Genomic DNA, 115,343 nt, shown 5'->3' with positions numbered 1-115,343 from the left:
CGTCGCGTCCGAACAGCACGCCGTTCGGGTTGACCAGGAACACCCGGCCGTTCGACTGCAGCGCGCCGAGGATGCGGCTGGGGTCCTGGCCGGTAATGCGGTTGAGCACGCTACTACCGGCGCTTTGCTGGATGAAGCGCGTCAGCTCGCCCGGATTAACCGAGAAGCTTTGCCAGTTGATGATGGCGTTCGGCGTATTCGTGATGGAAAACACATTGCCCTGCCGCGCGAACGTGGCCTGGCCGTTGACCACCTGCGGCAGCGTCGGTTGCGCCAGCGCCGGGCCGAAGCAGGCGCCGATCAGCAGGGCCAGGCAGCTGCGCCGCAACGGCGGCTGGCGGGACGGGGCGGGGCGACGGGCGGCGACTCTGGCGGGCTGGGTTTTCATCGGGTGGTCCTAGTGGTTCCGGGTGTTGCTAGTGTGACTAATAGTGCTAGTACGACAGCGCGAGTCTGAGGTGCAGGCGGTTGCCGTCGGCCGGCGCGGCGCTGGCGGCGCGCAGCACGTGGCCGTAATCGAGCTGCAGGCTGGCCATGTCGGCGAACTGCACGCGCAGGCCGAGGCCGGCGCTGCCGATGCCGTTGCCGCCGGCCTCGCCGGCCAGCGCGTGCCGGCGCCACAGGTGGGCGGCGTCGTAGAACGCCAGCGCGCGGCATTGCCAACGCGCGCCGCCGCACCAGTTCGGCGTGTACAACTCGAGGTTGGCGGCCACGCCGGCGTCGTCGGACAGCGCCCGTTCGGCGAAGCCGCGCACCGAGCCGGCGCCGCCGGCGCCGAACTGCTCGCCCGGCACCAGCGCGTCCGGCGTGTACTGGCCGTTGACGACGGCGCGCGCCTGCCAGTCGCCCGGCAGCAGCCGGCTCAGGCTGGAGGCCAGCCGCAGCGCGCGGTAGTTGGCGCGCGCGCCGCTGCGCGCCGCGTCGAAGTCTTTCTGGGCGCCGTGGGCGCCGCCGGCGACGTTGCGCAGCAGCGTCACGGCGAGGTTGGCCTCGCCGCGCTCCAGCGTCCAGCTGCCCAGGTAAGCCACGCTGAGCGGGTGCACGGTGACGTCGCGGCCCAGTTGCAACCCCAGGCCCTGCAACTCGACGTTGTTCTTGTAGGCCTTGAAGTCGACGCCGTACACCAGCTTGCCCTCGTGCTTGTCGGCGCGCGCCAGGTACTGGTTGTAGCGGGCGCCGGCGACGGCGCCCTTGCCGCTGACGGCCAGGTCGAAAATGCCGGCGGCGACCGAGCCGGAGTCGACGTTCGAATAGCTGGCGAACAGGTCGATCGAGTCGCCGCGCGCGTACAGCGGCAGGTGGTAGCCCAGGCCGTACACGGCGACCCGGCTCGGCTCTTGCACGCTGGTGGTGTACTGCAGGCTCAGCACGTGGTCGCGGCCCCACAGGTTGGCGTGCTGCAGCACCACGCCAAGGTGGTTCTTGCCGGTTTGTTCGGTGCCGGCGTTGTCGAGGTTGGCGCTGACCTTCCACGGCCGCTCGTCGGCCACCTCGAGGGCGGCGTCGACCTCGCCGCTAGCCTCGCCGCTTTGCAGCTTGAGCGTGATCTTGCGGGCCGGGTTGTCGTTGGCCAGCCGCAGGCCGGTCGACAACGCCGCCATGTTCGGGGTGCGCCCCTCGACCAGGGCCGGCAGCGCGCGCCGCACATTGGCCTCGTCGACGTGGCGGTTGCCGCTGACGCTGACCCGGCCGATGCGGTTTTCCACCACGCGCAGCAGGACCACGTCGCGGTTCAGCTCCTGCTCGGGCAGCTCGACCTGGACCACGCTGTAGCCGCGCTGGTGGAAGGCCGCCTCGAGCGCCTCGAGCGCGCGCTGGATGTCGCCGAAGTCGCGCTGCTTGCCGGCGAACGGCGCCAGCACCCGCGCCACCTCGGCCGGATCGAGCAGGCTGTTGCCGCTGACGTCGAAGCGGCTGATGTCGAAGCGCAGCGCGGCGGCGGCGGCGTCGTCCGCGCCGCACGCGGCGGCGGCGGCGACGGACAGGACCGAGCCGGCAAGCAGGCGCAGTAATCGGTGTTTCATTGGTCAACTCCTGACTGAATACGGGTGTCGCGGGCGGCGCATTGCTTGAATAGTCGTGGCCGCTCGCCATGGGCGGCATCAACGGCCGCGGCCTCACGGCGAGCATGCTCGCAGTGTAGTCCGCTTTACCCTTGGCGGTCAGTAATTTTCGCCGCTTTCAATACGCCGCGCCGCATCGGCCGGGTACGCTATGGTGCGTTTGCAACAACGGCCCGGCCGCGCCGGCCTTACTTGGTGGTGAACGCCGTCACGCCGTCCCAATCCACGCCCGGCGGCTCGACGCGGTAGCGGGCGATGCGCTCGGCGTACAGGCGGTACAGCGCGACGTCCGGGCAGTCGCGCGCCAGCTCGCCGACCAGCTCGGCGGCGCCGTCCCACTGCTGCGCGCGCACCAGCGCCAGCGCGCGCCGCCAGCGCTCCAGCTCGGCCAGCAGCGCCGCGCCGGCCTGCTCGGCCGGCAGCAGCGGCTCGAAGATCGCCACCGGCTCCAGCTTGCCCTTGACGCGCACCAGGTCCAGTTCGCGGTAGGCGAATTCGGGGGCGGCGGCGCGGGTGGTGGCGCCGACCGCGATGCCGACGCCGTAGACCTTGGTGATACCCTCCAGGCGCGAACCGAGGTTGACGGCGTCGCCCATCACCGTGTAGGCGCGGCGGATGCGCGAGCCCATGTCGCCGACGTGCATCGGGCCGCTGTTGACGCCGATGCCGATCTTCAGCGGCGGCCAGCCGCGGGCGATGAACTCGTCGTTCAGGCGCCGCGCGCTGCGCTGCATCAGCAGCGCGGTGGCGACGGCGCGGCTGGCGTGGTCGGCGAAGGCCACCGGCGCGCCCCAGAAGGCCATGACGGCGTCGCCGATGTACTTGTCGAGGGTGCCGTGGTGGCTGTCGCGGATGTCCTCGGACATCGCCGTCAGGTACAGGTTGATGTATTCGCGCAGCGCCTTCGGCGTCAGGCCCTCGGAAATGGTGGTGAAGCCGCGCACGTCGACGAACAGCACCGTCAGCTCGCGGCTCTCGCCGTCCATATTGTATCGCTCCGGGTTGTCGGCCATCTCGGCCACCAGTTCGGGGGCGACGTATTCGCCGAAGCGCGACACCAGCGCGCGGCCCTTGCGGAACTCGAAGTAGTAGCCCCAGCCCAGGTTCAGCATGAACAGCGCCAGCACCAGCAGCGTGATGGCGGCGATGTTGAGGACCGCGTCCTGCGCGCTGTACATATAGTAGTTGAAGCCGGCGGCGGCCAGCAGCGCGGCCAGCGCCAGCGCGATCGAGGCGGCCGGCGACAGCACCGCCAGCGCCGCCGTCAGCAGCAGGCCCAGCGCCAGCACCTCGATGAACTCGATCGCCAGCGCGTAGTAGGGGCGCGACTTGAAGCGCCCGTCGAGGATCGACTTGATCAGGTTGGCGTGCACCTCGACCCCCGGGTATTCCGGGTTGACCGGGGTGGCGCGGATATCGTTGATGCCCGGCGCGGTGGTGCCGACCAGGGCGATGGCGCCGCGCAGCTGCGCCGGCGGCACCGCCCCGCTCAGCACGTCGGCCGCCGAGACGTAGCGGAAGGCGCCGCCGCGCGGCCCGCCGGCGCCGCGGAACTGGACGATGGTGGTGAGCGCCTCGCCGACCGGAATGCCGACCTGGCCGGCCGGCGTGAACAGCAGGATTTTTTCCAGCCCGCCGTTCTCCAGGTCGGCCGCCGACATGCTGTCGGCGCTTTGCGTGAAGTGCGGCGCGATCGCCCTGGCCTGCAGGTAGACGGCGGCGGTGGCCAGCGACAGCGACGGGTAGTAGGCGTCGCCGATTTTTTGCAGCAGCGTCGAGGAGCGCACCACGCCGTCGGCGTCGGTCAGCGCGGTGAAGATGCCGGCGCCGCGGGCGGCGTTTTGCAACTGGGCGATGTTGGCCTCGTAGCCGCGCGGCGACAGCGCCGTCACCGCGCGCCCGTTCAGCTCGCCCGCCTTGAAGGCCGGCGCCGGCAGCACGCCCTTGCGCTGCTGTTCCGAGACGCTGTAGCCCAGCACCACCGGCTGGCCGGCCATCGCCGCGGCGAACAGGCCGTCGTAATCCATTTGCGGCTTGAGCGCGGCGAGCCGCTGCTTCAGGCCGTCGACGCCGGCCAGTTCGCCCTGGGCCAGCTTCTCCAGCACCGCGTAGCCCGAACTGGTGTCGGGCTCGGGGAAGGAGATATCGAAGCCCAGCGCCGCCACCTTATAGTGGCCGGTTAGCTGGCGCACCAGGCGCGCCTGGACGTCGCGGCTCCACGGGAAGCGCCCGACCGCGTTCAGGCTTTTCTCGTCGATGTCGACGATCACCACGCGCGGGTCGAGCTGGGCCGGTTCCAGGCGCATGCGCAGGTCGGCCGCCATCGAATCGAGCCGCTCGATCGGCCCGCTGTCGAGCAGGCCGATGCTGCTGGCCGCCGCCAGCAGGGTCAGCGCCAGGCCGAGCGTCCAGCGCGCGCCGTACTTGCTCAGGCGCTTGCGCCATTGGTTCGAGATCAGGGCCATGCGCGCTCCGGCTGAAAAAAAGATCATTGTAATGTTGCAACTATGTTGCCGCCACATCTATCTTGGCGGCGGCGCCGTTGACACGATTAAAACCGGCGGCGTAACCCCGCGGTCAGGCGGCGACGCCGTGTCCCCGGGGGTCTGGCCCCGGCTCCTTGGCGTTGCTTGGCCTTGGCGTTGGCGGCCCCTTAACTTCACGCCGTTCACGGCACGTAGCCGGGAATGGCCGCCTCGTCGACGGCGTCGACCTGGCGCGGGTCGACGTGTTGGCTGGCGAACTCCAGGTAGACCTTGCTGCGGATAAATATGTCGAACAAGTCCGGGTCGATGTGGCCGCCCAGGCTCATGTTGCCGAGGATGTGCAGCGACTCCGACAGCAGCTTGCCCTTCTTGTACGGCCGGTCGGCCGCCGTCAGCGCCTCGAAAATGTCGGCGATGGCCATCAACCGCGCCTGCACCGACATGTGCGCCTTCGCCAGGCCGCGCGGATAGCCCTTGCCGTCCATGCGTTCGTGGTGGCCGCCGGCGTATTCCGGCACGTTGCGCAGATGCTTGGGCCAAGGCAGGGCTTCGAGCATGCGGATCGTCAGCGAGATGTGCTGGTTGATGACTTGGCGCTCGGCTTCGGTCAGGGTGCCGTAGCGTATGGTCAGGTTGGCCAGCTCGTCGGCGTCGAGGAAATCGCGCTCGGCGCCGTCCGGGCCGACCCAGCGCCGCCGCGCGATCTGCCGCACGCGCTCCTGGTCGGCCGGCGCCATGGCCTCGCCGCCGACGTTGGCCTGGCGCAGGAAGTCGCGCTCGGCGGCCAGCGCCGCCAGCCGTTCGGCCAGCTCGCGCTCGATGGCGGCGTGGCCGTCCGGTCCGGCCAGCTTCTGCTTCAGCGCGGCGATTTCGGCGTCGCGCATCAGCACCTCGAAGCGCGTGTCGAGCAGCGCGATGCGGTCGAAAATGGTTTGCAGCTTGGTGGCCTTGTCGACCACGTGCACCGGCGTGGCGATCTTGCCGCAGTCGTGCAGCAGGCCGGCCAGCCACAGCTCCTTGCGGTCGTCCTCGCTCATGCGGAAGGCGGCCATCGGCCCGCTGTCGCTCCGGTGCACCGCCTCGGCCAGCATCATCGTCAGCAGCGGTACCAACTGGCAGTGGCGGCCGGTGTAATGCGACTTTTCGTCGATGCCGATGTTGATCAGGTTGACCAGCGCCTCGAGCAGGTGCTCGAGTTGCAGCACCAGTTGCTGGTGGGTGATGGCCACGCCCGCCTGCGCCGCCAGCGCCTCGATGAAGCGCTGGTCGGTCGGCGAGAAGGCGCGCACGGCGCCGGTGGCCGGGTCCTTCGCGTTGATCAGCTGCAGCACGCCGATCAGCGCGCCCTCGTGGTCGTTCATCGGCACCGTCAGCAAGGACTGCGAGTGGTAGCCGTAGTGGCGGTCGAAGGCCAGCATGCCGGAGAAGTTGAATTCGCCGGCCTGGTAGACGTCCTCGATGTTGACCGATTCGCCGGAATGGGCGGCGTAGGCGGCCACCGAGACCAGGTTCGGCGTGCCGTCGGCGTCGCACAGCGGCACCGATGGCACGCCGATGGCGCCGCCCTGGCGCAGGCCCAGGCTGTCGTTGATGGAAATGTGGAAGTTCAGGCTGCGCCGGTCGGCGCTGGGGCGGTACAGCGTGCCGCCGTCGGCGCCGGTGAGGTTTTTCGCCACCATGACTATGCGTTCGAGCAAGGTGCCGATGTCGTGGCCGCGCCCCAGCGCGACGCTCAATTCGGTGAGCTGGTCGAGCCTTTGGGCGATTTGCTCCGGGTGCAGCGCGTGCATGGTGGGCGCCTGGAAAGGGGGGGACGCCGCCAGTGTAGCGCCGCTGAACGCGGCTGTACATCGCGGATTGACAACAAAATATTTAGTAATACACGGCAACACCCCGCCGGCGCCGCGAATTAGACTAGAATCGACTTTATCTCGACTGTGGCTACAAGGGCGAAGAATGAAAGTCAAATTCTGGGGGGTGCGCGGCTCGATTCCGTCGCCCGGGCCGCGCACGGCGCGCTACGGCGGCAACACCACCTGCATCGAGGTGCGCACCGACAACGGCACCCTGATCGTGCTCGACGGCGGCACCGGCGTTTACGCGCTGGCGCAGTCGCTGCCGCCCGGCCGGCCGGTCGCGGCCAACATCTTCATCACGCACAGCCACTGGGACCATATCCACGGCCTGCCCTTCTTCTCGCCGCTGTTCGTGCCCGGCAGCCGGGTGCGCCTGCACGGCGCCTACGACCCGCTCACCGGCAACGGCATCGAACACGTGATGGCGATCCAGCTGCAAAACAGCTACTTCCCGGTCAGCGAAGCGTCGATGGCCGCGACCATCGAATACCAGACCCTGGCCATCGGCGAGGCGATCGACGTGGCCGACGCGGTGGTCCGCAACGCCGAGATGAACCACCCGGTGACGGACCTGGGCTACCGCATCGACTGCAACGGCAAGTCGGTGTTCTTCAGCGGCGACCACGAGCCGGGGTACGACCACCACGCCGCCGGCGCGCCGACGCACGCCGCCGCCCACCTCGACATGGCCCGGCGCCAGGACGCCATCGAGGCCATCGTGCGGGGCGTCGACGTGCTGATCATGGACTGCTCGTACACCCGCGAGGAATACCCGGCCAAGCGCGGCTGGGGCCACGGCACCTTCGACGCGGCGTTCGCGCTGGCGCTGCGCTGCGGCGCCAAGCGCCTGTACTGCACCCACCACGAACCGAGCCGCGGCGACGCCGAGCTGGAGGCGGTGTTCGCCGACGTGATGGCGCGCCACGCGCCGCTGCCGCACGGCCTGCAAGTGTTCCTCGCCTACGAAGGCCTGGAAATCGACCTCCCCTGAAGGCGCCGCCACCATGAACGAAGCAGGCGTCGACCGCCGCACCCGCCCCACCGAACTCGACCTGCGCCTGCACTTCTTCAAGCAGTTGCAGGCGGTCACCAACAAGATCCACGCCACCAGCAAGCTCGACGAGATCATGCTCGACCTTGGCATGGACTTTTGCGACCTGTTCCACAGCGACCGCTTCACGCTGTACGCGCTCGACGCGGAAAAGGCCTACATCGTCTCGAAGGTGAAGACCGGGCTGACCTCGTTTCGCGACCTGAAGCTGGCGGTGTCGGCGCACAGCATCGCCGGCTACGTCGCGCTGACCAGGAAAACCGTCAACCTGAGCGACGTCTACGACGAGGCCGAACTGAAGCGCCTGTCGCCCGAGCTGCATTTCCAGCAGGGCGTCGACCAGCGCACCGGCTACCGCACCCGCGAAATGCTGGTGGCGCCGCTGGTGGCGGTGCAGTCGAACGAGCTGCTGGGGGTGGTCCAGTTCATCAACAACCGCGACGGCGGGCCGTTCGCCCCGCTCTACCAGGACGGCGTCAAGGAACTGTGCGCGTCGCTGTCGGTGGCGCTGAGCCAGCGCCTGAGGCCCCCGCAACTGCTGCGCGGCAAATACGACGCGCTGGTGGCCGAGGCGGTGCTGTCGGCGGCCGAACTGGAGCAGGCCACCCGCGCCGCGCGCGAGCAGTCGCTCGACCTGGAGGCGGTGCTACTGGACCAATTCCAGGTAACGCCGGCCAGCGTCGGCCAGGCGCTGGCGGCGTTTTACGCGCTGCCGTACGAACCCTTCAAGCGCGAGCGCCTGCGCCCGCTCGAGTTGCTGAAAAACCTGAAGCGCCAGTACGTCGAGCAGAACGGCTGGCTGCCGCTGGAGGACGGCAAGGACGGCCTGCTGGTGCTGGCGCTGGACCCGGAGCGGGTCTGCAACACCAAGATCGTCAACCAGATCTTCCCCAAGTCGAGCGTGGTCTTCCGCGTCTGCGGCCAGCGCGAATTCACCCAGACGGTGGAGTTGTTCTTCGGCGCGGCCAGCGATTCGGGCAGCGTCGGCGACCTGCTGTCGGGCATGCAGGACGGCGACGACGAAGACGGCGCGACGGGCGAGGTGTCGGAGGCGGTCGAGAACGAGCTGGTGAAACTGGTCAACAAGATCATCGTCGACGCCTACCGCCAGGGCGTCTCGGACATCCACATCGAACCGCTGCCGGGCAAGGGCAAGACCGGCATCCGCTTCCGCAAGGACGGCACGCTGGTGCCCTACATCGAGATCCCGGCCAGCTACCGCAGCGCGCTGGTGGCGCGGGTGAAGATCATGTGCGACCTCGACATCTCGGAGCGGCGCAAGCCGCAGGATGGCAAGATCAAGTTCAAGAAATACGGCCCGCTCGACATCGAACTGCGGGTGGCGACCATCCCGTCCAGCGGCGGCGTCGAGGACATCGTCATGCGCATCCTGGCGCAGGGCGAGCCGATCCCGCTGGACAAGCTGGGCGTGCTGCCGTTCAACCTGGAGCGCCTGCGCGGCGCCATTGAAAAACCCTACGGCCTGTTCTTCGTGTGCGGCCCGACCGGCTCCGGCAAGACCACCACGCTGCACTCGGTGCTGAGCCACTTGAACACGCCCGACACCAAGATCTGGACCGTCGAGGACCCGGTCGAGATCACCCAGAAGGGGCTGCGCCAGGTGCAGGTGAACCGCAAGGCCGGGCTCGACTTCGCCACCGTGATGCGGGCCTTCCTGCGGGCCGACCCGGACGTCATCATGGTCGGCGAAATGCGCGACAAGGAGACCGTGGCGATGGGCATCGAAGCCTCGCTGACCGGCCACCTGGTGTTCGCCACGCTGCACACCAACAGCGCGCCGGAGTCGATCGTGCGCCTGCTCGACATGGGCATGGACCCGTTCAACTTCGCCGACGCGCTGCTCGGCATTCTGGCGCAGCGGCTGGCCAAGCGCCTGTGCGCCGGCTGCAAAAGCGCCTACCATCCGGACGCCGCCGAAATCGACCTGCTGCTGAGCGAATTTTGCGTCGAGCTGCACAGCACCGACAGCTTCACGCGCGACGCCGCCGCCGCGCGCGCCGCCGTGCTGGACGGCTGGCGCCGGCGCTACGCCGACGCCGACGGCCGCTTTACGCTGTACCGCGCCGTCGGCTGCGGCGAATGCAACAAGGGCTACCGCGGACGCGTCGGCCTGCACGAGCTGATGCTCGGCAGCGACAAGGTGAAAAAACTGCTGCAAGAGCACAGCCGGGTCGCGCAACTGCTGGCGGCGGCGCTGGAGGACGGCATGCTGACGCTGAAAATGGACGGCATCGAAAAAACCCTGCTGGGCATCACCGACATTAAAATGGTGCGCGCCGTGTGCATCAAATAGTGCTAGCGCGCTCTTCGTCGGTCGGGTTAGCAGGAACGGCGTAAGCCGACATGCCCGCGTCACGCCGGCGTAACGGGTGACGCAGGCATGTTGGATTACCCGGCGCCGACCGGCGTCAACCCCGCCGCCAGGCTGGCGCCCAACAAGCGCTGCTCTTCCAGGATCTCGCGCAGGTGCCGCGGCGTCGTCGTCAGGTTGGTCAGGATGATGCGCAGCACCACGATATCGCCCGGATAGGGCGTCGACTCCAGCACCGTGCGCGAGACGAAGCTCTTGCCGCCGTCCTTCTGCAAGGTCTGCAGCGAGGCGTTCAGCGTATTCAGTTGCAGGTTCAGCGCGGCGGTGTCGGCGGCGCGGCCGGCGGCGAGCGCGGCGCGCAGCGACGCCTGCATCGGCGCCGGCACGTAGCGGTAGGTCAGGATAAAGGTCGGCGAGGCCGAGGTCAGCTCGAAATCCGCGTCGGCGGCGATCAGCCCGCGCATCTGCCCGGCCAGCGCGCCGCACCGCGCCAGCAGCGCGTCGTAGCCGCGCATGCCGAGCAGCTTGAACGACATCCACAGCTTCAACGCGTCGAAGCGGCGCGAGCCTTCCAGCGACGTCTGGCCCAGGTCGCCCGAGCGCGCCCGGATGATGTAGTTGGCGTTGTGCTTCAGGCAGTCCAGGCTGGAGACGTCCTTGAACAGCACCATGCTTTGCGCCATCGTCACCCAGAACAGCTTGTGGCCGTCGATGACGACCGAATCGGCCAGCTCGATGCCGCGGTACAGTTCCTTGTAGCGGTCGGCCAGCAGCAGCGCCCCGCCCCACGCCGCGTCGACGTGGAACCACACCTGCTCGCGTTGGGCGATCGCCGCCAGCTCGGGCAGCGGATCGACGCTGCCGGTTTCGGTGGTGCCGGCAATGCCAACCAGCGCCAGGATCTTCACGCGCCGGGCCTTGAGTTCGTCGATCTTGCGTTGCAGCGCCGCCAGGTCGATGCGGTTGTCGGCGTCGACCGGAACCAGGCACATCGCGTCCTCGCCCAAACCCAGCGTGGCCAGCGCCTTCTTCATCGAATAGTGCGTGCGCGACGACCCCAGCACCACCACGCCGCTGTGCCGCGTTTTTTGCAGCGCCGCGTACAGCCCGGCCTTGCGCACGCCCGGCAACTGGCGCTCCAGCGCCACCGCCAGCGCCGTCAGGTTGCCCATCGTGCCGCCGCCGACCATATTGCCGAGCGGGCGGTTGCCGTCGGCGAAGACGTCGTGGTAAAACGCCTCGTCGTAATCGTAGACGCGCTGGTGCAACCAGCCCAGCACCTTGTTTTCAATCAACGTGGAGACGTAGGCGGTTTCGATCTTGACCTGGTTCTGGTTCAAGGTGGCGATGAAGGCCTCGGCCAGCACCGACATCCAGGGCAGCGCCTGGGTCATGTGGCCGATGTATTTCGGATGGTTCAGCTGCGCGGTATGGGCGAAGACGTCGCGCTCCAGCTCCGCCAGCAGGGCGCCGGCCGCCATGCCCCGCTCCGGCAGGGGCATGCCGTTGAACTCGCGCTTGAGCTGGTCGAACCCGGTGGCCGGATAGGGGTTGGCCCGTTCGGCGGCGAGCCAGCCGGCCATCATCCCCAGCGCCGTTTCCAGCACGGCCGGCGAGCGCGCCAAGCCGCCGATGTCAAAATGCCGCCGCAACAACTCATCCATGCCTAACTCGTCCATCCCGCTTATCTCTTTGTTTGGCGCGGGACGCCAGCGGCCCCGCTTTTGCAGGCGTGAATGTAGCACGCCACCATCTCGAATTGCTGAATATTCCTTCCAGCAACGACGCTAGGGCGTGCCGCGCGCGCAAAAAAAGCCGCCCGGCGAATCGCGGGGCGGCTTGCGGGGCGTACCGCCCGGTGCTGCCTGAGGCGATTTGACGCTTACATGATGAACTGGCCGCACCACCAGGCGATCGCCGCGACGAAGGCCGAGGCCGGGATCGTGAAGATCCAGGCCCAGACGATGTTGCCGGCCACGCCCCAGCGCACCGCCGACATTTTTTGCGACGAGCCGACGCCGACGATGGCGCCGGTGATGGTGTGGGTGGTCGACACCGGGATACCCATCGCGGTGGCGGTAAACAGCGTGATGGCGCCGCCGGTTTCGGCGCAGAAGCCGCCGACCGGTTTCAGCTTGGTGATCTTCTGGCCCATGGTCTTGACGATGCGCCAGCCGCCGAACAGCGTGCCGAAGCTGATCGCCGTGTAGCAGGAGATGATCACCCACAGCGGCGGCGTGGCCTCGCCGGCCTGCGAATAGCCGGCGGCGATCAACAGCATCCAGATGATGCCGATGGTTTTTTGCGCGTCGTTGCCGCCGTGGCCCAGGCTGTACGCCGCGGCCGACACCATTTGCAGGCGGCGGAACCACTTGTCGACCCGGCGCGGGGTCGAGCGCACGAAGACCCACGACACCAGCAGCATTATCAGCGAGCCGAACACGAAGCCCAGCACCGGCGAGAGCACGATGAAAACGACGATTTTGATCAGGCCCGCCGAGACCAGCGCGCCGGTGCCGGACTTGGCCACCGCGGCGCCGACCAGGCCGCCGATCAGCGCGTGCGACGACGACGACGGAATGCCGTAGTACCAGGTGACCAGGTTCCAGACGATGGCGCCCATCAGGGCGCCGAAGATGACGTACTGGTCGACGACGCCGGGGTCGATGGTGCCTTTGCCCACCGTGGTGGCCACCGTCAACTGGTGGAACACGAAGATGGCGACGAAGTTGAAGCAGGCCGCCATCGCCACCGCCGTCTGCGGCTTCAGCACGCCGGTCGAGACCACCGTCGCGATCGCGTTGGCGGCGTCGTGGAAGCCGTTCATGAAGTCGAACACCAGCGCCAGTGCGATCAGCAAGGCGAGCGCGTAGATGCTCATTTGTAGGGTTTGCATGGATTTTTCTTTTCGATTTCTAGCTGTTCAGAACGAGCGACGCCTTAGGCGTTTTCGACGATGATGCCTTCAATGATGTTGGCAACGTCTTCGCAGCGGTCGGTGACGGTTTCCAGAATTTCGTAGATGGCCTTGAGCTTGATCAGGTTGCGCACGTCCGGTTCGTCGCGGAACAGCTTGGACATGGCGGCGCGCATGACGTGGTCGGCGTCCGACTCCAAGCGGTCGATCTCTTCGCAGATGGCGACGATCTGGCGCGAGTTGTCCATGTTGTGCAGCAGGGCGACGGCGTCGCGCACCTTCTCGGTACAGGCCAGCACCAGTTCGGCCAGGCGCTTGGCTTCCGGCGTGACCGCCTTCAGGTCGTACAGCGAGACGGTCTGGGCGGCGTCTTCCATCAGGTCGAGGATGTCGTCCATGCGCGTGATCAGCTGGTGGATCTCGTCGCGGTCGATCGGCGTGATGAAGGTCTTGTGCAGCATCTCGACGGTGGCGTAGGTGACCTTGTCGGCCTGTTTTTCGATGCTTTCAATCGCGTGCACGCGATTTTCCAGGTCGTCGAAGTTGGTCATCAGGCCCAGCATCTCTTTGGCGCCTTTGACGCACAATTCGGCGTGCTGGTTAAACAAATCAAAAAACTTGCCCTCGGTGGGCATCAAGCGTCCAAACATGTCATTCTCCGTTAAGCATTGCGTCGTGATATTTACTACAGAACGCCGCCCCGGGTGGCGGGGCGGCCGATGGAATTGCCAATGAAGCTTAGTCGCCTTGGTACAGCGCCAGGCCACCACTGTAATTGCCAAATTTGGTGTACTGCCCCATGAAGGTGAGGCGGATGCTGCCGATCGGGCCGTTACGCTGTTTGCCGATGATGATCTCGGCGGTGCCTTTGTCGGGCGAGTCGGGGTTGTAGACCTCGTCGCGGTAAATGAACAGGATCACGTCGGCATCCTGTTCGATCGCGCCCGATTCGCGCAAGTCGGACATCACCGGGCGTTTGTTGGGGCGCTGTTCGAGCGAGCGGTTCAGCTGCGACAGCGCGATCACCGGGCAACCGAGTTCCTTGGCCAGCCCCTTCAAGCCGCGCGAGATTTCGGAAATCTCGGTGGCGCGGTTGTCGCCGGGGCTGTTGGCGGACATCAGTTGCAAGTAATCGACGATAATCAGGCCGAGCTTGCCGCACTGGCGCGACAGCCGGCGCGAACGGGCGCGCAGCTCGATCGAGTTCAGCGCCGGCGTCTCGTCGATGTAGAGCTGGGCGTCGTTCATTTTCTGGATCGCGTGGGTCAGGCGCGGCCAGTCCTCGTCGTTCAGGCGGCCGGTGCGCAGGCGGTGCTGGTCGAGCTGGCCGACCGAGCCGAGCATACGCATGGCCAGCTGCGAGCCGCCCATCTCCATCGAGAAGATGGCGACCGGCAGGCCGCTGTCGATGGCGACGTTCTCGCCGATGTTGACCGAAAACGCCGTCTTGCCCATCGACGGGCGGCCGGCGACGATCACCAGGTCGCCCGGCTGCAGGCCCGAGGTCATGCGGTCGAGGTCGATGAAGCCGGTCGGCACGCCGGTGATCTCGCTCTGGTTGTCGCGGCTGTAGAGTTCGTCGATGCGCTCGACGACCTGGGTCAGCAGCGGCTGGATCGCGGTCCAGCCCTGGGCGCCGCGGGCGCCCTCCTCGGCGATGGCGAAAATCTTCGACTCGGCCTCGTCGAGCATCTGCTTGACCTCCTTGCCCTGCGGGCTGAAGGCGGTGCCGGAGATGTCGTCGGCGACGGTGATGAGCTTGCGCAGCACGCCGCGGTCGCGGACGATTTCGGCGTAGCGGCGGATGTTGGCCGCCGACGGCGTGTTTTGCGCCATCGCGTTCAGGTACACCAGGCCGCCGACCTCGTCCGCCTTGCCCAGCTGGGTCAGGGTTTCGTACACGGTGATCACGTCGGCCGGGCGCGAGGCGTTGATCATCTTGACGATTTGCTCGAAGATGATGCGGTGGTCGTAGCGATAGAAATCCTCCGCATGCATGAAGTCGGCGATGCGGTCCCACGCCGCGTTGTCGCGCAGCAAACCGCCGATGACGGATTGTTCTGCTTCGATCGAATGCGGCGGAATACGGAGGGAGTCGAGTTGCGGATCTGAGGGGGCGTTCATGGCGCGAATTATACCCGCTTCGGCGGCGCGGCTAAAAAAAATTGGCGATAAAAAAGCCGGGCGGACCCGGCTTTTTAGCATTACAACAAGCTTGCACCGGCCGTCGGGCCGGTAGCGCTTTACGCGTGCTCGCCGACGACGGCGATGGTGACGTCAACGACGACGTCGGTGTGCAGCGCAACCGACACGGCGTGCTCGCCGGTGGTTTTGAGCGGGCCGTTAGGCATACGCACTTGCGCTTTTTCGACTGCGAAACCTTGCTTCGTCAACGCTTCAGCGATGTCGAAGTTGGTGACGGAACCGAACAGACGGCCATCGACGCCGGCTTTCTGGGCAACTTGAACGGTCATGCCGTTCAGTTTTTCGCCCTGGGCTTGGCAAGCGGCCAGTTTAGCGGCGGCAGCTTTTTCCAGTTCCGCGCGCTTGACTTCGAATTCAGCGATAGCGGTAGCGGTAGCACGGCGAGCCATGCGTTGCGGGATCAGGAAGTTACGAGCGTAACCGTCTTTGACTTTGACGACTTCGCCGAGGTTGCCGACGTTAGCGACTTTTTCTAACAGAATGATTTGCATATTTCTCTCCAGGAATTCTCTGACGCCAGCAATTAAGCGTGGTGCAGGTCGGTGTATGGCAGCAGCGCGAGGAAGCGGGCGCGCTTGATTGCGGTGTCAACTTGGCGCTGGTAGTGCGCTTTGGTACCGGTCAGGCGTGCTGGCATGATCTTGCCGTTTTCCTGGACGAAATCTTTCAGCGTATCGACGTCTTTGTAGTCGACTTGTTCAACGTGCGCGGCGGTGAAGCGGCAGAACTTCTTACGTTTGAACAGCGGGTTTTGCTGTTTGCGCTTTTCTTTAAGCTTGAGCTTGTTTTTGTCGAACTTTTTACCGAATGCCATTTGAGGCTCCTGTATCTAATAAATGCGCTAGTCTGAATTGACAGCACTAAAATCAATGATGTGAAACACCAGGCTTTTACTGTTGCGGCTCTTGCGAGCCAGGAAACCGGTGAACTGATAGACCCCGCCCAAGGCTGCCTCACTGAACCGGCCTGAGATTTCGCCAGCGGCAAGCGCGGCGACGTCAAACTCGGTCAAGCGGGCGATGCCGGCCTCCATTTGTTGCGAACTGTGCTGCAATACTGCATTCACAATCGGCATACCCGCCGGGGTGTAGCGCAATACTTCGCGCTCGGCAATGACGGCGACAACTTGTAGCTGGTTCAGCTCAGGTTCCCGAACAACAATTAAGCTGCGACGGCGGCGGCAGCCGCAGGCGCTTCGGTGCGATGGCTTTTGGCCGCGTCTTCACGTTGAACCGACTTCATCATCGGCGAAGGAGCTGTTTCAGCTTTCTTCATCTTGACGGTCAGATGACGCAACACGGCATCATTGAATTTGAATGCTGTTTCCAATTCGACCAGGGTCTCATTGTCGCACTCGATGTTCATGCAGATGTAGTGTGCTTTGGCGAGTTTTTGGATCGAGTAAGCCATTTGACGGCGGCCCCAATCTTCCACGCGGTGAACCGAACCGCCGCGTGTCGACACACTGGCTTTGTAACGTTCGATCATGGCGGGCACTTGCTCGCTCTGGTCCGGATGGACGATAAATACTATTTCATAATGACGCATGCAAACTCCTTAAGGACGGATTGATAATCGCCCACCTCGGCGTCAAGACGAGTGTGGGAAGCGGTGAGCCGAAGATTATAACGCCTTTTTTGTCAATACTCAACACCCGTGTTGCGCGCCGCCGCCGCGCAACACGGGCTGGGTGCTGGTTTTCGGCATTATTTCTCAAAAACGGGTAAAAGCCCTTGCATTGGCGTCGATACTGTACAAAAATACAGTCTGTTTATATAGACAGCATTTCACGATGCGCGGACCCCGATGATCAAGCTCACTGCACGGCAAGAACAAATTCTGAATCTGATCAAGGATGCGATTGAGAATACCGGCTTCCCGCCGACCCGCGCGGAGATCGCCAACGAACTGGGCTTCAAGTCGGCCAACGCCGCCGAGGAGCATTTGCAGGCGCTGGCGCGCAAGGGCGCCATCGAGATTTCGCCCGGCACCTCGCGCGGCATCCGCCTGATCGGCGCCTCCGTCGACGCGCCCGCCGCGCGCGTGCCGACCTCGCTGATGATGTCGCTGCCGCTGATCGGCCGCGTCGCGGCCGGCTCGCCGATGCTGGCGCAGGAGCACGTCGAGACCCATTACCAGGTCGACCCGGCGATGTTTTCGGCCCGCCCCGATTTCCTGCTGAAGGTGCGCGGCGAGTCGATGCGCGACGCCGGCATCATGGACGGCGATTTGCTGGCGGTGAAAAAGGTCGACAGCGCCAAGAACGGCCAGATCGTCGTGGCGCGCATCGGCAACGACGTCACCGTCAAGCGCTACCGCAAGACCGGCAGCCTGATCGAGCTGCTGCCGGAGAACCCGGACTTCAAGATCATCAAGGTCGATCCGGAAGCCGACGAGTTCGCCATCGAGGGCTTGGCGGTCGGCCTGATGCGCAGCTGGCATTGAGATCGATGAAAGAATAGTGCAAAAAGCCGGCCTCCTGGGCCGGCTTTTTTGTTGACCCGCAGCGTGTCGCGGGTCGGATTGCGCCGTTCCGGCCAACCCGAGCGACGACAACCGCACCAACTAGCCGGCCAAGGCGGCGCGGAAGTCGTCCAGCAGGTCGGCGCTGTCTTCGATGCCGACCGAGACGCGGATCAGCGATTCGGCGATGCCCATCGAGGCGCGCCGCTCGGCGCCCATTTCAAAGAAGATGGTGTGGGCGACCGGGATCACCAGCGTGCGGGTGTCGCCCAGGTTGCTGGCCGGGATCGCCAACTTCAGCCGGTTCAGGAAGTCGAAGCAGTCGATGCCGTCCTTCAACTCAAAGCTGAACAGGAAGCCGTAGCCGCGGAACAGTTCGCCGGCGAGGGCGTGCTGCGGGTGCGAGGCCAGGCCCGGGTAGTGCACGGCGGCGACGCGCTCGTCCGCCTCCAGCAGTTGCGCCAGCGCCATGGCGTTGGCGCAGGCGCGCTCCATGCGCAGCGCCAACGTTTCGGCGCCGACGGCGATGCTGTGCGCCGCCTCCGGCCCCAGCGAGGCGCCGAAGTCGCGCAAGCCCTTGGCGCGGATCTGCGCCATGCCCCATTGCTTAGGCGCGGCCTTCTTGTAGTTCTCGACGATGTTCGGGAAGCGGCTCCAGTCGTAGGCGCCGGTGTCGGTCAGGCAGCCGCCAAGCGCGTCGCCATGGCCGCCGATCGACTTGGTCAGCGCGTTCACCACCAGGCCGGCGTGCACCGCCTTCGGGCGGAACAGGTAGGGCGAGGTCATCGAGTTGTCGACGATGTAGAGGATGCCGCGCCGCTGGCACAGTTCGCCGATGCGCTCCAGGTCGGCGATCTGGGTGCGCGGGTTGGCGATGGTTTCGACGAAAACCATGCGCGTCGCCGGCGTGAGCGCCGCGGCGACCCGCCCGACGTCGGTGGCGTCGACGAAGGCGACGCCGACGCCCTGCCCGGCCACCGTTTGCCACAGGCTGTTGGTGTTGCCGAACAGGAAGGACGACGAGACCACGTGGTCGCCGGCGCGCAACAGCGCCTGGAACACGGCGCCGATGGCGCCCATGCCGGTGGCGAAGCAGATGCTGGCGACGCCGTCTTCCATCTTGGTGATTTTATCTTCCAGCGCCGAGACGGTCGGGTTGCCCTGGCGGCCGTAGCGGAAGCCCGGCTCCTTGCCCTGGAATACCGAGGCGAGCTGGCGCGCGTCGGCGTAGCCGAAAGCCACCGAGGTGTGGATCGGCCGGTGCAGCGAGCCGTGTTCGATCGACTTCTGGCGGTCGCCGTGCAGGATGGTGGTGGTAAAGCCGTAGTTTTTTGTGTCGCTCATGGTTTTTCCGGAAACGCCGCCGCGCGTGCGCGCGGGCAAAAAAAAGCCCGGCGCAAGCCGGGCGCGCCATCACCCTTCGGTGGTGGCGAGGTTGAGGTTCAGCTGCGAACGCGGGGTGTCTTCCACCGCCGCCGCCTTCGGATTGTGGCGCGCGTACTCAAGACGGTCGAGATAGGCTTGCGACACATCGCCGGTGACGTAGACGCCGTCGAAGCACGAGGCTTCGAAGTTCGTCAGCGCCGGGTTGACGTCCGAAATGGCGCGCTTGAGCGCGTCGATGTCCTGGTACACCAGGGCGTCGGCGGTGATTTCGCGGCACACTTCCTCGGTGGTGCGGCCGTAGGCGATCAGCTCGTCGCGGGTCGGCATGTCGATGCCGTACACGTTCGGGAAGATCACCGGCGGCGCGGCCGAGGCGAAGATGACTTTCTTGGCGCCGGCTTCGCGCGCCATCTGCACGATTTCACGGCTGGTGGTGCCGCGCACGATCGAATCGTCGACCAGCAGCACGACCTTGTCCTTGAACTCGGAGGCGATGGCGTTGAGCTTCTGGCGCACCGATTTCTTGCGCATGGCCTGGCCCGGCATCAGGAAGGTGCGGCCGATGTAACGGTTCTTGATGAAACCTTCGCGGTATTCGATGTTCAGCGCCAGCGCCAGTTGGATCGCGGCCGGACGGGACGAGTCGGGAATCGGCATGACGACGTCGATTTCGCCTTCCGGGAATTCCTTGCGGATCTTCTCGGCCAGGTATTCGCCCATTTTCAGGCGCGTCGCGTAGACCGAGGCGCCGTCGATGATCGAGTCCGGGCGGGCCAGGTAGACGTATTCGAAGACGCAGGGGTTCAGGCTCGGGTTGTCGGCGCATTGCTGGCTGTGCAGCACGCCGTCGAGGTCGATGAAGACCGCTTCGCCCGGCGCGATGTCGCGCACGAAGCGGAAGCCCATGCCTTCGAGCGCGACCGATTCGCTGGCCACCATGTATTCGGTGCCCTTGTCGCTTTCGATGATGCCCATGCACAGCGGACGGATGCCGAACGGGTCGCGGAAGGCCAGCAGGCCCAGGCCGGCGATTTGCGCCACGGCGGCGTAGGCGCCGCGCACGCGGCGGTGCAGCACGGTGACGGCCTTGAAGACGGCGGCCGGGTCGAGCGTCAGCGCGCTGGTGGCTTCGTCGATTTCATGCGCCAGCACGTTGAGCAACACTTCCGAGTCGGAGTCGGTGTTGATGTGGCGGCGGTCGTTCTTGAACATCTCGGTCTTGAGTTGTTCCCAGTTGGTCAGGTTGCCATTGTGCGCCAGCGTGATGCCGAACGGGGCGTTGACGTAGAACGGCTGCGCTTCCTCCTCGCTGGACGAGCCGGCGGTCGGATAGCGGCAGTGGCCGATACCCGAGTTGCCTTGCAGCGAACGCATGTTGCGGGTGCGGAAAACGTCACGGACCAGGCCGTTGGCCTTGTGCATGGAAAACATACTGCTGTGATTGGTCGCGATCCCTGCCGCGTCCTGACCGCGATGCTGCAACAGCAGCAAGGCATCATAGAGCATTTGATTAACAGGTTGATGAGAAACGACGCCGACGATGCCACACATGGTGTGCTCCTAAACTGGTGCTACTGATTTTAAAAAAATTCAAAATTGCACGTACTGCGCGTAAGCGGCCGGCAGAAAGGGCTTGATGGTGCGGGCCCCGCTTTCCGCCAGCGGACTTAACAGCGCGTGTTTCCAGAAAGCCTGCTGTGGGATCGACGTCATCCCGCACAAGATAACGGCGGCCAACACGATGACCAGGCCGCGCGCCAGGCCGAACAGGCCGCCGAGGCCGCGGTCGGCGAGGCTCAGGCCGGTTGCCGTGACCAGCGCGTCCACCGCCATGGCGAGCAGCCCCATCAACAGGCGCACGCCGATAAACAACACCACGAACGCCACCATCAGGCGTATCACCTGGCCGGGTATAACATCCGGCAACAACGCCGCCAGCGCCGCGCCATAGGCGTTGGCGACGACGAAGGCGACCACCCAGCTCACCAGCGACAGCATTTCCTTGACCAGGCCGCGCAGCGTGCTGATGACCACCGAGCAGATCAGCACGAACAAGACCAGGTAGTCGAACAGCGTCACGCCGCCCGCCCTTGCTGGCCGCTCGCCGCCATCTTTGGCGTCAAGCCGGCACCAGGCTGCCGCCCAGGCCCAGCTTGCTCAACTTGGCGCGCGCCTTCTCGGCGTCTTCCTTGCTGCCGAACGGCCCCACCCGCACGCGGATGCGCTCGCCCGTCGGGGTCGGCACCTTCTGCGTGTAGGAGTGGATGCCCGCTTCCTTCAGCCTGCCCTGCAATTCGTCGACCTTGTCCTGGGTCGCCAGCGCGGCAACCTGCACCACGAACTTGCCGGAGCCGGCCTCCTGCGGCTTAACCGCCGGCTTGCCTTCCAAAATCGCCAGCGCGCGCGTGGCGTCTTCGGCCGGCTGGGCCGGCTTGGCGGCCGGTTTCGGCTCGACCGGTTTGGGCTCGACCGGCTTGGCCTCGGCCTGGCGGGTCTCGTGCGGCTTGGATTCGGGCTTCGGCTTCGGTTCCGGCTTTAGCTCCGGCTTTGGCGCGACCCTGCCCTCGGCCTTCGGCGCGTCCGGTTTGGTCGCGACCTTGGCCTCGACTTTGGGCGCTTCCGGTTTCACCGGCTTCGGTTCAATGTGAGTCTTTACTTCGGCGAGCACCGGCGGCGCCACTGGCGTCGGCGCCACCTTGACAGGCGCCGCCGGCACCGGCGCCGCGGCATCGTCAACGATTTCCTCGGACTGGTCAAGGGCGTCGCCGGCCGCCACGCGCGACGACACCGAACCCGACGCCGACGTGGCGGCGCCGTGCTGCGCGGCCGGCTTGTCCTTCGACGGGATCTGGATCGCGATATCGGAGGCCAGCGGCTTCGGTTCGGAATCGAGCAGCATCGGCAAGCCGACCGCCACCCCCAGCGCCAGCGCGACGGCGCCGACCAAACGGCGGCGCGCGCGTTTCTTCTCCGGCAGCACCGGATCGGCGGCGTCCTTGCCGCCGCGGCGCGGCCCGGCGCCGGCGCTGTTGCCGGCGTTGCTGGCGCGCTTGGAGCGCGCCTTCGCAGTCGCGCCCTGGTCGTCGGCGGTGTAAAAGCCGCTGTCTTCGCCAGCGCCATCTTGCTTGTTTTTACTAAATTTCGAGAACAAGCCCATGCGTGATATTTTTCGGTGGAATACGGTCAGTGAAGTGAGGATTTTCGGGCCATCATCACGCCGGCGACGGTCAGGAAGGAGCCAAAGACCACAATTCTATCATTCTCGCCGGCCCGGCTCATCGCATTTGCATATGCCTGGGCTGGATTGGGGAAAATAGTGACGCTGCGCTCGTCGCTATCGTCCCTGCCGGCCAGCATCGATTGCGCCTTCGCCGCCAGCTCGGAGGCCGTCGCCGCGCGCGCCGACGGCAGGTCGCAGACGCACCAATGGTCGACGTGCTCGCCCATCGCCGCCATCACGCCGTCGATGTCCTTGTCGAGCATCGAGCCGAACACCGCGTAGGTATAGGGATGGAAGCCCATATTGCCCAGGTTCTGGTTCAGCGCGGCGGCCGCGTGCGGGTTGTGGGCGACGTCGAGGATCACCGCCGGGCGTCCCGGCAGCACCTGGAAACGGCCCGGCAGTTCCACCGTCACCAGGCCGGTGCGCACTTCCTGCGCGCCCACCGGCAAGTCCAGCTTGAGCACCTCCAGCGCGGCCAGCACGGCGGCGGCGTTGAGGATCTGGTTGGCGCCGCGCAGGCTCGGATAGGCCAGCGCGTGGCGCCGTTGCACCCGCCCGCCGTAGTTCCACTGCTGCTTGTCGCCCGAATAGTTGAAGTCGCGGCCCATCAGCCACAGGTCGGCGCCGATCGCCCCGGCGTGCTCGATCAGCGACTGCGGCGGCACCGGGTCGCTGCAAATGGCGGCCTTGCCGGCGCGGAAAATGCCGGCCTTCTCGAAACCGATCGCCTCGCGCGTGCTGCCCAGGTAGTCGGTGTGGTCGATGTCGATGCTGGTGACGATGGCGACGTCGGCGTCGATGACGTTGACGGCGTCCAGGCGCCCGCCCAGGCCGACCTCGAGGATTGCCACGTCCAGCCCGGCGCCGGCCAGCAGGTGCATGATCGCCAGCGTGGTGAACTCGAAGTAGGTCAGCGGCGTGTCGCCGCGCACCGCCTCGACGGCCACAAAGCTGGCCACCAGCTCGGCGTCGCCGGCCATGTTGCCGTTGACGCGGGCGCGCTCGTTGAAGTCGAGGAAATGCGGCTTGATGTACAGGCCGACCTTGTAACCGGCGCGCAGCAGCACCGACTCCAGCATGGCGCAGGTGGAGCCCTTGCCGTTGGTGCCGGCGACCATGATGACCGGGCAGTCGAAGCGCAGCGCCATGCGCGCCTTGACCGCTTGCACGCGGTCCAGGCCCATGTTGATCTGGGTTTCGGAATGCCGGGTTTCCAGCATGGCGAGCCAGTCCGGCAGAGTAGTGGGGAGGTTGGGCATGGCGGGGCTTTACGTGAAAGCGGCGCGCCGGCGGAACAATTTCCCGTTGGCGCGCCGCGAATAAAACGACAACAAATTAAGCGAGGACCTCGACGGCCTGGTTTTGCAGCAAGGCCAGCAGGCGGGCGATTTCTTCGCGCATCTTGCGCCGGTCGACGATCATGTCGACGGCACCCTTGGTGACCAGGAACTCGGCGCGCTGGAAGCCTTCCGGCAGTTTTTCGCGCACGGTGTTTTCAATCACCCGCGGGCCGGCGAAGCCGATCAGCGCCTTCGGCTCGGCGATCACGACGTCGCCCATGAAGGCGAACGAGGCGGACACGCCGCCCATGGTCGGATCGGTCAGCACGCTGATGAACGGCAGCTTCTTCTCGGACAGCTTGGTCAGCATCGCGGTGGTCTTGGCCATCTGCAACAGCGACAGCAAGCCTTCCTGCATGCGCGCGCCGCCGGTGGCGGTGATGCAAATAAACGGCACCTTCTGCTCCAGCGCGACCTGGGCGCCGCGCACGAAGCGCTCGCCGACGACCGAACCCATCGAGCCGCCCATGAATTCGAATTCGAAGCACGCCACCACCACCGGCAGGCTCATGATGGCGCCGCCCAGCACCACCATCGCGTCGGTCTCGCCGGTCGCTTCCATGGCCGACTTCAGGCGGTCCGGGTATTTTTTGCTGTCTTTGAATTTGAGGGTGTCGACCGGCAGGATTTCCTGGCCGATTTCATAGCGGCCGCCGGCGTCGAGCAAGCCGTCCAGGCGGGCGCGCGCGCGGATGCGCATGTGGTGGTCGCACTTCGGGCAAACATGCAGGTTCGACTCCAGGTCGGTGCGGTACAGCACGGCTTCGCACGACGGGCATTTGACCCACAGGCCTTCCGGCATGGTTTTGCGCGCCGCGGCGTCGGAACGTTGAATCCGCGGGGGCAGCAATTTTTCTAACCAACTCATATTCTCTCCTATGGCCCTGTCGGGCAGACGGTTACTCCGGCAAGCGGCGCACGGGCCCGGCGGCCCCGCCGGGGCGGGGCTATGCGCCCGACCCGACGGGCCGGCGGCCCCGTCCCATCCTTGCTTCACCAGTGATAGCTTCGTTCAGTGGCCGTAGTGTAGCCGTTTAGGGCCGGGCTGTCGAACTTGCCCCAAAACAATTATCAAAGTGGGCGGCGGCGTCCGGCCTCATCTACTGTCGCTTTGCGCCGCAACGCCGTTGCGGCGTCAGGCGTCGAGCGCCTCGCGGATGCCGGCGACGAAGCTGCGCACGGCGGCGGGCGCTCCCTGCGGCGGCGCATTCTCGATTTCCTGGATGATGCGGCTGCCGATGACGACCGCGTCGGCCACCGCCGCCACCGCCTTCGCCGTGGCGGCGTCGCGGATGCCGAAACCGACGCCGATCGGCAGCTTGACGTGGCGGCGGATCGCCGCCAGCCGCTCGGCCACCTGGACGGTGTCGATATTGCCGGCGCCGGTGACGCCCTTGAGCGACACGTAATAGCTGAAGCCGCCGCCAACCTTGGCGACCTGGGCGATGCGTTCCTCGGTCGAGGTCGGCGCCAGCAGGAAGATCATGTCGAGGCCGTTGGCGCGCATCGCCGCGGCGAACTCCTCGCATTCCTCGGGCGGATAGTCGACGATGATGGCGCCGTCGGCGCCGGCCGCCTTCGAGGCGGCGATAAACGCCTCGGCGCCCATGCGTTCGAGCGGATTGGCGTAACCCATCAGCACCACCGGGGTGCTCTGGTTGGTTTCGCGGAAGCGGCGCACGTATTCGAAGACGTCCTTCAGGCCGATGTTGAATTTCAACGCGCGCTCGCAGGCGCGCTGGATCACCGGGCCTTCGGCCATCGGATCGGAAAACGGCACGCCCAGTTCGAGGATGTCGGCGCCGCCCTCGACCAGCGCGTGCATCAGCGGCAGCGTCAATTCCGGGCCGGGGTCGCCGGCGGTGATGAAGGTGACCAGGGCGGTTTTTTTCTGCGCCGCGAGCGCGGCGAATGTGGCGGTGATTCTGGACATGGATGGCTTTCTATGATTGTGTGGAATGGGGGCGGGCCGGCGCCGCTGGCGGCGCCGCCGGCGGCTTACGCTACGCGAAGCCGACCTACCAATTCAGCCCCATCCGCTCCGCCACGGTGTGCATGTCCTTGTCGCCGCGGCCGGACAAATTGGCCAGCACGATCTGCTCCTTCGGCAGGGTCGCCGCCAACTGGGCCGCGTAGGCCAGCGCGTGCGACGACTCCAGCGCAGGGATGATGCCTTCGATGCGGCAACAATCGTGGAAAGCCTGCAGCGCCTCGTCGTCGGTGATCGAGACGTACTGCGCGCGCCCGGAATCCTTCAACCACGCGTGCTCGGGGCCGACGCCCGGATAGTCCAGCCCGGCCGAGACCGAATGGGTCTCGATGATCTGGCCGTTTTCGTCCTGCAGCAAATAGGTGCGGTTGCCGTGCAACACGCCCGGGTAGCCGGCCGTCAGCGAGGCCGCGTGCTTGCCGGTGTGCAGCCCCTCGCCTGCCGCCTCGACGCCGACCAGGCGCACGTCGCGCCGGTCGATGTAGGGATAGAAAATACCCATCGCGTTGGAGCCGCCGCCGATGCAGGCGAGCACGTAGTCGGGCTGGCGGCCGGTCATTTCCGGCATTTGCACCAGGCATTCCTCGCCGATGACCGACTGGAAATCGCGCACCATCATCGGGTACGGATGCGGGCCGGCCACGGTGCCGATGATGTAGAAGGTGTTTTCAATGTTGGTGACCCAGTCGCGCATGGCCTCGTTGAGCGCGTCCTTGAGCGTCTTGGAGCCGGACTCGACCGGTACGACGGTGGCGCCCAGCAGCTTCATCCGGTAAACGTTCTGGGCCTGGCGCTTGACGTCCTCGCTGCCCATGTACACCACGCATTCCAGGCCGAAGCGGGCGCAGATGGTGGCCGTGGCCACGCCGTGCTGGCCGGCGCCGGTTTCGGCGATGATGCGCGGCTTGCCCATGCGCTTGGCCAACAGGGCCTGGCCGATCACGTTGTTGATCTTGTGGGCGCCGGTGTGGTTCAAATCCTCGCGCTTGAAATAAATCTGCGCGCCGCCCATCATCTCGGACCAGCGCTTGGCGTGGTAGATCGGCGACGGACGGCCGACGAAATGCTTCAGCTCGTAGCGGTATTCGTTGAGGAATTCGGCGTCGTTGCTATAGCGCGCGTAGGCCTCGTTCAGCTCGGCCAGCGCGTGGCTCAGGGTTTCGGCGACGAAGGCGCCGCCGTAGGGGCCGAAATGGCCCTTGGCGTTTGGCAAATGGTAATCGGTGGCGTGGAACAATGCGGCGGCTGGGCCGGATTCAGGCAGGCTTGTCATGGGATTTTTCTCTTTCAATGATGGCATCGGCGGCACGGATCGCCCGGACGAAGTCGCGGATCCTGCGCGCGTCCTTGATACCCTTGTCCGCCTCGACGCCACTGCTGACGTCGACTGCGTAAGGGCGTACGCGTACCACCGCGTCAGTCGCGTTTTGTACGCTCAAGCCACCACTTAAAACGACCCGAGGCGCGAGTTCTTTTGGAATGAGAGACCAATCAAATACCTTTCCTGCGCCGCCGTAGGCATCGACATACGTATCGAGCAAGAGGCCCGAAAACAAGGTGCTGGCGGCGCGGTAGCGCTGCTCGTATTCTAACAAATCGGCGGCGCTCGTGTCGGGCTTGACGCGAAAAACCTGCATGAAGGGACGATTCGCGGCGGCGGCCAGCCTGGCGCTGTGCTCGGGCGATTCGTCGCCGTGGAACTGCAACAACGCCAGCGGCGCGATGCGCGCCACCATCGCCAACTCGTCGACGCTGGCGTTGACGAACAAGCCGACGGCGCCGACGAAGGGCGGCAGCGCGGCGATCAGCTCGGCGGCGCGGCGCGGCGTCACATAGCGCGGACTCTTCGGATAAAACACCAAGCCGATCGCGTCGGCGCCGGCCTCGACCACCGCCGCCACGTCCTCGGCGCGGGTCAGGCCGCAAATCTTGATACGCGTTCTCTGCATCATCACTCTCCTGCAAATAGGGGATCGTCCCTACACCGCGGGGTCACGTCCCAATATGGCGGTTTTCAAGGCACGAGAACCGCCGTTCCGGGACCTGCCCCCAGGGTTGTTGTTAGAACCAGGGCAAGGGGCTGGCGGCTTCTTGCGGCAGGCACCATTTGGGGTCGTAATCGATTTTCGCCAGATACAAGCCGTCCGGCATGAAGGTCGGCGCGGCGTCGGCGCGGCAGCGCCCCGCCAGCACTTCGCCCAGCCATTGCGGCGGGTGTTTGCCCAGGCCGATGTAGATCAGCGAGCCGACCAGGTTGCGCACCATGTGGTGCAGGAAGGCGTTGGCGCGGATGGTGAAGACGATCAGTTCGCCGCGCCGTTCGATGCCGATTTCATGCATCAGCTTGACCGGCGACTTGGCCTGGCAGTGCGCCGCGCGGAAGGCGGTGAAGTCGTGCCAGCCGATCAGCGGTTTGACCGCTTCGCGCATCGGCGCGACGTCGAGCGCGCGGAAGACCCAGCCGGCGCGCCCTTCCAGCAGCGGCGAGCGGGTGGGATTGTTGTAGAGCACGTAATGGTAGGTGCGCGAGCGCGCGCTGAAGCGGGCGTGGAATTGCTCGTCCGGGTTGGCGGCGGCGACGCTGGCGTCGATTTCGTGCGACCAGCGCACCGCGATCGAGGCCGGCAGGAAGGTGTTGACGCCGCGGATCCAGGAGTGGATGTCGCGTTCGAGGTCGGTATCGAAGTGCACCACTTGCTCCAGCGCGTGCACGCCGGTGTCGGTGCGGCCGGCGCAGGTGGTGCCGACCGGTACGCGGGCAAATTTTTCCAGCGCGATTTCAAGCTGGTCTTGCACCGTCTGGCGGTCTTCTTGTTTCTGGTAACCGTGCCAGGCCGTGCCGTCGTACTGGACCCCGAGTGCTATCCGTTTCAATTGCTGTCCAATGTGAAGTCTGTGTCAGCGCATTATACTGCCGCGCCGACACAGTCCGGGCCGCGGCCTTACCCCAGCAGTTGCCGCATCGAGTTGGCCTTCGCCACTTGGGCGTCGCTGCCGCCCTTGATGACTTCGTCGATCAGTTCGCGCGCGCCTTCCTTGTCGCCGATTTCCTGGTAGGCGATCGCAAGGTCGAGCTTGGTGTCCATTTCCATGTGCGCCGCCGACAGCGGGTCGTCGACGCCGCTGCCAGCCGATTTGGCCTCGGCGCCCAGGTCGAGGTCGATGCCCGACAGGTCGAACTCCGGCGCCGCCGTTGCCGCCTCTTGCGCCACCGGCGATGCCGGCTTGGCGAAGAAGTCGTCGATCGATTCGCTCGACAAGGGCTCCGCCAGCGCCGCCGGCGTCGCCGGCAGGTCGAAATTCATCAGGTCCAGATCCATCAGCGGGTCCGGCGCGGGCGCCGCGGCGACGCTGTCCACCGTGCGCGCCGGCTCAAGGTCCAGGCCGAAGTCCATGCCGTTGTCGGGCGCGGGGGCCGGCTCGGCGCTGGCCTCGGCTTTATCGAACGGCATGTCGAAGTCCATGTCGAACGACGCGTCGGCGGCCGGCGCCGGCGCCGCGTCCGGGCCGGGCATGGCGATCGGCGCCGTCGTCGAGACCGGCTCGAAGCTCAAGCCGCCGAGGTCGAAGTCGAGGAAGTGGCCGGTGTCGGCGGCGACCGAGGCCGGCGTCGGCAGCGCCGTCTCCTGCGACGCCGCGTCCAGCCCGAAGTCGCTGGCGCGCGCGGCCGGCGCGGTCAATTCCTGGTCCAGGTCGAAATCCGGCTGGAAGTCGGGTTCGGCCAGCGCGGCGGCGGCCACGGCCGCGCCGGCGGTCGCGGCGGTGGCGGTGGCGGCCGCGAGGTGGGCGTCGAAGGCGTGTTCCTGCGGCTTTGCCGGCGACACGTCGGCCGGCGGCGCGGCGCCGTCGCTGTAGAGCGGATTGTTCGGCTCCAGGGTCAGCCCCAGCCCGGCGGCCTGGCGCCATTCCTCGCCCTGCCCCTTGGTCATCGCGTACAGTTCGCCGGCCTGCGTTTCAAAGGCGCGCGCGTCCTTGCGGGTGGCGTAGATTTCAAGCAGCTTCAGGCGCACCGGGTGGCGCTCCGGATGGGTGCGCAGCGCTTCCTTCAAAATTTCCTCGGCCTGGGCGTCGCGGCCGTAGGCGATGTAGACGTCGGCTTCGGCGACCGGGTCGACTTCGTTGGTGTCGAGCTGGCTGGCCGACGGCGCGAAATTGGAGTTGAACACGCTGTTGTTGGTGTCCACGCTCTGGCCGCCGGATTCGGCGAAGATCGAGTGGGCTTGCTCGCCCGGGTCGCCCAGCACGCCCGGCTCGACCTTGGGCGGCGCCTTTTTCTTGCGCCGCGACATGACCAGCGCGGCGACGCCGGCCAGCAGCGCCGCCAGGGCGATGCCAACCGAGCTGATGTTCTCCATCAGCGTGTCGACGATGGACGGCTCCGGCGCCGGCGCCGGCGGGGCTTTCTTCACCAGCGGCACCGGCTTTTGCTTGGGCATCTCCGCGCTCGGCGCCGGGACCGGCGCGCCCACCACGGGCGCGTCCGGCACCACGACGGCAACGGCCGGCGCGCTGGCCGCGGCCTGCATCGCCTTGCTTTTTACCGCCATCAACTTTTCCAGGTCGCTGACGTTCTTTTCCAGTTCCTTGACGCGGGCCGCCGCCTCGGCGACCTGCTTTTCCTTGGCGATCTTGTCTTCGACGCCGGCGACGGCGGTGGCGCCGCCGGCCGACGCCGCCGGGGCCGCCTTCGACAGTTTCAATTGGTCTTTCGATTCGTTGGCCGGGGTGGCGCGTTCCTCGACCTTGGCGGTGATCTTGCCGGCGGCGCTCTGGCCCGCTTCCGCGTCCTTCGACGGCGCGCCGGCGGCGACCTGGCCGGCCAGCTTGTTGCGGTAGGCGGCGAAATCGGCCGCGTGCGCGACGATGACGCCGCGCGCCTCGCCATCGCCGGTGTGGCGCAAGGTGTCGGCGTCCGGCACGGCCAGGATGCGGCCCGAGCGCAGGCGGTTCATATTGTTGCCGCTGAACGCTTCCGGATTGGCGCGGTAGAGCGCCACCAGCATCACGTCGAGCGACACGTTGGTCGGCTTGAGTTGTTTGGCGATACGGCTCAGGGTGTCGCCCGTTTTGACGCGGTAGTCCGGCTCGTCGGCCCGCTTCTGCGCTTTTTCAGGCGCCGGCTGGGACGCGGCGCGCGCCGCGCGTTCGGCCCGCGGCGCGGCCGGGGCCGCCGGCTCCGCCTGCTGGGAGCGCTGTGCCGCTTGGCTTGGCGGTGCGGCCTGGCTTGGCTGTGCCGCTTGCTGCTGCGGCGCTGGCGCCTGCTGCTGCGCGCCGCGCGGCGTCGCCAGGTCGACTGGCGCGGCCACCTGCGCCATCTGCGACTGGCGCATGTCGGCCGGGTCGAGCAGGAAGGTGTATTCGCGCACCAGGCGGCCGCCGTTCCAGCTCAGTTCGAGCAGCATGTCGACGAACGGTTCGTTGACCGGCTGCGACGAGCTGACGCGGATGAACTGGCGCCCGCCGCGCTGCTCGACGGCGAAGCGCAGCGACAGCAACGCCGGGTTGAAATCGATGTTGGCCAGGCGGAAGGCTTCGGCCGGGGCCAGCTTCGCCGCCAGCCCGGACGCCTCGTCGGCCGCCACGGAAGTGAGCTCGATTTCGGCCCGCAGGGGCTGGCCCAGCGAGGATAAAACAGTGAGCTTGCCGAGACCGGCCGCTTGCACCGCGGGAGACAATAAAACTGCACAGGCGACAGCACTGGTGAGTGTTTTCAGCGCGAAGGAAACGACCCTGGGGCGAGTATTTACAGGCATATTTGGCGGCATCATGGTTGACAGGGGAGAATAGGTGCTTTCCCGGAGGTCTCAACATATCATCATGCACTGGCGCGTGCAAGCTTTGCGCACGCTTTCCGCCCCTGCGGAAGGGGTTGTTTGATTTTCGGCGGTACTTTAGGCTTGAAATAGCCGTTTTCGCCCTGTAAGCCAGGGGAGAAGGCCGGGGTCGGAGCGCCAGGGTCCGACCCCGGTTTGACGCCGCCGGCCCGGTTTTCAGGCGGCGGCGCGGGGGTTTTTTGAAGCCCGGTTTACGCGTCCAGCAGGATGCGCAGCATGCGCCGCAGCGGCTCGGCCGCGCCCCACAGCAATTGGTCGCCGACGGTGAACGCGGACAGGTATTCGCCGCCCATGCTCATCTTGCGCACGCGCCCGACCGGAATGGTCAGGCCGCCGGTGACGGCCGCCGGCGACAAGTCGCGCACCGAGGCTTCGCGGGTGTTCGGCACCAGTTTGACCCATTCGTTGTTGCTGGCGATGATGTCGTTGATTTCGTCGAGCGGCACGTCTTTTTTCAGCTTGATGGTCAAGGCCTGCGAGTGGCAGCGCATCGCGCCGATGCGCACGCACAGCCCGTCGACGGCGATTTCCTTGCTGCCGAAGTCGGCGCCGCGGCCGAGGATCTTGTTGGTTTCCGCGCCGGCCTTCCACTCTTCCTTCGACTGGCCGTTGCCCAGGTCCTTGTCGATCCACGGGATCAGGTTGCCGGCCAGCGGCGCGCCGAATTGCTTGATCTCATCGGCGCTGTAGCCGTGCTGGGTCGCCAGCACCTGGCGGTCGATTTCCAGGATCGCCGAGGCCGGGTTGTCGAGCAAGGCCTTGACCGAGCTGTTGATGGTGCCGAACTGGGTCAGCAGTTCGCGCATGTGCTGCGCGCCGCCGCCGGAAGCGGCCTGGTAGGTCATCGAGGTCATCCAGTCGACCAGGTCGTGTTGGAACAGGCCGCTCAAGCCGATCATCATGCAAGAGACCGTGCAGTTGCCGCCGATGTAGTTCTTGACGCCCTTGCCCAGCGCGTCCTTGATGACGTGCAGGTTGACCGGGTCGAGCACGATGACCGCGTCTTTTTCCATGCGCAAGGTCGAGGCCGCGTCTATCCAGTAGCCGTTCCAGCCGGCCGCGCGCAGTGCCGGGAACACCTCGGCGGTGTAGTCGCCGCCCTGGCAGGAGATGATGATCTCGCACTTGCTCAGCTCGGCGATATTGCCGGCGTCCTTCAGCGTGGTTTCGTTCTTTGCCATCGCCGGCGCGGCGCCGCCCGGGTTCGAGGTGGTGAAAAACACCGGCTCGATGAAGTTGAAATCGCCCTCTTCCTGCATGCGTTGCATCAGGACCGAACCCACCATACCGCGCCAACCTACCAAGCCAACTAGTTTCATCACTTTTCCTCAACAATAAACGGGCACGCCCGTAGCTTCACATATGTTCTTTATTGCGCCAGCGCCTTGACCACGGCGTCGCCCATGTCGACGGTGCCGACGCGGGTGGTGCCGGCTTCGTAGATGTCGCCGGTGCGCAAGCCCTGCGCCAGCACCTTCTTGACGGCGGCGTCGATGCGGTCGGCCTGCTCGCTGCGGTTCAGCGTGAAGCGCAGCATCATCGCCGCCGACAGGATGGTCGCCAGCGGATTGGCGATGCCCTTGCCGGCGATGTCCGGCGCCGAGCCGTGCGACGGTTCGTACAGGCCCTTGTTGTTGGCGTCGAGCGAGGCCGACGGCAGCATGCCGATCGAGCCGGTCAGTTGCGCGGCGCAGTCGGACAGGATGTCGCCGAACATGTTACCGGTCACCATGACGTCGAACTTCTTCGGCGCGCGCACCAGTTGCATCGCCGCGTTGTCGACGTACATGTGCTCGAGCGCGACGTCCGGGTATTCCTTGCCGACGTCGATCATGATGTCCTTCCAGAACTGGAAGGTTTCCAGCACGTTGGCCTTGTCGACGCTGGTCAGGCGCTTGTCGCGCTTTTGCGCGGCTTGGAAGGCGACGTGGGCGATGCGGCGGATTTCGCCTTCGGCGTAGCGCATCGTGTCGTAGCCTTCGCGCTGGCCCTTGAAGGGGCCGTCCGGGCATTCGCGCACGCCGCGCGGCTGGCCGAAGTAGATGTCGCCGGTCAGTTCGCGGATGATCAGGATGTCCAGGCCGGAAACGATTTCAGGCTTCAAGGTCGAGGCGTTGGCCAGTTCCGGGTACAGGATGGCCGGGCGCAAGTTGGCGAACAGGCCCAGGTTCTTGCGCAGGCCGAGGATCGCCTGCTCCGGGCGCAGGGAACGCTCCAGCTGGTCGTACTGGTAGTCGCCGACGGCGCCGAACAGCACCGCGTCGGCGGCCTTGGCCAGCGCCAGGGTCGCGTCCGGCAACGGGTGGCCGTGCTGCGCGTAACCGGCGCCGCCGACCGGCGCCGTTTCCATTTCGAAGGATTCGCCCAGCACGTTCAAGACCTTGACGGCTTGCTCGATGATTTCCGGGCCGATGCCGTCGCCAGGCAGGATTGCAATTTTCATATTATTCGATCAAGTTAGATAACGTTCGCCAACCACGGTTGACTGGCCAGATGGCGCTCCTCGAAGCTATGGATGGCGTCGGCGTGGCGCAGCGTCAGGCCGATATCGTCCAGTCCATTCATCAGGCAATACTTGCGGAAGGCGTCGATGTGAAACGGATAGGAGACGCTGCCGTTGCTGGTCCTTACGCACTGCTGTTCGAGGTCCACCACCAGCTTGTAGCCGGGGAAGGCTTTGACTTCGTTAAACAGATGGTCGATCTGCGCTTCCGGCAAGACGATCGGCAGCAGGCCGCTCTTGTAGCAATTGTTGAAGAAGATATCGGCGAAGCTCGACGCGATGATCGCGCGAAAACCGTACTGGTCGAGCGCCCACGGCGCGTGTTCGCGCGAGGAACCGCAACCGAAGTTCTTGCGCGTGAGCAGGATCGAGGCGCCCTGGTAGCGCGCCTCGTTGAGTACGAACTCCGGGTTCAGCGGGCGGCGGCTGTTGTCCTGGCCCGGCTCGCCGTGGTCGAGGTAGCGCCACTCGTCGAACAGGTTGGGGCCGAAGCCGCTGCGGTGGATCGACTTCAGGAACTGTTTCGGGATGATGGCGTCGGTGTCGACGTTGGCGCGGTCAAGCGGGGCCACCAGCCCTTCGTATTGCGTAAATTTGTCCATGGTTGCTCTGCAGTGTGCTGACGGGCGGACCGTCAGGCCCGCCGCATCGCGTGTTATTTTTTGCCGACGCCTTCAACGGCTTGCCCGACCTTTTGAACGTCTTTACCGAAGCCCGACATGGTATTACAACCGGTCAAAATCAGGGCGGTAACGCATAGCGCAATGAGTTTCTTCATCTTATTCTCGCTTGAGGGTGATCTTGGTATAAGCGGCCGCCGCGACCAGCGCGGCCGCCGTCATCGCAGCTTGCGCACGTCGACGAAATGCCCGGCGATACCGGCCGCGGCCGCCATCGCCGGCGACACCAGATGGGTGCGTCCGCCCTGCCCTTGCCGTCCCTCGAAATTGCGGTTCGAGGTCGAGGCGCAGCGCTCGCCCGGCTCCAGCCGGTCGGCGTTCATCGCCAGGCACATCGAGCAGCCCGGGTCGCGCCATTCGAAGCCGGCGTCCTTGAAGATCTGGTCCAGGCCCTCGCGCTCGGCCTGGTCCTTGACCAACCCGGAACCCGGCACCACCATCGCCAGCGCGACGTTGGAGGCGCGGTACTTGCCGCGCACCACGGCGGCGGCGGCGCGCAAATCCTCGATGCGCGAATTGGTGCAGGAACCGATGAAGACCTTGTCGATGCGGATGTCCTCGATCGCCATGTTTGGCTGCAAGGCCATATACAGCAGCGCCTTTTCCATCGCGTCGCGGCGCACCGGATCTTTTTCCAGTTCCGGGTCCGGCACGCGGCCGTCGACCGCCACCACCATCTCGGGCGAGGTGCCCCAGCTGACCTGCGGCTTGATGTCGGCGGCGTTGAGCGTGACCACCAGATCGAAGCGGGCGCCGGCGTCCGAGTGCAAGGTGCGCCAGTAGTCGACCGCGCGGTCCCAGTGCGGTCCGACCGGCGACAGCGGCCGGCCCTTGACGTAGTGGATAGTGGTGTCGTCGACGCCGACCATGCCGGCGCGCGCGCCCGCCTCGATCGCCATGTTGCAAACCGTCATGCGACCTTCCATTGACAACGCGCGGATGGTCGAGCCGCCGAACTCCATCGCGTAGCCGGTGCCGCCGGCGGTGCCGATCTTGCCGATGATGGCCAGCACGACGTCCTTGGCGGTGACGCCGGCCGGCAACGCGCCGTCGACCTGCACCAGCATCGCCTTGGATTTCTTCGCCAGCAGCGTCTGCGTGGCCAGCACGTGCTCGACCTCGGAGGTGCCGATGCCGTGCGCCAGGCAGCCGAAGGCGCCGTGGGTCGACGTGTGCGAGTCGCCGCAGACCACCGTCATGCCCGGCAGGGTCGCGCCCTGCTCCGGCCCGATCACGTGGACGATGCCCTGGCGCTTGTCGTTCATGTTGAAATAGGTCAGCCCGTAGCGCTTGGCGTTGGCGTCGAGCGTCTCGACCTGCAGCCGCGAGACCGGGTCGGCGATGCCGCCGGCGCGGCCGGTGGTCGGCACGTTGTGGTCGGCCACGGCCAGGTTGGCCGAGACGCGCCACGGTTGCCGTCCGGCCGCGCGCAAGCCGTCGAACGCTTGCGGGCTGGTGACCTCGTGCACCAGGTGCCGGTCGATGTACAGAATTGTCGTGCCGTCATCCTCGGCCCGCACAACGTGGGATTCCCAAAGTTTGTCGTAAAGCGTCTTCATTATGATTTATGCGGCGTAGCCACAGCCTGTAGTGAGTAATCCACAATGATTATGCCATATTTTGTGCAATGCAAAACCGGGGCCGGGCCGCGGCCCGGTATGGCGATACGAAATTCGGTTTCGATACACAATCCATGACAAACATTGCCGAGTGAGTCGACCCGTCCCGCGGCGGGACGGCCCAAAAAAAATGCCCGCGGGTGAGGCAGGCACTGTGTCTGTTGAGGCGGTCCGGTCTAGGCCGCCATACGTACACTTCCCCTGCACCCGTCCATCAGGAACGATAGTCCGACCACTAGGACCAACTCGCCCTCGGCCGAGCGGGCGGTGCCGGTAATGCCCTCGACCGCGATCGCGGTCATCGGCTTGATGACCAGGTCGGCGGTGCCGTCGACGGCCTCGACCGCGAGAATGTACGGTTGTGGCGCCGCCACAACAATGCCCACCCGTTCGCTGCACAACTCGTAGCCCAGCGCGCCGGCCAGCGAGCGCACCGGCAGCGGCCGGCCCTGGTCCTTGAGCACCGGGAAACCGCCCACTTCCATGAAGGTTTCCGGCAATTCGACGACCCGTTGCACCACCGCCATCGGCAGCGCCAGCGCGGCGCCCGAGGTCGATACCAGCATCGTCGGCACGATCGACAGCTCGATCGGCAGGCGGATCGAAAACTTGGTGCCGACGCCGAGCGCCGAGTCGATGTGGATCGCGCCGCGGTTCTTCTCGACCGCGGTTTTCACCACGTCCATGCCGACCCCGCGACCGGAGACGCTGGAGGCGACGTCCTTGGTCGAGAAGCCCGGCAGGAACACCAGTTGGAACGATTCGTCGTTGGACAACTGGGCCGATTCGCTGATCAGGCCCTTCTCGGTGGCTTTCTTGCGCAGCTTGGCCGGGTCCATGCCCTTGCCGTCGTCCTGCAGCACGATCATCACGCTGTTGGCTTCCTGCCAGGCCTTGAGCGAGATGTAGGACTTGACCGGTTTGCCGGCGGCGGCGCGTTCTTCCGGCGTCTCGACGCCATGGTCCAGCGCGTTGCGCAACATGTGCACCAGCGGGTCGTACAGGCTGTCGACGACAACGCGGTCGACTTCGGTTTCGGCGCCCTCGATGGTCAGTTCGACGTCCTTGCCCAGGTCCTTGGCCAACTCGCGCACCAGGCGCGGGAATTTCTGGAACAGGCGCCCGACCGGCTGCATGCGCGTGGCCAGCGTGGCGCGTTGCAATTCGGTGGAGTAGCGCGAGGCCCGCTCCAGCGTCTCGGCCAGCGTTGCCATCAGCGTCGCGGCCTGCCCTTCGAATTTGAATTGCAGCAGGCGTTCGAGCAGCACGGCGGCCTGGTTGGCGGCCTGCACCGACTCGCCGGCCACTTCCAGCAGGGCGTCGAGCTTGACGGCGTCGACGCGGATGCTGTCTTCCTTGACCGGCGCGGCGGTGCGCACCTCGGCGCGTTCCTCGCGGCGGTCGACACCGTCCCAGTTCTTGCCGCCGGCTTTGGCGGCCGGGGCCGCTGCCGCCGCCGCGGGCGCGGCGGCCACCGGCTCGGCGACGGCGGCGCTGGCGGCCGGCGCCGCTGCGGCTGCCGCCGCGACCGCCGGCACGTAACTGCCTTCGGGGATCACCGCGACATACATCGCTTCCCAGTCCAGGCCGTCGGCGCCAACCGGCACCGGCGCGGCGGCGGCGACAGGCGCGGCCACCGGCGCGGGCGCGGGCGCGGCGGCCGGAGCGGCCGCGCCCGCCTTGGGCGCCATCGCCTTGCCTTCAATGGCGTTGGTCAGGATCAGTTCGAGTTCGGCCGGCATCGCCGGCAGACTCTCCGGCGCGTTGCCGTTGGCCAGCTCGGTGAGCTGGTCGGCAACAAAACCGGACGCCTGCAACGCCGCCTCGATGGCGATCGGCGTCACCGGCGCGGCGCCGGTGCGCAACGCGTCGAACAGGTTTTCGGTCAGGTGGCAGGCCGCCACCAGCGCCGGCAGGTTCATGAAGCCGGCGCCGCCCTTAATGGTATGGAAGGAGCGAAACACCGCGTTCAACGTTTCCTTGTTGTCGGGGTCGCGCTCAAGGCACAGTAAATGCTCTTCAACGTTAACCGCAAGATCCATCGCTTCAACGACAAAATCCTTGAGCATATCGTCCATTAGAATCCCAGGTCAGCAAGAAGATCATCGACATTGTCTTGGTCCAGCGCCGCCGACGGCACCGATGGACCCTGCATCAACACCACCGGCTTGTGCGCCAGTTTCTCACGCATGGCCGGCGGCGCGTTGTCGCGCAACAACTCTGCCAGTTCGTGCTCCACCGTCTTGGTGATCATCACGACCTTCTTGATCAACTGCCCGGTGATGTCCTGGAAGTCCTGCGCCATCATGATTTCCAGCAAGCGCGCCTTTTCCGCCTCGGTGGCCTCGGTCACGGTTTGGGCAAACTGTTTCGAGTCGCCGGCCAGGGTCTTGAATTCATCCAGGCTGAGCTTGCCGGCGAACAGCGCGGTCCAGCGCCCGTCCATATCCTTGGCCTTTTTCGACAGCGCGTCCTGCGCCGGCATGCCGTCGTCGAGGGTGTTGAGGACCTTGTTGGAGGCCTGCTCGGTAAGGCTGGCGACGTATTCCAGGCGGTCCTGGGCGTCGACGATCTGCGACGAGGCCTCGGTCAGGGCCTTGTCGTAGCCAAGCTCGCGCAGCGAATCGTGCAACAGGCGGACGATGCCGCCGAGGCGCTCGAACATCGGTTTGTCGGCGGCGTCATCGGCGCCAGCCGGCGCTTCCGCCGCGGCGGCGACGGACGCCGGCGCCACGGCCGCGGCCGCGGCGGGCGCCGGCACGCTCGCCGCTACCGAGTCGAACAGGGCATCGAAATCGTCGTCGGCGGACGCGGCGGGGGCTGGTGTGGGGGTTGGAGCAGGTTTCGGCGCAGTGGTTTGCGCGGACACTTCATCGAATAGTGCGTCGAAATCATCAGCGGCGTTGGTCATAGTCCCTGCTTCTCCATAATTTGTAAAAATGTGTCGCCTACACGTTGCGTATCACAGACTTATACCTGGAATTCTTCCGATTAAGATGACTTCCGGCAATATAACAGCGTTTACGCGAGTGTAGCAGGGCGCTGGCTGCTTGTTCAATGTGAATCCGCTGTTTCGGCCGCCGCGCGCCAGCGCAAGGGCCTCGGCGCGACGGAATCGCCCGTCAGCAGTTGCATTTTGAAATACTAACATCGGATAGAGAAGCAAAACACGCACCGGGCAACAAATGCCCGCCTTTTTGTAAAAAGCGCCGCCAAAACGCCCCGCGGCGGCGCAAAGCGTGGCCTGACCGGCACGGCTGGCGAAAAAGCGTCGATAGCATTGATAAATATCAAGTCTTTGCGGTCGGACAATGATCGCATTCGCGTCTACAATGAAGACAGGCCGCGCCGCCTGCGGCCGCGGTCAAGCTGATCAAGGAGATGGCCATGTATAAGAAAATTCTGATTGCGACCGACGGCTCCGCCGTCTCGAACATGACGGCCTGCGCCGGCGTCGCGTTCGCCGAGCAAATGCACGCCGACATCCTGGCGCTGTACGTGGCGCCGGAATACCAATACCCGGTATACATCGAGATCATTCCGCCGAGCTATCCGAGCGAAGAGGAATACCGCGCCGCCATGAGCAAGGCCGGCGCCGAGCACTTGCAGCCCATCCACGACGCGGCCGCCAAACGCGGCCTGAAAAGCGCCGGCCTGACGGCGTTTTCCGACAGCGCGGCGCTGAAAATCGTCGACGTGGCCAAGCAGTGCGACTGCGACCTGATTTTCATGGGCTCGCACGGGCGCAGCGGCTGGGGACAATTGTTGCTCGGCAGCGTCACCAACAAGGTGCTGTCGCATACCACGCTGCCGGTGCTGGTACACCGCCTGATCAAGGAACCGTCGACCTGAACGCGCGGCGCCGGTATGCGCCGGCGTTATTCGCGGCATCAATTAAGGAAATAGCAAACTAACTAAAAACTATAGTATATTCGCCTCCTTATTTCAGTTTAACCTCTTGCAGCGGTCAGCAACGCCGGCCGGGCACCTAACCATTTCCCTATGATACGAATTGTCATTGCCGACGACCACACCATCATGCGTGAGGGTTTGAAACGCATACTCGACGGCGCGCCCGACATTGATATCGTTGGCGAAGCGATCGACGGTTTCGAAGTCCTTGGCCACGTGCGCCAGGGCGGCTTCGACCTGCTGCTGCTCGACCTGTCGATGCCGGGGCGCAGCGGCGTCGACCTGATCCGCCAGATCAAAAGCGAGGCGCCCAAGCTGGCCATCCTCATTCTCACCATGCACGAGGAGGAGCAGTACGCGGTGCGGGCGATCCGCGCCGGCGCCCAGGGCTACCTGACCAAGGAGAGCGCCGGCACCCAGCTGGTCGGGGCGATCCGCAAGGTCGCCTCGGGGCGGCCCTACATCAGCGCCGAGGTGGCGGAGCAACTGGTGCTCAACATCATGATGCCGAATGAGAGCTTGCTGCACAAACAGTTGTCGGACCGGGAATTCGAGGTCTTTTCCCTGCTGGTGGCCGGCAAGTCGATCACCGAGATCGCCAACAACTTGCACCTGAGCGTGAAAACGGTGAGCACGCACAAGACCCGCATCATGCAAAAAATGGGCATGAGTTCCCTGTCCGAGATGGTCCAGTACGCCGTTGCCCACCGTCTGCTATCGCCCTTCAAAACCTGACCCACGCGGTCGCCCGGCCAGTTCGCAGTAGGAACAATCCTACAGCGAGCGCGCCACCTCCTACCGCCATATTCAGCGCCTGCTGATATCAATCAAGCACCCTAGTTGGCATACTGAAATCAGCGAATCAAGTTGCTGGCCGGTTACTTCCCTACCCGACAGGCCGTCAGCGGATTGAGCCGCAACGTGGTCTGTACAGTGTTTGTGCCCAGGCGACGCGCCGCCCGACCCGCTGCCGCTGCCGCTCGATCCCGTTTGGGGCCGCCCTGAACCTTGGCGAGTGGTCCAGGTTCTGATCGACAGGCGCCGCCGTACTTGGAGACGGCGCGCCGCACCGGTCGGAGCGGGACGCTCAGCGAGGCGAGCGCTTCCCTTATCCGATATTTGAAATTTGATGTACCTGTCAACAGGAGATGAGCATGCTGTCAACGCAAACGTCTGAAATCCGTCCCGCTTCGTCGTCGGCCGCGCAGTCTTCGTCGATGGAAGCGGGCCGCCAGCGCCAAGGGCGGCTGTGGTCGAATTTGAAGGAAGTCTGTGATTTGCTGCATATTTCAACCGCCTGCTCGATCGCCGCCGACGAGCTGCTGTTCCAGCACGTGCAGTTCAAGACCGGCCAGCGCGTCCACACCATCGGCCAGCCCTTCGACACGCTCTACATCGTCAACTCGGGTTTCCTGAAAACCGTGCTGATCGACGAATTCGGCAACGAGCAGGTGCTGAGCTTCCCGATGAAGGGCGACATGCTCGGCGTCGACGGCATCCATTCCAAGCATTATTCGTCGGAGGCGGTGGCCTTGTCGGACTGCGACCTGATCCTGCTGCCGTTCAAAAAACTGACGGCGCTGGGGCGCATCCATATCGAGCTGGAAAATGTCATGTACGGCGTGATGAGCCGCGAACTGGTGCGCGAACAAGCGATGATCGGCATGCTCGGCGCCCTCAGCGCCGAGGCGCGGGTGGCGCGCTTCCTGGTGTCGCTGGCCGACCGCTTCGCCCAGATGGGCTACTCGAGCAAGTTGTTCAACCTGCGCATGACGCGCCACGAAATCGGCAGCTACCTGGGCTTGACCCTGGAAACGGTCAGCCGCACGCTGTCGGCCTTCAATGAAATCGGCCTGATCAGCGTCGACCAGCGCACCATCGGCATCAAGGACCCCGACGCGCTGAAAACGCTGCGCCGCCTGCCGCCGTCGCGTTCGCGCGCCAAGCAACTGGCGGCCGCGAAACTGCGCGCCGGCGCCGAACCGGCCGCCCCCGTGCAATTGTTGGCGACCATTTAATTGGCCGCCGTTGCGCACGCCAGCGTCGATCAGTAATCAAGTGTCAGCGTGAGTTGATGTGAACCGGTTTTACCCCCAGCTTCGGCCCGGCCAGCGCAAGCTGCAACCGGGCCTTTTTTTGTACTGTCCCGCCGGGCGCTTCAGCGACCGCTTTACTGCTCGCGCGCCAGGGTGCCGTTGACAACCCGGACCTTGTCGCCGACGCGGTAAGACGGATCGTTTTCAAACGCCACCGTCTGGGCGCCGCCGTTGGCAAACCGCACCACCACCTCGTAGTGCTGGGTCTTGCGTACATTGCGCTCGATGTTACGGCCGGCGTAGGCGCCGCCCAGCGCGCCGGCGATTTGCGCCGCGGTGCGGCCGCGGCCGTCGCCGACCTGGCTGCCGAGCAAGGCACCGACGACACCGCCGCCGATGGTGCCCAGATAGCTGCCGTCGCCGTTCACCTCGATCACATTGACCGCTTCGACCGTCGCGCAGTTGGCGCACACCACCGGCGCCGGCCGTGGCACCGGCGGCGCCGCGCGGGCGGCCAGCATCGGCTGCCTGAGCGTGGCGCTGGTGACGCGCTGGCCCTGGCGCAAATTGGCCACCACCGCGCTGGCCGGCGTGATGTTGTCGCGGCGCTTGATGGTGTAAGTGCCGACGTATTCACCGGCGCGCACCTCGGGCAGGAAAAACACCCCCTTGGTGCCGACGATGGTCATGTCGGCCTTGGCGCCGGGCGTGCCGCGCACGGTGAACTGCAAGTCGCTGCCGGGAAGCAGGTCGTCGCTTGGCAGGACCTCGAAGCGCTCGATTTTCAGGTCGGCGATGGCGTCCTGGCGGGCGCCGTGGCGGCCCACGCCCTTCAGCAAGGACTCGCTGAGGACGGCGCTGGTGACCAGGTTGCCTACGCGCAAATTCGCCGTCACGGGGCTGCGCGCCTCGATGCTATCGCGTCTGCCGAGCGTATAGGTGCCTTCGTACAGGCCGGCGTCCACCTCGTTAAGCACCAGGTTGCGGCGGGCGCCGTCGATACGGATGGTGGCGCTGCCGCCCGGCGTGCCGTACAGGCTGAAGTTCAGTTCGACGCCCGGTTCCAGACGCCGCACTTCGTCGACGTTGAAGCCTTCGATGCGCGGCGCCGCCGTGTCGTACTGGCTCGACTGCTGGGCGTGGGCCTGGGCTTGGGCCTGTTGCGGCAGCGCGCTCAGCGCCACGGCAAACAGCGGCAACATGGCGAAATGCACGGCGCACAGGGTACGCGAATAGTTTGGAAGGGTTTTGATGATGTTCTCCTTGGATCGTTGGGCGCCTGGACGCACGGTAGCGGGCGGTGCTTGCCACCCGTCAATAAAGCCAGCTTAATCCGTTCGCCGCCGGGCAATCTGTACGCTGGCGTACATAGGCGCGCAAATGCGGCTTGCCTATACCGCTTGCCGCAGCAAATAAAGCTTGCATTTTCAGCCACGCTCAACAATAATGCAAATACGAATCATTCTCAACTGAGATAAAGAAGGTTAGTCATGCACAGTCAAAAATCCACCACCGCCACCGCCTCTATCCACCCAGCCGCGGCACTGTCGAGCGCGCAGCCGGCCCAGCCGGTGCGGCGCATTACCAGCGCGGCGCTGTTGGAGGAGCGCCGCGAAGTCGAAATCGAGCACGCCGGCAAGGTCTACCGCCTGCGCGTGACGCAATTGAACAAGCTCATTCTCACCGCCTAGGCAGTTTCCGGCCAACGGCCGGCCCACCCCAGCCAGCCAATCCCGCGCGGTCGCACGCCACGCCGGCAGCCAGCCAAACCACCCCCGAACAGGAGCGTTTGATGGCGATCGATCGTATTGACCCCATATTTCTGTCCCAAAACAATGTGGCGCACCAGCCCGAGCTGATGCTGTCGGCCGTGCTGCACCTGATGTCGCACTACACCGCGCGCAGCGCCGAAAACGGCGCCTGCCTGAAACTGGCGTCGGTGATTGAACGCCACCTGAAGGCGCTGGCCGGCCTGCCCGACCTCGGGCCGGTGCTGCAGGCGACCTGCCAGCAATTGTCCGAACAGTGGGCCGCGGTCGTCGAGCGGGCCATGCCGCAGCCGCATAAAAGCTCCTTCCTCAGCCGCATCATGGGCGCCGCCAAGGCCGCCGCGCCGGCCCAGCGCCCGCCCACCTCTTCACGCCAGACAGGATAGCCGCCATGTGCGACAAAGACCAAGCCACCGCGACCACGCACCCGCCGGTGATCAGCAATTGCGCCGGCGACGACGCCGCGCCCGCCGCGCTGACGTCGCGCCGGCGGCGCATCTGGGAACTCTCGCACACCTGCCACTGTCCGCTGGTCGGGGTCGGCCTGCCGCTGGGCGGCCTGCGCAAGCTGGTGGGCAAGATGACCGGCGGGCGCGTACTGGCCGACGACTACGAGGTACACGTCGGCGCGGTGACCGAGTGCGGCACCCGCAACCGCCTGTCCGAAGCCTTGCACAAGGAACTCGAACGGCGCTACGCCCACGTGGTTCAGCGCTTCCGCGGCGCCAAGAGCGCCGACCAGGTGGCGCAGCTGTGGCAGGCGGCGGTGGCGGGCGGCGACGTCGCCGGCGCCTTTTGGGCCGGCTTGACGCACCCGCGCTGCGACGCCGAGCTGGAGGAGCGCATGTGCCGCGACCTGCACATGATCCAGCACCAGGCCGGCGCGTGCGTGCGCGCCGACATGGGCAAGTTCAACCAGTTGGTCGAGGAAAACGCCGCCATGGCGCGCGAGCTGGCCAAGCTGCAACAACGCAGCCAGGCCCTGCTGGCCGACAAAAGCACCGAGCTGGAGCGCACCGACGGTTTGCTGATGCAGGCGCGCGCGCAGGCGATCGGCAAGGACAGCGTGATCGACGGCTTGCGCGCGCAACTGGCGCAATTGCGGGAGTCGATTCCGGGACTGGAGTCGCGCACCCGGCTGGCGCAGCGGCTGGCGCAGATGGACCGGCGCGAGCGCGACTTGCGCATGCAGATCGTCGACTTGAAGCAGACCCAGGCGCGCGCCCCGGACGCCCCGCCGGCGCCGGCGCCCACCAAACCGGAGCCGGCGCGCGGCATGAAGATGCCGATCCGCCTGGTCGACCGGAGCGTACTGTGCGTGGGCGGGCGCAGCGGCAACGTCGCCACCTACCGCGCGCTGATCGAGCGGGTTGGCGCGCAGTTCGCGCACCACGACGGCGGCCTGGAGGACAACGCCAACATGCTCGATTCGAGCTTGGCGGCGGCCGACCTGGTGATTTGCCAGACCGGCTGCATCAGCCACAGCGCCTACTGGCGTGTCAAGGACCACTGCAAACGCACCGGCAAGCGCTGCGTGTTCATCGACAATCCGAGCATCTCCAGCCTGGCGCGCGGGCTGCAGGAAGTGAGCGGTGACATCGAACCGGTAGCGGCGGTCTAAGGAAGGGCGCCGGCGGCAAAGGGCCGGCGGCGCCTAAAAAAATCACCGCCCTGCGCACGTTAATACACATCGCGGCGGTAGCGCCCCTCGGCGGCCAGCGCGTCGAGCGCGGCGCGGCCCAGGATCTGCCGCAGCGCCGCGTCGACGCCGCCGGCCATGCCGTTCAGGCTGCCGCAAACATAAATCGCCGCGCCCTGCCCGACCCACTGCGCCACCTCGTCGGCGTTGCCCAGCAGCCGGTCCTGCACATACAAGCGCTGCGCCTGGTCGCGCGAAAACGCCAGGTCCAGGCGCGCCAGCGCGCCGCTGGCCTGCCATTGCTCGATGTCGTCGCGGTAATGGAAATCGTGGGCGGCGTTGCGCTCGCCGAAAAACAGCCAGTTGCGCTTCTGCCCGGCCAGCGCGCGGCTTTTCAAATGCCCGCGCAAGCCGGCGATGCCACTGCCGTTGCCGATCAAAATCAAGGGCCGCGCGGCGTTGTCTTCCAGGCGGAAACGGCGGTGCTGGCGCAGGCGCAGCTGGACCGGCTCGCCAATGCCGGCCTGTACCGCCAGCCATCCCGACGCCAGCCCCAGGCCGCCGTCGGGATGCGCGTGCAGGCGCACCAGCAAATGCACCCGGCCGTCCTGGGTGATCGAGGCGATCGAATATTCGCGCGGCCGGGCCGGGTCGGCCGGCGCCGCCACCTGCACCAGGTCGCCCGAATGCCATTGCGGCAGCGCGCCGGCGCCGCGGTCAAGCGCGATATGGTAGACCGGCGCGCCGGCGCTGCCCGGATTGAGCAGGCGCCGCTCGGCCAGGCGCCACTGTTCGAAGGCCGGCGCGCTCCAGTCCGGCGCGTCGCTGGTACCGGCCAGGTGGCTCAGCTGGCGGAACCACGGTTCGATGGCGGCGGCCGCGCTGCGGTTCACTTCCACGCGCGCGAACAGCCGCGCCGCGCCCTGCGCCGCCAGCCACTGGTCGAGCGCCCGGCCGAAGCCGCAAAACCGGGCGTAGGCGCTGTCGCCCAGCGCCAGCACGGCGTAGTGCAACTGCGCCAGCGGCAGCGGCGCGCCCATTACCCGATCGAGGAAGGCGGCGGCGTTGTCCGGCGCGTCGCCCTCGCCGTAAGTGCTGACCAGGAACAACACGCGCTCGGCGCCCTGCAAGTCGGCGCCGGCCAGTTCGGCCAGCGCGCACAGGCGCACCGGCAGCCCGGCCAGGCGCAGCGTCTGCGCGGTTTGCCCGGCCAGCTCCTCGGCGTTGCCGGTCTGGCTGGCATAGGCGACGATCCAGGCCGGCGCCTGCGCCAACGCGGCGCGTTCGCGCTGCGCGGCGCGGCGCTTGCGGCGCTGGCGCAGATACGGCGCCAGGCACACCGCCGCGTAACCCAGCGTCAAACCGGCCAGCAGCGCCAGCCGGGTGGGATCGGAGGTCAACATCATGCGTCGAGCATGCCTTGCAAGTGGCTGCTCAGGCGCTCGCTGAAGCCGGCGCCGTCGCGCAGCACGAAGCGCGCGGCCAGCCCCAGCCGTTCGGCCAGCGCCAGGCCGGCATCGAGGCCAAGCACGGTCAGCGCGGTCGACCAGGCGTCGGCCGCCATGCACGCGGCATGCACCACCGTGACCGAAGCGAGCAGGTTGGCGATCGGCGCGCCGCTACGCGGGTCGATGGTATGGGGGAAACGCCGCCCGTCCTGTTCGAAGAAGCGCCGGTAGTCGCCGGAGGTGGCGACCGCCAAGCCGTGCAATGCCAGCACCATCTGGCCGGGAGCGCCGGCGGCGCCTTCATCGGCGCCGTCAACCTGCTCCAGCGCGACCCACCACGGCTGGCCGTCGGGCTTGGTGCCCGCGCCGCGCAACTCGCCGCCGACCTCGACCAGGTAATGGCGCACACCCTGCCCTTCCAGATAACCCGCCAGGAGGTCGACGGCATAGCCCTTGGCCACCGCCGACAGGTCGAGCAGCGCGCCGCCGGGCTGGCGCGCGCGGCGCGACACCGGGTCGAGTTCGACGCTGCGGGCGCGGTGTTGCGCCAACAGCGCCGCGGCCTGGCCCGGCGTCGGCGCGGCAAAGCCGGGCTGGTCGAAACGTCCGGTCGGGCCGAAGCCCCAGCGGTTGACCAGCGCCCCGGCGCAGGGATCGTAGGCGCCGCCGCTCTGCCGCGACACCGTCAAGGCAAACGCCAGCACCTCGAAAAACCCGGCCGGCAGGCTGTGCCAGGTGCCGGCCGGGGCGCGGTTGAAGCGGCACAGGCTGGAGTCGTCGAACCAATGGCTCATCTGCGCGACGACGCCGTCGAGTTGCTGCTGCAAACCCTCTTGCAGATGCTCGCAGCGGCCCGCCGCGACCAGCCGTACCGACCAGGTGGTGCCCATGCTGGCGCCGCTGCAGTCGCGGATGGTGCCGCCGGCGGGCGCCGGGTGCGCGGAAAAATGGTGAGGCAGGAGTACCCGGCGCATCGTCGGTCTTTATAGAAAGGGTTATTCGGGCAGCACTTCGACGGTCGCGGAATAGCTGACGCGACGCGGCGGCTGCACCGCGGGCTGGTCGGCAACGGCGGGCGCGGCGGCCGGCCAGCTGCTGCTCAGGAAATACATGCCGGCGGCCGGGATCGTAAACGTGACCTCGCCCTTGGCGTCGGTGCTCAGGCGGATCTCGCCCAGCACGCCGCGGTAACGCACCCCGCCCGCCACCAGACTGAAGGCCTGGTGGGCCGCCGGCTTGCCGTCGAGCAGGAAACGCCAACTGGCTTTTTCACCGGCGCGCATATCGTTCGGATGGGTCAACGGCACCAGTTCAAGGCCGGCACCGCTTGGCTTGAAGACCGCGTCGTTGGTGCTATTGGCGCTAAAGAAGGTTTCCAGGCGGCTTAGCATGCGGGTCGCCTTGACGTCCTGCGCGCCGGCCGGGATGTCCTTGGCGAACGCCTCTTCGGAACCGCGCCAACGCTTCGACTCGCCGTTCAGCTTGTAGCTGGCCATCATGTTGTGCGAAACGATGGCGGCCTTATAGGTACCCGGCTTGAGCATTTTCACGTCGAACACACTGCGCAGGCGGCCGGTGAGACTGTTTTCCGGCTGCACGCGGGCGCCGTCAGGACCGGTAATTTCCAGCGCGTCGAGCTTCAGCGCCTGGTGGTCGATGTCGAACAGGTCTTCGGAAATGGCGGCGTCGACCGTCACCCAAGGATCTTTCGACTCGACCATGGAGCTCGACGGCACCATCCAGGGACGGTGCGCCTGCGCATTCAATGCCAGCCCGGCCAATGCCAGGGCCGCCAGCGGCTTACTCAGATTCATGAACATGGTTTTCCAGTCTTACGGTTTGAGTTGGACAGCGACGGCACCGAGTTCTTCCTTGCCTTTGGCGGGTAGCGCCAGCGCCGACTTCGGCGGCCACTGGAACGGTACGCGCACCAGTTCGCGGCCACCGGCCTCGCGGGTCGCCTCGATTACCACCTGGTAATCGCCGGCCGGCAGCTTGTCCAGCGCCGCCTTGGCGCCAGGGAAACTCAATGTGTGTTCGCCGGGCGCGCGCGTGGCGCCGCTGACGCCGTCCATCGGCATGGCCAGGTCGCGCCCGCTCTTGCGCCACCACTGGCGCATGTCCTTCAACCACTTGGTGCCGGCGTTGTCTTTCTTTTTGACGTCGTACAACACGGACAGGTTGGCCAGCACTTTTTGATCGGCGCCCTCGAGCCACACCGCCACGTAGGGACGGTGGTATTCAGCGACGTTCAGTTGCGGAATTTCAAGCTTGAGGGCCAGATCGGCCGCCATCGCAGAGGCGCTCATCAGCGGAATGCTGAGCGCGATGGAATAGCGTAATTTCATGGTGTGCCTGTCAAAATAAAATGAATCGAAGAATGCTGAAACTGATTGGAGACATTAGTGGATAAACAAAATAGCGATGACGCACGGAATCACGATGCCCAGGCCCACCATCGGCCAGGTGAACGGCCGGTTGGCCGCGTGGAACTTCAGAATCAGCAAACCGGTCAGGCAAAACACCAGGCAAGCCCCGGCGAACATATCGATGAACCAGTTCCAGGCGGTGCCGGTGTTGCGGCCCTTGTGCACGTCGTTCAACCAGGAAATCCAGCCGCGGTCGGTGAGCTCGTACTCGGCGGCGCCGTCCTCCAGGCCAATGCGCACCCAGGCGTCGCCGCCGGCCTTCGGCAACGGCAGATAGACCTCGTCGACCGACCACTCGGCGACGCGGCCGCCGGCTTGGAGCGACCAGGTGTCGCTCAACCAGCGTTCGGCGCCGGCCGGCAAGGGCTCCTTGGCGCCGTCGTGGCCGGCGGCGAACTGGCGCAACTCGGCTTGCAGCGGACCCGGCAGCGTCGCGTTCTTGCGCGTGACGGCGGGCTTGGCCTCGATCTGCGAGGCGTGGTTGAGCGTGATGCCGGTGACGCTAAACAGCAGCATGCCCAGCAGGCATAACGCCGAACTGATCCAATGCCACTGATGCAAATTCTTCAGCCAGACGGCGAGGCCGGCGTTGCGGTTCGAACTGCCCGCCTGCGGGTTCACAGGCAGTCACCTAAGGCGGTATGCGTCATTGCTATCCTTCATCAAAAAATTGTTCAGCCTGCGACCGTGGCTGGCCGATCCATTCTAAGGAGCAACGACTACGACTGGCAAGAAGACTGGCAAGAAAGATAAATGATAATGATTATCATTTATAAAGTCAACTGCCAAGTCCCGGCTGATACATGCCGATACAAATAGGCCGGTTCATGCAGCCGCGCGTGGATAGGCGGCCAGCGTACGTTGTCGAACAGAGTCGCGCGGGGCAAGCGCTTATTGTTATGTTCAGGACAAACCGACACGCCCGATTTTAAGGAGATAACATGACGCAATTCGCACAAGACCAACTCGACGCCATCAAGGCGAAAATCAAGCATGTGGAATTTGGCATGCTCACGACGAGCAACGTCGCCGGGCGGCTGACCAGCCGGCCGATGACGCAGCAGCAGATCGACGGCCAAGGGCAGATCTGGTTCTTTACCTCGGACAAGTCGCCGTTCACCCACGAACTGCAGGCCAATCCGCAGGTGAACGTCAGTTTCAGCGACATTAAGGAAAGCCTGTACGTATCGGTGTCGGGCCACGCCGAATTGCTGAAAGACCGGGCAAAAGCCGAGGAAATGTGGAATCCCATCGTCAAAGCCTGGTTTCCGGAAGGATTGGATGACCCGCATCTGGCCTTGATCAAGGTCAGCATCGAAACGGCCGAATACTGGGATTCCCATTTGAGCAAAATGGCCCAGTTGTACGCGATGGCGAAGGCCGCGGTGACCGGCGAGCGGCCGCAGGGGATGGGCGAACACGCCAAGATCGACGTCAACGCGCCGCGCTAAGGCGACTGGAGGGAATATACGGGCCGCGGTCGCCTGGCAAAAAAGCAACCGCGAAAAGCCGGGGTCAGACAGGTCCGACCCCGGAGTTAGGCCCTAGCTTCAGGAACCTGGCTGAAGCCCTTACTCAACCTTTTCCGGGCCGCCTTGCTGCTGCTCTTCCGCGCTCTGGCGGTTGCGGGCGCGGTCGGCGCGCCGCACTTCGCCGAGGATGAATTGCTCGTCGCCAATGTCGAAACCTTCGTCAAAGTCGACCAGCACGAAATTCGGGTCCTCTCGTTCGGCGCGCTGCTGGGCGCCGGAGGACGATCCTTGTTGGCTTTCTTGGCTATTACCTTGGCTGTTACCTTGGTTAGATGAGTTCATGACACTCTCCTTGATGGTCTCGATACGCACAATGGAAGCGAAGCAAAAGCTTGCCTGAACTCATATTAGTCCACGCCTTCCCTTCCTGTATAGGACTAAAACGGCCACGATCGCAAGATTTATCCTACGCAAGTGCAAGCGGGAAACGAATGTTTCTCGCTTGCACCTTAGGCCCCGCAAGTCCCGCCTGCGGTCTTCAAGGAGAGCACATTCGGCTACTGGGCTCAGCGCGAACCCGAGCCGCCGGACGAGCCACCCTTCTGACCTTGGCGGCTGCCGCTTTCGCTATCCTTGCTTTGACGGCTGCCGCTTTCGCTGTCCTTGCTTTGACGGCTAGCGCTTGCGCCGCCGCCCTTTTCCTCCTGATCCTGATCCTGATCCTGATCCTGATCCTGGTCGGCGCGCGCCGTGTCGCGCGAACCGCTACCGCTGGCCGCGCTTTGGCGGCTGCCGTCGTTCTTGTGGCTTTGGCTGCCTGCCCGGCGCGCCTCTTCCGAGGTGAACTCATGAGCGGTACCCTTCTCATGGGCGGCGCGCCCGCCTTCGCTGGCGATCTCCCGTTGCAGCTCGGGGTCCATCGACGCGAAACCGCGCTTGCTGGTGTCGCTTTGCTTGCTGTCGCCGCTCTTGTCTTGTTTGCTGCCTTGTTTATTATCGTTGCTGGATGTGGCCATGATTATCTCCATTTGTAACGGATTGAGATCGCCCAATCATCTTGGCGTCCCGCTAAGGGAAAGTTCATGGTAGTGCGCGCGCCTGCGTTCCAAAATAGGAGAAAAACACGCGCGCCTGTAGGACCAGTCTTGCACCCCGTTGACCTGTCTCAACCCCGCCCGGGCAGCGCTAGCACCGCCTCGCCGGCGACCAGGAACAACCGCTCGCCGGGCGCTGGCGCGACCGCGAAGCCGCCGGTGAACGCGCCGAACGACGGCAACACCGCGCGCGCCGCGCCGACCAGAAAACACGGCAAGCGCAGCGCGTCGCGGCCCGCCGCCAGCCGGAACACCGGGTGCACGTGCCCGGCCAGCACGTAGCCGGGCGCCGCCAGGTCGGGATGGTGGCACAGCGAAAACGGCCCGAGCTGCCACGGTTCGTCGACCATTTCGATGCCCAGCAGGGCCGACGGATCGCCGGCGTGCCGGTCGTGGTTGCCGCGCACCAGCGTCAGCGCCAGCGTTCGATGGCGCCCGCGCCAGGCCAGCATGGCCGCCAGCGTGGCCGGCGCGTGGGCGGCGCGGGCGTGCAGGAAGTCGCCCAGGAAGACAATCCGTTCCACCGGGTGCAGGGCGAGCAGTTCGTCGAGCGCCGCCAGATTGGCCGAGGTGGTGCCGCTCGGCACCGGCACGCCCTGCGCGCGGAAGGCGCTGGCCTTGCCGAAATGGATGTCGGCGACGAGCAGCGTCTTGCGGCGCGGCCAGTACAGCGCCTTCTGCGGCAATAACAGCACGGACTCGCCGGCCAGGCTGAGCGCGTACGCCGTCATGCGGCGGCCTTCTCCAGCTCGCGCAGCAGGCGGCCGATGCGGTCGGCGAGTTTTTCGGTTGTCAGTTTTTCACGGAAACGCTCGACCATCAGGCCAAAGCCGAACGGCGTGGCGCGCTTGGTTGGCTTGAAGGCGATGCGGCGCCCCTGCAACTCCAACAGGGTGGCGCGCAGGCGCGTCAGCTCCAGCTCCTGCTCCAGCACTTCGCGCTGGGCCTGCGTGAGCAGCAGATTGCCGGCGTCGTGCTTGCGAAACACCTCGAAGAACAGCGACGACGACGCCTGCAACTGGCGCGCGCTCTTCGGCTGCCCCGGATAGCCTTGGAACACCAGCCCGGCGATGCGGGCGATTTCGCGAAAGCGCCGCTGCGACAGCTCGGTCGCGTTCAGGCTGGCCAGCACGTCCTCCAGCAGGGCGTCGGCGCTGAACAGGGCCGCGCCGCCATCGGCGCCCTGGAACAGCGCCGCCACGTCCAGCGATTCCGGCCCCAGCAGCTCGAAACCGTAATCGTTGACGGCAATCGAAAACGTCGCCGCTTGCAGCCGGCCGATGCGGTAGGCCAACAGCGCGGCCAGCCCGATGTGCACGGCGCGCCCGGCGAACGGGAACAGGAACAGATGCCGGCCCTCGCGGCTGGCCAGGCTTTCGACTAGCAGCGTGTCGGCCGACGGCAGCGCCGACCAGCGCTGCTGGATCTCCAGCAGCGGCTTCAGGGCCTGCATTTCCGGGCCGTCGTAGCGGCCCAGCGCGGCTAGGCGCAACTGTTCCAGCGCCGCGTGCGCCAGCTCCGACGACAGCGGCATCTTGCCGCCCTGCCAGCGCGGCACCGCCCCCTTGCTGCCGCTGGCGCGCTTCACATACGCGGTCATTTCATGGACCCGCACAAACTCCAGGATGCGCCCGCCGAACAGGAAATGGTCGCCCTGCTTGAGGCGCGAGATAAAGGCTTCCTCGACGCTGCCGATTTTGCCGCCGCGCATGAACTTGACCTGGATCGACGCCTCCGAGACGATGGTGCCGATGCCCATCCGGTGGCGCCGGCCCAGCGCCGCGTCCGGCACCCGGTAGACGCCGTCGGCGTCGGCCAGCACGCGCCGGTATTCCGGGTACACGGTCAGGCTCTGGCCGCCGCGCGCGACGAAGTCCAGCGCCCACTGCCATTCCCGCGGCGTCAGCGCGCGGTACGACCAGGCCGTGCGCACCTCGTCGTACAGCGCGTCGGGGCGAAAACCGCCGCCCAGCGCGACCGTGACCAGATGCTGCACCAGCACGTCGAGCGGCTTGTCCGGCGCCGGCCGCGGCTCGACCCGGCGCTCGGCCACCGCCTGTTTCGCGCCGGCCGCCTCCAGCAGCTCCAGGCTGTGGGTCGGCACCAGCGTCAGGCGCGACACGCGTCCGGGCGCGTGGCCGCTGCGCCCGGCGCGCTGCAACAGCCGGCCGATGCCCTTGGCGCTGCCGATCTGCAGCACCCGTTCGACCGGCAGGAAGTCGACGCCCAGGTCCAGGCTGGAGGTACACACCACCGCCTTCAAGCGGCCGTCCTTGACACCCTTCTCGACCCAGTCGCGCACCGCCTTGTCGAGCGAGCCGTGGTGCAGCGCGATCACCCCGGCCCAGTCCGGCCGCGCCGCCAGCAGGTTCTGATACCACAGCTCGGCCTGCGAGCGGGTGTTGGTAAACACCAGCGTGGCCTGGTGGCGCTCGATCTCGGCCACCACCGGCTGCAGCATGTCCAGGCCCAAATGGCCGCTCCACGGAAAGCGCGACGGCTGCGGCGGGATCAGCGTGTCGACCAGGATCTGTTTGCCGATATCGCCCTCCAACAGCAGGCCGCCGGCGTCGGCGCCGCCCAACAACACGGCCTGGGCCTGGGCGACGTCGCCGATGGTCGCCGACAGGCCCCAGGTCAGCAGCGCCGGATTCCAGCGCCGCAAGCGCGCCAGCGCCAGCTGCGCCTGCACGCCGCGTTTGCTGCCCATCAGCTCGTGCCACTCGTCGAGCACCACCATGTCGAGCATGCCGAACCGGGCTTCGGCGTCCGGTTTGCTCAGCAGCAAGGTCAGGCTTTCCGGCGTCGTCACCAGCACCTCGGGTAGCGTCTTGGCCTGGCGCGCGCGCTGCGCCGCGCTGGTGTCGCCGGTGCGCGCGTCGATGCGCCAGCCGGGCGCCAGCGCCGCGCCGGACTCTTGCAAGGCGCGCAGGGTGTCGGCGGCCAGCGCCCGCATCGGCGTAATCCACACCACCCGCAGGCCGCGCTTCGCGGCCTTGCCGCCGGCGTCGGCGCGCGCGCCGCGCAACAGCGCGGCAAACCACACCGCGTAGGTTTTGCCGGCGCCGGTGCTGGCGTGCAGCAGCCCGGAGCGGCCGGCCAGCGCCGCCCGCCACAGCGCGCGCTGGAAAGGGAACACCCGCCAGCCGCGTTCGTCGAACCACTGGTCGATGCGCCGCGCCAGCGTCATGGAGGCGCCGCCAGCAGGCCCTTGAGCGCGTCCAGCGTGTCGGCGTCGTCGACGCTTTTGTCGTCGCGCCGGCGCAGGATGCGCGGAAAGCGCACCGCGATGCCGGCCTTGTGCCGGCTCGACGCGGCGATGCCCTCGAAGCCGATCTCGAACACCATGCTCGGCTTGACGCTGCGCACCGGGCCGAACTTCTCGATCGTCGTCTTGCGGATCACGTTGTCGACCTGGGCGATTTCGGCGTCGGTGAGGCCGGAATACGCCTTGGCGAACGGCACCAGCTTGCGCCCGCCCGCCCCGGCGTGGCCGGGGTCCGGATCGGCGTCCCAGACGGCGAAGGTGTAGTCGGTGTACAGCGAGGCGCGGCGGCCATGGCCGCTTTGCGCGTAGATCAGCACCGCGTCGATGGTGTAGGGGTCGATCTTCCACTTCCACCAGGTGCCGACGTCCTTGGTGCGGCCCACGCCGTAGGCGCCGTCCCGCGCCTTGAGCATCATGCCCTCGACGCCGCGGGCGCGCGATTCGCCGCGGATCGCCGCCAACTCTTGCCACTGCGCCGCGACGATCAGCGGCGACAGGCGCAACTGCGGCGCGGCCACCCGCGCCACCAGCGTTTCCAGCAGCGCGCGGCGCTCGCGCTGCGGCAACGCGCGCAGGTCGAGGCCGTCCAATTCCAGCAGGTCGTAGGCGACCAGCGCCGCCGGCAGCTCGGCCAGCAGCTTGGCCGACAGGCTCTTGCGGCCGATACGCTTTTGCAGCTCGCTAAACGGCGCCGGCGCCTCGCCGGCGTGCCATATCAGGATCTCGCCGTCGACGACGCAGCCGTCCGGCAGGGGCAGCGCGGCCAGCTCGGGGAAGCGTTCGGTGATCAAGTCCTCGCCGCGCGACCAGAGCCAGCTTTGGCCCTCGCGGCGCACCAGTTGGGCGCGCATGCCGTCGTATTTCCACTCGACCTGCCAGCGCCCCGGTTCGCCCAGCGCCTCCGGCTCGCCCTGCAACTGGTGCGCCAGGAAAAACGGATACGGCTGGCCGCCGCGCAGCGCGTGCTCCTGCTCGGAGCGGGCGCCGATCAATTGCAGGAAACCGTGCGCGGTCGGGCTGACGGCGCCGTCGGTCCAACCCATCAGGCGCTGCGCGATCAACTTGCTATCGACGGCGGCGATGGCGCTCAGCGCGCGCGTCACCAGCAGCTTCGAGACGCCGACGCGAAAGCCGCCGCCGATCAGCTTCACCAGCAGGAAACGCTCGCGCGCGTCCAGCTCGTCCCAATACTGGAATAGCGCCGCGCGGATGGTTTCCGGGGCGGCGCCGCGCAACGGCGCGATGCGCCCCTCGATCCACTCGGCCAGGCCGACGTCGCTGTGGCGGCTGGGCGCCGGCAAAATGTGCGCGATGGTTTCGGCCAGGTCGCCGACGGCGTCGTAGCATTCGTCGAACAGCCAGTCGTCCAGCTTGGCGTAGGCGGTCGCGTACGCGCGCAGCAGCCTGCTCGGCACGGCCTGGCGCGGTTTGCCGCCGGCCAGGAAATACACGGCCCAGGCCGCGTTCTCCGGCGCCGCGCTGCTGAAATAGGCTTGCAAGGCGTCGAGCTTGCGCTTGGTGGCTGTGGTTTCGTCGAGCTCGGCGTACAGGCGGGCGAATTCACGCATCGGCGGCTCCGTCGGGCGGCGCCGCGGTTGCGGCGGCCGGGCCGGCGTCGGCCACCTCGGCCGCCTCGGCCGCCTCGTCGTCGCCGTACTCGGTGTCGAAGGCGCCGGCCTGCCAACCCTTCTGGCGCAGCCAGCGCACCATCGTTGGAATCGAGCCGTGCGTGACGATGACGCGCTGCGCCCCGCTCGCTTCGATGGCTTGCATCAGGCCCGGCCAGTCGGCGTGGTCCGACAGCACGAAGCCGCGGTCGACGCCGCGCCGCCGGCGCGCGCCGCGCAGCAGCATCCAGCCGCTGGCGAAGGCGTCGCTGTAGTCGCCGAAGCGCTTGATCCACGGCGAGCCCGCGGCCGACGGCGGCGCGATGACGATGGCCCGCTTCAGCGCGGCGCGGTCGGCCAGCTCGTGCACCATGCGCGTCGGCGGCAGGCGCACGCCGCAGTCGCGGTAGACCTGGGTCAGCGCCTGCGCGGCGCCGTGGCAGACGATGGGGCCGATGTCGGCGTCGAGGCCGCTCAGGATGCGCTGCGCCTTGCCGAAGGCGTAGCAGAACAGCACGCTGGCGCGGCCCTCGGCGGCGTTCTTGCGCCACCAGTCGTTGATGTCGTCGTAGACTTCGCGCTGCGGCTGCCAGCGGTAAATCGGCAAGCCGAACGTCGATTCGGTGATGAAGGTGTCGCAACGCACCGGCTCGAAGCCGGCGCAGGTGGCGTCGGCCTCGATCTTGTAGTCGCCCGAGGCGACCCACACTTCGCCGCGGTGTTCGATGCGCACCTGCGCCGAGCCGAGCACGTGGCCGGCCGGGTGCAGCGATATCGTCACGTCCTTGTGTCGCAGCGGCACGCCGTATTCCAGGCCGTCGATATGGATAGGACCCAGGCGCGCGCGCAGCACCGGCACGCCGGCGGCCGCGCTGAGGTAATGGCCGTGGCCAACGCGGGCGTGGTCGGCGTGGGCGTGCGTGATCACCGCCCGCTCAACCGGACGCCACGGGTCGATGTAAAACTGCCCCGCCTCGCAATACAGGCCCTGCGGCCGCACCACCACCAAATCCGCCATGCCGCCGCTCCAATGTCAGTCACGATGGTTGATTCTAGTTAAAAGCATGGCTGGCGACTGTCAACTGGCGCACACAAAACCACCGGCGCACCGCCGGGGGCGGACCTGAAGGCGCGCCCCGGCTCGTTGCCGCCGGTGTGGCGTCGGCGCCGCCGGCGCGCTATCCGACGGCGTGCTGGTCACGCCGGCGTGACAAACTCGGCCATGAAGGTCTTGGTGGTGCGTTCGGGAAATTCGATGGTGACCATGTCGCCGGCCACCGACAGCACCGTGCCGATGTCGAATTTCGGCACCTTGACCTGGCTGCCGACGGTGATCGCCGGGACGGGCGCCGGGGCCGGCGGGGCGGCGGCGTCGTCGACATGAACGGCGTCGCTGAGCGCTTCCATCACGGCGGGCGGCGCCAGGCAATTGTCGCAGTGGCAGCAGCGCTCGAAGTCGGCCTTGTCGCCGAAATAGTCGAGCAGCAGCTTCCAGCGGCAAAAACCGCTTTGCGCGTAGCCCACCACCTGTTCCAGCGCGGCGCGGTCGCGCTCCTGCTTGTCGACGTAGACCTGGGCCAGTTGCTCGAACACGCCGGCCGCCGGCGCGCCCGGCTTGGGCAGATACGCCAGCCGGCGGTTCTGGCGCAGCAGGCGGCCGTCCTTGAGCAGCTTCAGGCATACCCGCAGCCGGCCCTCGGCGACGCCGTCGACCTTGGCCTTCAATTCGTCGAACGTGAAGCTGGAGCGGCCCGCCGCCAGCTCCCTGGCGGCGTCGAACAGCTGGCGCAGCTCCTGCTCCGTCGGGTAGTGTTTGGCCAGGAAAAACTGCTGCACCCGCTTGTCGTCCTGGAAGTACAGCAGCGTGCACTCGGCCGGCAAGCCGTCGCGCCCGGCCCGGCCCGATTCCTGGTAATACGCCTCCAGGTTGGCCGGCACCTGCAGGTGGATGACGAAGCGGGTGTCGCTCTTGTCGATGCCCATGCCGAAGGCGTTGGTGGCCACCATGACGCGCCGCTCGCCGGCCATGAACAGGTTCTGGTTGTCCTCGCGCTCGCGCGCCGCCAGCCTGCCGTGGTAAAGCGCGACGCTTTCGCCGGCCTCGCGCAGCATGTCGTGCAGTTGCTCGGCCGCCTTCACCGTGGCGGCGTAGACGATGCCGACGCCGGCGCTGTCGCGCACCAGGCGCAGCGCCTCGGCGTTCTTGTCGTCGGCGTTGGTGCATTGGATCACGCGGTAGCGCAAATTGGCGCGGTAGATGCCGGTGTTGACGACGTGCATCGCCGGCGCCCCCAGTTGCGCGGCGATGTCGGCGCTGACGTCCTCGGTGGCCGTGGCCGTCAGCGCCAGGATGGTCGGCCGGCCCAGCGCCTGGATCGCCGCCGCCATCTCCAGATAGGCCGGGCGGAAGTCGTGGCCCCATTGCGAGATGCAGTGGGCCTCGTCGATCACCACCAGCCCCACCGGGGTGTGCTCGAACAAGGCCAGGAAGTCCGGCGTACCCAGCCGCTCCGGCGTGCAAAAGACGATCTCGCTGACCCTGGCGCGGATGCGCTCGATGGCGTCGCGCTCCTCGCCGCGCGTCAGGCTGCTGTTGACCTGGGCCGCGCTGATGCCGACCTCCTGCAATTTGTCGAGCTGGTCCTTCATCAGCGAGATCAGTGGCGAGACGACGATGGTGGCGCCGCCGAGGATCGAGGCGGGGATTTGGTAGCACAGCGACTTGCCGCTGCCGGTCGGCATGATGGCCAGCGTGTCCCGGCCTTCGAGCACGCTGTCGATGACGTGCTGCTGGCCGTCGCGCAGGCGCTCGACGCCGAACACGGTGCGCAGCAAACGGTCGACTTGTTTGCGCCGCGCCGCCGGGCGCCGCTGCGCGCCGGCCGACGCGGCGCCATTTTCCTGCTGGCTCGCCATGGCTTGCTCCAATGTAAAGGCGGCGCCCGCGCGCCGTGCCCGCACCAACTTTACGGTTGCGAGCGTTGCCGCGCTATAGGACGACGGCTACGCCGGGCGTAGGAGGGGGCGACGGCGCCGCGGCCGGTTTGGCGCGGCGCAAGGCGGCGACGCTTGCCTTCCACCCAAGGCAAGGCGCCGGGCCGACGCCAGTGGTGTGAACGCCTGCCACGCCGACGCCCTTACTCGGCGCCGGCGTATTCCAGCGCCGCCTTCAACTCCATCAAGTCATACGGCTTGCGCAGTATCCGCGCTTCGAAGCCGATCCCCTCCAGCGTTTCCTTGCCATAGCCGGTGGAGAAGATAACGCGGATGCCGGGCTTGTCGCGCAGCACCAGCCGGGCCAGTTCGATGCCCGACATGCCCGGCAGGCTGACGTCGGAAAACAGGATGTCGAAGTCGTGCTCGCGCACCAGCTCCCAGGCGCGCTCGCCGTCGGAGACGCCGCTGACGGTGTGTCCGAGCATGCCCACCAGCTCGCACACCATCTGCTGCGAGTCCAGGTTATCCTCCACCACCAGGATTTTCAGCGAAGTCGGCGCCGCGCCCGGCTGCGCCGCCAGCGCGTTGTTGGTCAGGTTCAGGCTCGTCCCCCCCGGTATCGATTGCCGCGCGCGCTCCTGGTTCTGCTGGCGCCGGCCGGCCAGCACCTGGCGCAGCTTGCGCGCCAGTTCGTCGCGGCGGTACGGCTTGCTCAGCAATTCAACGCCGGCGTCGAGCCGGCCGCCGTGCACGATGGCGTCTTGCGGATACCCCGACGTAAACAGCACCGCGATGTCCGGCAACAACTCCTGCGCCCGCCGCGCCAGGTCGGGGCTGCGCACCGGCCCCGGCATGATCACGTCGGTAAACAACAAATCGACCTGCGCGCCGCCGTGCAGCGTCGCCAGCGCGCTTTCGCCGTCCTCGGCCTTGAGCACCGTGTAACCGAGTTCACCCAGCATGTCGACGACGGTGGCGCGCACGCCGACGTCGTCCTCGACCACGAGGATGGTTTCACTGCCGCCGGCGACCTCGTCGCCGAAGCCTTCGTGGTGCCGCTGCGCCTCCTGCAAACAGCGCGGCAAATAGATTTTGACAACGGTGCCGCGGCCCGGTTCACTTTCAATGCGGATGTGGCCGTGGCTTTGCGTGACGAAGCCGTAGGCCATCGACAGGCCCAGGCCGGTGCCCACGCCCTCGGCCTTGGTGGTGAAAAAGGGCTCGAAGGCGCGTTGCAGCACGTCGCCGGACATGCCGCAGCCGCTGTCGCGCACGCTCAGCAGCACGTACTGGCCGGGTTGCACGCCGGCCAGCTTGCGCGCGTAGCGCCCGTCGATGACGGCGTTGCCCAGCTCGATGTCCAGGCGGCCGGCGCCGTCCATCGCGTCGCGCGCGTTGATGGCCAGGTTGAGGATCACGTTCTCCAACTGGCTCGGGTCGACCAGCGTGTTCCACAGGCCGCCGCCGACCACGCTGCTGATCTCGACCGCCTCGCCCAGCGCGCGCCGCAGCAGCGCGTCCATATCGCGCAGCAAGCGGCCCAGGTCGGCCACCACCGGCTGCAGCGGCTGGCGCCGGGCGAACGCCAGCAGGTGCGAGGACAGCTTGGCGCCGCGCTCGACGGCGGCGATCGCCGTCTCCAGGCGCTGGCGCGTGGCGCTGTCCTGCGGCGCCTGCTGGTACAGCAGGTGCAGATTGCCCGAGATAATCTGCAGCACGTTGTTGAAGTCGTGGGCGATGCCGCCGGTCAGCTGGCCGACCGCCTCCATTTTCTGCGCCTGCAGCAGCGCCTCCTCGGCCTTGGCGCGCTCGGCCACCTCGCGCGCGACGCGCTGCTCGAGCGTCTCGTTCAACTCGTGCAGCGCCTGCTCGGCGCGGCGCCGCTCGGTGATGTCGGTCTGCACCGCGATCAGCGCCTGCGCCCGGCCGCTCTCGTCGACCAGGCGGGCAAAGTTCGACGCCACCCAGACCTGGGCGCCGTCCGGCTTCAGGTAGCGTTTCTCCAGCGTGAACGGGGCGCCGGTGTCGACCAGGCGGCGCCGCAGCGCGGCGTTGCCGGCGACGTCGTCCGGATGCATGATGTCGTCCATGTTCGACGCCAATAGCTGCTCGGCGCCGCGCCCGAGCATCGCGCACAGCGCGCCGTTGACGCGGCGGAAATTGCCGTCCAGGTCCAGCTCGGCCAGGCCGACCGAGGCTTGGCCGAAAATCGCCGCCAGCCGGTCCTGGCTGGCGTGCAGCGCCTCCTCCGTCAGCTTGCGCCCGGTGACGTCGAACGACACCCCGACGTAGCGCCGCGGGCCGGCGCCGGCCACCACCTCGCCCTGGCGGGCGATCCAGCGCAACTGGCCGTTGTCGGGCCGGCGGATGCGGTACTCGACGTAGGCCAGCGGATTGCCCTCGAGCCCGAGTTGCATGCGCGCCGGGCCGATCTTGTCGCGGTCCTGCGGCTCGACCAGCGCCGCCAGCGCCGCCGCGTCGACCGGCCGCTCGTCGGCCAGGCCCCAGATGCGCCGGAACGAGGCCGACACCAGCACCTCGCCGGTGTCGGGGAACCATTCGAAGCTGCCGACCCCGCCGGCCTGCTGGGCGATGCGCCAGCGCTCCTCGTTTTCCCGCGTCTCGGTGACGTCGACGCCCTCGACCAGGATGCCCGAGACGGCGCCGGCGCCGTCCTTGATCGGCTGGTAGACGAAGTCGACGTAGCGCGTCCGCGCCGGGCCGCCGTCCGGCGGCAGCAGTTCGACCTCGACCTGGCGGCCCTGGTACGGCTGGCCGCTGCGGTAGGCGGCGTCGAGCAGCTCGATAAAGCCCTGCGCGCGCACCTCGGGCAGGGCCTCGGCGAGCGGGCGGCCGATCAGCGCGCGGTGCCCGGTCAGGCGCTGGTAGGGCCGGTTGGCCAGCTCGAACACGTGCCGCGGGCCGCGCAGCACCGCCATGAAACCGGGCGCCTGCTCGAACAGCGCGCGCAGCAGGCCGCGCTCCTCGTCGAGCCGGACGTTGGCCTCGCGCGCGGCGCGGCCCTCGGCCGCCAGCGTGCGGTTCACCACGCCCAGCTCCTCGCTGGCGCGGCGCAGGCTGCGCTCCTGGCGCAGCCTGCCGGTGATTTCCACCACCGTGCACAGCACCCCGGCCACCGCGCCGGACTCGTCGCGCACCGGCGTGTAGAACAGGTCGAACCAGACCTGCTCGGGGGCGCCGTGGCGCAGCAGCACCATCGGGTTTTCGCGGTGCGCCCGGGCCTCGCCGCGCAGGCCGGCCTCGAGGACGGCGCGGTTCCAGTCCCAGATTTCCGGCCACACCTCGGGCACGCTGCCGCCCAGCGCGGCCGGGTGCTTGGCGCCGGCGATGGCGGCGTAGTCGTCGTTGTAGACCATCACGTGGCGCGGCCCCCACATCAACACCATGGCGATCGGCGAATTGAGCACGATGTCGACGCTGGTGCGCAGGCTGGCCGGCCAGTCGGCGATGGCGCCCAGCGCGGTGCCCGACCAGTCCAGGGCGCGCACCAGCTCGCCGGTGGCGCCGCCGCCGCGCGGCAGGTAGCCGGCCGTCATGCGCAACCGTCCAACTGGTGCTGCCGGTCCTGCGGCGCCGGGCCGTGGCGCGGCATGGTGACGGTGAAGACGGTGCCGTCGCGCTCGTCGGAGGCGACCGCCACCGCGCCGCCGTGGGCCTGCACGAACATGCGCACCGCGTACAACCCCAGGCCCAGGCCTTGGGCGCTCTTGCGGCTTTCGCTGCCCTGCTGGAACGGCTCGAAAATATGCGGCAGCAGTTGCGGCGCGATGGCGCCGCGGTTGCGCACGCTGACCCTGACGGCGTCGGCGGCGCCGCCGTCTACGCCCAAATGCACCGTTTCGCCGCCGTCGCCGTGGTTCAGCGCGTTGCTCAGCAGGTTCGACAGCACCTGCGAGAAAATGCCGACGTCGACCACGCCGCAGGTGTCGCCGCTGGACGCGATGGCGATGCGCGCCGCTTGCCCGGGGCCGGCGAATTCGTCGGCGATGGCGCCGCAGATGCGCGCGTAGTCGTCGCGCGCCGGACGCAGTTGCAGCGCGCCGGAGCGGGTGCGCGCCAGGTCGAGCAACTGGTCGACCATCTGCGCCATGCGCTTGGCGCTGCTCTGGATGCGCTGCGCCGTCATGACCACCTTCGGCTGCTCGCTCATCAAGGGCAGCAGCATGGCGCCGTTCATCACCACCGACAGCGGGGTGCGCAAGTCGTGCCCCAGCACGGCGGTAAACATTTCATTGAGGCGCAGCGCGTGCTTGAGCTCCTCGAGCTGGCTCGACAGCTGTTTTTTTTGCTGGTGCAGCTCGACGAAGACCTTGACCTTGCTGACCAGGGCCTTGGCGTCGACCGGTTTGAACAGAAAGTCGACGGCGCCCGCTTCGTAGCCGCGGAAGCTGTAGCTGGGCTCGCGCGTGGCGGCGGTGAGGAAAATCAGCGGAATGGCGCGGGTGCGCTCGCTGCCGCGGATCAGCTCGGCCAGTTCGAAGCCGTCCATCTGCGGCATCTGCACGTCGATCAGCGCCAGCGCGACCTCGTGCACCAGCAGCAGTTCCAGCGCGGCGGCGCCGGAGGCCGCCTTCAGGATGGTCATGCCGGGACGCGCCAGCAGCGCCTCGGCGGCGACCAGGTTTTGTTCGATGTCGTCGACGACGAGGATGGAGATGGTCGGGGTCACGGTCGTCTTTTAGCGCGCGCCGGCGCCGGTTGTATTATTGGTTGGGCTGCCCAGGCGGGCCGGGCCCGCCGCGATCTGTTCGATGCCGGGCGCGGCGTCGATCGACGGGCGCGAGAAGTTGACGGCCTGGTCCCGCGACAGCGCGACGCTGCGCTCGGACTCGAACAGCACATGATAATCGGGCGCGGCGAAATACGCGGTTCCGTTGGCAAGCGCTTGCTTGTCCTCGACTTCGCGCGGCGGCAGTGCGTCCATGTCAGATCCGCTGGTAGATTTTGGCGGCCGGCGCGACTTCGCGGAAGGCCCCGGCGTGCTCGCCGAAGCGCAGGCTCTCGCGCATGCCCAGGCCGAGGAAGCCGCGCTTGACCAGGGCCTCGTGGAACAGGCCGGTGGCGCGACCTTGCAGGGCGCGGTTGAAGTAGATCATCACGTTGCGGCACGACACCAGGTGCACCTCCGAAAACACGCTGTCGGTGGCCAGGCTGTGGTCGGCGAAGACGAATTGCTTGCGCAGCCGGCGCTCGAAGACGGCGCCCTTGTAGGCCGCCGTGTAATAGTCCGACAGCGAGCCGCGCCCGCCGGCCAGGCGGTAGTTGTCGCTGAAGCGGGCGATGCGCTCGATCGGGTAGATGCCGGACTCGGCGACGGCGAGCGCGTCGACGTTGATGTCGGTGGCGTAAATCATGCTGCGCTCGAGCAGGCCCTCCTCCTGCAGCAGGATCGCCAGCGACCAGGCTTCCTCGCCGCTGCTGCAGCCGGCCACCCAGATCTTGATCGACGGATAGGTCCGCAGCACCGGCACGACCTGCTCGCGCAGCGCGCGGAAATACGCCGGGTCGCGGAACATCTCGCTGACCTGCACGGTAAAGTATTGCAGCATCTGGGCGAACACGGCCGGCTCGTGCAGTACGCGGTCCTGCAGCTGCGACACCGTCTGGCAGGAAAACCGCGTCATCGCCTGGCGGACGCGCCGGCGCAGGGACGCGACCGAGTAATCGCGGAAGTCGTGCTGATACTTCAGCAATATCCCCTCCAGCAATAATTTCAGCTCGATGTCGAACACCTTGTCCACCGCCACTCCCGCTCCATCCATGTACGGACAGATGCTACCAGCTTTCGTATTGTCTTTCGCACACGATAGAAGCGCAAAGCGCGCCGGCCGGCGCGCCCGCTCAGGCGTCGAGGCCCTTCATGCCCTCCTCGGTGTAGCGGGCGCCGGCCGCCATGCCCAGCGGCAACGCGGCGCCGATGCGCGCCAGCTCGGCCCGGTCCAGGCGCACCTGCAGCGCGCCGAGGTTCTCGCGCAGGTAGCCGAGCCGTTTGGTGCCGGGAATCGGCACGATGTCGTCGCCCTGCGCCAGCAGCCAGGCCAGCGCCAGTTGCGCCGGGCTGCAACCCTGTTCCAGCGCGATCGCCTTGACGGTGTCGGCGATGGCCTGGTTGCGGACGCCGTTTTCGCCCGAAAAGCGCGGCAGTTGGCCGCGGAAATCCGCCGCCGCGCCGGGCGCCGCCACGCCCGTCAGGAAGCCGCGGCCCAGCGGGCTGTACGGCACGAAGGCGGCGCCGACCTCGCGGCAGGCTTGCAGCACGCCCTGCTCCGGCTCGCGCGTCCACAGCGAATACTCGCTCTGCACCGCGGCGATCGGGTGGATCGCCGCGGCGCGCCGCAGCGTCGCCGGCGAGACCTCGCTCAGGCCGATGGCCCGCACCTTGCCCTCGCGCACCAGCCGCGCCAGCGCGCCCAGCGACTCCTCCAGCGGCGTCTCCAGGTTCAGCCGGTGCAGATAATACAGGTCGATGGCCTCGACGCCGAGGCGCTTGAGCGAGGCTTCGCAGGCGCTGCGCAGGTAGGCCGGCGAATTGTCGACGCGGCGCTGGTAGGCGCCGGCCGCCCGCACCAGCCCGGCCTTGGTGGCGACGACGGCCCGGCCGCGGCGCCCCTTCAGGAAGCGCCCGAGCAATTCCTCGTTGGCGCCGAAGCCGTAGGTGTCGGCCGTGTCGAACAGCGTCACGCCGGCGTCGTGCGCCGCCGCCAGCGTTTCCAGCGACTGCGCCTCGTCGGTCGCGCCGTAAAACTCGGACATGCCCATGCAGCCCAACCCCAGCGCCGACACGGCGATGCCGCTGTTACCCAGTATGCGTTGTTGCATGAAGTGTTCCTTTCAATGAAGTCGAAACGCCAGTCTAGGCGCCGCGCCCGGCTTGTGGAATGCGCCATTTCGTGATACCTATAAGGTATGAGAAAACTCGACACCAATGGATTGCAGATGTTCGTCGCCGTGGCGCTGTGCCTGAACTTCCGCCAGGCCGCGCAGCAATTGCACATGACCCAGCCGCCGCTGTCGCGCGCCATCAAGGCGCTGGAACAGCGCCTTGGCGTGCGCCTGTTCGAGCGCGACACCCAGGGCGTGGCGCTGACCGAGGCGGCGCGCCAGCTGCTGCCGCAGGCGCGGCAGATCCTGGCGCTGCTGGAGCGGGCCGAACGTTCGATACTGCGCGACCCGGCGCCGGCCGGCCTGCGGCTCGGGTTGACCAGTTCGGTCGAAGCGGGCATGTTCGGTCCGCTGCGCGCGGCGCTGGCGGCGGCGCTGGGCCACAGCGCGCTGGAATTGACGTTCGCGCCGTCGCCGCGGCTGGTGGCGGCGCTGCGCGCCGGCCGCCTGGACGCGGCCATCGTCGCGCTGCCGAGCCAAACCTTCGAGCTGGCACTGCAGCCGCTGGGGGCGCAGCCTATCGTCGTCGCGCTGCACAGCGGGCACCGGCTGGCGCGCCGGCGCACGCTGGCGCTGGCCGACCTGGGCGGCGAAGCGGTGTACTGGTTCGAGCGGGCGCGCCAGCCGGCCTTCTTCGACCACTGCCACGCGGTGTTCGCCCGCCACGGCTTCGCCCCGAGCTTCCTGCGCGAGCCGCTCGACCACCACGTGCTGCTCGGCGACGTCGCCAGCGGCAAGGGCGTGGCGCTGCTGGCCGAGTCGTTCAAGGCGCTGCGCCTGGACGGCGTGTGCTACCGCAGCCTGGCCGAGGGCGGCGAACTGGCGCTCGGCGTCGGCCTGGCCACGCCGGCCGACGCGCACCCGGCCACGCCGCTGCTGCGGGCGCTGGCGCGCGAACACCTGGGCCCGCCGGCGTGAGGCCGCCGGGGCTGGCACCTTGAACGCCGCGCCCTTCTTTCCCCAACTGACCGCCCTTATTTTTTGGAATACCCGATGCAAGTACCTCAAAAAAGAACCTGGCTCCTCCAAGCGTTTGTCATCGTCCCGGTATGGTTTGGCTTGTCCGCCTGCACTTCGGCGGCAATGGATGCCCCAAGCGGCAATGCGGTCTATCCCGGCAAGTCGTGGCAAACCATCCCGACGACTAGCCTGGATGCAAAATGCAGTAAAGAGTTGGACGCAACTCGCAGCTATTTAACAACGCAGGCCACGACCGCACTCGTCGCGGTACAAGATGGCCGCACCCTGTTCAGTTATGGCGCGGTCGATTCCACCAAGCACCATATCGCATCGGCGCGAAAAAGCGTACTCGCCATGATGTTTGGCAAGTATGTCGAGAACGGCAACGTCGATTTGGACAAAACCATGGCCGATATCGGTATCGACGACGTCGGCGGCCTACTACCGATTGAACGGCAAGCCCGCTTGCACGATTTGCTCAGCGCACGTTCTGGCGTGTATCACCCTGCCGCGAACGGCGGTGACAAGCTCGCCTTTGCACCGCCGCGCGGTTCACAAGTGCCGGGCGCATATTTTCTCTATAACAATTGGGATTTCAACGCGGCAGGCAGCGCATTTGAGATGCTGACGCAGAAAAATATATATCAGGCGTTTGCCGACGATTTGGCCGGACCGTTGCAGCTTGAAGACTTCAACCTGAAAAAACACAGGAGGGGGGGCGATCATAGCCGCTCCGAACACATGGCCTACACCTTTTACCTGTCGGCGAGGGATCTGGCGCGGCTGGGCTACCTGATGCTTGAGCACGGCCAGTGGCGCGGCAAGCAAATCATTCCCGCCGACTGGGTGGCGAAAATCAGCCGCAGCGTCACACCTTCGGCGGACATGCACCCGGCCAGCGAAACCAGGCACGGGCTCGGATATTCTTATCTCTGGTGGACGTTGGAAGAGCCGGAAGGGTCTGTCCTGCAAGGCGCCTACACGGCTAGAGGCCATTTCGGGCAATATCTACTGGTCGTGCCCAAACGCCACATGGTCATTGCGCATAAGCGTGAGGTACCGCCCGGCACCGCGCTGGATGCCGACCTGCGCTGGGTCCGTTGGAGCGACTTCCTGGTCGCCGCGAGGATGCTTGCGGCGGCGCCATGCGGGGGTGGCAAGGCGTAACCTTGCCACGCCGATCAAGGCTTACCGTCAAGCGGACGCCTTAACGGCGATGAACTCGCCCTTGCCGACCGGGACCAGGCAGCAGGTGAAGCCGGCGTCGGCGCCGATCGCCTCCACGAAGGCGGCCATTTCGGCGTAGTGCGAGGTGGCGTTGTCGACCACCAGCACGCCGCCGGCGCGCAGCACGCGCTCGAGCTGCGGTCACCAAGCCTGGTACTGGCTGCGCTCGGAATCGAGGAAGATGAAATCGTAGGAGCCGTCGGCGGCCTCGGCCAGCACCCGGCCGGCGTCGGCCAGCAGCGCCCGGATGCTCGCGCCCGACCCGGCGCGGGCGAAATTGGCCTGCGCCAGCGCGAATTTATGCGCCGCATACTCGACCGTGGTGACGCTGCCGCCGAGCGCGGCGGTGGCGCGCGCCAGCCACTGCGTCGAATAACCGTTCGCGGTGCCGATTTCCAGCAGGCGGCGGACGCCGCGGGCCTGCACCAGCACCGCCAGCAGTTCGCCGGTGTCGCGCGTGATGTTGAGCATTCTGCGCTCGCGTTGCGCGTGGCTGTGGTCGTTGTCTTCGCCAAACGCTTCCAGTTCGCGCAGCAGCGCGTTCAATGCGGTCATGTCCTCGCTCCGTGTCGACGTTGGATAAAATAGAGCGCGGAAATCCTGGTCGGCTTGAGTACCCGTAGAAAAAACCGGCACTTCCTGATACCCGCCAAGAGCACTACCAAGTGGACGGTACTCGAGGAAAGCGACGCTGACGCGCTGGTACGGATGAAGGTTTCGGCGGAAGCCCGCAAACTCGACCCCAGCCTGCCCAAGACTTGGCAAGCGCGCGCCATCAGAACCATTGATGCCAAGGGACGCGTTTCCACGCTGCTGACGTCGCTCAATGAGCGCCTGCTGTTCCCCGCGGCAGAACTGGTTGCATGCTACGCCCGGCGCTGGCACCTTGAAACGAGCTATCTGGAAATCAAGCAATCGATGATCGGGATGAAGCACACTTTGCGCAGCAGAACCAAGCAGGGGATCAACCAGGAGATTTGGGGCTTGCTTATCGCCTACAACTTGCTGCGCACAGAAATGGCAAAAGCCGCGCTGGAGGCCAATTGCGAACCGACGGACATTAGCTTCATCCGAGCATCCCATGGTTTCCAGTATGAGCCGCGCTGGCTAGCAATTACAAAGGCGCAAGGCAAAATGCCGGCGTTATTGCAACGCCTGCGGCAGCGTTTGGTCCTTCTGCATGACCCGCCACGGCCCGATCGAAAGTTCGCTCGCACTGTCAAGTCAAAACCACAGCGCTGTCCTTATAAGACAACAAAAGGAACCAGTACAACAGAGACAACCAAGACAACTAAATGGGCCAAGACAACCAAAGAAAATCCTTAACTGAACGGCATTAGCAGCGCCATCTCCATGTAGACGCAGCTGAGCGCGACGCCGCAGGGGTGGGCGTACTGCTCGTCGCGGATCGCCGTGAAGCCGGCCGCGCGGTAAAAGTCGACCGCGTTCAGCGACGCGTACAGGTACAGCCTGGCGATGCCGTCGGCGCAGGCCAGTTCGCACAGCGCTTGCAGCAGCGCCTTGCCGACGCCGCGCCCGCCGCAGTCGGGGTCGACGAAGACGGCGCAGACCTCGCCGCTGGCGCGGTCCAGGACCGCGTATCCCAGCAATCCTTGCTCCGACTCCGCCAGCACGGCGCCGCCGCCGTCGAGCAGGCCGGCGTAGCCGTCCGGCGGCGCGCAGGCCGACCAGAGTTCGACGACCCGCGGCGGATAGTGCGACGCGCAACCGCGCCGCAGCGCCGCCGAGCGCAGCGCCCACAAGGCGGCGATGTCGGCCGCGCCGCCGACCCTGAACGCTAGCGCGCCGCGCCGCGCCGCCGTCATGCGCCGGCCTTGACGGCGATGAACTCGCCCTTACCGACCGGAACCAGGCAGCTGGTGAAGCCGGCGTCGGCGCCGATCGCCTGCACGAAGGCGGCCATTTCGGCGTAGTGCGAGGTGGCGTTGTCGACCACCAGCACGCCGCCGGCGCACAGCACGCGTTCGAGCTGCGGCCACCAGGCCTGGTACTGGCTGCGCTCGGCGTCGAGGAAGATGAAATCGTAGGCGCCGTCGGCCGCCTCGGCCAGCACCCGGCCGGCGTCGGCCAGCAGCGGCCGGATGCTCCCGCCCAGCCCGGCGCGGGCGAAATTGGCCTGAGCCAGCGCGAATTTATGCGCCGCATACTCGACCGTGGTGACGCTGCCGCCGAGCGCGGCGGTGGCGCGCGCCAGCCACAGCGTCGAATAACCGTTCGAGGTGCCGATCTCCAGCAGGCGGCGGGCGCCGCGGGCCTGCACCAGCACCGCCAGCAGTTCGCCGGTGTCGCGCGTGATGTTGAGCATTCGCTGCTCGCGCTGCGCGTGGCTGTGGTCGTTGTCTTCGCCAAACGCTTCCAGTTCGCGCAGCAGCGCGTTCAATGCGGTCATGTCCTCGCCCCCGTTTCAACAGTAAACAAAATGGGTAGATGTTATTACAAATAGCAAGTAAATAACAAGATTTTGCGCGGCCGGCCTCAGTTGCCGACCGTTGCCACCAGCACCAGCGCGGTCTTGAAGTCGAGTCGCTCCATGGCGCCGTCGAGGGCGGCGCATTGCGCCGGCGCCAGTTGCCGGCGCAACGCCGGGCGCAGCGCGGCGTAGCCGTCGCAGGCATCCAGGTCTTGCCCGGCCAGCAGATTGCGCCAGTGTTCGATGCGCGCGCCGTCGAGCCCCGCGTCGGCGTCGGCGTCGGCGCCGGCCTGGGCGCCGGCGCCGTCCGCCGCCGCGCCCTGCGCCGCCAGCCAGGCCCGCGCCGCCGCCGCCGTGGCCGCCATTTCGCGCCCGGCGGCGTCGAACAGCGGCGCCACCCGCGCCGCGTCGGCGCCGCGCAACGCCGTCTCCAGCGCCTGCGCCGCCGCCGCGAAGCGCTGCGCGCCCAAGGTGCCGACCGAGCCGCGCAGGCCGTGCAGCAGGCGCGCCGCGTGTTCGCCGCGGCCCTCGCTCCAGGCGGCGCGGGCGGCGTCCATGTCGAGCGGGCCGCGGGTGCTCAGCGTGCCGATCAGCGCCAGCAGCGTGGCGCGCAGGGCCGGCTTGTCCTTGCTGTATTTCAGCAGCTGGCCCGGGTCGAACACGCCGCCGCGCTCGCGCGTGGCCGCCGCCGCCGCGGCCACCGCCTGCGCCGCGCCGGGGCGCAGCGCGCGCCCGGCCGGCAGGTGGCGGGCGATCGTCGCCAACATCTGCTCGACGTCGATCGGCTTGGCGATGAAGTCGTTCATGCCCGAGGCCAGGCACTGTTCGCGCTCGGACAGCATGACGCCGGCCGTCATCGCCAGCACCGGCAAGGTCAGCCCCAGCTCGGCGCGGATGGCGGCGGTGGCGGCGAAGCCGTCCATCACCGGCATTTGCACGTCCATCAGCACCAGGTCGTAGCGCTGGGCGTCGGCGCGCAGCCGCGCCAGCGCCTTGGCGCCGTCGTCGAGCGTGTCGACGCTGGCGCCGGCCTGCTCGAGCATGGCGCGCGCCACCACCTGGTTGAGCGGGTTGTCCTCGACCAGCAGCAGGCGGGCGCCGTCGATGCGGTGGCGCGGCGCGAACGGCGCGCCGCGCTCGGCGCGCGGCGCCAGCGCCTGGTGCAGCGTGTCGAACAGGCTCGACGCCGTGACCGGCTTGAGCAGGATGGCGTCGGCCTCGGCGACGCCGTCTTCGCGCATCAGCTTGCCGCGGCCGAAGGCGCTGACCATCACCAGCACCGGCATCGCCGCCTGCGGCGCCAGCTGGCGCAGCGCGCGCATGGTTTCGAGCCCGTCCATGCCGGCCATCTGCCAGTCGGCCAGCACGGCGTCGTAGCGCTCGCCGGCGGCGTGGCGCGCCAGCACCTGCTCGATCGCCGCGGCGCCGCTGGCGGCGCTGTCGGCCTGCCAGCGCCAGCCGCGGATGGTCTTGCACAGGTAATCGCGGCTGGTCAGGTTGTCGTCGACCACCAGCAGGCGCAGCGGCGCGGCCGGTTGCGGCGCCGGCGCCGGCGCCGCTCCCAGCGGCAGCGTCACGCAAAATTCGCAGCCGGCGCCCAGCGCGCTGCGCACCTCGATGTCGCCGCCCATCAGGTCGACCAGGCGGCGGCAGATCGCCAGCCCCAGGCCGGTGCCGCCGAAGCGCCGCGTGGTCGAGGCGTCGGCCTGCGAAAAGGCCGAGAACAGCCGGCCCTGCTGCTCGGCGTCCATGCCGATGCCGCTGTCGCGCACGCGAAAGCGCAGCAGCGCCGTGGCGGCGTCGCGCCGCACCAGTTCGACCAGCACCGACACTTCGCCGTCCTCGGTGAATTTGATGGCGTTGCCGACCAGGTTGATGAGTACCTGCTGCAGCCGCAGCGCGTCGCCGACCAGCAGTTGCGGCACGTCCGGCTCGACGCCGATGGCCAGTTCGAGGTCCTTTTCGCCGCCGTTCACGGCCATGATGGTCGCCAACGCGTTGAGCACCTCGCCGAGCTGGAACGGCGCCGGCGCCAGCTCCATGCGGCCGGCCTCGATTTTTGAAAAGTCGAGGATGTCGTTGAGTACGCTCAGCAGCGACTGCCCCGAGACGCGGATCATGTCGAGGTATTTGCGCTGCTCGTCCGACAGCGCGCTGCCGCCCAGCAGGTGGGCCATGCCCAGCACCGCGTTCAGCGGCGTGCGGATCTCGTGGCTCATGTTGGCCACGAACTCGCTCTTGGCGCGGCTGGCCGCCTCGGCCAACTCCTTGGCCGCCAGCAGCGACGCCCGCAGCTGCTTCGGTCCGGTGATGTCCTTGGCCACGCCGAGGAAGCCGCTGATGGCGCCGTCGGCGTCGAGGATCGGCGTCACCACCAGGCTCACCGGCAGCAGCGAGCCGTCCTTGCGCACGTAAGTCCATTCGCGCGACTCGGCCTGGCCCAGCCGCGGCAGCTCGACCAGCACGGCGGCGCCCTGCACGTCGCGGCCGAGCTGCGCGCTCAGCTCGGCGCCGCGGGCGGCCACCTCGGCCGCCAGGTGCAGCAGCACGGTGCTGTGGCGGCCGACCATCTCGTCGGCGCGGTAGCCCAGCATGCGCTCGGCGCCGCTGCTGAAGACGCGGATGGTGCCGGCCGGGTCGCTGGCGACGATGGAAAACTCGCTGGCGGCGTCGACCAGCGACTCGAACTTGCGCTCGGACTGCTTGAGCGCCGCCGTCATGTCGCGCGCCAGCGCCACCGCGTATTCGCGGCGCGCCGACAAGGCCCGCACGACGCCGAAGAACAGCAGGCTGATGACGGTGCCGGCGATCAGCACGATCTGCGACTTTTGCCGGTCGACGCCGTCCTCGAAGGCGGCCAGCGAGGTCACCCGCATGGTCCAGGCGTGGTCGGCCAGCTCGATCACCTGTTGCGACACGAACGGGTTCGGATAGCCGCGCCGCTCCTGCTCCGAGCGGCGCGCGCTGGCGTACATGCGCCCGGCCTCGGCGGCGACGCTGCCGTCGAAGATCTCCAGGCTGACGCTGTGGCCGGCCTGGGCCAGGATGCCGCGCATCAAATCGTCCATGCGGAAGGCGCTGTAGACGTAGCCCTGCAGCGCCTGGCGGCGCTGCGCCACGCCGGCCAGCGGCATGCCGCGGCGGTACACCGGCAGGTACATCAGGAAGCCGGCCTGCGCCTTGGCGCCGGCTTCCTGCACCAGCGTCACCTTGCCCGACAGCGCCGCGTCGCCCCAGTCGCGGGCGCGGGCCATCGCCGCGTGGCGCACCGGCTCGGCGAACATGTCGTAGCCGAAGGCGCGCCAGTTGCCGGCCGACTCCGGCTCGAACAGGGTGATCGCGGTGTAGCCGGCGCGCTCGCCTTCCGGCCACAGGCGGAACCGCGGAAAACCCTGGGCGCGCACGACCCGCTCGAAGCCGTCCCTGGCCGCCGGCGCCAGCGCCTCGGCGTAGCCGACCACCTGCAGGCCGGGGAAGTTGCGGTCGACCGCCAGCGTGGCGACGAAGTCGCGCCATTCGGCGCGCTCGACCCGGCCGGAGGCCTTGAACAGCGCCTGGGTGCTGCGCAGCCCCAGCTCGTAGGTTTGCATGCGCTCGTTGATGCGCTGCTCGATATTGCCGACCAGCGTGGCGAAGCGCTCGTGGGCGCGGCGCTCGGTGGCGACGGCGATCAACTGCCAGATGAACACCGTCAGGCCGACCCCGACCAGCAGCGTCAGCCAGTGGCCGACGTTGCGCCGGCCGGCGCGCGCGCGCCGGTCCTGGCGGCCGCGCTCGCTCATGTCGGCGCACAGCACCAGGCCGATCAGGCTGCACAGCACGCTGAAGCTCTGGATCGCCACCAGCGCGTCGTTCAGGGTGCCGGCGGCGAACGGCCCGAGGCCGTGCACGGTGCCGGCCACCGCGGCGGCCGCCGCCAGCAGGCACACCAGGCTGGCGCCCCTCAGGCCGTGGCGGTGCGCGGCCCAGCCGATGCACGGGATCAGCAGGTAGGCCAGCCAGCGCAGCTCGCCGTCGGCGGCGAAGCGCTGGCCGAACACCAGCGCCAGCAACAGCAGCAGCACTTGCAACGAGGCCAGCACCTCCAGCGCCAGCGCGGCGTTCCAGCGGCGCCGGCGGTAGCCGCTCCATGCCAGCAGCGCCGGGCCGACGATGACGACGCCGGCGATGTCGCCCAGCCACCAGACGCTCATCACCTGCCACTGGGCGGCCGGCGCCACGACGCCGCCGGCGACCAGCGCGAGCGTGCCGACGCCGGCGCTGAGCAGGCACATCAACACGGCGATGACGCCGAACTTGTAGATGTTTTGCAGCTGGGTCAGCTGTTTGGCGGGGCCGGCAAAGCGCAGCAGCAGGTAGGCGCCCAGCAACGCCTCGAGGGTGTTGCCGCAGCCGATGGCGGCCGACACCAGCACCCCGCTCCAGCCCGGCGCGACGTGGTTGGCGCTGAACACCGCCAGGTTGGCGGCGAAGGCGCCGGCCAGGATGCCCGGCCACATGCGGTAGCCGAACAGGACCACCATGGCGAAGGCGATGCCGGACGGCGGCCAGACCGGCGTGGCGTTGCTGTCGGCGAAGGCGAGCAGCAGGCTCAGGCGCGCCGCGCCGAAATACGCCAGCGCGAACAGGGCCAGCGCGGCGCCCTCGCGCCAGCGCGCGCGCGGGCCGGGCCGCGGCGCGGCGGGCGGGGGCGGCGCGGGCGCGCTGGCGTTGGCCACGCTGGCGCCGTTACAGCGGCGTGGCGCTGACGGCGCGGTTGCGCCCGGCCGATTTGGCCCGGTACAGCGCGCGGTCGGCGTCGGCCACCAGCGCCGGCGCCGAATTGCCCTCGCCCGGCACCAGCGAACTCAGGCCGACGCTGACGGTGACCTGCGGCGCCACCGGCGAGCGGGCGTGCTGCAGCGCCTCGCGCGCCACCTGCTCGCACAGCCAGGCGCCGTATTTGGCGGCGTCGGCGGCGTCGGTGTAGGGCAGCAGCACGACGAATTCCTCGCCGCCGTAGCGCGCCACCAGCTCGGACGGGCGCTGGGTGGCCGCCTCGATCGCCTCGGCCACCCGCTTCAGGCAGGCGTCGCCGCTCTGGTGGCCGTAGTGGTCGTTATAAGCCTTGAAGCAGTCGATGTCGATGAACGCCAGGCTCAGCGGCAAGCCCTGGCGCTTGTGGCGCAGGAATTCGCGGGTCAGCTGCTCGTCGAAATAACGCCGGTTGAACAGGCCCGTCAGGCCGTCCTTGTTGGCCAGGTGGGTCAGCGCGGCGGTGGCGCGCTGCAGTTTCAGGTGGGTGCGCACGCGCGCCCGCACCACCGGCGCGTTCAGCGGCTTGCTGATGAAGTCGACCGCGCCGGCCTCCAGCGCCGCCACCTCGCTGTCCATGGTGGTTTGCGCGGTGACGAAAATCACCGCGCAGTCGGCCATGTCGCTGTCGCCCTTCAGGCGCCGGCACACCTCGTGCCCGTCCATCGCCTGCATCTCGACGTCGAGCAGGATCAGTTGCGGCCGGCGCTGCTGGGCCAGCTCGATGCCGGCCGCGCCGCTGGTGGCGAAGATAATCTGCCCCATGTCCTTCAACATGCCGCTCAACAAGCGAATCGCGTCGACGCTGTCGTCGATAATCAGGATCAGGCTGTTTGGTTCAGGCGGCTTTGGCATTGCTGCAGTCTCCGTGCGACGTGGTTCATACATGGTAGCCGGGGATGGCCGAGCCCATCCGAAGGCTATATCTTACAGGGACGGCAACAAATACCCTAGTTTTATGCCAGACAGGCGACCCGGCGCAAGCCCCGCGGGCACGCAGCTTGCGCCAGTTCAAGCGCGCGCCGGCGTCGGGCCGGCCGGCCGGCGCAAATAGAATGGCTATTTTATTCGCGCCTTGACAGGCTCAAATAGAATCGATATTCTATTTGACATGGTGAGACTGGCAAAATTCAACGAAGACAATTTCATCGACGGCGCCATCGACGTCGCCGCGCAATGCGGCATGGCGGCGGTGTCGATGGCGGCCATCGCGGTGCGCGCCGGCGCGCCGATCGGCTCGGTATACCACCGCTTCGACTCGCGCGGCGCGATCCTGGCGCGCGCCTGGCTGCGCGTCAAAGGCGATTTCCGCCTGGACGTGGCGAACCGCTGGCAGGCCGGCGACACCTGGAGCGCGGTCGCCGCCCTGCTCGACTGGTGCCGCCGCAAGCCGGTCTACGCCAGGTTCCTGCTGCAATGCGAGGACTACGCGGTGGCCGAGGCGGCGCTGGCGCCGGCGCTGCACGCGGCGCTGGAGGCCGAGCAAGCGGCGCTGGACGACTGCTTCGCGCGCTGCCTGCTGGCGTTGCCGCGGCGCGGCGACGGCGACGGCGCCGCCATGCTGCGCTTTATTCTGATCGACGGCCCGGTCGCCGTGGTCAAACCCTATCTACTACAACACCAGGCGATACCGGCCAGCGCCGACGCCATCCTGCGCGCCTCGCACGACGCCGTGCGGGCCTGGGCCACCACCTCTGAAACGGACTGATTTCCATGCGCTACTCGACCCAAACCGACCACGGCAAACGCATCCCGCTGCACGACGAGGCGGGCTTCGCCGCCATGCGCGCGGCCGGCCGCATCGCCGCCGACACGCTCGACTTCATCGCCCCGCACGTCAAGGCGGGCGTCTCGACAGCCGCGCTCGACCAGTTGTGCGAGGAGTTCATGCGCGCCGCCGGCAGCGTTCCCGCCACCATCGACTACCACGGCTACCAGCACGCCAGCTGCATCTCGGTCAACCACGTCGTCACGCACGGCATTCCGTCGGCCACCAAAATCCTGCGCGACGGCGACATCGTCAACATCGACGTCACGCCGAAGTTCGAGGGCTGGCACGGCGACACCAGCCGCACCTTCCGGGTCGGCGCGGTGTCGATCCTGGCGGCGCGGCTGGTCGACACCGCCTACGCGGCGATGATGGCCGGCGTCAACACGGTGCGCCCCGGCGCCACGCTGGGCGACGTCGGCGCGGCCATCGAGGCGGTGGCGCGGGCCCAGGGCTTCTCGTCGGTGCGCGATTTTTGCGGCCACGGCCTGGGCCAGGTGTTCCACGACGCGCCGCAGGTGCTGCACTACGGCCGCGCCGGCACCGGCGTGGTGCTCGAGCCGGGCATGATTTTCACGATCGAGCCGATGCTCAACGCCGGCAACTACCAGGTCAAGGTGCTGCCCGACAAATGGACCACGGTGACCAAGGACCGCTCGCTGTCGGCGCAGTTCGAGCACAGCCTGGCGGTGACGCAGACGGGGTTCGAGATTTTCACGCTGTCGGCGCTGGGGGGGATGGGCATCGAGGCGCCGAAGGCGGAGCAGGCCACGGCGTAACAGCGCGCAGGGACGGCGGCGGCCCGGACAGTGCGAAAGCGGTCAGCATGAATCGTTTCCCCACCTACCCCAGTGTCGATATCAGCTTCGCGCCGCAGGCTGTCACGTCGCCGTGATAGGCGTACGGGCGGCCTTGGTTCTTGGCGCCGGCGCCGTCGGGCGTGATGGGAAAGTCGCCTTTGCACTGCGGGCAATGTGTCATGTCGCCCGCCAACGCAGCGGGCTGGCCCATGACGGTCGTCCCGGATGACGCCGCGATAACTTGGCCGCCGTGGTCGGTTTTGTCATGCAGGCGGATGACGCCGCGCCCCTCATTTTTCATGCGCTTTCTCGCTGGGCGTGAAATAGGAGCCTTCCGGCGCGCCCGGCACCTTGACGCGGAACTTCAGGCCCGCCAGCAGCCGGTCCCACAGCGCCACCGCTTCGTCGTCGCTCACCGACACCGACTTGGCGGCGCCGACGGAGTTGTGGGCGACCTTGCTGTACATACGGACGCCAAACTCGGCGGGATAGGCGACGTCCTTCGGCCTGCCGACCAGGGCCCACTCGAAATCGTGGGCGCCGTCGTCGCGCTTGATCAACGACTCTTCTCCGTGCCAGTGCTGCACATCGCGCTTGCCTTCGCGCAGCAGCGTGCGGCTGGGATAGGAACCGCCCTGGTCTTTTTTCGCCTGTTCGATGCGGGCCAGCATGGACAGCTCGAGCTTCAACCTTTCATAATCGGCCGGTGGGTAATCCGAATAGGCGTCCTTGTTTGAACTGATTGAAAAAGTTACGTCCGGAAAGCTAGGAAGGTAAATTCCAGCACTGGCCGTTTCTTGGTCCGCGTAAAGGTTATCGGCAACGAAGCCGTGCTCGATACAAAATCCTGGCTCATTGGGGATCTCGGCTGCGCCGCGTAGCCGAAAATTATTGGCCAGTTGCGCTTGCCTGGCGGCGGCGGACTGCTCATTATCGGGTTCATCGCGCATAGAACCACCAAAAATAAACGTCAACACTCCTTTGGTCAAATAGGTTTTAAAAGAAAGCGAGCCATCCACTTTTGCGGCCTTTCCGTCGTAATATCGGAGCTGCCAACTCTCTTCGACTGGACCCGCGCCGTTGTAAGTAATTTCAGCACCGTTGTTTCCCAGCTTTATTTCGGCGACATCCCTTACGACTTGCAATCTTCTTGCTTCCAGATCGCCGCCCAACACCTCGACCAAGGGGGGAACTCCGACTCTACCCATGATCAACTGAGCCTCCAACGGTACCTCCAGCGCATAACGACCGAAGCAGACCAGTTTGGTTTTGGCGAAGAGCGTTTGCAGGCGTTCGCTCAGTTTTACGGCTTCGGGCACGGCGTTTTCCTTGTATGAATAACTGGGTGTACAAGCCTGTAACAAGGCAAGAATGAAGATCGCGACGCCATGAGGGCGCGCATATTTGCATAAAGTGTCTGTCATGGATTACGACCATTTCGCAGTTTTGGCGATCTGCACGATGGAATACACCATGGAAGCAAGCACTTGGGTGTCGGCGTAGCTGCTCTGATGTTCATATCCTTTACCTTCTTCGCCATGCTCGAACAGCGTACCGGCAATGTGCCGGGCAGAACGACTCGATGGCACGGTTTCGTCACCTGCTGCATTGGCCGGTTGCAACTTCAGAGTCAGCACGCGGTGACCCGCCTGAACGGTGAGCGTGCTCTTCGCGTCATCGCTCAACAAGATCCAGCTTTCCGGATGCGGCCAAGGAATGGTGCGGCCAGCCGAGTCGACATTGCTACCCGTGCTGCCGATTACCTTGAAGACAACCTCGCCGTAACTCTGACGTGCCGGCGACGCACAGAAACTGGCATAAGTGCAGGTGGGATGAAAAGTCTTCTCAATTGATCGAAGGAAGTCATTAGCATCCCTTAAACGTTGCTTAACTTTTTTGACTCCCCCTCCGTTTTCCTCCCGTACGTTCCCCGGATTCACCCACAGCGGATTCAGCAAACGCCACCACGCCGTCGGCGGTTGCAAGTATATGCTGTCCAACGCACTTCCCTTTTCATTGGGCCAACTGGCCAATAACTTGCCGACGCCGTCGACCACTTTCAGCCAGTGCGGCCCATAGGCGCCGCCCGGCATCATTTCCAGCGGCGCCGGAGCATTGGCCAAGATCGCCGTCGCGTGCTGGCCGTTGATTCCGAGTATCTCTGCCTCGGTTTCGGCGACCATCCCGTCCTTTTCCTGGAAGCCGAAACGCATCCGCTTGTACGCACCGGCGGCCCCGATTGTCGGCATGACGTTGTGATAGATGCCCAATACCTTCACGGTCGCGTCGTTCAACAAGTTGCCGTAGCTGGGGTGAATCAGCGCGCGGGCCAGCAAGCCGCCCATGCTGTGGGTGACGATGATCACTTCGTCGCATTTAAAGCCGCGTTCCTGATACCCCTTGACCATGCCGCGAATGCGCTTGGCGATGACCTGGGCCGACTTGCCGTTACTTTGCAGAAAATTGTATCCCATCGCATGAACCGGATACCAGCATGCCGCAATTTTCAGCAGCTCACTGTCGGTGATGACCGGCCCCGCCTTTCCACCGCATGCAACCGGCCCTTGTAGAACCAGTTTGCTGATGTCGTGATGCATCGGACTGACGGCAATATTGTCGAGCATGGGTTTCGCTTGCCAAAACATCGTCGTTGTTCCATCCTTGGCGATGTTGTTGAGTAAGCGCTCTGCTACCGACAACATTTTGCCATAAGCGCCATCAAACAGGACTTCGCTCCAACCGCGCCAGCGCGCGATTTGCGCGGCAGACTCGCGGCGCACATAGGGCTGGCCCGGCGTCCTCATCTGATTATTGCCCAGCAACGGAGGGATAGCGCCGAAACCGTCGGGCACGTTTTGGTGGCGGGCGTCGGCGGCCAGCGTTTCTTTACCCTCGGGATCAAACCGGCCGCGGCTTTCCGTATAGTGGTAATACTCCACCTCGGTCTCGTTTTGATCGAATACAAGTTGCCGCTGTGCCGGCGTGGCGTTTTTGAACCAGCCGCCCAGGCCGGCGTTGGTTACGACTTGGCGCTTCCCGGAGATGGTCACCATGTCGTCCGGGCGCCAGGCGCGGTTGTCCGGCCGCCTCAAGCCATCTTGCCTCGCCTTGCTCATGCGCAGGTTGCTGCCCATCACGCCCGGCAGGAAAATCACCGGTATGACTTTCCCAGGCGGCACCTTGATGTCGTGCCGGACCGTGTCCTCCGTCTTGGTCATGTTGACCGTGTATTCGGCCCAGCCGCCCACGCCCTGGGAAAATTCTCCTGGATGGTTGCCGTGTTGGTTGAGTCCGTCCTTCGCTCCGCTCATGGCAGTTCGCCCTTGTAGCGGATAGTGTAGCTGTCCATACCCGTTCCTTTTTGTAATTCGGTGCTGCCGGCGGCGCCCGTCTTGCCGCTGATCAGGTTGCCGTCCTCGCGCAGCAGTTCGTATTCAACGTGCGGCGCCGGCTTGTTGTCCACCTGGAGCATCCTGACTTCCTGGTCGTAGCGGCTGCCCGGCCTTTCGTTGAAGGATTGCGACACGCTCTTCGGCCCCAGCGTCTCCAGGTTGCCGTGGAAGAGCACCGGCGAGGACGAGAAGAACTGCACCTTCTCGCCGATCTCCAGCATGTGGTTGGCGCCGTGCAGGCGCACGCCCTTCTTGCCGCGGATATCGACCCAGTCCGTCTGGCTGATCAACTCCAGCACCTTGTTGGCGATGACCTCGATGTCGTCGCTCTGGGCCTCGATCGTCACCTTGCCCGCCGCCGCGACGAGCTTCATACCGGCCTTGTGCACGAACAGCCGGAAGGTGCGGCCCACGCTGGCGAAGAAACCGTCGCCCGCCGCGATCGACAGGCTTTTGCCGCTGGTGACGGCGGTGTGCTCGGCGCTGGCAATGTGGGTCGACTGCGCCGTCGTCGTCGCAATGCCGGCCGGGCTGGCTAACACCAGCAGTGGCGCGGCCAGTTCTGGAAAGGCACCCTTGGCGCCCGCCCCGGCGACGGCCTCGTTCTGCGCGTCGATCACCGCGGCGACGTCCGCCTGTTGGCCGGAGGCTTCCTGCGCGCCGCGCTCTTGCGCCGCCTCCGCCAGCGCCTTGTGGCGCGCGCGCGCCTGCCGCAGCCGCTGCACCGTCTCGCCCATGTCCTTGATGTACGACTGCGCGGCCGGGCGCGCCTCGGTGGTGATCAACATGCCCCTGCCGGCGCGGGCGACGCCCCAGGCGTCCGAAGCCAGCTCCCAGCCCTCGCCGCGCGCGTCCATGCGCCCGGCGTTACCCTCGACGCGCGTGACATGCCCGAGCGAAAGCTGGCTGTGCTGGTGGTCGCTCTTGAGCTGGGCCTGGATCTGCCCGTTGCTATCGTCTAATATCAGGTGGTTGCTTCTGCCGCCCGCGGCGTTGCCGCCTGCGGGCGTCAGTTCGCGGCTGCGCAAGCCCATCAAGGCCTGCTGGTCCGGCAGCGCCCACGGCGGCATGTAGCGGACGTTATGGACCGCGCCGGTGACCAAAGGACGGTCCGGGCAGCCGTCGAGCCACATTACCATCACCTCGGAACCGACGCGCGGAAGCGCCGACGCGCCCAACTGGTTGCCGGCCCAGGAGGTGGCCGCCCGGATCCAGGCTGAACTGGCTTCGTCGTGGCCGCCGACCCGGTCCCAGTGGAACTGGACGCGCACCCTGCCGTACTCGTCCGTGTACAGGCTGCCCTGGCCCTCGGGACCGACCACCGTCGCCGTCTGCGGCGCCAGGATCCTCGTGTCGACGCTGTTGAAATTGCGTCCCGGGCGCCACGGCAGCGCCTTGCGGACGCAGCGCAGGCGGTTGCTGTAGTGCGGCCTTTGCTCGGCATCCTGTAAATAATTGTTGCTCGCGACATGGTGCACGGAAAGGATCAGGAAGGCGTTCTCGCCGCGGTCGGGCTGGTCGCCGAACGGGTACCCGCCGAGGCGGTCGGTCAGGCTGAACCAGCGCCCGGGCTGGACGCGGCGGTTGTTGCCCGAGGCGTCAACATGCTCGCCCGTCGCCTCCCTTTCCTCCATCCGCAGCCGCGCCAGGCGGTCGCCGTCTGCGCGGTTCTTGAAGCCGTAGGCGCCGGCGTACTCGTACGATTCGACGTCGAGCACTGTCCCCTGCGCGGCGATCGTCGGCACGCCCATTTCCAGCGGCACCGGGTTCTTGAAGTTGAAGCCCGTCAGCGCCACGCCGGCCGGCTCAATCCGGCGCCCCGGCGACCACTCGCCGATGGCGTCCTCCTCCCGCGCGCCGGCGTGGCGGTGGAACATGATCGCCGCGTCGCCGTCGATGGGAGCGGCCGCCCTGGAGTCGTCCGAGAGCACCAGCGTGTGGCCCTTTTCATCGTGCTCGTAGTGGTAGTGGATGCCCGCAGCCTCCCAGCGGCGGTGCAGATAGTTGCTGTCGGTCTCGTTGAACTGGCAGGCGTCGGTCATCGGCGCGTCGATGCCACCCACGCTGAACTGCCATACGGCATGCGCCGCGTAGTCGGCGAAGATGCTGGCGCTCTGCTGGTACACGGTCGCGTCATGGAACAAATAGTTATCCGTGCGCAAGGTCAGATACTTGAGCCATGGCCCCAGCTTCGCTTCGTAGAAGGTGATGCCGCCGGCGCGCACGCGCCTGAAGGCGAAGCAATAGCCGGAAAAATAGCGCAGCGTGCCGCCGGCCTGCACCAATTGCACGCTAAACAACTTGCCCTGGATGTCCTTCGGCGCCAGCGCTTCGTTATCCGACAGGATTTCGATGGTGTACTCGAAATCGCGCGACATGCTTTCCAGCGCGTCGAGCTTGTTGACAACAAACTCGCACCGGGGTCCGTCGTTGTGGGGAAAGAACAGGCGCAAAATGCGGTTGTTCTGGCGCGCGCGAACAAGGTCGGTCAAACTGCGCGCCGGGTCGGCTATTCGCTCTTCCGCTTCCATTGTTCCCGCCATTCTTGAAATAGTATACTTAATATAATATCATAGTTTTAAATTTGATAAGTATGTATTTTATGCAACACCAGGACGCCACGAATTGCCGCTCAATTGAACGCCGCGGCGGGTGAAGGCGGAGCCGCAGGTTCAAGCGGAAATCGCCCGGCGACCGCCCCGAATCGGCGGCGCCTTTGCAGTGTTACAGGAAGCGGTCGAGGATCTTGCGGCTGTGCTTGTCGATGCCGAACATGTCGCGCACCAGGAAGTGGATGCCGTGGCTGTCGGCCACCAGCAGCGAGGCGGCGCCGATACGGCGGATGTCTTCCTCGCCCTTGAGCACGAAGTGGGTGTCGCCGCGGTCGGTCTTGACGTGCCAGGTGCACGGCGTGGCGTAGCTGCTGACGCTGCCGATGTGCACAATCTCGGGCATGAATTCGCGCCCGTCCAGCTCGTCCTGCACCAGCGTGCGCAGCGCCGTCGGCAGCTCGCCGAGGTAGTCGATCCAGGCCACCTCGCGGCCGTCGTGCAGCACCATCGAGATGCCGCGCTCGGGCGACTGGATCGGGAACGCGCGCACCGGCACCACGCCCTCGTGCACCAGGCCGTCGGCGGTGGTCAGGGTCAGTTTGCCGAAGTTGTCGCGGCTCAGTTGAAACGTTGTGCTTGCCATTCTCAGTCTTCCTTGTCGTCCATGTCGGTGTCGACGTTGCGCGCCTGCGCCTCGTAGAGCCGGAAATACGCGCCCTCGCGCGCCATCAAGTCGTCGTGGCTGCCGATCTCGACCACTTCGCCGCGGTCCAGCACCACCAGGCGGTCGGCCCGGTGCAGCGTCGACAGGCGGTGCGCGATGGCGATCGTGGTGCGGCCCTGCACCAGGTTGTCAAGCGCCTTCTGGATTTCCTTCTCGGTTTCCGAGTCGACCGACGAGGTGGCCTCGTCCATGATCAGGATGCGCGGGTCGATCAACAGCGCGCGGGCGATCGAGATGCGCTGGCGCTCGCCGCCGGACAGGCCCTGGCCGCGCTCGCCGACCATCGAGTCGTAGCCCTGCGGCAGGCGCAGGATGAATTCGTGGGCGTGCGCCGCGCGCGCCGAGGCGATGATGTCCTCGCGGCTGGCGCCCGGCTTGCCGTAGGCGATGTTGTCGGCGATGGTGCCGAAGAACAGGAACGGTTCCTGCAACACCAGGCCGATGTTGCGGCGGTAGTCCGACACCGCCAGCGAGCGGATGTCGACGCCGTCGAGCAGGATCGCGCCCTCGGAGACGTCGTAGAAGCGGCAGATCAGGTTGACCAGCGTGCTCTTGCCCGAGCCACTGTGGCCGACCAGGCCGATCATCTCGCCCGGCTTGATGTTCAGCGTGATGCCGCGGTTGACGGCCCGGTTGCCGTAGCGGAAACCGACTTCGCGCAGGTCGATGCGGCCCTCGATCCGCTCCAGTTTGACCGGGTTGAGCGGCTCCGGCACGCTGGAGACGTGGTCGAGGATGTCGAAGATGCGCTTGGCCGCCGAGGCCGATTTTTGCGTCACCGAGACGATCCGGCTCATCGAGTCGAGGCGGCCGTAGAAGCGGCTGCTGTAGGCGATGAAGGCGGTCAGTACGCCGACGGTGATTTCACCGGTCGACACTTGCCAGATGCCGAAGCACCAGATCACCAGCAGGCCCAGTTCGGTCAGGAAGGACACGGTCGGCGAGAACAGCGACCAGACCTTGTTGAGCTTGTCGTTGACGGCCAGGTTGTGCGCGTTGGCCTCGCGGAAGCGGGCCGCCTCGCGCTGTTCCTGGGCGAAGGCCTTGACCACGCGGATGCCGGGGATGGTGTCGGCCAGCACGTTGGTGACCTCGCCCCAGACCCGGTCGATCTTTTCAAAGCCGGTGCGCAGGCGGTCGCGCACGACGTGGATCATCCAGGCGATGAAGGGCAGCGGCAGCAGCGTCATCACGGCCAGCCACGGGTTCAGGCTCCACAGGATAACGCCGGTCATGATGATCATCAGCACGTCGGAGGCGAAGTCGAGCAGGTGCAGCGACAGGAACACGCAGATGCGGTCGCTGCCGCTGCCGATGCGCGACATCAGGTCGCCGGTGCGCTTGCCGCCGAAGTATTCCAGCGACAGTTTCAACAAATGCTCGTAGGTGGCCGAGCGCAGGTCGGCGCCCATGCGTTCCGACACCAGCGCCAGCACATAGGTCTTCCACCAGCCCAGCGCCCAGGCCAGCACGGCCGAGCCGAGCAGGCCCGACATGTACCACACCACCAGCATCGGCTCGATCTTCAGCCCGTTCTGGTAGGGGATCAGGACGTTGTCCATCAGCGGTTTGGTCAGGTACGGCGGAATCATGTGCGCGGCCGTGCTCAGCAGCATCAGCGTGAAGCCCAGCGCCAGCTGGGCGCGATACGGCAGCGCGAAGCGCCACAGCCGCAGCAGCGTCCAGGTCGACGGCGGCGTATACAGCACCTTGGTGCAGATCGGGCATTCGTCCTGGTCCGGCTCCAGCGGCGCCTTGCAGCTCGGGCAGACGTTCTGCTCGGCCGGCTGCACCGGCGCGCCGCTGACGTGGCCCTGCAACTGCTCGCGGAACTGGTCGATCAGGCGCATCGCGTGCAGGTTCTGGCCCAGCGTGAAGCGCCACGCCGCCAGCCGCCCGTGCTCGTCTTGCAATTCGAGGTGGCCGACGCCGGCGTGGTCGTGGTGTTTCAGGCCCAGGCCGGCGCGGTAGGGCCAGTCGTGCCACAGCGTTTCGCCGGGCGCGCGCGCCAGCACGCGCCGCTCGGTGACGACGATGATGCCCTTTGTGAAGCGCAATCGCGCATCCAGGTCAACCTCCACGCTACCTAAAGCGTTCTCCCCGGGTGCGAGCTTTTTTTCGACCTCGGCTTGCCAGTGTTCGGGAACGGATGGCGCCGCGTGGGCGGCGGCGGTGGCGGATAATAGTTGTTCAGTTGTCATTGTCAAGCGTGTTCCGGCTTTAGGACTAGCCCCTTACGGGCGGGGGATTCTGGGAAAAAATGGGGAAAGGCACACAATGGCCCGATCAATTCCGTCTGTCAATCTGTTGCGGATAACGCTGATAGGGTGCGTATCGGGGCAGAAATTTACGGTATTCTATCGGATGGGGCGCGGGCTGGTGGAAATCGGTTCCGCACGGTAAGCTTCGTTACTTGGGGTTAGCGCCAGCATACAACAGGATGCGTTTTAGGCAAGTCGGGACGACGGGGTGGTGGCAGCCGCCGGTTTTCCCCTATTTTGCTGACATATTGGCATCACTATAGAAAGACCGGCAATACCAGGACAGCATTTTTCGCGGTGCCATCCAGCGAATCGGGATGCGCATTCTGCGGCAGCAGCGAACATGCATGCACACACAAGGCAATTGGAAGAAAGCCTCTAAATAATAATTGGGCGCGGAAAGCGCCAAGCCTGTTATCGAAAAATTATTTACATGACAAACAAGAAAGACATCGCATTCCTCCGCGTGAACCACCTGCGCGGCCCCAACATCTGGACCTACCGCCCGGTGGTGGAGGTATGGCTGGATATTGGCGAATTGGAAGACTTCCCGTCGAACGCCCTGCCCGGCCTGTACCAGCGCCTGGTGGCGTGGCTGCCCGGCCTGATCGAACACCGCTGCGGCGTCGGCCAGCGCGGCGGCTTCCTCGAACGCCTGCGCGAAGGCACCTGGTCCGGCCACATCCTGGAACACGTGGTGCTGGAGTTGCAAAACCTGGCCGGCATGCGCACCGGTTTCGGCAAGACCCGTTCGACGCCGCAGCGCGGCGTCTACAAGATGGCCTTCCGCACGCGCCAGGAGCAGGTCGGGCGCGCCGCGCTGGAAGCCGGCCGCGCGCTGCTGCTGGCGGCCATCGAGGACGGCGCCTTCGACCTCGACGCCGCGCTGGCGCAACTGCGCGAGCTGGTCGACGAGCACTGCCTGGGGCCGAGCACGGCGCATATCGTCGAAGCGGCCACCGAGCGCAAGATCCCCTCGCTGCGCCTGACCGACGGCAACCTGGTGCAATTGGGCCACGGCGCCGCCCAGCGCCGCATCTGGACCGCCGAGACCGACCGCACCAGCGCCATCGCCGAAAGCATCGCCAGCGACAAGGACCTGACCAAGTCGCTGCTCAAGTCCTGCGGCGTGCCGGTGCCCGAGGGCAGCCTGGTGAAAAGCGCCGAGGAGGCGTGGGAAGAGGCGCAGGACATCGGCCTGCCCGTGGTCGTCAAGCCCTACGACGGCAACCACGGCCGCGGCGTGTCGCTGAACCTGTCGACCCGGGCCGACGTCGAGGCGGCCTACCACCTGGCCAGCCGCAAGGGCGACAGCAAGAGCGTGCTGGTGGAACGCTACATCACCGGCGACGAGCACCGCCTGCTGGTGGTCGGCCAACGCGTCGTCGCCGCCGCCAAGGGCGAGTCGCTGTGGGTCACCGGCGACGGCGTGGCCAACGTCATCGCGCTGGTCGACAGCCAGATCAACACCGACCCGCGCCGCGGCACCGGCGAGGACGCGCCGCTGAACGCGCTGGCGCCGGAAAAGGGCGCCGAGATCATCCTCGAACTGGAGCGCCAGGGCTTGAGCGCCTATTCGGTGCCGCTGGCCGGACAGAAGGTGCTGATCCAGCCGAACGGCAACGTCGGCTACGACGTCACCGACCGCGTCCATCCGTCGGTGGCCTACGCCGCCGCGCTGGCCGCGCGCGTGGTCGGCCTCGACATCGCCGGCGTCGACCTGGTCGCCGAGGACATCTCGCGCCCGCTCGACGAGCAGCGCGGCGCCATCATCGAAGTCAACGCCAGCCCCGGCCTGCTGGCCCACCTGAAACCGGCCGAGGGCGCGCCGCGCCCGGTCGGCGCGGCCATCATCGCGCACCTGTTCGGCGCCGCCGACAGCGGGCGCATTCCGCTGGTCGGCGTCACCGGCAGCCGCGGCGCCAGCCTGCTGGCGCGCCTGCTCGGCAGCCTGCTGCAAATGAGCGGCAAGCACACCGGCGTGGTTTGCGCCGACGGCCTCTACCTCGACCAGCGCCGCGTCACCGGCGACGACAGCGTCAACTGGGACGCCGGCCAACGCCTGCTGATCAACCGCTCGGTGCAGGCCGCGGTATTCGAGAGCAACGCGCGCATGATCCTCAGCGAGGGCCTGGCCTACGACAAGTGCGCGGTCGGCATCGTCACCGACATGGCGCCCCAGCCCGAGCTGGCCGAATTCTACATTTGCGACGCCGACGACCTGCGCAAAGTCGTCCGCACCCAGGTCGACGTGATCCTGCCGGACGGCGCGGCGGTGCTCAACGCCGCCGACGCCGCCGTGGTCGACCTGGCCGAGCTGTGCGACGGCGAGGTGCTCTTCTACGGCCTCGACGCGGCGCTGCCGGCCATCGCCGGCCAGCGCGGCGCCGGCCGGCGCGCGGTCTACCTGCGGGACGGCGCGGTCGTGCTGGCCAGCGGCGCCACCGACACCGTGCTGCTGATGCTGGCGACGCTGCCGGCGCCGACCGCGGCCGAGCCGGAAGCCGTGGTCGCCGCCGTCGCCGCGGCCTGGGCGCTGAACATCGCCCCCGAGCTGATCTGCGCCGGCCTGCGCACCTTTGACACCGGCACCAAAAACGCGCGTCGTTAAACCGTCGTCCGGCGTGGCGCCAGCCCGCCGGCGTCGTGAAGCATCGAGCAATAAGAGGTCCGGCGCCCGCGCCGGACGCACGGCGCCGCCGTCGCCCGCCGCGACGGCGGCCCGCACAACAAGATAGGAAGAACGGTTTATGGAAGTATCTCGCATACGCGCGCTGCGCGGCCCCAACCTGTGGAGCCACCACACCTCGGTCGAGGCGATCGTCGCCTGCGGCGTAGAGGAATTGTGCATCGGCGCCATGGCCGGCTTTGAAAGCCGCCTGCGCGCGCGCTTCCCGGCGCTCGACGCGCTGCAGCCGACCGGCCACGACGACGCCATCCCGTTGGCCCACGTGCTGGAACTGGCGGCCCTCGGCCTGCAGGCGCAAGCCGGCTGCCCGGTCACCTTCAGCCGCACCACGCCGACCCTGGAACTGGGCATTTTCCAGGTCGTCGTCGAGTATTCCGAGGAGGCCGTCGGCCGCCTCGCGCTGGAACTGGCGCAGCAACTGTGCCGCGCCGCCGCCGCCGACCTGCCGTTCGACCTGGCCGGCGCGCTGGCGCAGTTGCGCGAGCTCGACGAGGACGTGCGCCTGGGGCCGAGCACCGGCGCCATCGTGCAGGCCGCGGTGGCGCGCAACATCCCGTTCCGCCGCCTGACCGACGGCAGCCTGGTGATGTTCGGCTGGGGCAGCCGCCAGCGCAAGATCCAGGCCGCCGAAATGGACGGCACCGGCGCCATCGCCGAAGCCATCGCCCAGGACAAGGAACTCACCAAGCGCCTGCTGCACGCGGCCGGCGTGCCGGTGCCGCTGGGGCGCGTGGTGGCCGACGCCGACGACGCCTGGGCCGCTGCCTGCGAGATCGGCCTGCCGGTGGTGATCAAGCCGAAGGACGGCAACCAGGGCAAGGGGGTGACGGTCAACGTCACCACCCGCGAGCAATTGACGGCCGGCTACCACGCCGCCTGCGAATTCCGCGACGACATCCTGGTCGAGCGCTACCTGCCGGGCAACGACTTCCGCCTGCTGGTGGTCGGCAACAAGCTGGTGGCCGCGGCGCGGCGCGACCCGCCCCAGGTGGTCGGCGACGGCTGTCACTCGGTGCGCGAACTGGTCGAGCAGGTCAACCTGGACCCGCGCCGCGGCAGCGGCCACGCGACCTCGCTGACCAAGATCCGCTTTGACGACATCGCCCTGGCCAGCCTGGCGAAACAGGGTTACCTGGCCGACTCGGTGCCGCCGGCCGGCCAGCGCGTCATCCTGCGCAACAACGCCAACCTGTCCACCGGCGGCGCCGCCACCGACGTCACCGACGACGTCCATCCGGAAGTGGCGGCGCGCGCCATCGCCGCCGCCCACATGGTCGGCCTCGACATCTGCGGCGTCGACGTGGTCTGCGACAGCGTGCTGCAACCGATCGAAGAGCAGAACGGCGGCATCGTCGAAGTCAACGCCGCGCCCGGCCTGCGCATGCACCTGTCGCCGTCGTTCGGCAAGGGCCGCCCGGTCGGCGAAGCCATCGTCGCGGCCATGTTCGCCGACGGCGAGGACGGCCGCATCCCGGTCGTCGCCGTCACCGGCACCAACGGCAAGACCACCACCGTGCGCCTGATCGCCCACCTGCTCACGGCCGCCGGCCTGCGCACCGGCATGACCAACACCGACGGCGTCTACATCGAAGGACGGTGCATCGACAGCGGCGACTGCAGCGGCCCGCGCAGCGCGCGCAACGTGCTGCTGCACCCGGACGTCGACGCGGCGGTGTTTGAAACCGCCCGCGGCGGCGTGCTGCGCGAAGGCTTGGCCTTCGACCGCTGCCAGGTCGCCGTGGTCACCAACATCGGCTCGGGCGACCACCTCGGCCTGAACTACATCACCACCGTCGAGGACCTGGCGGTGCTGAAACGGGTGATCGTGCAAAACGTCGCCGCGACCGGCGTCGCCGTGCTCAACGCGGCCGACCCGGCCGTCGTCAAAATGGCCGCCAACTGCCGCGGCAGCGTCACCTTCTTCGCCGCCGACCGCCAGAACCCGGTGATGTCGCTGCACCGCGCCCAGGGCCACCGCGTGCTCTACGTCGAGGGCGGCGACCTGGTCGCGGCCGAAGGCGCCAGCGTGCACAGGCTGGCGCTGGCCGGCGCGCCGATCACGCGCAACGGCGCCATCGGTTTCCAGGTTGAAAACGTCATGGCCTCGGTGGCCGCCGCCTGGGCCGTCGGCGTCGACTGGCAGGCGATCCGCGCCGGCCTGGCCTCGTTCGCCAACGAGAGCGACAACGCGCCGGGCCGCTTCAACGTGTTCGCCTACCGCGGCGCCACCGTCATCGCCGACTACGGCCACAACCCGGACGCCATCCTGGCGCTGGTGAGCGCGGTCGACAGCATGCCGGCCAAGCGCCGCTCGGTGGTCATCAGCGGCGCCGGCGACCGCCGCGACGAGGACATCCGCCAACAGACCGCCATCCTCGGCGCCGCCTTCGACGACGTGCTGCTGTACCAGGACCAGTGCCAGCGCGGGCGCGCCGACGGCGAAGTCGTGGCGCTGCTGCGCCAAGGCCTGGCCGGCGCCAGCCGCACCAGCCATATCGACCAGATCAACGGCGAGTTCGTCGCCATCGACACGGCGCTGGCGCGCCTGGGCGAAGGCGATTTGTGCCTGATCCTGATCGACCAGGTGGAAGCGGCGCTGGCGCACATCGCCACGCGCATCGCCGAGGGCTGACCGGCTGCGGCGACACAACAAAAACGCCACCCTCGGGTGGCGTTTTTGTTTTATCGGCGGTACTAGTTCATGACCATATAGATCACGACCAACACCACCGCCGGAACACCCAGAATCCATCCCAAGACATACTTACCCATGATTATCCCCCTGTTGAATTTTATGCGGTGACTACCTGGCCAGAATGCCGCGACGACGCGGCGCCGTCGGTGCGATAAGGCACAGAACAAGGTATCGCACATAAAAAAATTTCCGATCAGCACGGCCGCGGCGCCTTCCGCGGCGCGCCGCGTCAGGGCTTATCCTTCGGCTCGGCCTTGTCGGCGGCGTCCAGGCCCCAGTCGTTCCAGTCCTCGCCGAACAGCTCAACGGGGTGCTGGGTGCGATCCGAGCCGTTTCCACAACGCATAGCGTCGGCCGCGCAGTATTTGTCACAGCCCCAGCAGATACGCTCGGGGTTCTTGGGATGGATGGGAAATATCTTGGCCATGTCGCTGTGCCCGGCTTGCGGTCTACCCAATTGACTCTAGCCCCGGGCTAGGGGGCGGTCAATCGAATCCGCCCGGCAAATTTGTCCTCGATCAAGCCGTTTGAATAAAACGGGCACGGGCGGGCTCGCGCTGAAAAACAATCCCACATTATGAAAATCCAACTGCGCCGAAAAACGGCGATTTATCCCATTTTTTGAAAATTGATTTCACATTCCGAAAAATATTGTGTAAGCCTTTGAAAACGAAAGAATTAATTTCAGTCATATGTCTTATATAAGACTTGGCGCAATCGGAAAAAACGTCTATTATTTATACATGCAGTTTGCCTTTAAGCAGCGCCCGTTTTTTCGTAAGAGCGTGAACAGATCCAGACGCTCAATGCGGTTTTATCAATCTTGTTTTACCATCTAGGAGATTCACATGTCACAGTACCAAGACGACATCAAAGCCATTGCCGGTCTGAAAGACAAAGAAGGTAGTGCCTGGAACGCGATCAATCCTGAATCCGCCGCACGCATGCGTACCCAGAACCGCTTCAAAACCGGTCTGGACATCGCCAAGTACACCGCCAAGATCATGCGCGACGACATGGCGAACTACGACGCCGACCCGTCCAAATATACCCAGTCGCTGGGTTGCTGGCACGGTTTCATCGGTCAACAGAAGATGATCTCGATCAAGAAGCACTTCAACAGCACCGACCGTCGCTACCTGTACCTGTCCGGCTGGATGATTGCCGCCCTGCGCTCCGAGTTCGGCCCCTTGCCTGACCAGTCGATGCACGAGAAAACCGCCGTTGCCGACCTGATCAGAGAGCTGTACACCTTCCTGCGCCAAGCCGACGCGCGTGAGCTGGGCGGTTTGTTCCGCCAATTGGACGCTGCCGAAGGCGCCGCCAAGCAGGCGATCCAGGACAAGATCGACAAGCACATCACCCACGTCGTGCCGATCATCGCCGATATCGATGCCGGTTTCGGTAACGCCGAAGCGACCTATCTGATGGCCAAGCAACTGATTGAAGCGGGCGCATGCTGCATCCAGATTGAAAACCAGGTTTCCGATGAAAAACAGTGCGGCCACCAAGACGGCAAGGTCACCGTTCCCCACGAAGACTTCCTGGCGAAGATCCGTGCCGTGCGTTACGCCTTCCTGGAACTGGGTATCGACGACGGCGTGATCGTTGCGCGTACCGACTCGCTGGGCGCCGGCTTGACCAAGCAGATCGCGGTCACCCGCGAGCCGGGCGATCTGGGCGACCAATACAACTCCTTCCTCGACGTTGAAGAAGTGTCGATCGACTCGATGGGTAACGGCGACGTGGTCATCAAGCGCGACGGCAAACTGCTGCGTCCTAAGCGCCTGCCTAGCAACTTGTTCCAGTTCCGCGCCGGCACGGGCGAAGAGCGTTGCGTACTCGATTGCATCACGTCGCTGCAGAACGGCGCCGACTTGCTGTGGATCGAAACCGAAAAACCACACATCGCCCAGATCGGCGGCATGGTCAGCGCGATTCGCAAAGTCATTCCAAACGCCAAGCTGGTGTACAACAACAGCCCATCGTTCAACTGGACCCTGAACTTCCGCCAGCAGATGTTCGACAGCATGAAGAGCGAAGGCAAGGATGTGTCTTCCTACGATCGCACGGCGCTGATGAGTGTTGAATACGACGAAACCGAACTGGCGATCGCCGCCGATGAAAAAATCCGCACCTTCCAGGCTGACTCAGCCCGTGAAGCCGGCATTTTCCACCACCTGATCACCTTGCCGACCTACCATACCGCTGCATTGTCGACCGACAACCTGGCAAAAGAGTACTTCGGCGACCAAGGCATGTTGGGTTATGTTGCCGGCGTTCAGCGCAAGGAGATCCGCCAGGGTATCGCCTGCGTCAAGCACCAGAACATGTCCGGCTCGGACATCGGCGACGACCACAAGGAATACTTCAGTGGCGAAGCCGCCCTGAAAGCATCGGGTAAAGACAACACGATGAACCAGTTCTAACGGCACGATCCGGTGTGGAAAAAGCTCGCTACGGCGAGCTTTTTTTTGCCCCTGCCTGCGTCCGACGCCGCGCCCTCTTCAGGTATTGAATACCTCGTCCAGCGTTGCGGCGTTGACAAAAGCCTTGGACCAGGCAAGTAATTCGGCCGACGTGCCATGGGCAAGACGCTGTTGCAGGTGCGCGGGCAGCGCGCCGAAGCGCTCCGCCAACATATTGCTCAACAACAATGCCTGTCCCTCGCGGCAACCTTCCCGCCGTCCCTCCAGCAGACCTTGTTTAAGGCCGCGCTCCAGGCCGATACGCTCAAAGGATGAAATATAAGGCATAGCCCGATCCCTTTCGAATTTCTCGATGCGGCGCCATAACTCGTGCTCCAGTGGTTGAGGCAGGCGCATTAACCAGTCGATCACCACGGTCAGGTCAATGATAATCCTCCTGTCCCGATTTTGCAGCAGGAGCCGTTCGAGTATGAACCACTTCGCGGCGGCGCGGCGGACGTCGTCGCCCTTGGTTTCGCGGGTGGCGAGGTAGGCCGCCGTCACCAGCGCGAACGGGTTCGGGTCGTCCAGCAACTGTTCGGCGCGTCCGGCGAAATCGTCTAGTTTAACAACGGGAAATTGAATCCCCACCGTGCAGCCGAGCAACTGCTAGCCGAAGCTGTCGGGTTTCCAGCCGGCGTTGCCGTCGGCCAGCAGCGCCATGCTGGCGACGGGCCGGCGGTAGCGGTCGAAAATGCGGTAGTTGTAGGTAAACATGCGCTCGGCGAAACGGCTGTCGCGCCGCCCCTGCACTTCCAAATGCACCAGCACCCACTGCGGCGCCCCGCCCTTCAGGGTGACCTCGACCAGTTTGTCGGCCAGGCGCTTCCCCAGTTCGGCGTCGTGCGCCACCTGCGCCAATTCCTGCTCGAGGAAGCGCTGCGGGCACGACCAGTCGATCTCGGCGTGGGCGAGCGGAAAATAAAACGCCACGAAGTCAGGAAAATACCGGATCACGGCATCCTTCCAGGGCGTGTCGTAGTCGTCGTTCGGCGTGGCCATGAGGCAGTGTAGCGAAGCGGCGCCGTCCCGACGCAATCTGGCGCAAACCCGCGCGTGGCGGAACGGCGGCGTCCGCTTGCATCGGGCCCCTCACACCGACAGCACGTAGCGCTCGCTTTTCATGCGCCAGCTGGCGAAGGCGACCGTGAGCAGCGCCACCGCCAGCGCGCTGACAAACGTCAGCGCGAACGGCAAGTAACCCACCTGCTGCCCCTTGGCCAGTTCGCGCAGCAGCGTCAGGTGCGACAGCACCGGCACCAGGTACATCCAGGTGGCCGTGCTCAAGCCCAGCATCGGCACCGCCACCACCGGCACCATCGGTATCAGCGTGACGAAGCTGATCATGCTCTGCGCCTCCTTGAACGATTTCGCGTTCATCGCCAGCGCCACCTCCAGCCCCGCCGCCAGCAGCGACAGCGGAACGCTCGCCAGGCAGAACAGCAGCAGGTCGGGCACGCCCAGGTTCCACGACATGCCGATTTCCTCCAGCGGCAGCCAGCGCAGGATCGCGTGCACCAGCATCAGCTCGAGCGTAAAACCGATCACCGACATCGCCGCCGCCGCCAGCCATTTCCCGACCACCAGCTCGAGCGCGCTGGCCGGCTGCGCCAACAGCACTTCGAGCGAGCGCCGCTCGCGCTCGCCGGCGGTGCTGTCGACGGCGCTGCTCATGCAAAAGATGAACACCGGCAGGAACAGCCCGCCCAGCAAGGCGCCCAAAAAGTTGGCCGAACGCGAGGCGCTGGTGCCGGTGTCGTAGCGCTGCAGCTTGATCGGCACGCCGGTGGTCGGCGAAACGCCGTGCGCCAGCAGGCGCGCGCTGGCGATGCTGGCGCTGTACTCGCGCAGCACCTGCTCGACCTCGTTCTGCTTGGTCTGGTTCTCGGCGGCCGAGTCGTACCACAGCTCGATGTGCGCCGGCCGCATCGCCTCGTAGTGCTGGCCGAAACGCCGCTCCAGCTTGAGCACGGCCACCACCTTGTGCTGGCGCAGCAACTCGGTGACTTGCTGGTCCGACATCGGCGCGCGCTCGCTGACGGTGACGTTGTTCTGGCGCAGCTGGGCCATCAGCGTGGGCGCCTGCGCGCCGCCGATGACGACCAGCTCGATGCCCTCGCGCTCGGGCGTGCTGGCGCGCTCGATGGTGCGCTTCAGCAGCACGCCGTACAGGGCCGGGTACAGCAGCACGAACAGCAGCAGCAGGACAAGGGTGCGGCGGTCCCGCAGGTTCTCCAGCAACTCCTTCGACAGCACCACCATCCACTTCGGCTTCATGCGGCGATCCCCTCGTCGGTGCCGACCAGGCTGACGAAGGCGTCCTCCAGGCTGGCGATGCCGGTTTGTGCGCACAACTGCGCCGGCGAACCCTGCGCCACGCTGCGCCCGCCGGCGATGACGATGACGTCGTCGCACAGGTGGCTGACCTCCTGCATCACGTGGGTAGCCATGATGACGCAGCAGCCGTCCGCGCGCAGCGCCGTCAGCGCGCGCCGCAGCGCGCGCGTGCTCATCACGTCGAGCCCGCGGCTGGGCTCGTCGAGCAGCAGGTGCCGCGGCCGGTGCAGCAGCGTGCGCGCCAGCGCCACCTTGATGCGCTGGCCCTGCGAAAAGCCCTTGGCGCGGCGTTCCAGGATATCCTCCAGGCCGAGCAGCTGCGCCACCTCGTCGGTGCGGCGCGCCACCGCGGCCTTGTCCATGCCGTTGAGCGCGCCGAAATAGGCCAGATATTCGCGCGTGCTGAGGCGCTCGTACAGGCCGAACTGGTCGGTCAGGAAGCCGATGTTGCGGCGCACCGCCATCGGCTCCACGGCCGGGTCGACGCCGTCGACGCGGATGCTGCCGCGGTCGCGCGCCAGCAGGCCCACCAGCAGGCGCAGCAGCGTGGTCTTGCCGGCGCCGTTCGGCCCCAGCAAGGCGGTGATGTGGCCGTCGCGGGCGCAAAAACTGACGCCGCCGAGCGCGCGCACGGCGCCGAATTGTTTGCATACATCGTCAGCTTCGATCATGTCGGCTTTCTCAAGGTTGCGGTCCGGCGCTGCGCAGCAGGAACGGCGGCGCCGGGATCTCGCCGAGGCACTCGGCGGCCAGCGGCCGGCCGGGTTGGTCGAGGAAGGCGCGCAGCAGGCGCGGCGCGCAGCCCAGTTGCGACACGCCGTGGCCGGCGTTGGCGACCACGAAATGCTGGACATCGCGCATATGGCGTCCGGCGGCCTCGGCGCGGTGCGGCGGCGTCACCGGGTCGAGCGCGCCCGACAGCATCAGCACCGGCGCGGCGATGCGCGTTGGCGCCACATAGGGTTGCGCCGGCACGCGGATCGCCTGGCACAGGCTGGACAGGCGCAGGATCTCGGCGGCGTTCATGAACGAGCCGCGGGTGTCGTCGGCCAGCAGTTGCGGCGTCAGGCGCGGGAAGTCCTCGGCGCAGGTGACCGCCAGGTACAGGCCCAGACCCGGCCCGGCGTCGGTCGAGAAGTCGTTGGCGACGTTGCTGCGGGCGACGAAGGGTTGCCAGCGGCCCTGGTGGGCGCCGTGGATCAGGAACGGCAGGCGGCCGCTGTCGAGCGGCGAATAGAGGATGCCGTGGACGGTGCCGAGGAAGCGCCGGCTGCTCATCGTCACGCGCAGCGGTTCGGCCGTGCGCGGGTTGGTGAGGTCGAGTTCGATGGCGCCGCGGCCGACCCGTTCGAGCAGGCCGGCGAACTCGGCGCGCAGGTTCGGATAGGCCGCCGCGCAACCGGGGTTGGCGGCGCAGCGCTTGAACAGCCCGTCCAGCGCGGCCTGGCTGTCGCGCCCGCCCGCCGGGATCACTTGCTCCGGCGCGGCCACGCCGTCGAGGATCAAGGCGCGCACGCTGGCGGGAAAGGCGCGCGCGTAGACCTGGCCCAGCCGGGTGCCGTAGGAGCCGCCCCACAGGTTGACCTTGGCGTAACCCAGCGCCAGGCGCACCCGCTCCAGGTCGCGCGCGGCGGCCGCCGTGGTGTAGGCCGCCAGCGGTTGCTTGAGCGCGCGCAGGCAGGCCAGCGCCGCCCGCTCGGCCGCGGCGTCGCCGAGGGCCTCGTCGTCGTCGTCCGGGCTGTCGCATTCGAGCTTGCCGGAGCGGCCGCTGCCGCGCTGGTCGATGAAAACGATGTCGCGCGTGGCGCGGGTCTTGCGGAAGGTCGCGGTCAGCAGCGGCAGCACGTCCGAGCCGGCCTCGCCCGGGCCGCCGGCCAGCACGAACAGCGGGTCGGCGCTGGCCGGGTCGCGCAACGCCGGCGCCAGCGTCACGTGCAAGGCGATCGTGCCGGCGCCCGGGCGCGCGTAGTCGATCGGCACGGCGACGCTGACGCAGCGCAGCGCCTCCTCCGAACCGGGCAGGTGGCAGCTGCGACCCTTCTGGGCGGCCGGCACGGCCTGCGCCAACGGAACGGCGCAGGCCAGCGCCAGCAGTATGGCGGGCAAATTAAGACGATATGTCACGACGACTCCTGGTGGATGCGCCGAGATAGTATTGAGCACTATTTCCGCAGTCAATCTTTTCCCGCGGCTATCTTCGGCTGGCCTGCCTCGATTACTGCACGAGAGCGACGTGCCACCCATGCGCTAGCGCAAACCGAGGCCAAGCCCGCCGGCCTATCGGAACATAAAGTTGCTCGGCGTCGCCTTGATTCTATCCCCAATACGTCCGCCCGGCGCGTCCAATCCGCCGCGGCTGGCTTAAGGCGGCGCGCCCACCATTCTGGCGCGCATCGCCGGCGTCATCGCCACCGCGCCGGTGGCGTCGATCAGCAGCACATGGGTCAGGCCGAGCCGCCGCGCCAGGCTCCGCCAGCGCTTCGGCCCGGCGATGAACAGCGGCTTGGACGGCCCGTCCGAATCGATGCCGGGGTGGGCGCCGCCGGCGGCGATGATGGTGACCGAGGCCACCAGGTCGACGGTGTCGCCGCTGCGCGGGTCGATGATGTGCGGATGGCGCTTGCCGTCGTTCATGAAATAGCGCTGGTAGTCGCCGCTGGTACCGATCGCCTCGTTGTCGCGCAGCTCCAGCCGGGCCACGGCGCCGGCGCCGCGCGGGTCGCGCACGCCGACCCGCCACGGTCGCCGGCCCGGCTGGCCGATCGCCAACACGTTGCCGCCAATGTTGACCAGCGCCGCCCGCACATGCTGCGCGCGCAACAGCGCGGCGGCGCGGTCCAGCGCGTAGCCCTTGGCGTAGCCGCCCAGGTCGAGCATCACCGCCCGGTTGCGGCTGGAAATGCGGTTGCCGTCGTAGCGCAGGTCGCTCATGCGCGGCTTGGCGTCGACCCAGCGGCGGATCGCCGCGGCGGACGGCGCGCTGACGCCAATGTCGCTGCTCTGGAAACCCCACAGCCGGATCAGGCCGCCAATGGCCGGGTTGAACAGATTGTCGGAGCGCGCCGCCAGCCGGCCGGCCGATTGCAGCAGGTCGACCATCTCGGCGTCGCCCTGGTAGCTGTCGCCGCGCGCGATGGCGTCGTTCAGCGCCGTCAGCGCGCTGGGCTGCCAGGCGTGGAATTTGTGGTGCAGCCGGTCGAACTCCTTGAGCACGGCCGCGCCGAGTTGCCCGGCGCGCTCCTCGGTCTCGCCGTAGATCGTCACCTCGACCGCGGTGCCGAACACATGGCCGGGGATGCGCTGGATGGCCGGTTCGGCGGCGCCGGCCGCGAAGCTAGCGCAAGCCAGCAAGACGCACGTCTTGCGCAGGGAAGTGATCAACATGGTGGTTCCGCCGTGTCACCCGTGCGCGGCGCTGACCATATAGTCGACCGCCGCCTTCATTTCATCGTCCTTCAGCACGGCGTTGCCGCCGCGCGGGGGCATCATCTTGAAGCCGTTGAGGGCGCTGTTGTACAGCGTTTCCATGCCCTTGGCGGTGCGCGGCTGCCACGCCGCCACGTCGCCGAACTTGGGCGCGCCCAGCACCCCGGCGCCGTGGCAGGACAGGCAATTGGCGCCGTAAATTTTTTCGCCCTTGGCCAGGACGGCGGCGCTGGCGGCCGGCGCCGGCGCCGCCGCCGGTGCGGCGGCCGGCGCCGCTTCGTGGGGGCGCGCCGGCGCGCTGGCCGAAGCGCTGGCGGTGGCCGGAGCCTTGTCGCCGCAGCCGGCCAGCGCCGCCGCGATAAGAAGTGCGGAGAAGGTATAGGTGTTCATGATGTTATTGCCTTTAATGTAAAAATTATCGTTGAAGCGGCCGGGGGCAGACCCTCGGGATCCGACCCCAGGGTCACGCCCTTGGTGTGAAATACGCGCCGGCGCCGTCAGCGCGACATCGTCGTGTCATGCACGACGCCGCCGTCCAGGCTGGCCATATCGGTGCTAATCTGCTCGAAACGCAGGATCTTGCCCCCCTCCTTCCGCACGAACGCCTGGGCCTCGTGTTCGCTGGAAAACGCGCCGAAGGTTGGCCCCATCGAGCCCGTTTTGGCGCTGCCGGCGACGTAAATGGCGCTCTTGGCGTCGATCCAATGACCGCTCGGATGCTCCCAGTCGGTCTTGCCCATGTCCTGCACGAACACCCCGGTGGCGCTGCGCAGCCGCTCGGGCGCGCCCAGCGCCGTGAACAGCTCCATCAAGTCGCAAAAGAACTCCGGTTTGCCCTCGGCGTAATGGATCTGCGCCTTGGGGCCGGCGAAGTCCTTCAGCAGCATGCCGTCGAGCACGCAGGCGGTGGCGGCGCCCGGTTCCTCGGCCAGCGCCTTCGGCACGGCCTGGCCGCAGGCGGCCAGCAGCGCCAGCGAGGCCAGCGCGGCGCGGGTGCCGCGCTTGAAGCGGCCAATTGGGTTGCGGGGCGATATCACTTGAATCTCCAGTGAGCGATGAAAAAGGGGCCGGCGACCCAGGCCAGCATGATGCCGGTCAGGACCGCGGGATCGGTCAGGCCGTCCGGCATCACCGTGGCCAGGCCGTACATGGTTTGCACCTGCCGCGAGCTGAACATGTTCAGCAGGCGGAACACGTCGGCCGGGTTCAGCATCAGCAGGCCGGCGAACACGGCGCTGCCGAGATTGCCCTTGCTCAGCACAAGCAAGCCCATCAGCAGCAAATCGAAAATCAGCACGAAAAAGAACCACAGCGCGATCGCCATGCCGCTGGCGCGCATGCGGTCGCGGGCGATCACCGAGACCCACAGCGACAGGCTCAGGAAGGCCATCCCCATCAGAATGGCCGAGCCGACGAAGCCGGCGTAGTGGTACAACTCGCGGCTGGCGATGTGCTTGGCCAGCGGCAGCAGGCCGGCGCCGAAGCCGGCCGCCGTGGCGCCGGCCAGCGCGGCCGACAAGCCCAGGTATTTGCCCAGCAAAATCTCAAAGCGGGTGATCGGCATCGACAGCAGCAATTCCAGCGAACCGCGCTCGCGCTCGCCGACCACGGCGTCGTACCCGAGGATCACGGCGATCAGCGGCACCAGATAAATAACCAGGCTGACCAGGCTGGCGACCGTCACCTCGATGCCCTGGAAGCCGACCGCGCCCTGCTGGGCGCCGCCGAACCAGGCGATCGCCAGCGCGAACAGCGCGAAGATCAGCGCCACCGCCAGCACCCACCAGTTGCGGATGCGCTCGCGCCACTCCTTGGCGGCGATGACGCCGACCTGCGACCAGTCAACGCGGCTGAACATGGCGCCCCCCGTAACCGAGGAACAAGTCTTCCAGCGACGGCTCGTGGACGACGACGTCGCGCGCGCCGCAGTCCGGCGCCAGCAGGCGGCGCAGCACCTCGACCTTTTGCGCCGGCAGGCAGGCCACCCGCGCGGCGCTTCCGGCCACGCTGATCCGCAGCCCGTCCAGCGGCGCCAGCGCAACGCGCAGCGCGGCCTCGTGGCCGGGCGCCAGCGTCAACTCGATATGCGAGGGCAGCACCTGCCGCGCGCGCAATTGCGCCAGCGTACCCTGCGCCGCGACGCGGCCGTTCCGCAACATCAGCAGGCGGTCGACCCGTTCCTGGATCTCGGCCAAAATATGCGAGGTGATGATAATGGTGGCCCCCTCGCCTTGCACCTGGCGCAGGATCTGGTAGAAATCGTGGATGCCCTGCGGGTCCAGGCCGTTGGTCGGCTCGTCGAGGAAGATCAGGTCGGGCTGGCCCAGCAGCGCCTGGGCGAAGCCGAGGCGCTGGCGCATGCCCTTCGAATAGCCGCGCACGCGGCGCCCGCCCGCCTGGTCCAGGCCGACGCGCGCCAGTAGCGCCGCGCAAGTCGAGCGCGGCACCCGTTTGAGGTCGGCGAACAGCTGCAATACCTCCAGCCCGCTCAAGTTGTCGTAGGTGACGAAGCTTTCCGGCAGATAGCCGATGCGCCGCCGCACCGCCCTGGCGTCGGCGCCGCCTGTCGGCACGCCGTGCACCCGCACCGCGCCGGCGCTTGGCTCGGCCAGCCCCAGCATCAGCTTGAACAGCGTGCTCTTGCCGGCGCCGTTCGGGCCGATCAGACCGAACATCTCGCCCGGCGCCACCGCCAGACTGACGTCGTCGAGGGCATGGACTTCGCCATACCACTTGCTCACGCCGGCCACCTCGACCGCGGCGGGCTTGTTCGTATTCTCAGCGTTTCTCATTCCAGCGTTTCCAATCCGTATATAAAGGTTGCATGCGCGGGTGCTTGTCGACGATGCTGGGCGCGCGCAGCAGCGGAAACTGGCGCGCCACGAAGCGCAGGCTCTGCACCGACGGGCTGCTCAGCAGCAGCTTCACCAGCGGGTATTGCCAATGCAGCCGGTCGACCACGTCGTTGGCCTCGTAGGCGACGTCGCCGCGGCCGTCGCCGTCCTGGTCCCAGCCGCTGTAATTGCCCCAGTAATTGCCCTGCTCGCGGCCCCACTCGACGTCGCGCGCGGCGACGTACTTGATCTGCTCGCGGTTGCCGATGAAGTCGTTGCCGTCGACCTGGTTGTTGGCGGAGCCGGCCGTCAGGTGCACGCCGACGCGGTTGTCGATGACCAGGTTGCGCCGCACCACGTTGTACTCGGCGTCGTAGATGAAAAAGCCGCGGCCGTTGCCCGACACCACGTTGTGCTCGATCAGCGAATCCTGGATGGTGCGCAGCATGATGCCGTGGTCGCTATTGCCCCAGGCGACGTTGTGGCGCACCGTCAGATTGCGCACCTCCATCAGCGCCAGCCCGCCGCGGTTCAGATACGACTCGTTGTATTCCCACACGCTATGGTCGGTGTTCATATAGTGGGTGCCGTAGCGCAGATGGTGGATCTTGTTGCCGCGGAACAGAGCGTGCTTCGACAGGTCGACATAAATGCCGTCGCGCGTGAAACTGATGTTGTTGTCGAGGATTTGCGCGCCGCTGGTGTTGAACACCTGGATGCCGTTGCCGCGCGCCGCCGACAACAGGTCGCGCTTGCCGGTGATGGTGTTGCCGACCACCCGGGCGTCCTTCAGGTTTTCCAGCCACACGCCGAACAGGTTGTAGACCAGCGCGCAGTCGCGCACCAGCGCGCGGTCCGAACCCGGCTCGACATACACGCCGGCGTTCTGCGCGCCCAGGTCGCTGCCGCTGTCGCGGATGACGAAGCCGCGGATGCTGACGTCGGCCGCGCGCACGCGGATCACGTCGCCGCTGCCCCGCCCGCTGATGGTGGGCCGCTCCAGCCCCTCCAGCGTCAGCGCCTTGTCGATCAACAAATGCCCGGCGTAGACGCCGCGCGCCACCCGCACCGTGTCGCCCGGCCGCGCCGCCGCGATGGCCGCGGCGATCGACCCGCCGGGCTTGACCAACAGGACGGCGGCGCCGGCGCCGGCGCCGGCGCCAAGCCACAAGGCCAGCACGGCGGCGAGAACACGGCAAAGGCGCACGGTCGAGGGCACGATTACTCCTCCGGCGCCGGCTTGGCGGCCAGCGCGGCGACCTTGTCCGACAGCGCGCCACGGACCCGTTCGAGCGGGATGAAATAGCCGCCGGCGTTGATCGCCGTCAGCGGCTGGCCGGCCTTCTCGCGCACCTTGCGCTCCTTCACCAGCGGCGGGCAGGCGTGGTCGTCGTAATACATCACCATGCAATCGAGGCAGGCCATGCACTCCATCTGGTCGATCTTGCCGGCGGCGTCGATGGCGTGCGAACCGCAGCCGGCGGCGCAGGCGTGGCAGCTCTGGCACTCGGCCTTGCGCTTGAGGCCGAACAGGCGGAACTTGCCCGGAATCGCCAAGCCGGCGCCGAGCGGGCAAAGGTACTTGCAGTACGGCCGCTCGCTGAAGAAGGACCAGCCCAGGATGGCGCCGATAAACAGCCAGAACGGCCAGGTGCGGTTCCACACGCCGACCAGGAAAGTGGTCTTGAACGGCTCGATCTCGGCCAGCTTCTCGGCCGTTTCCATTGAAAAGAACGACACCCCGAGCAGGCCCAGGAAGATACCGTACTTGAGCCAGCGCAGCTTGTCGTGCAGCGGCTTGGGCAGCAGCTTCTGGAAGCGCTTCAAGCCCAGCCGTTTGCCGGCGCTCAGCGCCAGCTGCTGCAGCGAACCGAACGGGCACAACCAGCCGCAGAACACCCCGCGGCCCCACACCAGCACGGTGATGATGATGAACCACCAGAAAACGAAGATGAACGGGTCCGACAGGAACAGCTCCCATTTCCACTGGTTGATCAGCGAATGGAACCACGTCATCACCTGGGTGATGCTGGGCTGCGCCTTCAGGTAAAAGCCGAGGAAGCCGACGCTGGCGAGCCACAGCACATGCCGCGGCACGCTGATCCACGGCTTGCTTTTACGGGTGGAACGGCGCACCAGCGCGTCGCGGCGGGCATACCACACGGCGGTGAACGCCAGCAGCAGCGCGAACAGCCCGATCTCGACCTTGCGCGCGCTCCAGATCGCCTTCCACGCCGGCCGCGGCCGCTCCACGTGCGGCCGGCCACCCTCCAGATAGCGCGCCGGCAGCCAGAATTCCCGGTCGAAATGGACGAAGGTCTTGCCGCCGCTTTGCTGGTCGGCCTTGTTGGCCAGCACCGTCAACTGCCACGGCCAGGCCGGATTGAAGTTGGCCGAGCGGACGATGAAAATCGCCGACTCCTTGAAACCCGGCACGTCGGCCGGCTGCAGATGGTACAGATTCAGGTAGTCGGTGTCGCGGAAGGTGAACGTCACGGGGTCCTGGCGCACCTGCACGCGGTCGTAGATGCCGCCGCGCACGAAGCCCGAACCCTTGAACGACTCCTGGCCGTTGGCGACGATGAAGATCGCGTGCTCGTCTGGCTTCAAATCGGCCATCAGGCGCGCGTAGCCGTGCTCGCCGAGCAGGCTGGCGCCCAGCGCCGGCGCGTTCAGGTAGCCGAAATACGCATCCATATACGGGCGCGAACGGTCGGCCGCGCCGGCCTCGTCGGCCGAAATGAGCAGGCGCTGCACGCTGCCCTCCTTGAGCATCGCGGCCCAGTCCAACGCGCCCTTGACGGCGGTAAAGCGGGCCGGCGGCCGCGGCGTGCTCTTAATGATACCGACCTGGCGGCCGATCTCGTAGGCGCTGCGCGAAATAACCTGGTTTTCGGCGATCACGGTGACGGTGGCGCCGCTGATGGCGTCCAGGCCGACGGCGCCCTGCTCGTCCTGGCCGCGGCCGATCACCAGCTTGGCGTCGGCGCGCTTGCCGACATACTGGGCGATGAACTTCAGCAGCGCCGACTCGGGTATGCCGGCCAGCAGGATCGGTTCGGAATGCTTGAGCACGCGCACGCCGGTGATGACGCCGCCGGTGTCCATGCCGATCAAAGTCACCACCGGCTTGCCGGAATAGGCGGGAATGTCGACCACGTCGGTCGACAGGAACACATAGCCGACCAGGCGCGGCTTGCCGTTTTCGACGGCGAAGGCGTCGACATAGGTCGGCGCCCCCTTGCGCTTGGAGAATTGCCGGGCGGCCGGCATCACGTCGCGGCAGGGCGCGGCGGCGCACAGGTCCTCGCCGCGCAGCAATTGCGCGGACAGCTCGGCGTCGTACACGGTGGCGCCGGCGGGCGGCGCGAACAGCGCGAAGGCCAGCAGCAGCAGCGGCGCCGCGCGAAACAGCTGCGGCAGGCGGCGCGATAGGTCGGCGATAGAAGTCATATGGGGAACACCGTGAAGGCGCCGCGAACGTCAAAAAAAAACCACCGGCAACAAGCCGGGGTCAGACCCCCGCGGCGATACACCATCAGCCCTCGACCAGCAGGCGGCTGCGCATTTCCAAATGCAGCGCGTGGCAGAAGTGGGTGCAATACACCCAGAAGGCGCCGGCGTGGTCGGCCTTGAACGTGACCGACTTGGTTTCCTGCGGGTTGACGATGAAGTTGACGTTGAAGGTCGGAATCGCGCAGCCGTGCGTCAAGTCTTCCACCTTGTCGTGGTTGGTCAGGGTGATGGTCACCTCGTCGCCCTTCTTCACCTTGATCACCGGCATGCTGAACGACGGCGCCTGCGACATCATGTAGACGAACACCTTGTTGCCCTTGCGTTCGATGCGCGAATCGGCCGGCGTCTTGACCGCGTTCGGGAAGTCGTCCATGTTGTAGATCTGGCGCGTCTTGACGACGTCGCGGCGCACGATGATGCCGTCGTGCGGCTCCGGATACGCGGTGTGGTCGGCGATCATCACCATCTTCTCGCCGCTGATGTTGATCAGCTGCTCGGTCTCGGCGTGCAGCGGGCCGACCGGCAGGAAGCGGTCCTTGGAGAACTTGTTGCCCGAGTTGAAGTACTTGCCGTCCGCCTCCTTGGTTTCGCCCATCGACGAATAACCGTGGCCGGGCTGGTAATGCACGTCCATCCGGTCGATTACGACCTTGGCCTTCTTGTCGCCCTTGAAGTGGGCGATGGCGGCGGCGACGTTCCACTTGACGACCTGGCTGTCGAGGAACAGCGAGGTATAGGCGTTGCCCTTGCCGTCGAAACCGGTGTGCAGCGGACCGAGGCCGATTTCCGGCTCGGCCACGACGGCGGCGCGCTCGTCCTTGAGTTCGCCGGCGAACCATTTCTGCACCAGCGCCAGCTCGATCACGGTGGCGGTCGGCGACAGCTTGCCGGCGCAGACGAAATACTTGCCGTCCGGCGAGGCGTTGACGCCGTGCGGATTCTTGCCGACCGGCACATAGCAGGTGACCGCGGTTTTCGGGTCGGCGTTGGCGGCCTTGCGGCCGTCGACCACCGGCACCTTCGAGGTGCCGATGGTGCTGAACTTGCCGTCCTTGACCATCCGCTCGACCCGGGCGACGTCGAAGAACACGCAGGCGTCGCGCTCGGCGGCCATCATGCCGGCCAAGTCGGCCGCGCCCTCGACGTTGTACTGGTTCGACGCGGCCAGTTTGCCGTCGTACGAGGTGGCGACCAGATCCATATTGCCGTCCACCCGCACCTGCCAGCGCACCTCCATCGTGGCGGCGTCGACGCAGCTAAACAGACAGCCCCACTTGCTCGGGTCGTCCAGGTCGCGGCCGTCGTTTGGCAGCGGGATGTGGAACTCGGAACCGCAGAACACGCGCGTGGTGTAATTGATCTTGGCGTCGAGCGGATCGCACTTGTCGGGGAAAATGCCGTGGAAGCCCATCACGTTCGGCAACTCGGTGATCTTGTCGCACTCCATCGTGTCCATGCGGATGCGCGCGATGCGCGAATGGATCTTGTCGTTGATGAACAGCCAGCGGCCGTCGTAGCTGCCGTCCTTGTAACTGCCGTGGACATGGTGGGTGTCGCCGGTGGTGTACTTCAGGCTGCCATCGGCCTTGGTGCCCATGATCGCCTTCGACTCGTTGGTGATGCCCCAGCCGACCATCGGGTCGATGTTGAACACCGGGATGCGGCGCAGCGTGCGCCCGGAGGGCACGCCCATGATGCGCGCCTCGCCGGAGTGGCCGCCGCTGGAGAAATGGTAATAGTCGTCGAGCTGGCCCGGCGCGACCTCGTGGCCGAGCGCCTGCGGCGAAGCGGCCGCCGCGGCGGGTCCACCGGCGGCCTTGGCGGGCGCGTCCTCGTCCTTGCAGCCGGCCAGGCCCAGCGTCAGCCCGGCGCCGGTCAGGCCCAGCAAGGCGCTCTTGCCGAGGAAATTGCGGCGGTTCGGTTGCTGCGGCACAGCGTCGTCGGCGTTCGGTTTTTTGGGCACGGCATCCATCGGTAGTTCTCCAATCGGCATCAAAAATGGGGGCGTTCACAGCAGACAAAGCTTATGCCTGGGAGCAAGCACGCACCATTGGCCAGAGGGGACCGTTTGGGAGAATCAAAATGGCTAGGGTGGCGGCCGGAAGAACTAGCGGCGGCGGCGCGGGGGTAGACTGGAAGAACTAACGGGCGGCGATAAAACAAATAAAACCAAGGGCGCAACCCGACCCCGGAGTCGGCCCCTCGGGGTCCGACACCGGCTCTTTTCCCTTGGTGGGTTTTGGGCGCCGCCGCGCCCGCCAAGATGGCGGGCGCGGCCATGGTTCAAGCGGCCTGGCGCGACGGCGCCGCCGCCAATGTCGCCAGTTCGGCGCGCAGGCGCAGCGCCTCGGCGTCGACCTTGGCCAGGTGCGCCAGCTTGACGTGGCCGTAGCCGCGCACCTGCTCCGGCAGTTGCGCCAGTTTCAGCAGGACGGCGCGGTTGTCGCCGCACAGCGTGGCGCAGATTTCGTCGACCAGGGCGAAGTAGCCGTCGCGCAGCGCGCGCTCGCGGCGCCGCTCGGCGCTGTAACCGAAGACGTCGAGCGGCGTGCCGCGCAACACCTTCAGCGGCGCCAGCGCGCGCAACAGCGGCAGCACCCAGGCGCCGACGCGGATCTTGCGCGGCACCTCCGAACCCGGCTTTTTGCGCGCCAGCAGCGGCGGCGCCAGGTGGAACTCCAGCTTGAAGTCGCCGCCGAACGCGGCGTCGAGCTGCTCGCGGAAGGCCGGCGCCGCGTGCAGGCGCGCCACCTCGAACTCGTCCTTGTAGGCCATCACCTTGAACAGGTAGCGCGCCGCCGCCTTCGCCAGCGGCGTCTTCGACTCTTCGCCGTCGAGCGCGCGCTCCTTCTGTTCGACGCGCGCCACCGCGTCCAGGTAGCGCTGCGCGTAGCGGCGGTCCTGGTATTGCTCCAGGCGCGCGGCGCGCGAGGCCACGGTCTGTTCCAGCGAGGCCGGCGCGGTGAATTGGATCACCTTGGCGCGGCCCGGCGTCAGCCGTTCCAGCGCGGCGCCGGCGGCGTCGGCGGCGGCCAGGCGGCCCAGCGTGAAAGCCTTCTTGTTCATCTCGACGGCGACGTTGTTCAACTCGATCGCCCGCAGCAGCGCCGGCAGGCCGACCGGCACCAGCCCGCGCTGCCAGGCGTAGCCCAGCATCAGCATGTTGGCGGCGATCGGCTCGCCCAGCAGGCGCGTGGCGGTGTCCTGGGCGTCGAGCGCGTCGACCTGGGCGGCGCCGACGGCCCGCCGCAGCTGGGCGAACAAGCCGGCCATGTCGTTGCTGGCGTCCGGGTTGCGGGTGAAGGCGGCGGTGGGGATTTCGCGCTCGTTGGCGACGACCCGGGTATGCCCGTGGCGCATCACCGCCAGCGCGTCCGGCATCGACGCGACCACCAGGTCGCAGGCCAGGATGGCGTCGGCCTGTTGCAGGTCGATGCGCACCTGGTTCAGCGCCGCCGGCGAGGCGGCGATGCGCACATGCGACATCACCGCGCCGCCCTTTTGCGCGAAGCCCATGAAGTCCAGCGTCGAGGCGCCCTTGCCCTCCAGGTGCGCGGCCATCGTCACCAGCGCGCCGATGGTGACGACGCCGGTGCCGCCGACGCCGGCCACCAGGATTTCAAACGGCTTGTGGAAGGCGGCCGGCGGCGGCGCGGCGTAGGCCGCGACCGCGCGCTCCAGCTCGGCCAGCTCGAGCTTGGCGGCGGCCGGTTTTTTCATCTGCCCGCCCAGTACCGAGACGAAGCTCGGGCAAAAGCCCTCGACGCAGGAATAGTCCTTGTTGCACGAGGCTTGTTCGATCTGCCGCTTGCGGCCCAGTTCGGTTTCCAGCGGCAGGATCGACAGGCAGTTCGACTGCACGCCGCAGTCGCCGCAGCCTTCGCACACTTCGGGGTTGATCACCATGCGCCGCGCCGGGTCCGGGAACTCGGTGTGGGTGGCGGTGTTTTTCTTGCGCCGGCGCCGCTTCTCGGCGGCGCAGGTCTGGTCGTACACCAGCACGGTGACGCCCTCGATGTCGCGCAACTGGCGCTGCACCAGGTCGAGTTCGGCGCGCTCGTGCAGGGTGACGCCGGCCGGCAGCGTGACGCCGTCGTAGTTGCCGGTGTCGTCGGTGACCACCACCACCTTCAACGCGCCCTCGGTCAGCACCTGCTGGACGATTTGCGGCACCGACAGGGTGCCGTCGACCGGCTGGCCGCCGGTCATGGCGACGGCGTCGTTGTAGAGGATTTTGTAGGTAATGTTGGTGCGCGCGGCGATGGCCTGGCGCACCGCCAGGAAGCCGGAGTGGAAATAGGTGCCGTCGCCGAGGTTCTGGAACACGTGCTTCTTGCCGACGAAGCGCGAGGCCGCGACCCAGGTCACGCCCTCGCCGCCCATTTGCGTCAGGTTGTTGGTGTCGCGCTCCATCCAGGTGGCCATGAAGTGGCAGCCGATGCCGGCCAGCGCGGTGCTGCCCTCGGGCACCTTGGTCGAGGTGTTGTGCGGACAGCCGGAGCAGAAGTACGGCGTGCGCACCGCGCCGGACGGGTCGGCGCGCAGGTCGGCGGCGCAAAAGTCCGGCAGATAGCGCTGCAAATGCAGCTCGGGCAGGTGCGGCGCCAGCCAGCGCACCAGCGCCGGGGCGATGCGCGAGGGCCGCAATTCGCCGATCGCCGCCAGCAGCGGCGCGTTGCGCGTGTCGGCCTTGCCCAGCACCTGCGGGCGGTTTTCCTGCGGCAGGTTGTAGAACAGGTTTTTCAACTGTTGTTCGATGATCGGGTCCTTTTCCTCGACCACCAAAATCTCGCGCAGGCCGTCGGCGAAGGCGGCCAGGCGGTTCGGCTCCAGCGGCCAGGTCAGCCCCGGCTTGTACAGGCGGATGCCGAACTGGTTCAGGCGCTCGACGTCCAGGCCCATGCGCTGCAAGGCTTCCAGCAAGTCGAGGTAGGCCTTGCCGGCGCTGACGATGCCCAGCGTGGCGCCGGGCGCCCGCGCCACCAGGCGGTCGATTGAATTGGCGCGCGCGAAGGCCTGCACGGCGTTGAGTTTTTCGGCGACGCGCTGCTCGATCTTCAGGCTCGGCAGGTCGGGCCAGCGGTAGTCCAGGCCGTCGGCCGGGAACACGTAGTCGTCCGGCAGGCGGTATTGCGGCATGCCCGGCAGGTCGACGACGGCGCCGCCCTCGACGGTTTCGGAAATGGCCTTGAAGCCGACCCAGTTGCCGGAATAGCGCGACAGCGCCCAGCCGTACAGGCCGAATTCGAGGTATTCCTGGATGTTCGACGGGTTGATGACCGGCATGCTCCAGGCGATCAGCGCCTGTTCGCTCTGGTGCGGCATCGACGAGGACACGCAACCGTGGTCGTCGCCCAGCACCACCAGCACGCCGCCGTGCTTCGAGGAGCCGTAGGCGTTGCCGTGCTTGAGGGCGTCGCCGGAGCGGTCCACGCCCGGCCCCTTGCCGTACCACATGGCGAAGACGCCGTCGACCTTGCGGGTCGGGTCGCTTTCAACCTGCTGCGAGCCGAGCACGGCGGTCGCGCCCAGGTCTTCATTGATGGCCGGCAGGAATTCGACGCCGTGCTCTTGCAACAGCTTCTTGGCGCGCCACATCTCCTGGTCGACCGCGCCCAGCGGCGAGCCGCGGTAGCCGCTGACGAAACCGGCGCTGTTCAGGCCGCTCGCCGCGTCCAGCTTTTTTTGCATCACCAGCAAGCGCACCAGCGCCTGGGTGCCGGTCAGGAACACCCGCCCGCTTTCGCGCTTGAGGTTGTCGCTGAGGCGGTAATCCGGGTCCGCCAGCGCCACCGCCACGTCCAACTTGTCTCCGTTCGATTGCATTTTTCTACCCTTTGCGAGAGCGCCCTGTGGGCATTATTAAGTAGAGAAATGATAGTGCTGGGGACGCGGATAAATATTCCTATCTCACCGGCTTTCTGATAGATTTCGGATAAGCATACTCGTTTACAGGCTAAACATGAAAAACCATCCCCTCGATGCGGCATCCCTCAAAATACTCGCGGAGTTGCAGAAAAACAGCCGTATCTCGACCGCCGAGCTGGCCGAAAAGGTCGGTCTGTCGGCCACGCCGTGCTGGCGCCGGCAAAAGGAATTGGAGGACAACGGCTACATCAAGCGCTACGCCGCCATCGTCGACCGGCGCAAGGTCGGGCTGATGGTGTGCTGCCTGGCGAACGTGTCGCTGAACCGCCACTCGGCCGAGGTGGTGGCGGCGTTCGAGAGCGCGATGCAGGCCCGCAGCGAGGTCGTCGAATGCTACGAAACCACCGGCTCCGACTATATGGTGAAGGTGGTGGTGCCGGACATGGACGCGTACCAAAACTTTCTGCACGACGTGCTGTTCAAACTGCACGGCGTGGCCCAGGTCAACACCAGCGTGACGATGCGCGAGGTGAAGTACGAAACGGCGTTGCCGCTGTAGCGGCGCCCCCAAGCGCACTCATCTGTTTGATAGCGTACATACCGCCGCCGAAGGCGCCGGCAAGATGCAGGCTCACCCAACCAGGAGCCGCCATGAAAACCACGCCGCACGACGCCATCGCCATGCTGGTCGACGACCACAAGAAAGTGACATCCTTGTTCGCCCAATTCGACGCCTTGAGCGACCGCTCAACAGTGAGCAAAAAAAAGATCGCCGACCAGATCTGCCGCGAATTGACCATCCATGCCCAGCTGGAAGAAGAAGTGTTCTATCCGGCGGTGCGCAAACCGATCAAGGACGGCGACTTGATGGACGAGGCGTTGGTCGAGCACGCCAGCGCCAAAGACCTGATCGCCCAGATCATGGACATGGATCCGGGCGACGCGCTATACGACGCCAAAGTCAAGGTGCTGTCCGAGCAGATCGAGCACCACGTCGGCGAGGAGGAAGGCGAGATGTTTCCGAAAGTGCGAGACAGCAAGGTGGACCTGGGCGCGCTGGGCGAGGAAATGGCCGCGTTCAAGCAGCAGTTGGAGGCGGCCGTCGCGTAAGCGCCGCCGCGCGCGGTTGGCCGCGCCGGCGCCGCGCCGCGGGCTGTTACAACTGCCGCGCCAGATACGCCGCCGTGCGGCTACGCTTCGACGCCGCCACCAGCGCCGGCGTGCCCGCCGCGACCACGCGGCCGCCGTCCTCGCCGGCGCCGGGACCGATGTCGATGACCCAATCGCATTCCGCCACCACGCGCATATTGTGCTCGACCACGACCACGGTGTTGCCGGCCTCGACCAGCCGCCCCAATTGCGCCATCAACCGGTCGACGTCGGCCGGGTGCAGGCCGTTGCTCGGCTCGTCGAGCACGTACAGCGTGTCGCCGCGGCTGGCGCGCTGCAATTCGGTGGCCAGCTTGATGCGTTGCGCTTCGCCGCCGGACAGTTCGGTGGCTGGCTGGCCCAGGCGCAGATAGCCCAGGCCGACCTCGCGCAACACCTCCAGCGCGTGGCGCAGCGGCGCCTCGTCGGCGAAAAAATCCCGGGCGGCGTCGACCGTCAGCGCCAGCACCTCGGCGATGTTCAGGTCGCGGTAACGGACCGCCAGCGTGGCGTCGTTGTAGCGCGCGCCGCGGCAGGCGGCGCACGGCGCGTACACGCTCGGCAGGAACAGCAGTTCGACCATGACGAAGCCCTCGCCGGCGCAGACCTGGCAGCGCCCTTTGGCGACGTTGAATGAAAAACGCCCGGCGTCGTAATGGCGCGCGCGCGCCGCTTGCGTCGCGGCGAACAGCTTGCGCACGTGGTCGAACAAGCCGGTGTAGGTGGCCAGGTTGGAGCGCGGCGTGCGGCCGATCGGCTTTTGGTCGACCTGCACCAGCCGGCGCAGCGTCGCCATGCCCTCGCTGATGTGCCCCTCCAGAGGCGCCGCCGGCGCCAACGGCGCGGCGCCGTCGGCTTCGGCCTCGCCCTCGGCGGCTGGCGCCGGCTGGCCCAGCCGCGCAGCCACCAGGCCGGCCAGCGCCTGGCTCACCAGGCTCGACTTGCCGGAACCGGACACGCCGGTGACGCCGCACAGCGCGCCCAGGGGAA

95 protein-coding genes and 1 pseudogene (2 of these 96 running past the window's edge) are annotated in these 115,343 nt (G+C 66.7%); 20 read left to right on the top strand and 76 right to left on the bottom strand.

Annotated features, from left to right (window positions below):
• The 4 genes from JANGC3_RS30060 to JANGC3_RS0124560 all read right to left on the bottom strand — a co-directional run.
• Window positions 1-388, bottom strand: partial view of a YDG domain-containing protein gene (locus tag JANGC3_RS30060; protein ID WP_081611974.1) — the 5' end (the start) only. The gene continues 6,500 nt to the left of window position 1, outside the view; 388 of the gene's 6,888 nt are visible here — the first part of the coding sequence; the start codon lies at window positions 386-388; its stop codon lies beyond the left edge, outside the window.
• 46 nt (window positions 389-434) lie between these two features.
• The gene (locus JANGC3_RS0124570; protein WP_017879149.1) at window positions 435-2,024 is read right to left on the bottom strand and encodes a ShlB/FhaC/HecB family hemolysin secretion/activation protein; all 1,590 of its coding nucleotides are present in this window, start codon (window positions 2,022-2,024) and stop codon (window positions 435-437) included.
• A 227-nt stretch (window positions 2,025-2,251) separates the two neighbouring features.
• Window positions 2,252-4,528: a CHASE2 domain-containing protein gene (locus JANGC3_RS0124565; RefSeq protein WP_017879148.1), complete on the bottom strand. Its 2,277-nt coding sequence runs from the start codon at window positions 4,526-4,528 to the stop codon at window positions 2,252-2,254.
• Window positions 4,529-4,731: 203 nt separating this feature from the next.
• Window positions 4,732-6,339 carry an HD family phosphohydrolase gene (locus JANGC3_RS0124560; RefSeq protein ID WP_017879147.1) on the bottom strand — a complete coding sequence of 536 codons (1,608 nt, stop codon included), beginning with the start codon at window positions 6,337-6,339 and terminating at the stop codon, window positions 4,732-4,734.
• 166 nt (window positions 6,340-6,505) lie between these two features.
• Here JANGC3_RS0124560 and JANGC3_RS0124555 point away from each other — a divergent pair, with 166 nt between their 5' ends.
• Both JANGC3_RS0124555 and JANGC3_RS0124550 read left to right on the top strand, forming a co-directional pair.
• Complete coding sequence (locus tag JANGC3_RS0124555; protein WP_017879146.1) at window positions 6,506-7,396, top strand: MBL fold metallo-hydrolase; 891 nt, start codon at window positions 6,506-6,508, stop codon at window positions 7,394-7,396.
• Between the two features lie 13 nt (window positions 7,397-7,409).
• The gene (locus tag JANGC3_RS0124550) at window positions 7,410-9,770 is read left to right on the top strand and encodes a GspE/PulE family protein (protein ID WP_017879145.1); all 2,361 of its coding nucleotides are present in this window, start codon (window positions 7,410-7,412) and stop codon (window positions 9,768-9,770) included.
• A 95-nt stretch (window positions 9,771-9,865) separates the two neighbouring features.
• Here the strand turns inward: JANGC3_RS0124550 and JANGC3_RS0124545 are convergent, their stop codons facing one another.
• From JANGC3_RS0124545 to rpsF, 8 genes are all read right to left on the bottom strand, one after another.
• A complete protein-coding gene (locus JANGC3_RS0124545; RefSeq protein ID WP_017879144.1) occupies window positions 9,866-11,452 on the bottom strand; it encodes a pyridoxal-dependent decarboxylase in 1,587 nt (528 codons plus the stop codon).
• Between the two features lie 218 nt (window positions 11,453-11,670).
• The gene (locus JANGC3_RS0124540; RefSeq protein WP_026133465.1) at window positions 11,671-12,684 is read right to left on the bottom strand and encodes an inorganic phosphate transporter; all 1,014 of its coding nucleotides are present in this window, start codon (window positions 12,682-12,684) and stop codon (window positions 11,671-11,673) included.
• Window positions 12,685-12,728: 44 nt separating this feature from the next.
• The gene (locus tag JANGC3_RS0124535; protein ID WP_017879142.1) at window positions 12,729-13,355 is read right to left on the bottom strand and encodes a DUF47 domain-containing protein; all 627 of its coding nucleotides are present in this window, start codon (window positions 13,353-13,355) and stop codon (window positions 12,729-12,731) included.
• A gap of 88 nt (window positions 13,356-13,443) precedes the next feature.
• The gene (locus JANGC3_RS0124530; RefSeq protein ID WP_017879141.1) at window positions 13,444-14,829 is read right to left on the bottom strand and encodes a replicative DNA helicase; all 1,386 of its coding nucleotides are present in this window, start codon (window positions 14,827-14,829) and stop codon (window positions 13,444-13,446) included.
• 119 nt (window positions 14,830-14,948) lie between these two features.
• Entirely contained in the window at window positions 14,949-15,401 is a 453-nt protein-coding gene (gene rplI, locus JANGC3_RS30055; RefSeq protein ID WP_035787940.1) for a 50S ribosomal protein L9, read from the bottom strand.
• Between the two features lie 32 nt (window positions 15,402-15,433).
• Window positions 15,434-15,724, bottom strand: coding sequence for a 30S ribosomal protein S18 (rpsR, locus tag JANGC3_RS0124515; protein ID WP_010400024.1), 291 nt, complete (start codon window positions 15,722-15,724; stop codon window positions 15,434-15,436).
• 27 nt (window positions 15,725-15,751) lie between these two features.
• On the bottom strand, window positions 15,752-16,051 hold the full coding sequence (gene priB / locus JANGC3_RS0124510; RefSeq protein ID WP_026133464.1) for a primosomal replication protein N: 300 nt from the start codon (window positions 16,049-16,051) through the stop codon (window positions 15,752-15,754).
• A gap of 20 nt (window positions 16,052-16,071) precedes the next feature.
• Entirely contained in the window at window positions 16,072-16,458 is a 387-nt protein-coding gene (gene rpsF, locus JANGC3_RS0124505) for a 30S ribosomal protein S6 (RefSeq protein ID WP_017879137.1), read from the bottom strand.
• 258 nt (window positions 16,459-16,716) lie between these two features.
• On the opposite strand from rpsF, the gene lexA reads away from it, so the two are divergent.
• The gene (gene lexA / locus JANGC3_RS0124500) at window positions 16,717-17,355 is read left to right on the top strand and encodes a transcriptional repressor LexA (RefSeq protein WP_026133463.1); all 639 of its coding nucleotides are present in this window, start codon (window positions 16,717-16,719) and stop codon (window positions 17,353-17,355) included.
• 120 nt (window positions 17,356-17,475) lie between these two features.
• Here the strand turns inward: lexA and JANGC3_RS0124495 are convergent, their stop codons facing one another.
• From JANGC3_RS0124495 to JANGC3_RS0124415, 18 genes are all read right to left on the bottom strand, one after another.
• Entirely contained in the window at window positions 17,476-18,717 is a 1,242-nt protein-coding gene (locus JANGC3_RS0124495) for a cystathionine gamma-synthase family protein (protein ID WP_026133462.1), read from the bottom strand.
• 69 nt (window positions 18,718-18,786) lie between these two features.
• A complete protein-coding gene (purF, locus tag JANGC3_RS0124490; RefSeq protein WP_026133461.1) occupies window positions 18,787-20,310 on the bottom strand; it encodes an amidophosphoribosyltransferase in 1,524 nt (507 codons plus the stop codon).
• A 39-nt stretch (window positions 20,311-20,349) separates the two neighbouring features.
• A complete protein-coding gene (locus JANGC3_RS0124485; protein WP_017879134.1) occupies window positions 20,350-20,838 on the bottom strand; it encodes a CvpA family protein in 489 nt (162 codons plus the stop codon).
• A 40-nt stretch (window positions 20,839-20,878) separates the two neighbouring features.
• Complete coding sequence (locus tag JANGC3_RS0124480) at window positions 20,879-21,916, bottom strand: SPOR domain-containing protein (RefSeq protein ID WP_017879133.1); 1,038 nt, start codon at window positions 21,914-21,916, stop codon at window positions 20,879-20,881.
• A 26-nt stretch (window positions 21,917-21,942) separates the two neighbouring features.
• Window positions 21,943-23,241: a bifunctional tetrahydrofolate synthase/dihydrofolate synthase gene (folC, locus tag JANGC3_RS0124475; RefSeq protein ID WP_026133460.1), complete on the bottom strand. Its 1,299-nt coding sequence runs from the start codon at window positions 23,239-23,241 to the stop codon at window positions 21,943-21,945.
• 76 nt (window positions 23,242-23,317) lie between these two features.
• Window positions 23,318-24,190: an acetyl-CoA carboxylase, carboxyltransferase subunit beta gene (gene accD, locus JANGC3_RS0124470; RefSeq protein WP_026133459.1), complete on the bottom strand. Its 873-nt coding sequence runs from the start codon at window positions 24,188-24,190 to the stop codon at window positions 23,318-23,320.
• Window positions 24,191-24,457: 267 nt separating this feature from the next.
• On the bottom strand, window positions 24,458-25,255 hold the full coding sequence (gene trpA / locus JANGC3_RS0124465; RefSeq protein ID WP_017879130.1) for a tryptophan synthase subunit alpha: 798 nt from the start codon (window positions 25,253-25,255) through the stop codon (window positions 24,458-24,460).
• A gap of 85 nt (window positions 25,256-25,340) precedes the next feature.
• Window positions 25,341-26,585 (bottom strand): tryptophan synthase subunit beta, encoded by a 1,245-nt coding sequence (gene trpB, locus JANGC3_RS0124460; protein WP_035787935.1) that lies wholly within the window; start codon window positions 26,583-26,585, stop codon window positions 25,341-25,343.
• Window positions 26,569-27,261, bottom strand: coding sequence for a phosphoribosylanthranilate isomerase (locus JANGC3_RS0124455; protein ID WP_026133457.1), 693 nt, complete (start codon window positions 27,259-27,261; stop codon window positions 26,569-26,571). Before JANGC3_RS0124455 ends, trpB begins: the two co-directional genes overlap by 17 nt.
• 112 nt (window positions 27,262-27,373) lie before the next feature.
• Window positions 27,374-28,186 (bottom strand): tRNA pseudouridine(38-40) synthase TruA, encoded by an 813-nt coding sequence (gene truA / locus JANGC3_RS0124450; RefSeq protein WP_017879127.1) that lies wholly within the window; start codon window positions 28,184-28,186, stop codon window positions 27,374-27,376.
• 68 nt (window positions 28,187-28,254) lie between these two features.
• Window positions 28,255-30,987 (bottom strand): FimV/HubP family polar landmark protein, encoded by a 2,733-nt coding sequence (locus JANGC3_RS0124445; RefSeq protein ID WP_232429763.1) that lies wholly within the window; start codon window positions 30,985-30,987, stop codon window positions 28,255-28,257.
• A gap of 350 nt (window positions 30,988-31,337) precedes the next feature.
• Window positions 31,338-32,465 (bottom strand): aspartate-semialdehyde dehydrogenase, encoded by a 1,128-nt coding sequence (gene asd, locus JANGC3_RS0124440; RefSeq protein ID WP_081611973.1) that lies wholly within the window; start codon window positions 32,463-32,465, stop codon window positions 31,338-31,340.
• A gap of 50 nt (window positions 32,466-32,515) precedes the next feature.
• Window positions 32,516-33,589, bottom strand: a complete 1,074-nt coding sequence (gene leuB / locus JANGC3_RS0124435) for a 3-isopropylmalate dehydrogenase (RefSeq protein ID WP_017879124.1) — start codon at window positions 33,587-33,589, stop codon at window positions 32,516-32,518.
• 14 nt (window positions 33,590-33,603) lie between these two features.
• On the bottom strand, window positions 33,604-34,251 hold the full coding sequence (leuD, locus tag JANGC3_RS0124430) for a 3-isopropylmalate dehydratase small subunit (protein WP_017879123.1): 648 nt from the start codon (window positions 34,249-34,251) through the stop codon (window positions 33,604-33,606).
• 53 nt (window positions 34,252-34,304) lie between these two features.
• Entirely contained in the window at window positions 34,305-34,427 is a 123-nt protein-coding gene (locus JANGC3_RS31895; protein ID WP_081611972.1) for an entericidin A/B family lipoprotein, read from the bottom strand.
• A 60-nt stretch (window positions 34,428-34,487) separates the two neighbouring features.
• Entirely contained in the window at window positions 34,488-35,891 is a 1,404-nt protein-coding gene (leuC, locus tag JANGC3_RS0124425) for a 3-isopropylmalate dehydratase large subunit (protein ID WP_026133455.1), read from the bottom strand.
• Between the two features lie 233 nt (window positions 35,892-36,124).
• Window positions 36,125-38,026, bottom strand: a complete 1,902-nt coding sequence (locus tag JANGC3_RS0124420; protein WP_017879121.1) for a chemotaxis protein CheA — start codon at window positions 38,024-38,026, stop codon at window positions 36,125-36,127.
• Entirely contained in the window at window positions 38,026-38,859 is an 834-nt protein-coding gene (locus tag JANGC3_RS0124415) for a protein phosphatase CheZ (protein ID WP_026133454.1), read from the bottom strand. The genes JANGC3_RS0124420 and JANGC3_RS0124415 overlap by 1 nt, the downstream gene beginning before the upstream one ends.
• Window positions 38,860-39,335: 476 nt before the next feature.
• Here JANGC3_RS0124415 and JANGC3_RS0124410 point away from each other — a divergent pair, with 476 nt between their 5' ends.
• The 3 genes from JANGC3_RS0124410 (at window position 39,336) to JANGC3_RS0124400 (ending at window position 41,878) form a co-directional block, all read left to right on the top strand.
• Entirely contained in the window at window positions 39,336-39,800 is a 465-nt protein-coding gene (locus tag JANGC3_RS0124410) for a universal stress protein (RefSeq protein WP_026133453.1), read from the top strand.
• Between the two features lie 150 nt (window positions 39,801-39,950).
• Window positions 39,951-40,595: a response regulator gene (locus tag JANGC3_RS0124405; RefSeq protein ID WP_017879118.1), complete on the top strand. Its 645-nt coding sequence runs from the start codon at window positions 39,951-39,953 to the stop codon at window positions 40,593-40,595.
• Between the two features lie 482 nt (window positions 40,596-41,077).
• Window positions 41,078-41,878 carry a Crp/Fnr family transcriptional regulator gene (locus JANGC3_RS0124400; RefSeq protein ID WP_035789016.1) on the top strand — a complete coding sequence of 267 codons (801 nt, stop codon included), beginning with the start codon at window positions 41,078-41,080 and terminating at the stop codon, window positions 41,876-41,878.
• Window positions 41,879-42,030: 152 nt separating this feature from the next.
• Here the strand turns inward: JANGC3_RS0124400 and JANGC3_RS30985 are convergent, their stop codons facing one another.
• Complete coding sequence (locus tag JANGC3_RS30985) at window positions 42,031-43,098, bottom strand: glycine zipper 2TM domain-containing protein (protein ID WP_198292053.1); 1,068 nt, start codon at window positions 43,096-43,098, stop codon at window positions 42,031-42,033.
• A gap of 288 nt (window positions 43,099-43,386) precedes the next feature.
• Between JANGC3_RS30985 and hemP the strand changes: the two genes are divergently transcribed.
• The 3 genes from hemP to JANGC3_RS0124375 all read left to right on the top strand — a co-directional run bounded on the left by hemP (window position 43,387) and on the right by JANGC3_RS0124375 (window position 45,286).
• Window positions 43,387-43,587, top strand: a complete 201-nt coding sequence (hemP, locus tag JANGC3_RS0124385) for a hemin uptake protein HemP (protein WP_017879116.1) — start codon at window positions 43,387-43,389, stop codon at window positions 43,585-43,587.
• A gap of 101 nt (window positions 43,588-43,688) precedes the next feature.
• Window positions 43,689-44,051: a hypothetical protein gene (locus tag JANGC3_RS30040; protein WP_051068346.1), complete on the top strand. Its 363-nt coding sequence runs from the start codon at window positions 43,689-43,691 to the stop codon at window positions 44,049-44,051.
• Window positions 44,052-44,056: 5 nt separating this feature from the next.
• Complete coding sequence (locus JANGC3_RS0124375; protein WP_017879114.1) at window positions 44,057-45,286, top strand: DUF2325 domain-containing protein; 1,230 nt, start codon at window positions 44,057-44,059, stop codon at window positions 45,284-45,286.
• A 59-nt stretch (window positions 45,287-45,345) separates the two neighbouring features.
• On the opposite strand, the gene JANGC3_RS0124370 is transcribed toward JANGC3_RS0124375, so the two are convergent.
• The 5 genes from JANGC3_RS0124370 to JANGC3_RS0124350 are packed head-to-tail and all read right to left on the bottom strand — an operon-like array spanning window position 45,346 to window position 49,802.
• Window positions 45,346-46,710, bottom strand: coding sequence for a sulfite reductase subunit alpha (locus tag JANGC3_RS0124370; protein ID WP_017879113.1), 1,365 nt, complete (start codon window positions 46,708-46,710; stop codon window positions 45,346-45,348).
• The gene (locus JANGC3_RS0124365; protein WP_017879112.1) at window positions 46,707-47,726 is read right to left on the bottom strand and encodes an FAD:protein FMN transferase; all 1,020 of its coding nucleotides are present in this window, start codon (window positions 47,724-47,726) and stop codon (window positions 46,707-46,709) included. Before JANGC3_RS0124365 ends, JANGC3_RS0124370 begins: the two co-directional genes overlap by 4 nt.
• A 21-nt stretch (window positions 47,727-47,747) precedes the next feature.
• Window positions 47,748-48,566: a DUF4198 domain-containing protein gene (locus JANGC3_RS0124360; protein WP_017879111.1), complete on the bottom strand. Its 819-nt coding sequence runs from the start codon at window positions 48,564-48,566 to the stop codon at window positions 47,748-47,750.
• A gap of 18 nt (window positions 48,567-48,584) precedes the next feature.
• The gene (locus JANGC3_RS0124355; RefSeq protein ID WP_017879110.1) at window positions 48,585-49,100 is read right to left on the bottom strand and encodes a DUF2271 domain-containing protein; all 516 of its coding nucleotides are present in this window, start codon (window positions 49,098-49,100) and stop codon (window positions 48,585-48,587) included.
• A 54-nt stretch (window positions 49,101-49,154) separates the two neighbouring features.
• Window positions 49,155-49,802 carry a PepSY-associated TM helix domain-containing protein gene (locus tag JANGC3_RS0124350; RefSeq protein ID WP_017879109.1) on the bottom strand — a complete coding sequence of 216 codons (648 nt, stop codon included), beginning with the start codon at window positions 49,800-49,802 and terminating at the stop codon, window positions 49,155-49,157.
• Window positions 49,803-50,122: 320 nt separating this feature from the next.
• Between JANGC3_RS0124350 and JANGC3_RS0124345 the strand changes: the two genes are divergently transcribed.
• Window positions 50,123-50,632, top strand: a complete 510-nt coding sequence (locus JANGC3_RS0124345; protein ID WP_017879108.1) for a pyridoxamine 5'-phosphate oxidase family protein — start codon at window positions 50,123-50,125, stop codon at window positions 50,630-50,632.
• A 120-nt stretch (window positions 50,633-50,752) separates the two neighbouring features.
• Here the strand turns inward: JANGC3_RS0124345 and JANGC3_RS32995 are convergent, their stop codons facing one another.
• From JANGC3_RS32995 to JANGC3_RS0124285, 12 genes are all read right to left on the bottom strand, one after another.
• Window positions 50,753-50,995 carry a hypothetical protein gene (locus JANGC3_RS32995; RefSeq protein ID WP_157406867.1) on the bottom strand — a complete coding sequence of 81 codons (243 nt, stop codon included), beginning with the start codon at window positions 50,993-50,995 and terminating at the stop codon, window positions 50,753-50,755.
• Window positions 50,996-51,219: 224 nt separating this feature from the next.
• Window positions 51,220-51,669 carry a KGG domain-containing protein gene (locus JANGC3_RS31890; RefSeq protein ID WP_085945330.1) on the bottom strand — a complete coding sequence of 150 codons (450 nt, stop codon included), beginning with the start codon at window positions 51,667-51,669 and terminating at the stop codon, window positions 51,220-51,222.
• Window positions 51,670-51,818: 149 nt separating this feature from the next.
• Window positions 51,819-52,478 (bottom strand): ligase-associated DNA damage response endonuclease PdeM, encoded by a 660-nt coding sequence (gene pdeM, locus JANGC3_RS0124330; protein ID WP_017879105.1) that lies wholly within the window; start codon window positions 52,476-52,478, stop codon window positions 51,819-51,821.
• Window positions 52,475-54,937, bottom strand: coding sequence for a ligase-associated DNA damage response DEXH box helicase (locus JANGC3_RS0124325; protein ID WP_017879104.1), 2,463 nt, complete (start codon window positions 54,935-54,937; stop codon window positions 52,475-52,477). Before JANGC3_RS0124325 ends, pdeM begins: the two co-directional genes overlap by 4 nt.
• Entirely contained in the window at window positions 54,934-56,583 is a 1,650-nt protein-coding gene (locus JANGC3_RS0124320; protein ID WP_017879103.1) for an ATP-dependent DNA ligase, read from the bottom strand. Before JANGC3_RS0124320 ends, JANGC3_RS0124325 begins: the two co-directional genes overlap by 4 nt.
• A complete protein-coding gene (locus JANGC3_RS0124315; protein WP_017879102.1) occupies window positions 56,576-57,640 on the bottom strand; it encodes a ligase-associated DNA damage response exonuclease in 1,065 nt (354 codons plus the stop codon). Before JANGC3_RS0124315 ends, JANGC3_RS0124320 begins: the two co-directional genes overlap by 8 nt.
• 179 nt (window positions 57,641-57,819) lie before the next feature.
• Window positions 57,820-59,538 carry a RecQ family ATP-dependent DNA helicase gene (locus JANGC3_RS0124310; RefSeq protein ID WP_017879101.1) on the bottom strand — a complete coding sequence of 573 codons (1,719 nt, stop codon included), beginning with the start codon at window positions 59,536-59,538 and terminating at the stop codon, window positions 57,820-57,822.
• A 221-nt stretch (window positions 59,539-59,759) separates the two neighbouring features.
• Window positions 59,760-63,116, bottom strand: a complete 3,357-nt coding sequence (locus tag JANGC3_RS0124305) for a hybrid sensor histidine kinase/response regulator (RefSeq protein ID WP_017879100.1) — start codon at window positions 63,114-63,116, stop codon at window positions 59,760-59,762.
• Complete coding sequence (locus JANGC3_RS30030; protein ID WP_017879099.1) at window positions 63,113-64,249, bottom strand: hybrid sensor histidine kinase/response regulator; 1,137 nt, start codon at window positions 64,247-64,249, stop codon at window positions 63,113-63,115. The genes JANGC3_RS0124305 and JANGC3_RS30030 overlap by 4 nt, the downstream gene beginning before the upstream one ends.
• 9 nt (window positions 64,250-64,258) lie before the next feature.
• Complete coding sequence (locus JANGC3_RS30975) at window positions 64,259-64,504, bottom strand: chemotaxis protein CheB (protein WP_017879098.1); 246 nt, start codon at window positions 64,502-64,504, stop codon at window positions 64,259-64,261.
• Window position 64,505: 1 nt separating this feature from the next.
• Entirely contained in the window at window positions 64,506-65,342 is an 837-nt protein-coding gene (locus JANGC3_RS0124290; RefSeq protein ID WP_026133450.1) for a CheR family methyltransferase, read from the bottom strand.
• A gap of 79 nt (window positions 65,343-65,421) precedes the next feature.
• Window positions 65,422-66,399, bottom strand: coding sequence for an aldo/keto reductase (locus JANGC3_RS0124285; RefSeq protein ID WP_017879096.1), 978 nt, complete (start codon window positions 66,397-66,399; stop codon window positions 65,422-65,424).
• Between the two features lie 87 nt (window positions 66,400-66,486).
• Between JANGC3_RS0124285 and JANGC3_RS0124280 the strand changes: the two genes are divergently transcribed.
• Window positions 66,487-67,380 (top strand): LysR family transcriptional regulator, encoded by an 894-nt coding sequence (locus JANGC3_RS0124280; RefSeq protein ID WP_035787930.1) that lies wholly within the window; start codon window positions 66,487-66,489, stop codon window positions 67,378-67,380.
• A 75-nt stretch (window positions 67,381-67,455) separates the two neighbouring features.
• Complete coding sequence (locus JANGC3_RS30020; protein ID WP_017879094.1) at window positions 67,456-68,589, top strand: serine hydrolase domain-containing protein; 1,134 nt, start codon at window positions 67,456-67,458, stop codon at window positions 68,587-68,589.
• Window positions 68,590-68,616: 27 nt separating this feature from the next.
• On the opposite strand, the gene JANGC3_RS33960 is transcribed toward JANGC3_RS30020, so the two are convergent.
• Both JANGC3_RS33960 and JANGC3_RS30015 read right to left on the bottom strand, forming a co-directional pair.
• Window positions 68,617-68,775, bottom strand: coding sequence for a hypothetical protein (locus JANGC3_RS33960; protein WP_017879093.1), 159 nt, complete (start codon window positions 68,773-68,775; stop codon window positions 68,617-68,619).
• 15 nt (window positions 68,776-68,790) lie between these two features.
• Window positions 68,791-69,204, bottom strand: coding sequence for an O-methyltransferase (locus tag JANGC3_RS30015; protein ID WP_017879092.1), 414 nt, complete (start codon window positions 69,202-69,204; stop codon window positions 68,791-68,793).
• A gap of 54 nt (window positions 69,205-69,258) precedes the next feature.
• Here JANGC3_RS30015 and JANGC3_RS30010 point away from each other — a divergent pair, with 54 nt between their 5' ends.
• A complete protein-coding gene (locus tag JANGC3_RS30010) occupies window positions 69,259-69,975 on the top strand; it encodes a transposase (RefSeq protein WP_017879091.1) in 717 nt (238 codons plus the stop codon).
• Here JANGC3_RS30010 and JANGC3_RS0124260 read toward each other — a convergent pair.
• The 4 genes from JANGC3_RS0124260 to JANGC3_RS0124245 all read right to left on the bottom strand — a co-directional run bounded on the left by JANGC3_RS0124260 (window position 69,972) and on the right by JANGC3_RS0124245 (window position 76,729).
• Window positions 69,972-70,475 carry a GNAT family N-acetyltransferase gene (locus JANGC3_RS0124260; RefSeq protein WP_017879090.1) on the bottom strand — a complete coding sequence of 168 codons (504 nt, stop codon included), beginning with the start codon at window positions 70,473-70,475 and terminating at the stop codon, window positions 69,972-69,974. The genes JANGC3_RS30010 and JANGC3_RS0124260 overlap by 4 nt on opposite strands.
• A complete protein-coding gene (locus JANGC3_RS0124255) occupies window positions 70,472-71,059 on the bottom strand; it encodes an O-methyltransferase (RefSeq protein WP_017879089.1) in 588 nt (195 codons plus the stop codon). The genes JANGC3_RS0124260 and JANGC3_RS0124255 overlap by 4 nt, the downstream gene beginning before the upstream one ends.
• 86 nt (window positions 71,060-71,145) lie before the next feature.
• Window positions 71,146-75,798, bottom strand: coding sequence for a CHASE domain-containing protein (locus tag JANGC3_RS0124250; protein ID WP_017879088.1), 4,653 nt, complete (start codon window positions 75,796-75,798; stop codon window positions 71,146-71,148).
• A gap of 10 nt (window positions 75,799-75,808) precedes the next feature.
• Window positions 75,809-76,729, bottom strand: a complete 921-nt coding sequence (locus JANGC3_RS0124245; RefSeq protein WP_017879087.1) for a GGDEF domain-containing response regulator — start codon at window positions 76,727-76,729, stop codon at window positions 75,809-75,811.
• A gap of 256 nt (window positions 76,730-76,985) precedes the next feature.
• On the opposite strand from JANGC3_RS0124245, the gene JANGC3_RS0124240 reads away from it, so the two are divergent.
• Together JANGC3_RS0124240 and map are read left to right on the top strand one after the other, a co-directional pair.
• Window positions 76,986-77,582 carry a TetR/AcrR family transcriptional regulator gene (locus JANGC3_RS0124240; RefSeq protein ID WP_017879086.1) on the top strand — a complete coding sequence of 199 codons (597 nt, stop codon included), beginning with the start codon at window positions 76,986-76,988 and terminating at the stop codon, window positions 77,580-77,582.
• 5 nt (window positions 77,583-77,587) lie between these two features.
• A complete protein-coding gene (gene map / locus JANGC3_RS0124235) occupies window positions 77,588-78,421 on the top strand; it encodes a type I methionyl aminopeptidase (RefSeq protein ID WP_017879085.1) in 834 nt (277 codons plus the stop codon).
• Between the two features lie 64 nt (window positions 78,422-78,485).
• Here the strand turns inward: map and JANGC3_RS0124230 are convergent, their stop codons facing one another.
• The 6 genes from JANGC3_RS0124230 to JANGC3_RS0124200 all read right to left on the bottom strand — a co-directional run bounded on the left by JANGC3_RS0124230 (window position 78,486) and on the right by JANGC3_RS0124200 (window position 87,311).
• The gene (locus JANGC3_RS0124230; RefSeq protein ID WP_017879084.1) at window positions 78,486-78,743 is read right to left on the bottom strand and encodes a PAAR domain-containing protein; all 258 of its coding nucleotides are present in this window, start codon (window positions 78,741-78,743) and stop codon (window positions 78,486-78,488) included.
• Window positions 78,733-79,866, bottom strand: coding sequence for a T6SS immunity protein Tli4 family protein (locus tag JANGC3_RS33385; RefSeq protein WP_198292052.1), 1,134 nt, complete (start codon window positions 79,864-79,866; stop codon window positions 78,733-78,735). Before JANGC3_RS33385 ends, JANGC3_RS0124230 begins: the two co-directional genes overlap by 11 nt.
• Before the next feature lie 3 nt (window positions 79,867-79,869).
• Window positions 79,870-81,753, bottom strand: coding sequence for an esterase/lipase family protein (locus JANGC3_RS0124215; protein ID WP_026133449.1), 1,884 nt, complete (start codon window positions 81,751-81,753; stop codon window positions 79,870-79,872).
• Window positions 81,750-84,365: a type VI secretion system Vgr family protein gene (locus tag JANGC3_RS0124210; RefSeq protein WP_017879080.1), complete on the bottom strand. Its 2,616-nt coding sequence runs from the start codon at window positions 84,363-84,365 to the stop codon at window positions 81,750-81,752. The genes JANGC3_RS0124215 and JANGC3_RS0124210 overlap by 4 nt, the downstream gene beginning before the upstream one ends.
• Before the next feature lie 193 nt (window positions 84,366-84,558).
• Window positions 84,559-85,029: a cyanophycin metabolism-associated DUF1854 family protein gene (locus JANGC3_RS0124205; protein ID WP_017879079.1), complete on the bottom strand. Its 471-nt coding sequence runs from the start codon at window positions 85,027-85,029 to the stop codon at window positions 84,559-84,561.
• Window positions 85,030-85,031: 2 nt separating this feature from the next.
• Window positions 85,032-87,311, bottom strand: a complete 2,280-nt coding sequence (locus JANGC3_RS0124200; RefSeq protein WP_081611970.1) for a cyanophycin metabolism-associated ABC transporter — start codon at window positions 87,309-87,311, stop codon at window positions 85,032-85,034.
• 493 nt (window positions 87,312-87,804) lie between these two features.
• Between JANGC3_RS0124200 and JANGC3_RS0124195 the strand changes: the two genes are divergently transcribed.
• Together JANGC3_RS0124195 and cphA are read left to right on the top strand one after the other, a co-directional pair.
• Complete coding sequence (locus JANGC3_RS0124195) at window positions 87,805-89,982, top strand: cyanophycin synthetase (RefSeq protein WP_017879077.1); 2,178 nt, start codon at window positions 87,805-87,807, stop codon at window positions 89,980-89,982.
• A gap of 139 nt (window positions 89,983-90,121) precedes the next feature.
• On the top strand, window positions 90,122-92,692 hold the full coding sequence (cphA, locus tag JANGC3_RS0124190; protein ID WP_017879076.1) for a cyanophycin synthetase: 2,571 nt from the start codon (window positions 90,122-90,124) through the stop codon (window positions 92,690-92,692).
• 292 nt (window positions 92,693-92,984) lie between these two features.
• Here cphA and JANGC3_RS0124180 read toward each other — a convergent pair whose 3' ends face one another.
• Window positions 92,985-93,182, bottom strand: coding sequence for a DUF3079 domain-containing protein (locus JANGC3_RS0124180; RefSeq protein ID WP_026133448.1), 198 nt, complete (start codon window positions 93,180-93,182; stop codon window positions 92,985-92,987).
• A 421-nt stretch (window positions 93,183-93,603) separates the two neighbouring features.
• Between JANGC3_RS0124180 and JANGC3_RS0124175 the strand changes: the two genes are divergently transcribed.
• Complete coding sequence (locus JANGC3_RS0124175) at window positions 93,604-95,184, top strand: isocitrate lyase (RefSeq protein WP_017879073.1); 1,581 nt, start codon at window positions 93,604-93,606, stop codon at window positions 95,182-95,184.
• Between the two features lie 78 nt (window positions 95,185-95,262).
• Here JANGC3_RS0124175 and JANGC3_RS34250 read toward each other — a convergent pair whose 3' ends face one another.
• From JANGC3_RS34250 to JANGC3_RS0124110, 14 genes are all read right to left on the bottom strand, one after another.
• Window positions 95,263-95,829, bottom strand: coding sequence for a hypothetical protein (locus tag JANGC3_RS34250; protein ID WP_327075885.1), 567 nt, complete (start codon window positions 95,827-95,829; stop codon window positions 95,263-95,265).
• A 3-nt stretch (window positions 95,830-95,832) separates the two neighbouring features.
• Window positions 95,833-96,225 carry a hypothetical protein gene (locus JANGC3_RS34245; protein ID WP_017879071.1) on the bottom strand — a complete coding sequence of 131 codons (393 nt, stop codon included), beginning with the start codon at window positions 96,223-96,225 and terminating at the stop codon, window positions 95,833-95,835.
• Window positions 96,226-96,315: 90 nt separating this feature from the next.
• A complete protein-coding gene (locus JANGC3_RS0124165; RefSeq protein WP_017879070.1) occupies window positions 96,316-97,500 on the bottom strand; it encodes an ABC transporter permease in 1,185 nt (394 codons plus the stop codon).
• Window positions 97,497-98,231, bottom strand: a complete 735-nt coding sequence (locus JANGC3_RS0124160; RefSeq protein WP_017879069.1) for an ABC transporter ATP-binding protein — start codon at window positions 98,229-98,231, stop codon at window positions 97,497-97,499. The genes JANGC3_RS0124165 and JANGC3_RS0124160 overlap by 4 nt, the downstream gene beginning before the upstream one ends.
• A gap of 10 nt (window positions 98,232-98,241) precedes the next feature.
• Window positions 98,242-99,684 carry an alpha/beta fold hydrolase gene (locus JANGC3_RS0124155; RefSeq protein WP_026133447.1) on the bottom strand — a complete coding sequence of 481 codons (1,443 nt, stop codon included), beginning with the start codon at window positions 99,682-99,684 and terminating at the stop codon, window positions 98,242-98,244.
• Window positions 99,685-99,921: 237 nt separating this feature from the next.
• A complete protein-coding gene (locus JANGC3_RS0124150) occupies window positions 99,922-100,944 on the bottom strand; it encodes an FAD:protein FMN transferase (RefSeq protein WP_017879067.1) in 1,023 nt (340 codons plus the stop codon).
• A 15-nt stretch (window positions 100,945-100,959) separates the two neighbouring features.
• Window positions 100,960-101,376 carry a c-type cytochrome gene (locus tag JANGC3_RS0124145; protein WP_017879066.1) on the bottom strand — a complete coding sequence of 139 codons (417 nt, stop codon included), beginning with the start codon at window positions 101,374-101,376 and terminating at the stop codon, window positions 100,960-100,962.
• 107 nt (window positions 101,377-101,483) lie between these two features.
• Window positions 101,484-102,023 carry a nitrous oxide reductase accessory protein NosL gene (locus tag JANGC3_RS0124140; protein ID WP_017879065.1) on the bottom strand — a complete coding sequence of 180 codons (540 nt, stop codon included), beginning with the start codon at window positions 102,021-102,023 and terminating at the stop codon, window positions 101,484-101,486.
• Window positions 102,020-102,844, bottom strand: a complete 825-nt coding sequence (locus tag JANGC3_RS0124135; RefSeq protein WP_017879064.1) for an ABC transporter permease — start codon at window positions 102,842-102,844, stop codon at window positions 102,020-102,022. The genes JANGC3_RS0124140 and JANGC3_RS0124135 overlap by 4 nt, the downstream gene beginning before the upstream one ends.
• Window positions 102,828-103,778 (bottom strand): ABC transporter ATP-binding protein, encoded by a 951-nt coding sequence (locus tag JANGC3_RS0124130; protein ID WP_017879063.1) that lies wholly within the window; start codon window positions 103,776-103,778, stop codon window positions 102,828-102,830. Before JANGC3_RS0124130 ends, JANGC3_RS0124135 begins: the two co-directional genes overlap by 17 nt.
• A complete protein-coding gene (locus JANGC3_RS32150; RefSeq protein ID WP_026133445.1) occupies window positions 103,765-105,027 on the bottom strand; it encodes a nitrous oxide reductase family maturation protein NosD in 1,263 nt (420 codons plus the stop codon). Before JANGC3_RS32150 ends, JANGC3_RS0124130 begins: the two co-directional genes overlap by 14 nt.
• A 14-nt stretch (window positions 105,028-105,041) precedes the next feature.
• Complete coding sequence (locus tag JANGC3_RS0124120; protein WP_198292096.1) at window positions 105,042-107,243, bottom strand: 4Fe-4S binding protein; 2,202 nt, start codon at window positions 107,241-107,243, stop codon at window positions 105,042-105,044.
• Between the two features lie 115 nt (window positions 107,244-107,358).
• Window positions 107,359-109,308, bottom strand: a complete 1,950-nt coding sequence (gene nosZ / locus JANGC3_RS0124115; protein WP_017879060.1) for a TAT-dependent nitrous-oxide reductase — start codon at window positions 109,306-109,308, stop codon at window positions 107,359-107,361.
• Window positions 109,309-109,619: 311 nt separating this feature from the next.
• Window positions 109,620-113,162 carry an indolepyruvate ferredoxin oxidoreductase family protein gene (locus JANGC3_RS0124110; RefSeq protein ID WP_017879059.1) on the bottom strand — a complete coding sequence of 1,181 codons (3,543 nt, stop codon included), beginning with the start codon at window positions 113,160-113,162 and terminating at the stop codon, window positions 109,620-109,622.
• Window positions 113,163-113,298: 136 nt separating this feature from the next.
• On the opposite strand from JANGC3_RS0124110, the gene JANGC3_RS0124105 reads away from it, so the two are divergent.
• Together JANGC3_RS0124105 and JANGC3_RS0124100 are read left to right on the top strand one after the other, a co-directional pair.
• Entirely contained in the window at window positions 113,299-113,763 is a 465-nt protein-coding gene (locus JANGC3_RS0124105) for an Lrp/AsnC family transcriptional regulator (RefSeq protein WP_017879058.1), read from the top strand.
• Between the two features lie 92 nt (window positions 113,764-113,855).
• A complete protein-coding gene (locus JANGC3_RS0124100) occupies window positions 113,856-114,314 on the top strand; it encodes a hemerythrin domain-containing protein (RefSeq protein WP_017879057.1) in 459 nt (152 codons plus the stop codon).
• Between the two features lie 49 nt (window positions 114,315-114,363).
• On the opposite strand, the pseudogene JANGC3_RS30000 reads toward JANGC3_RS0124100, so the two are convergent.
• Window positions 114,364-115,343: pseudogene (locus tag JANGC3_RS30000) on the bottom strand (ATP-binding cassette domain-containing protein); its annotated part runs 58 nt beyond the window's last position; the annotation flags it as partial.

It is taken from the genome of Janthinobacterium sp. CG3, from assembly GCF_000344615.1.
Taxonomy (GTDB): domain Bacteria; phylum Pseudomonadota; class Gammaproteobacteria; order Burkholderiales; family Burkholderiaceae_D; genus Janthinobacterium.
This window is presented reverse-complemented; position numbering and strand designations above follow the sequence as displayed.

Bases quoted from the DNA above. Each gene is read 5' to 3' on its own strand.
- lexA (WP_026133463.1), top strand. From the start codon at position 16,717: ATGATCAAGCTCACTGCACGGCAAGAACAAATTCTGAATCTGATCAAG.
- JANGC3_RS0124110 (WP_017879059.1), bottom strand. From the start codon at position 113,162: ATGCAATCGAACGGAGACAAGTTGGACGTGGCGGTGGCGCTGGCGGAC.
- JANGC3_RS0124545 (WP_017879144.1), bottom strand. From the start codon at position 11,452: ATGGATGAGTTGTTGCGGCGGCATTTTGACATCGGCGGCTTGGCGCGC.
- JANGC3_RS34245 (WP_017879071.1), bottom strand. From the start codon at position 96,225: ATGGCCACGCCGAACGACGACTACGACACGCCCTGGAAGGATGCCGTG.
- JANGC3_RS0124360 (WP_017879111.1), bottom strand. From the start codon at position 48,566: ATGAATCTGAGTAAGCCGCTGGCGGCCCTGGCATTGGCCGGGCTGGCA.
- JANGC3_RS0124195 (WP_017879077.1), top strand. From the start codon at position 87,805: ATGACAAACAAGAAAGACATCGCATTCCTCCGCGTGAACCACCTGCGC.
- pdeM (WP_017879105.1), bottom strand. From the start codon at position 52,478: ATGACGGCGTACGCGCTCAGCCTGGCCGGCGAGTCCGTGCTGTTATTG.
- JANGC3_RS30040 (WP_051068346.1), top strand. From the start codon at position 43,689: ATGGCGATCGATCGTATTGACCCCATATTTCTGTCCCAAAACAATGTG.
- JANGC3_RS0124560 (WP_017879147.1), bottom strand. From the start codon at position 6,339: ATGCACGCGCTGCACCCGGAGCAAATCGCCCAAAGGCTCGACCAGCTC.
- leuD (WP_017879123.1), bottom strand. From the start codon at position 34,251: ATGGACAAATTTACGCAATACGAAGGGCTGGTGGCCCCGCTTGACCGC.
- JANGC3_RS0124495 (WP_026133462.1), bottom strand. From the start codon at position 18,717: ATGAGCGACACAAAAAACTACGGCTTTACCACCACCATCCTGCACGGC.
- JANGC3_RS0124240 (WP_017879086.1), top strand. From the start codon at position 76,986: ATGGTGAGACTGGCAAAATTCAACGAAGACAATTTCATCGACGGCGCC.
- asd (WP_081611973.1), bottom strand. From the start codon at position 32,465: ATGAAACTAGTTGGCTTGGTAGGTTGGCGCGGTATGGTGGGTTCGGTC.
- JANGC3_RS0124130 (WP_017879063.1), bottom strand. From the start codon at position 103,778: ATGAGAAACGCTGAGAATACGAACAAGCCCGCCGCGGTCGAGGTGGCC.
- JANGC3_RS0124100 (WP_017879057.1), top strand. From the start codon at position 113,856: ATGAAAACCACGCCGCACGACGCCATCGCCATGCTGGTCGACGACCAC.
- JANGC3_RS0124555 (WP_017879146.1), top strand. From the start codon at position 6,506: ATGAAAGTCAAATTCTGGGGGGTGCGCGGCTCGATTCCGTCGCCCGGG.
- JANGC3_RS0124200 (WP_081611970.1), bottom strand. From the start codon at position 87,311: ATGACAACTGAACAACTATTATCCGCCACCGCCGCCGCCCACGCGGCG.
- folC (WP_026133460.1), bottom strand. From the start codon at position 23,241: ATGCCCAACCTCCCCACTACTCTGCCGGACTGGCTCGCCATGCTGGAA.
- JANGC3_RS0124215 (WP_026133449.1), bottom strand. From the start codon at position 81,753: ATGAGCGGAGCGAAGGACGGACTCAACCAACACGGCAACCATCCAGGA.
- cphA (WP_017879076.1), top strand. From the start codon at position 90,122: ATGGAAGTATCTCGCATACGCGCGCTGCGCGGCCCCAACCTGTGGAGC.
- rpsF (WP_017879137.1), bottom strand. From the start codon at position 16,458: ATGCGTCATTATGAAATAGTATTTATCGTCCATCCGGACCAGAGCGAG.
- JANGC3_RS0124540 (WP_026133465.1), bottom strand. From the start codon at position 12,684: ATGCAAACCCTACAAATGAGCATCTACGCGCTCGCCTTGCTGATCGCA.
- purF (WP_026133461.1), bottom strand. From the start codon at position 20,310: ATGTGTGGCATCGTCGGCGTCGTTTCTCATCAACCTGTTAATCAAATG.
- JANGC3_RS0124150 (WP_017879067.1), bottom strand. From the start codon at position 100,944: ATGTTGATCACTTCCCTGCGCAAGACGTGCGTCTTGCTGGCTTGCGCT.
- JANGC3_RS0124260 (WP_017879090.1), bottom strand. From the start codon at position 70,475: ATGACGGCGGCGCGGCGCGGCGCGCTAGCGTTCAGGGTCGGCGGCGCG.
- JANGC3_RS31895 (WP_081611972.1), bottom strand. From the start codon at position 34,427: ATGAAGAAACTCATTGCGCTATGCGTTACCGCCCTGATTTTGACCGGT.
- trpA (WP_017879130.1), bottom strand. From the start codon at position 25,255: ATGTCCAGAATCACCGCCACATTCGCCGCGCTCGCGGCGCAGAAAAAA.
- JANGC3_RS0124410 (WP_026133453.1), top strand. From the start codon at position 39,336: ATGTATAAGAAAATTCTGATTGCGACCGACGGCTCCGCCGTCTCGAAC.
- JANGC3_RS0124305 (WP_017879100.1), bottom strand. From the start codon at position 63,116: ATGACGGCCGGCTACCTGCCGCGCGGCGGCGGCGCCACCGGCGAGCTG.
- JANGC3_RS32995 (WP_157406867.1), bottom strand. From the start codon at position 50,995: ATGAACTCATCTAACCAAGGTAACAGCCAAGGTAATAGCCAAGAAAGC.
- JANGC3_RS0124230 (WP_017879084.1), bottom strand. From the start codon at position 78,743: ATGAAAAATGAGGGGCGCGGCGTCATCCGCCTGCATGACAAAACCGAC.
- rplI (WP_035787940.1), bottom strand. From the start codon at position 15,401: ATGCAAATCATTCTGTTAGAAAAAGTCGCTAACGTCGGCAACCTCGGC.
- JANGC3_RS0124180 (WP_026133448.1), bottom strand. From the start codon at position 93,182: ATGGCCAAGATATTTCCCATCCATCCCAAGAACCCCGAGCGTATCTGC.
- JANGC3_RS0124375 (WP_017879114.1), top strand. From the start codon at position 44,057: ATGTGCGACAAAGACCAAGCCACCGCGACCACGCACCCGCCGGTGATC.
- leuB (WP_017879124.1), bottom strand. From the start codon at position 33,589: ATGAAAATTGCAATCCTGCCTGGCGACGGCATCGGCCCGGAAATCATC.
- JANGC3_RS0124480 (WP_017879133.1), bottom strand. From the start codon at position 21,916: ATGGGCTTGTTCTCGAAATTTAGTAAAAACAAGCAAGATGGCGCTGGC.
- JANGC3_RS0124290 (WP_026133450.1), bottom strand. From the start codon at position 65,342: ATGGATGGAGCGGGAGTGGCGGTGGACAAGGTGTTCGACATCGAGCTG.
- JANGC3_RS0124530 (WP_017879141.1), bottom strand. From the start codon at position 14,829: ATGAACGCCCCCTCAGATCCGCAACTCGACTCCCTCCGTATTCCGCCG.
- JANGC3_RS30985 (WP_198292053.1), bottom strand. From the start codon at position 43,098: ATGTTGCCGCTGTTTGCCGTGGCGCTGAGCGCGCTGCCGCAACAGGCC.
- accD (WP_026133459.1), bottom strand. From the start codon at position 24,190: ATGAGTTGGTTAGAAAAATTGCTGCCCCCGCGGATTCAACGTTCCGAC.
- JANGC3_RS0124165 (WP_017879070.1), bottom strand. From the start codon at position 97,500: ATGAAGCCGAAGTGGATGGTGGTGCTGTCGAAGGAGTTGCTGGAGAAC.
- hemP (WP_017879116.1), top strand. From the start codon at position 43,387: ATGCACAGTCAAAAATCCACCACCGCCACCGCCTCTATCCACCCAGCC.
- JANGC3_RS0124315 (WP_017879102.1), bottom strand. From the start codon at position 57,640: ATGGCGGATTTGGTGGTGGTGCGGCCGCAGGGCCTGTATTGCGAGGCG.
- JANGC3_RS0124285 (WP_017879096.1), bottom strand. From the start codon at position 66,399: ATGCAACAACGCATACTGGGTAACAGCGGCATCGCCGTGTCGGCGCTG.
- JANGC3_RS0124400 (WP_035789016.1), top strand. From the start codon at position 41,078: ATGGAAGCGGGCCGCCAGCGCCAAGGGCGGCTGTGGTCGAATTTGAAG.
- JANGC3_RS0124325 (WP_017879104.1), bottom strand. From the start codon at position 54,937: ATGACGCTGGCGCGGCGCATCGACCAGTGGTTCGACGAACGCGGCTGG.
- JANGC3_RS0124355 (WP_017879110.1), bottom strand. From the start codon at position 49,100: ATGAAATTACGCTATTCCATCGCGCTCAGCATTCCGCTGATGAGCGCC.
- JANGC3_RS0124365 (WP_017879112.1), bottom strand. From the start codon at position 47,726: ATGCGCCGGGTACTCCTGCCTCACCATTTTTCCGCGCACCCGGCGCCC.
- JANGC3_RS0124255 (WP_017879089.1), bottom strand. From the start codon at position 71,059: ATGACCGCATTGAACGCGCTGCTGCGCGAACTGGAAGCGTTTGGCGAA.
- JANGC3_RS0124370 (WP_017879113.1), bottom strand. From the start codon at position 46,710: ATGATGTTGACCTCCGATCCCACCCGGCTGGCGCTGCTGGCCGGTTTG.
- JANGC3_RS0124175 (WP_017879073.1), top strand. From the start codon at position 93,604: ATGTCACAGTACCAAGACGACATCAAAGCCATTGCCGGTCTGAAAGAC.
- JANGC3_RS30975 (WP_017879098.1), bottom strand. From the start codon at position 64,504: ATGGACGCACTGCCGCCGCGCGAAGTCGAGGACAAGCAAGCGCTTGCC.
- JANGC3_RS0124455 (WP_026133457.1), bottom strand. From the start codon at position 27,261: ATGCAGAGAACGCGTATCAAGATTTGCGGCCTGACCCGCGCCGAGGAC.
- map (WP_017879085.1), top strand. From the start codon at position 77,588: ATGCGCTACTCGACCCAAACCGACCACGGCAAACGCATCCCGCTGCAC.
- JANGC3_RS0124405 (WP_017879118.1), top strand. From the start codon at position 39,951: ATGATACGAATTGTCATTGCCGACGACCACACCATCATGCGTGAGGGT.
- JANGC3_RS31890 (WP_085945330.1), bottom strand. From the start codon at position 51,669: ATGGCCACATCCAGCAACGATAATAAACAAGGCAGCAAACAAGACAAG.
- nosZ (WP_017879060.1), bottom strand. From the start codon at position 109,308: ATGGATGCCGTGCCCAAAAAACCGAACGCCGACGACGCTGTGCCGCAG.
- JANGC3_RS0124310 (WP_017879101.1), bottom strand. From the start codon at position 59,538: ATGGCGAGCCAGCAGGAAAATGGCGCCGCGTCGGCCGGCGCGCAGCGG.
- rpsR (WP_010400024.1), bottom strand. From the start codon at position 15,724: ATGGCATTCGGTAAAAAGTTCGACAAAAACAAGCTCAAGCTTAAAGAA.
- JANGC3_RS0124210 (WP_017879080.1), bottom strand. From the start codon at position 84,365: ATGGAAGCGGAAGAGCGAATAGCCGACCCGGCGCGCAGTTTGACCGAC.
- JANGC3_RS0124565 (WP_017879148.1), bottom strand. From the start codon at position 4,528: ATGGCCCTGATCTCGAACCAATGGCGCAAGCGCCTGAGCAAGTACGGC.
- JANGC3_RS0124105 (WP_017879058.1), top strand. From the start codon at position 113,299: ATGAAAAACCATCCCCTCGATGCGGCATCCCTCAAAATACTCGCGGAG.
- JANGC3_RS0124145 (WP_017879066.1), bottom strand. From the start codon at position 101,376: ATGAACACCTATACCTTCTCCGCACTTCTTATCGCGGCGGCGCTGGCC.
- JANGC3_RS0124280 (WP_035787930.1), top strand. From the start codon at position 66,487: ATGAGAAAACTCGACACCAATGGATTGCAGATGTTCGTCGCCGTGGCG.
- JANGC3_RS0124245 (WP_017879087.1), bottom strand. From the start codon at position 76,729: ATGCCAAAGCCGCCTGAACCAAACAGCCTGATCCTGATTATCGACGAC.
- JANGC3_RS0124570 (WP_017879149.1), bottom strand. From the start codon at position 2,024: ATGAAACACCGATTACTGCGCCTGCTTGCCGGCTCGGTCCTGTCCGTC.
- JANGC3_RS0124550 (WP_017879145.1), top strand. From the start codon at position 7,410: ATGAACGAAGCAGGCGTCGACCGCCGCACCCGCCCCACCGAACTCGAC.
- JANGC3_RS33385 (WP_198292052.1), bottom strand. From the start codon at position 79,866: ATGACAGACACTTTATGCAAATATGCGCGCCCTCATGGCGTCGCGATC.
- trpB (WP_035787935.1), bottom strand. From the start codon at position 26,585: ATGACAAGCCTGCCTGAATCCGGCCCAGCCGCCGCATTGTTCCACGCC.
- JANGC3_RS0124345 (WP_017879108.1), top strand. From the start codon at position 50,123: ATGACGCAATTCGCACAAGACCAACTCGACGCCATCAAGGCGAAAATC.
- JANGC3_RS0124205 (WP_017879079.1), bottom strand. From the start codon at position 85,029: ATGGCAAGCACAACGTTTCAACTGAGCCGCGACAACTTCGGCAAACTG.
- JANGC3_RS0124535 (WP_017879142.1), bottom strand. From the start codon at position 13,355: ATGTTTGGACGCTTGATGCCCACCGAGGGCAAGTTTTTTGATTTGTTT.
- JANGC3_RS0124415 (WP_026133454.1), bottom strand. From the start codon at position 38,859: ATGACCAACGCCGCTGATGATTTCGACGCACTATTCGATGAAGTGTCC.
- JANGC3_RS0124420 (WP_017879121.1), bottom strand. From the start codon at position 38,026: ATGGACGATATGCTCAAGGATTTTGTCGTTGAAGCGATGGATCTTGCG.
- JANGC3_RS30015 (WP_017879092.1), bottom strand. From the start codon at position 69,204: ATGACCGCATTGAACGCGCTGCTGCGCGAACTGGAAGCGTTTGGCGAA.
- JANGC3_RS0124160 (WP_017879069.1), bottom strand. From the start codon at position 98,231: ATGATCGAAGCTGACGATGTATGCAAACAATTCGGCGCCGTGCGCGCG.
- JANGC3_RS0124135 (WP_017879064.1), bottom strand. From the start codon at position 102,844: ATGTTCAGCCGCGTTGACTGGTCGCAGGTCGGCGTCATCGCCGCCAAG.
- JANGC3_RS0124320 (WP_017879103.1), bottom strand. From the start codon at position 56,583: ATGCGTGAATTCGCCCGCCTGTACGCCGAGCTCGACGAAACCACAGCC.
- JANGC3_RS30020 (WP_017879094.1), top strand. From the start codon at position 67,456: ATGCAAGTACCTCAAAAAAGAACCTGGCTCCTCCAAGCGTTTGTCATC.